A 114,723-nucleotide genomic window follows, 5' to 3' on the forward strand; every position below is an offset into this window, starting at 1 on the left:
GGGCGCCTGACGCGGGGCCGGCCGGTGCTGCTGCCGCTGGACCCGCCCGGGGCGCTCGTCGTCCACGCGGCCCTGCCGCAGAGCCGGCTGGTGCTGCTGCTGCCGCCCGGACACCACCCGGACCCGGCTCTGGTGGCCGTCGCCGCGCGCGCCGTCCACCACGACCGCACCGAGCGCGCCGCCGCTGAGCTGGTAGGCTTGCTCGGTTCGTCCTAATCTGGCTCCCGCCCGGCCACCCAGTGTGGTCGAGCGACCGGCCGCCCCGCGCGGCCGGGCGACCAGCCACTTCAGAGGCAGAGGTATTTCGTGGGATCCATCGCCAACCCCGAGGGCATCACCAACCCGCCGATCGACGAGCTGCTCGAGAAGACCACCTCGAAGTACGCGCTGGTGATCTTCGCCGCCAAGCGGGCGCGTCAGGTCAACGCCTACTACAGCCAGCTCGGCGAGGGCCTGCTCGAGTACGTCGGCCCGCTCGTGGAGACCACCCCGCAGGAGAAGCCGCTCTCCATCGCCATGCGCGAGATCAACGCGGGCCTGCTCACCGCCGAGCCGACCGACCAGCCGTAACCCCCGTACCCCCGATGTCCGCCGAGATCGTGCTCGGAGTCGGCGGTGGCATCGCCGCCTACAAGGCGTGCGAGCTGCTGCGGCTGTTCACGGAGTCGGGCCACCGGGTCCGGGTCGTGCCGACCGCGTCGGCGCTCCGCTTCGTCGGGGCGCCGACCTGGGCGGCGCTGTCCGGCCAGCCGGTCGCCGACGACGTCTGGTCCGCGGTGCACGAGGTGCCCCACGTGCGGCTCGGCCAGCAGGCCGACCTGGTGGTGGTCGCGCCGGCCACGGCCGACCTGCTCGCCCGTGCCGCCCACGGCCTCGCCGACGACCTGCTCACCAACACCCTGCTCACCGCCCGGTGTCCGGTGGTGCTCGCCCCGGCGATGCACACCGAGATGTGGGAGCACCCGGCCACCGTCGCCAACGTGGCCACCCTGCGGGCCCGGGGGGTGCGGGTGATCGAGCCCGCCGTCGGCCGGCTCACCGGCGCCGACAGCGGCAAGGGTCGGCTACCCGACCCGGCCGAGATCTTCGCCGTCGCCCGCCGGGCCCTCGCCCGGGGCGTCGACGCCCCCGCCGATCTGGCCGGCCGGCACCTGGTGGTCACCGCCGGCGGCACCCGGGAACCCCTCGACCCGGTCCGGTTCCTCGGCAACCGGTCCTCCGGCAAGCAGGGCTACGCGTTCGCCCGCGCCGCCGTCGCCCGGGGCGCCCGGGTCACCCTGATCGCCGCCAACGTCTCGCTGCCCGATCCGGCCGGGGTCGACCTCGTCCGGGTGGGCACCACCGAGGAGTTGCGCACCGCGACCCTGGCTGCCGCCGCCGATGCCGACGCGGTGGTGATGGCGGCGGCACCGTCGGACTTCCGACCGGCGACCTATGCGACCGGCAAGATCAAGAAGTCGGACGACGGCAGCGCGCCGACCATCGCGCTGGTCACCAACCCGGACATCGCCGCCGAGCTGGGCCGTCGCCGTCGACCGGAGCAGGTGCTCGTGGTGTTCGCCGCCGAGACCGGCGACGCCGAGGCCAACGGCCGCGCCAAACTCGCCCGCAAACGCGCCGACCTCGTCGTCGTCAACGAGGTCGGCGTCGACAAGGTCTTCGGCGCCGAGACCAACGCGGCCACCGTCATCGGTGCCGACGGCAGCGTGCACCACCTGCCCGAGCAGGCCAAGGAGGACCTGGCCGACCGGGTCTGGGACCTCGTGCGCGACCGGTGGCCCGCCCGGTCCTGAACGGTGGATGGCGACTCGCCCGGTCGTGAGCGGTACGCGAGGGTGACTAGACTGCTGCGGAACGATTATCTAAAGAGCTTAGGAGTGCCGTGACACGCCGCCTCTTCACGTCCGAATCGGTCACGGAAGGCCACCCGGACAAGATCGCCGACCAGATCAGCGACGGGATCCTCGACGCCCTGCTCACCCAGGACCCGCACAGCCGGGTGGCGGTCGAGACACTGATCACCACCGGTCAGGTCCACGTCGCCGGCGAGGTGACCACCAAGGCGTACGCCGACATCCCGACCATCGTCCGCGAGACGATCCTCGGCATCGGCTACGACTCGTCGAAGAAGGGCTTCGACGGCGCTTCCTGTGGCGTCAGCGTCTCCATCGGCGCGCAGTCGCCGGACATCGCCCAGGGCGTCGACAACGCCTTCGAGTTGCGGACCGGGGCGTCGGAGAGCGCGCTGGACGCGCAGGGCGCCGGCGACCAGGGCATGATGTTCGGCTTCGCCTGCTCCGAGACGCCCGAGCTGATGCCGCTGCCGATCGCCCTGGCGCACCGGCTGGCCCAGCGGCTGTCCGCGGTGCGTAAGGACGGCACCATCCCGTACCTGCGGCCCGACGGCAAGACCCAGGTCACCATCGAGTACGAGGGGCTGCGCCCGGTGCGGCTGAACACCGTCGTGGTGTCCAGCCAGCACGCCGCCGACATCTCCCTGGACTCGCTGCTCACCCCGGACGTGCGGGACCACGTCATCGCCCCGGAGCTGGAGAACCTGGGTCTGGACACCGATGGCTACCGGCTGCTGGTGAACCCGACCGGCCGGTTCGAGATCGGTGGCCCGATGGGCGACGCCGGCCTGACCGGCCGGAAGATCATCGTCGACACCTACGGCGGGTACGCCCGGCACGGCGGCGGCGCGTTCTCCGGCAAGGACCCGTCCAAGGTGGACCGTTCGGCGGCGTACGCGATGCGCTGGGTGGCGAAGAACGTGGTCGCCGCCGGCCTCGCCGAGCGTTGCGAGGCGCAGGTCGCGTACGCGATCGGCAAGGCCCACCCGGTGAGCCTGTTCATCGAGACCTTCGGCACCGAGACGGTGCCGGTGGTCGCGATCGAGAAGGCCGTCGGTGAGGTCTTCGACCTGCGTCCGGCCGCGATCATCCGGGACCTCAACCTGCTGCGCCCGATCTACCGGCAGACCGCCGCCTACGGCCACTTCGGCCGGGAGCTGCCGGAGCTGGCCTGGGAGAACACCGACCGGGCCGCCGACCTGAAGTCGGTAGCGGGCGCCTGACCGGTACCACGCCCAGCGACCGGCGACCCGCTGACGGGTCGCCGGTCGCTCGGGTTTGTGTCGACGTCGCGCTGCCGCACCTCGACCGTCCCTTCGACTACCTGGTCCCCGCCGGCCTGGCCGACGACGCGGTCCCCGGGGTACGGGTCAAGGTCCGCTTCGCCGGTCAACTGGTCGACGGGTGGCTGCTGGAGCGGGTCGACAGCTCCACGCACGACGGCAGGCTGGCCTACCTGGAGAAGGTGGTCTCGCCGGAGCCGGTGCTCGCCCCCGAGGTGGCCCGGCTGGCCCGCGCGGTCGCCGACCGGTACGCCGGCAACCTCGCCGACGTGCTCCGGCTGGCCGTGCCGCCCCGGCACGCCCGGGTGGAGAAGGAACCCCGGGCCGACCCCGCGCCGGCCGTCACCGACCCGGCCGGCGACGGCCCGACGCCGCCCCCCGGGGACGGCCCCGCCCCGCGCGCCGGGGACGGCCTGGACCCGCCCGGTGCGGCCGGCGTCGCTCCGCCCGGCGTTGCCGGCGTCGACCCGCGTGGCTGGCGGGACTATCCGGCCGGCCCGGCGTTGCTGACGGCGCTGGCCGACGGGCGGGCCCCCCGGGCGGTCTGGTCGGCGCTGGCCGGGGAGGACTGGGCGGCCCGCTACGCCGACGCGGTCGCCGCCACCCTCGCCGGGGGGCGGGGCGCGGTCGTGGTGGTGGCCGACGCCCGGGACCTCGACCGGCTCGACGCGGCGCTGACCGCCCTGCTCGGCCCGGGACGGCACGTGACCCTCTCCGCCGCGCTCGGCCCGGCCCGCCGCTACCGGGCCTTCCTGGCCGCCCGGCGGGGTGACGTGCCGGTGGTGATCGGCACCCGGGCCGCCATGTTCGCCCCCGTCGACCGGCTCGGTCTGGTGGCGATCTGGGACGACGGGGACGACCTGCACGCCGAGCCCCGGGCCCCCTACCCGCACGCGCGGGAGGTGCTGCTCACCCGGGCCCGGCTCGCCGACGCCGCCGCGCTGGTCGGCGGCTGGACCCGGACCGCCGAGGGACAGCTGCTGGTGGAGACCGGGTGGGCCCGCGAGGTGGTGGCGGACCGGGCGACCCTGCGGGCGCGTACCCCGGCGATCGCCCCGACCGGGGACGACCCGCAACTTGCCCGCGACCCGGGCGCGGCGACGGCCCGGCTGCCCAGCCTGGCCTGGACCACCGCCCGGGACACCCTGCGCGCGGACGCGCCGGTGCTGGTCCAGGTGCCCCGCCGGGGCTACCTGCCCTCGGTCTCCTGCGCGGACTGCCGGACCCCGGCCCGCTGCCCGTACTGCGCGGGCCCGCTGGCGCTGCGTGCCGCCGACGCCCCGCCGGCCTGCCGCTGGTGCGGCCGGGTCACCGCCGCGTACGCCTGCCCGCAGTGCGGCGGGCGGCGGCTGCGGGCGGCCGTGACCGGGGCCCGCCGGACCGCCGAGGAACTGGGCCGGGCGTTTCCCGGCGTGCCGGTGCGCACCTCGGGCCGCGACGAGGTGCTCGCCGCCGTGCCGGGCGGCGCCGCGCTGGTCATCGCCACCCCGGGCGCCGAACCGGTGGCCGACGGCGGGTACGGGGCGGTCCTGCTGCTGGACTCCTGGGCCCTGCTCACCCGGGCCGACCTGCGGGCCGGTGAGGAGGCGCTGCGGCGGTGGCTGTCCGCGGCGGCGCTGGCCCGCCCCGCCCCGGCCGGCGGGAAGGTGGTGGTGGTCGCCGACGGTGCCCTGGCCCCCGTGCAGGCGCTGCTGCGCTGGGACCCGGGCTGGTTCGCCGCCCGGGAGCTGGCCGAGCGGCGGGAGTTGGGCTTCCCGCCGGCGGTGAAGATGGCCAGCGTCACCGGCGGCGCGGACGCGGTGGCCGATCTGCTGGCGCAGACGCGGCTGCCGGACGGGGCGGAGGTGCTCGGCCCGGTCCCCGCCGACGAGGACCGGGAACGGATGCTGGTCCGGGTGCCCCGGTCCCGGGCCGCCGCGTTGGCCGGGGCGTTACACACCGCCGCCGGGGTCCGCAGCGCCCGGCGGGCCGCCGAACCGGTCCGTCTCCAGGTCGACCCGCTCAGCCTGTTCTGAGTCGCCGGTCAGTTCCGTCGGGTGCCCGGCCAGCCCGCCGTCGTACCCCTGGTCCGCCGGACGGCGGGCGTACGCGTGATAGCATCGCCCGTCATGCCCGGGCGCACGAATGGCGCGACGAAGGCGGGAACGCGTCGGGTCGACGCCAGATCGATGATGTCAATCAGCCGGTGAGCAGGGGTGGACCAGTCGTGACCGTTCGTCAGTCGATCGTCTTCAACGGTGACCTCGGCAGCGGCAAGAGCACCGTCTCCGTCGAGATCGCCAAGCGGCTGGGCCTGCGCCGGGTCAGCGTCGGTGACCTCTACCGGCAGATGGCCCAGGAGCGCCAGATGACCGCGCTCCAGCTCAACCTGCACGCCGAGCTGGACCAGGCCGTCGACGGCTACGTCGACCAGCTCCAGCGGGACATCGCCGCCTCCGGCGAGTCGCTGGTGATGGACTCCCGGCTGGCCTGGCACTTCTTCACCGACGCGCTCAAGGTGCACATGATCACCGAGCCGGCCGAGGCGGCCCGCCGGGTGCTGCTGCGCCCCTCCGGGCCGGCCGAGAGCTACACCTCGCTGGCCGAGGCGGAGGCCAAACTGCGCGAACGCAGCGACAGCGAGCGCAACCGGTTCATCCTCCGCTACGGCGTCGACAAGGCCCGGCTGCGCAACTACGACCTGGTCTGCGACACCACCCGGGCCTCCGCCGAGGAGGTCATCACGCACATCGTCGACGCGTACGAGGGCCGGCTCGCCGCCGACGTGCTGCGCGACGCCCCCCCGCTGCTGCTGCTCGACCCGGCCCGGGTCTACCCGACCGAGGACGTCGCCACCCTGCGCGGGCTCGACGGGTCCGGGCTCGTCGGGGAGCTGGCGGCGGCCGGCGATGAGGCCCTCGCCCCGCTGCGGATCGGCTTCACCGGCGAGTACTTCTTCGTCGTCGACGGGCACCGCCGGCTCAGCGCCGCCCTGCGCAACGGCTTCCCGCTGGTGCCCGCGCAGCTCGTCGCCGAGATGGACGAACCGGTCGTGGGGCAGACGAGCGCCGTCGACTACTTCGCCGCCCACGTGCGCCCCAGCCTCGTGCACGACTGGGAGGCCGCCCACGGCACCCGGCTCCCGCTGCCCGCGCACGCCCTGCTCGGCGGGGACGCGGTGCTGGCCGGCGAACCGGGCGCCGCCGGCTGACCCGGCCGTACCCCCGATCACCACCCGTCGCGGTACGCCGGCCGGTGCCGCCGCCGGACTCCGTAGACTGGTACGGCACCACGCCGTCCAACGAAGGAGCCACCCCGCGTGACCGTCCAGCCCATCCGTCTGTTCGGGGACCCGGTGCTGCGCACGCCGGCCGATCCGGTCGTCGACTTCGACGTCGAGCTGCGTAGGCTCATCGCCGACCTCACCGACACGATGCGTGACCGCAGCGGTGCCGGGCTCGCCGCCCCCCAGCTCGGCGTGGGCCTGCGGGTCTTCACCTTCGAGGTGGACGACGTGCTCGGCCACCTGGTCAACCCGGTGCTGGAGTTCCCCGACACCGAGGAGCAGGACGGCCCGGAGGGCTGTCTGTCGATCCCCGGGCTCTACTTCGACACCAAGCGCCGGCAGAACGTGATCGCCAAGGGCTTCAACGGCTACGGCGACCCGTTGCAGATCGTCGGCACCGGGCTGATGGCCCGCTGCGTCCAGCACGAGACCGACCACCTCGACGGGGTGCTCTTCCTCGACCGGCTGGACCCGGCCGGGCGCAAGGAGGCGATGAAGGCGATCCGCCAGGCCGACTGGTACGACGAGGCCGCCCCGCCGACGGTCAAGGTCAGCCCGCACGCCGCCGGCAGCCCCTTCGGCCTGGGCCGGTGACCTCCCCGATGCGTCTGGTCTTCGCCGGTACGCCGGCGGTCGCCGTCCCCGCCCTGGCCGCGGTGCACGCCTCCGGGCACGAGGTGGTGGCCGTGGTGACCCGCCCCGACGCGCCCGCCGGTCGGGGTCGGGGTGTGCTGCGTTCCCCGGTCGGCGTCTGGGCCGACGAGCACGGCGTCGAGGTGCTCACCCCGGCCCGGCCCCGGGAGCCGGAGTTCCTCGACCGGCTCCGTACGCTGGCCCCCGACTGCGTGCCGGTGGTCGCCTACGGCGCGCTGGTGCCCCCGGCGGCGCTGGAGATCCCCCGCTTCGGCTGGGTCAACCTGCACTTCTCGCTGCTGCCCGCCTGGCGGGGCGCGGCACCCGTGCAGCACGCGGTGCTGCACGGCGACGAGCTGACCGGCGCCAGCGTGTTCCAGCTGGAGCAGGGGCTGGACACCGGCCCGGTCTACGGCACGCTCACCGACGAGATCCGCCCCACCGACACCTCCGGCGACCTGCTGGAGCGGCTCGCCCACTCGGGTGCCGGGCTGCTGGTCGCCGTCCTGGACGCGATCGCGGCGGGCACCGCCCGGGCCGAGCCGCAGCCCGCCGACGGGGTCTCGCTGGCCCCGAAACTGACAGTGGACGACGCCCGGGTGCGGTGGGGTGACCCCGCGTTCGCGGTCGACCGGCGGGTGCGCGCCTGCACCCCCGCGCCCGGCCCGTGGACGACGTTCCGCGGCGACCGGGTCAAGCTCGGCCCGGTGACCCCGGTCGGTAACGGCCCCGCCCTGAAACCTGGAGAACTGTTGGTGGAGAAGTCCCGCGTGCTGGCCGGCACGGCGACGGTGCCGGTGCAGCTCGGTGAGGTGCGCGCGGCGGGCAAGAAGGCCATGCCGGCGACCGACTGGGCGCGCGGCGTCCGGGTCGGCGTCGGGGAGGAGCTCGCGTGACCGGGCCGACCGCACGCCCCGACCGTCCGGCCGACGCCGACCGGCGCGGCGACGACCGGCGGCCGTCCGGCGGTGCCCGGGGCGACCGGGCCGGGTCCGACCGGCGCGGCGGGCGACCCGGCCGACCGGTCCGCCCGGCCGTGGACCTGCCCCGCTACGCCGCCTACCAGGCGGTCGCGGCGGTGCACCGCGACGACGCGTACGCCAATCTGGTGCTGCCGGCGATCCTGCGCGAGCAGGGGCTGGCCGGGCGGGACGCAGCCTTCGCCACCGAGCTGACCTACGGCACCCTGCGGCAGCTCGGCACCCTCGACACGATCCTCACCGCCGCGGCCGGCCGGGACGTCGCGCGGATCGACCCGCCGGTACGCGACGCGTTGCGGCTCGGCGCCTACCAGCTGCTGCACACCCGGGTCCCGGCGCACGCCGCCGTCTCCTCCACGGTCGACCTGGTGCGCACGGTGGGGGAGGGGGCCACCGGCTTCGCCAACGCGGTGCTGCGCGAGGTGGCCGGCCAGGACGTCGACGCGTGGACGGCCAAGCTGGCCCCGACCATGGCCGCCGACCCGATCGGCCACCTGTCCGTGACCTACAGCCACCCGCAGTGGATCGTGCGGGCCTTCGCCGACGCCCTCGGTGGTGACCTGGGCGAGGTGACCCGGCTGCTGATCGAGGACAACGAGCGCCCGCCGGTGCACCTGTGCGCCCGTCCGGGCCGGGTCGATCCGGCCGAGCTGGCCGACGAGGTCGGCGGCGCGCCGGGAGCGTTCTCCCCGTACGCGGTCTACCTGGCCGGTGGCGCGCCGGGTGACCTCCCGGCGCTGGCCGACGGCCGGGCGCACGTGCAGGACGAGGGTTCCCAGCTGGTGGCGAACGCGTTGGCCACGGCCCCGCTGGACGGTCACGACGGTCGCTGGCTGGACCTGTGCGCGGGGCCCGGTGGCAAGGCGGGCCTGCTCGGCGCGCTCGCCGCGCAGCGGGGTGCCCGGCTGACCGCGGTGGAGGTCTCGGAGCACCGGGCCCGGCTGGTCGAGCAGGCCACCTGGGGGCTGCCGGTGACCGTGCTGCACACCGACGGTCGCACGGTCGGGGCCGATCCGAAGCTGCCGGAGGGGCACTTCGACCGGGTGCTGGTCGACGCCCCGTGCACCGGGCTGGGGTCGCTGCGCCGCCGGCCCGAGTCGCGCTGGCGGCGGCAGCCGTCGGACCTGCCGCCGTTGACCCGGTTGCAGCGGGAACTGCTCACCGCCGCGCTGCGGGCGACCCGGCCCGGTGGTCTGGTCGCCTACGTCACCTGCTCCCCGCACACGGTGGAGACGCACGTGACGGTCACCGAGGCCGCCCGCCGCGCCCGGGTACCGGCGGACTTCGTCGACGCCCGGACGGTCCTGCCGCCGGGCATGCCCGGCCTGGGTGACGGCCCCACCGTCCAGCTCTGGCCGCACCGCCACGGCACCGACGCCATGTTCCTGGCCCTCCTCCGCCGCACCTGACCCCACCCGCCCCGCCCCGCCTCGTCCGTCCCGACCGTCCCGCCCGTCCCCGGTGATCAAGAGAATTGCGTCAACGATCCGTCGTCGGATGACGCAAACCTCTTGATCACCGAGGGCGGGCGACGGGGCGGGGACGGGCGGGTCGGGGTCAGATGGCGGGGAGGCCCTTGGGGCCGGCGCCGCGCATCGATCGGGTCAGCTTCCGGTCGTCGCTCCACAGGAAGCAGCGGATGCCCCGGTCGCCCTCCTCCCACTCCCGCTGCGACGGCGGATAGAAGATCGACCCGGCCCGGTACGGCAGTTCGCTGTTGTTGGGCACCTCGGCGAAGCCGGCGATCAACGCCATGCACCGCCGGTGCACCCGCTGGTTGGCTTGGCTGAAATCGGCCCAGCTCAGGTCGCTGCGTTCCAGGTAGACGCCGACGAACTCGGCGCGGTGCGGCTCGGAGCAGAGCACCGGGGCCATGTAGTTGAGATTGTTGCCGATCAGCTTGGGATCGAAGCAGCGGTGGCTGAGCGGATTGTCGCCGATCATCGCCCCGCGCAGGCTGCCGACCCGGTTCACCGGCCGGGTGTTGTCGATGCTGTCGGTCTCGCTGAGATCGCACCGGAACCAGCGGGCGCCGCTGTTCCACGCCGAGTTGGCCGGCAGCGCGATGTTCATCGTCAGCCGGGCCGAGTGCCAGTCGCCACCGAGGACGTCCCGGGCCCGCTGGTCGCACTCGGTGCGGGCGGGGCGCAACGCGGCGGAGCCCGGCTCGGGCCGCTCACCCCGGGTCACCGCGCCGGTGAACGTGCCGACGTGGATGGTCTCGGCCAGGTGGCTGCGTGCGCAGTCCACCGTCTCGTAGGTGCCGGCCTGCACGACCGGGGTGATCCGGGGCAGGCAGGCGTCCGTGGCGGGCACGAACGACTGGGCCACCGGCAGCACCGGCCAGTCGTCGAGCAGGTCGCCGTCGGCGCCGTGCTGCGGCACGCAGCCGCTGAGCGCCACCGTCACCGTGCCGGCCAGCGCCAGCGCCACGAGCAACCGTCGCATCGTCCGCCCTTTCCGGGGATTGACGGCCCGTCGCCGTGCCCCGCCCGGCGTGCCCGCCGCCGGGCGAGCATCATACGTGACCGTCCCTGATGGAGTGTTGCCTCTTGCGGGCCGTTCGGCCAGTCGGCACCGGCTCTTCGTCCCCGACTCCCCGCGAAAGGAGCCGATGGTGCACCACGGGTCACGCCTGGGTCACAGGGCGTCGCTCATGGTGCCGTGCCGTCCGCGGCGGATGGCCGCGTTCGTACACTTGCCCTGTGACCGTACCGCCGTCGATCATCGCGCCCAGCATCCTCGCCGCCGATTTCGCCCGCCTCGCCGATGAAGTCCGCGCCGTCGAGGACGCCGCGGACTGGCTGCACGTCGACGTGATGGACAACCACTTCGTGCCCAACCTGACCATCGGCCTGCCGGTGGTGCAGAGCCTGCGGGCGGTGACCCGGCTCCCGTTCGACGTGCACCTCATGATCACCGACCCGCGGCGGTGGGCCCCCGGTTACGCCGACGCCGGCGCGTACAACGTCACCTTCCACGCCGAGGCGTGCGACGACCCGGTCGCCCTCGCCAAGGATCTCCGCTCGGCCGGGGCCAAGGCCGGGTTGGCCATCGACCGGGACACCCCGATCGAGCCGTACCTGGAGCTGCTGCCCAGCTTCGACACCCTGCTGATCATGACGATCAAGGCCGGCTTCGGCGGGCAGCGGTTCATCCCGCAACTACTGGACAAGGTGCGGGCGGCCCGGCGGCACGTCGACAGCGGCCACCTGGAACTGCGCATCGAGGTCGACGGCGGGATCGCCGCCGACACCATCGAGCAGGCCGCGGCGGCCGGCGCGGACGCCTTCGTCGCCGGCACCGCCGTGTACGGGGCGGACGACCCGGCCGAGGCGGTCCGCCGCCTGCGCGGGCTGGCGGAGCGCGCCAACGCCGGGGCCTGAGGTGGAGCCCACCGGCGACCGTCCCGACGTGATCCTGGTCGTCGACGACGACGAGGACATCGCCCGTTTCGTCGAGTTCAACCTGCGGCTGCACGGCTTCGAGGTGCTGCACGCCGGTGACGGCCAGGAGGCGCTCGACATGATCGAGCAGCACAAGCCGGACCTGGCCGTGGTCGACCTGATGATGCCGCGCATCGACGGCCTGGAGCTGACCCGCCGGCTGCGCGCCAACCCGATCACCTCGGCCCTGCCGGTGATCATGTTGACCGCCAAGGGCATGACCGTGGACAAGGTGCACGGGCTCAGCGCCGGCGCCGACGACTACCTGGTCAAGCCGTTCGACACCGCCGAGCTGGTGGCCCGGGTCAGCTCCACGCTGCGCCGCAACAAGGAGTTCCGCGAGGTCTCCCCGCTGACCGGCCTGCCCGGCAACAGCCGGATCCGCCGGGAGATCAGCGACCGGGTCCGCAGCGGCGTCGACTACGCCGTCGGCTACATCGACATCGACCGGTTCAAGAGCGTCAACGACCGGTACGGCTTCGTCCGGGGCGACGAGTTCATCTCCGCGCTGGCCCGCAGCCTGCACCGGGCGGTGGTCGCGATCGGGCTGCCGCCGGCCTTCCTCGGCCACGTCGGCGGCGACGACTTCGTGATCGTCTGCGCCCCCGACCAGATCCGCCCGCTGACCTCCCGGGCCGTGGTCGACTTCGAGAAGACCGCCGACACCCTCTACGACCCGACCGACCGGGAACGCGGCTTCGTCGAGCTGAAGGACCGGCGGGGCAACATCCGCCGGGCCGCCCTGGTCACCCTGTCGATCGGCGTCTCGCTCTCCGACTCCCGTAAGCGCTTCACCGACCCGCTGGCCGCGATCGCCGTGGCCAGTGAGATGAAAACGGTCGCCAAGAGCCAACCGGGGTCATACGTCGCGGTCGACCGGCGACGTGCCGACGGGGTGTGAAGTAGCACGCTGGAGGTGGCGAACCTCCCGGGGTGACGTGTAAGACTTCGCATGTACCCACCACGCGCTGGCGGGGCTCGGTGAAATTCCGAACCGGCGGTGATCCACGCTCGACGTGGTAAGCCCGCGACCCGGACGGCTGTGCCGCCCGGTGGACCTGGTGAGAATCCGGGGCCGACGGTGGGGGAGCGGTCCGTCCGCACCCCCGACAGTCCGGATGGGAGACAGCGCGCGGGCGGGGCGGGCCTGCGCGAGCGCCTCTGCGACCGCGTGGGCCTGCCGGGGGCGGCCCTGCCGTTCCCGGTTCCGCCACCGCCTGCCCGCCTGCTCCCGTACCGCCCGCGCGGGGACCGGCGAGCGAGAGGGCAGGGCATGGGCGGCGTCTCCGTGGACGAGGCGATGCGTCGTGCCATCGAACTGGGCGCGCGGGGCCTCGGTACCACCAGCCCCAACCCGGTCGTCGGCTGCGTGCTGCTCGACGCGGACGGCGTCGTCGTCGGGGAGGGCTTCCACGCCTACACCGGCGGGCCGCACGCCGAGATCGTCGCGCTCGCCCAGGCCGGCGAGCGGGCCCGGGGCGGCACCGCCGTGGTCACCCTGGAACCCTGCGACCACACCGGTCGCACCGGCCCGTGCAGTCACGCGCTGATCCGCGCCGGCATCGCCCGGGTGGTCATCGCCGTACCCGATCCCAACCCGGTCGCCTCGGGCGGCGCCGCCACCCTGCGCGCCGCCGGGGTGCGGGTCGAGTTCGGGGTACGCGCCGACGAGGCCGAGGCCGGCAACGTCGCCTGGCTGACCTCGATGCGGCGCGGCTGGCCGTACCTGATCTGGAAGTACGCCGCGACCCTCGACGGCCGGTCCGCGGCGGCCGACGGCAGCAGCATGTGGATCACCTCCGAGGCCGCCCGGATGGACGTGCACGCGTTGCGCGGCACGGTCGACGCGGTCATCGCCGGGGTCGGCACCGTGCTCGCCGACGATCCCCGGCTGACCGCCCGCAACCTGCGTGACGGCACCCTGGCGATCCGCCAGCCGCTGCGGGTGGTGGTGGACAGTGCGGGGCGTACCCCCGCCGACGCCCGGGTCCGCGACGGCGCCGCCCGGACCTGGATCGCCACCGTCGCCGAGGTCGGCGCCGGCCCGGACGGCCGGGTCGACCTGCCGGCCCTGCTGGCCGAACTGCACCACCGGGGGGTACGCGCCGCGCTGCTGGAGGGCGGCCCCCGGCTGGCCGGGGCGTTCCTCGCCGCCGGCCTGGTCGACCGGGTCGTCGGGTACGTCGCGCCGAAGCTGCTCGGGGCCGGCCCGACCGCGCTCGTCGACGCGGGTGTGACGACCATCGCCGACGCCATCGATCTGGAAATCACCGACGTCACCCGGGTCGGGTCCGACCTGAGGATCACCGCGCTGCCCCGGAAGAGGGAGGCCTGAGATGTTCACCGGCATCGTCGAGGAATTGGGCGAGGTCGTCCGGATCGCCGACACCGGGGGTGACTCGGCGCTGGTCGCGATCCGCGGCCCGCTGGTCACCTCCGACGCCCGGCACGGCGACTCCATCGCGGTCAACGGGGTCTGTCTGACCGTGGTCGACGTCGACGGCGGGGTGTTCACCGCCGACGTGATGGGCGAGACGCTGCGCCGCTCGGCGCTCGGCGGGCTGCGCCCCGGCGACCCGGTCAACCTGGAGCGGGCCGCCGCGCTGAACAGCCGGCTCGGCGGGCACCTGGTGCAGGGCCATGTCGACGGCGTCGGCGAGGTGCTCTCCCGGGAACCGGCCGCGCAGTGGGAGACGCTGCGGTTCCGGCTGCCCACCGCGCTGGCCCGGTACGTGGTGGAGAAGGGCTCGATCACCGTCGACGGGGTGTCGCTGACGGTGGCGGCGGTCGGCGACGACTGGTTCGCCGTCGGGCTGATCCCCACCACCCTCAAGCTCACCACGCTCGGCGGCCGGGGGGTCGGCGCCCCGGTCAACCTGGAGGTGGACGTGCTGGCCAAGTACGTCGAGCGCCTCCTCGACGCCCGCCTGCCCGCCGGCCCGGTCGGACCCGGCGGCACTGCCCCGGCGCTGCCCGGCGACGCCGTCGGAGGGGCGCGGTGACCGGCCCGGTCGGCTGGCTGCTCGACGCGCAGGTGCACGTCGTCGGTTCCCCGGTGCTGGTCCGGGAGATCGTCGGCAACGCCTTCGGGCTGGTCTCGGCGCTGCTCGGGCTGCGCCGGCTGGTCTGGGCCTGGCCGGTCGGCATGATCGGCAACGGGCTGCTGTTCACCGTCTTCCTCGGCGGGGTGTTCGCCACCCCGCAGGCGCACGACCTCTACGGCCAGGCCGGCCGGCAGGTCTTCTTCTTCGCGGTCAGCGTCTACGGCTGGTGGCGCTGGTCGCGCAACCGCCGCCAGGGCGGGGACGCCCCGGCGGTCAGCCCCCGCTGGGCCACCGGCCGGGAACGGCTCGGTCTGCTGCTGGCCGCCGTGCTCGGCACCGCCCTCGGCTACCCGCTGCTCGCCGCGCTCGGCTCGTGGGGCCCGCTGCCGGACGCCTGGATCCTCACCGGCAGCCTGCTGGCCACCTACGGGATGGCCCGGGGCTGGGTGGACTTCTGGCTGGTCTGGATCGCGGTGGACGCGGTCGGCGTACCGCTGCTGCTGCGTGGCGGCTTCTACCCCTCGGCGGCGATGTACCTCGTCTACGGCGCACTGTGCGGCTGGGGTTTCGCCGCCTGGTGGCGCAGCTCGCGGGCCAGCCGTGCGGCGTCGACACCGATCCCGTCCACCTACTCGGAGGTCGTGGCATGAGCACCCAGGCGGTCACCTTCGCCCGGATCGAGGAGGCGGTGGCGGACATCGCCGCCGGCCGGCCCGTCGTGGTGGTCGACGACGAGGACCGGGAGAACGAGGGCGACCTGATCTTCGCCGCCGAGCTGGCCACCCCGGAGCTGCTCGCCTTCATGGTCCGCTGGACCTCCGGCTACGTCTGCGTCCCGCTGACCGAGGCGGAGTGCGACCGGCTGGACCTGCCGCCGATGCACCACACCAACCAGGACCGGCGCGGCACCGCCTACACGGTGACCGTGGACGCCCGGGAGGGGGTCAGCACCGGCATCTCGGCCGCCGACCGGGCGCACACCATCCGGCTGCTCGCCGACCCCGGCACCGACCCGACGGACCTGGCCCGCCCCGGCCACGTGGTGCCGCTGCGGGCCCGCGCCGGCGGGGTGCTGCGTCGTCCCGGCCACACCGAGGCGGCAGTCGACCTGACCCGGCTGGCCGGGCTGCGTCCCGCCGGGGTGCTCTGCGAGCTGGTCAACGACGACGGCACCATGATGCGCCTGCCGGACCTGGAGAAGTTCTGCGCCGAGCACTCGCTCACCCTGGTCACCATCGCCGATCTGGTGGCGTACCGGCGGCGGCACGAGAAGCAGGTGGAGCAGGTCGCGCAGGCGCGGATGCCCACCCCGTACGGGGTGTTCCGGGCGCTGGGCTACCGGGCCGAACACGACCCGGCCGAGCACGTCGCGCTGGTCTTCGGTGAGCTGGGCGACGGCGAGGACGTGCTGGTCCGGGTGCACTCCGAGTGCCTGACCGGGGACGTCTTCGGGTCGCTGCGCTGCGACTGCGGTCCGCAGTTGCAGGCGTCGCTGGCCCGGGTCGCCCGGGAGGGGCGGGGCGTGGTGCTCTACGTGCGCGGGCACGAGGGGCGCGGCATCGGCCTGCTGCACAAGCTCCAGGCGTACCAGCTCCAGGACCAGGGCCGCGACACCGTGGACGCGAACCTCGACCTGGGGCTGCCGGCCGACGCCCGGGACTACGGCACCGGCGCGCAGATCCTCTACGACCTGGGGGTGCGCTCGATGCGGCTGCTCACCAACAACCCGGCCAAGCGGGCCGGGCTGGAGGGGTACGGGCTGACCGTCACCGGCCGGGAGGGGTTGCCGGTCCGGCCGCACCCGGAGAACGTCCGCTACCTGCGGACCAAGCGGGACCGGATGGGCCACCTGTTGGACGAGCTGGATGAGGTGACCGAGGCCCCGATGGGCCGGCCGGTCCCCGGCGACGAGATCGGAGCATGACGATGGCGGGTTTCGGTGAACCCGGAGTGACCCCGGTGGACGCCGCCGGGCTGACCGTCGGGGTGGTGGCGGCGCGCTGGCACGGCGAGCTGACCGACCACATGCTCGACCGGGCGGTGGCCGCCGCGCAGGCGTGCGGGGCGCGGGTCGTGACGGCCCGGGTGGCCGGCTCGGTGGAGCTGCCGGTGGTGGCGCAGGCGCTGGCCCGGCGCTGCGACGTGGTGGTGGCGCTGGGCGTGGTCGTCCGGGGTGCGACCGCCCACTTCGACTACGTCTGCCGGTCGGTGACCGACGGCCTGACCCGGGTCGCCCTGGACGAGGGCAAGCCGGTGGCGCACGGGGTGCTGACCGTGGAGAACCTCGACCAGGCCCGGGACCGGGCCGGGCTGCCCGGCTCGGCCGAGGACAAGGGCTGGTCGGCGACGGTGGCCGCCCTGGACGCCGCGCTGGCGGTCCGGGCCGTCACCACCGCCAACGGCCACCGGGTCGGCTTCGCCGGCTGACGCCCCGCCGGGGCCGTGCGGTTCGGCCTGGTGTGGCGATGTTGCGGGGTCCGACGGACGCGGACCCCGCAACATCACCCCACTTGAGGGCACGACGCTACAGCCGGCCGGCCTCGATGATCCGCCTGAGGAACTGCCGGGTCCGCGGCTGGGTCGGTTCGCCGAACACCTGCGCGGGCGGCCCGGCCTCGACCACCCGGCCGGCGTCGAGGAAGCAGACCTGGTCGGCGACCTCCCGGGCGAACCCCATCTCGTGGGTGGCCAGCACCATCGTCATCCCGTCGGCCTTGAGGTCCCGGATCATCGCCAGCACCTCCCCGACCAGCTCCGGGTCGAGCGCCGAGGTGACCTCGTCCAGCAGCATCAGCCGGGGCGAGTTGGCCAGCGCCCGGACGATCGCCACCCGCTGCTGCTGGCCGCCGGAGAGCCGGTCCGGGTAGGCGTCCGCCCGGTCGGCCAACCCGACCCGGGCGAGCAGCTCCCGGGCCTGCGCCTCGGCGTCGGCCCGTGCCCGCCGGTGCACCCGGCGCGGCGCGAGAGTCACGTTCTCCAGCACGCTCAGGTGCGGAAACAGGTTGTACGACTGGAAGACCATGCCGATGCGCCGGCGGACCCGGTCGGGGTCGACCCGGGGGTCGGAGATCTCCTCGCCGTCGAGCGTGATGGTCCCGTCGTCGAGTTCCTCCAGCAGGTTGACGCAGCGCAGCAGCGTCGACTTGCCCGACCCGGACGCCCCGATCAGGGCGACCACCTGATGTTCGTCGACGGTCAGGTCGAGCCCGTCGAGCACCACCCGGCCGCCGAACTCCTTGCGTACCCCCCGGCAGGTCAGCACGGTCATGCTCAGCCTCCGGACTGGCGTCGGGCCGCGCGCAGCGTCACCCAGTCGGTGACCGCGATCAGCGGGATGGCGAGCAGCACGAACAGCACCCCGGCCACGATGTACGGGGTGTAGTTGAAGGTCTGCGCGGTGGCGATCTGTGCCGCCCGGACGGCGTCGATCGGGCCGGCCAGGGAGACCAGGCCGACGTCCTTCTGCAACGCCACCACGTCGTTGAGCAGCGGCGGCGCGACCCGCCGGACGGCCTGCGGCAGCACCACGTGCCGCATGGTCTGCCGGTAGGTCAGCCCCAGCGAGCGGGCCGCCGCGAGCTGGCTGGGGTGGACCGACTCGATGCCGGCCCGGAACACCTCCGCCAGGTAGCCGCCGTAGGTGAGCACCAGCGCCAGCCCGCCGAGCACGAGCACCGGCGGCATCCCCTGCAACCGCAGGCCGGGCACGCCGAGGGTGAGCACGTACAGCACGATGATCAGCGGCAGGCCGCGGAAGGTGTACGTGTAACCGGCGGCGAGTGCGCGGACCGGGAAGAAGACCGGCCCGCGCAGGGTCCGCAGCAGAGCGATCAGCAGGCCGAGCAGCAGCGCCCCGACGGCGCAGCAGACCAGCAGCCGGACGTTGAGCCACAGCCCGGTGAGCACCTCCGGCAGGGCGTCGCGGGCGATCTGCGGGTCGAGGAACGACCGGCGGACCCGCTCCCAGCCGGGTGCACCGGTGACCGCGACGACCAGCAGCGTGCCGAGCACCGCCGTGGAGGCGGCGGCGACCAGCACGCTGCGGGTCGTCTGCCGGCGTCGGTACGCGGCCCGCCGCCGCTGCGCCGTCGACGGGAGGTGCGGCGGGTCCACCACCGGGCTGTCGTTGCCTGCTGACACCCGGCTCACTGGAGTTCGGTCGCCCCCGCCACCTGGGCGAGCCACTTCTGCTCCAGCTGCTTGAGCGTGCCGGCCTCGGCGAGTTCACCCACCGTCCGGCTGACGCACAGGGTCAGCGGGGAGTCCTTGTCCAGCAGCAGCCCGAACGCCTCCGGCGCGCCCACCTGCGGCAGTTGACCGACGATGGTGGCGTCGGTGAGTTCCGAACCGGTGATGTAGAACGCGGTCGGCAGGTCGACCACCAGCCCGTCGATCTGGCCGTTCTGCAGGGCCTTCTTGGCGTCGTCGTTGCTGTTGTAGACCTGCGGCTTGACCGAGGGCTTGATCAGGGCGGTGATCGCCTGGTAGCTGGTCGTGCCGACCTGCGCGCCGAGCTTGGCGTTCTTCAGGTCCGCCACCGACTTCTTCCCGGCGATCTTCGACGACTTGAGCGCGATGACCGTCTGCCGCACCAGGTAGTACGGGGCGGAGAAGTCGACCGCCTGCTTGCGTTCCTCGGTGATGGAGAACTGGTTGATGTCGAAGTCGAAGGTCTTCGGGCCGGGGGCGATGGCGGTGTCGAACTTGACCCGGGTCCAGGTGACGTCGGTCCGGGCGTAGCCGAGCTTCTCGGCGACCGCGTACGCGACGGCGGACTCGAAACCCTCGCCGGTGTCGGGCTTGTCGCCCTTGAACCACGGCTCGTACGCGGGTTCGTCGGTGGCGACGGTGAGCTTGCCGGGCGTGCGGGTCTTCAGGCTGTCCTTGGCACAGGACGCCGCGGTGGGGACGGCGTCGGGGGTGGGTGTGGGGTCCTGCGGTGCGCATCCGGCCACGGCGACGAGGAGCACGGCGGCGGTGGCGGCGGCGCGGGTACGTGAGCTGCTGCTGACCATGGCCGCCAGGATAGAGAAGACCACCGATCCCTCGAAGGGTGTCCCATCAGGTAGATGAGAGATCGATGTGTAAACGTGTCCGGCCCGTTGCCGGTGGCCGGTGACCCGCGTCCCGGCCGGCCGGAGCGCCCGGCCTCCCCGGGCCCGTCCCAGCCTGCGGGAACGGGGTGTGGGCGGGGTGACCCGGCCGGACCCCGGAGCGCACGGCGTCGGTGGGTGGCTGGAAGAATCCGGTTCCGTGAAGACGTTCGAGGAGTTGTTCGCCGAGCTCCAGGCCAAGGCCGCCGCCGGCACGCCGGGTTCCGGCACGGTCGACGCCCTGGCCAAGGGGGTGCACTTCGTCGGCAAGAAGGTCGTCGAGGAGGCGGCCGAGTCGTGGATGGCCGCCGAGCACGAGGGCCCGGAGCGCACCGCCGAGGAGATCTCCCAGCTGCTGTACCAGGTGCAGGTGCTGATGCTGGCCAGCGGTCTGGAGCTGAAGGACGTCTACCGACATCTGTGAGTGCGCCCGCGTCGTTGATCTGATCCGATCGAAGGAGCACTCCGTCATGCTGCGTGTCGCCGTACCCAACAAGGGGGCCCTGGCCGAGAAGGCCGCCCAGATGCTGCGTGAGGCGGGCTACCGCCAGCGCACCGACCCCAAGGACCTGGTCTGCCCGGACGAGGCCAACGACATCGAGTTCTTCTACCTGCGCCCGAAGGACATCGCCACCTACGTCGGCTCGGGTGACCTCGACGTCGGGATCACCGGCCGGGACCTGCTGATCGACTCCGGCGCGCCCGCCGAGGAGGTGGTCGACCTGGCGTTCGGCCGGGCCACCTTCCGCTTCGCCGCCCGTCCCGAGGACGTCGGCGACGTACAGGAGCTCGGCGGGCACCGGATCGCCACCGCGTACCCGGGGCTGGTCGAGCGGTACCTCGCCGAGTTGGGCGTCAAGGCCGACGTGATCCGGCTCGACGGCGCGGTGGAGAACGCCATCCGGCTCGGGGTCGCCGACGTCGTCGCCGACGTGGTGGAGACCGGCGCGACGCTGCGCCAGGCCGGGCTGGTCGTCTTCGGCGACCCGCTGCTGCGCTCCTCGGCGGTGCTGGTCCGCCGGGCCGGCGCGCCGGCCCACCCGCAGGCGGAGCAGTTGCTGCGTCGCCTGCACGGGGTGCTGGTGGCCCGCCGGTACGTGATGCTCGCCTACGACGTGCCGGCCGGCCTGCTCGACCGGGCCAGCGGCCTGACCCCGGGCATCGAGTCGCCGACGGTCTCCCCGCTGCACCGGGAGGGCTGGGTCGCCGTGCAGGCGATGGTGCTCCGCGACGACGTCCACCGGATCATGGACGAGCTGTACGAGTTGGGTGCCCGCGCGATCCTGGTCACCAACATCCACGCCTGCCGGCTCTGACCCCGGCGGCGCGACACGCCGCGCCGTCCGTCGCGTCCGTCGTGCCCTCGTGCTCGACCGCACCAGGGCCGGTACGGCGGCATCGCCTCTCGCGGACACCGCTGTACCGGCCCCATCACCCCGACCCGACCCACCCCCGGCGGGTGGCGGCGCGACGTCTGCCGGGGCCGGGTGGCAGACTGGACCGGTGAGCGACACCGCGTTGATCCGTCTCAGGCCGCGTCGTATCCGGGTCGTCTGCTGGGCCTCGGCGATCGCCCTGCTGGTGGTCTTCAGCCTGGTCGCCACCTCGTTGACCGGGGCGACCGGCGAGGGCTACGGCACCTTCCAGCGCGGCGACCAGTTCGCCATGATCGGCCTCGGCGTGTTCGGCGCGCTCGGCATCCTGCTGTTCACCCGGCCCCGGGTCGAGGCGGACGCCCGGGGGGTCCGGGTGCGCAACATCCTCGGCTCGTACGAGCTGCCCTGGGAGGTGGTCCGGGGGGTGCGCTTCGACCGGGGCGCACCGTGGGCCAGCCTGGAGCTGCACGACGACGACCTGCTGCCGATGGTGGCGCTCCAGGCCGCCGACAAGGAGATCGCGGTCGACGGGGTCCGTGCGCTGCGCCGGCTGCACCAGGCCCACCTGGCCGGTCTCGGCGGCACCCCGGCCCGCTGACCGTCCCGGCCGGGGCACCGCCTCCGCCGGTTCCGCTGACCGCCCCGTCCCCTCCGCCGGCCCGCTGTCGGGGTTCTCGTACCGTGCTGACCTGCGGGCCCGGTTTGGGGGATGGTCGCGCCGGGGTGTAGTGTTGCCACGTCGACCAGACTGCCCCCGCCTGCGGCGTGTGGGTGGTCCCGAAGCGGAGCGCCTGCTCCCACCCGAGTCGCCCCCGAGGTGGCCGGGTCCGGTCACCGGTTCCGGGTCCGTCCCGGTGCCGGATGCGCGATCATGTGATCGTGCCGACCGGTCGAGCGGGCCCTGGCATGCGCCGGGGCCTTCTGCTTTCCGGGTCGCCCCCACCCGGGGGCCACGCGGGGTCGGCCACGCAGCAGACTCGACTCGAGGAGGCCCCATCAGCGTCGAACCACGCGTGAACGAGCAGATCCGGGCACGTGAGGTCCGACTGGTCGGCCCTGAGGGTGAGCAGGTGGGCATCGTCCCGCTGGAGCGCGCCCTGCAGCTGGCCGCGGACGTCGACCTGGACCTGGTCGAGGTTGCGCCGATGGCGCGCCCGCCGGTGTGCAAGCTCATGGACTTCGGCAAGTTCAAGTACGAGAGCGCACTCAAGGCGCGCGAAGCGCGGCGTAACCAGCAGCAGACCGTCATCAAGGAGATGAAGCTCCGGCCGAAGATCGACCCGCACGACTACGAGACCAAGAAGGGTCACGTGGTGCGGTTCCTCAAGGCGGGCGACAAGGTCAAGGTGACGATCATGTTCCGCGGTCGCGAGCAGAGCCGCCCGGAGCTGGGTTACCGGCTCCTGCGCCGGCTCGAGTCCGAGATCACGGACCTGGGATACGTCGAGGCCGCTCCGAAGCAGGACGGCCGAAACATGATCATGGTTCTCGCTCCGCACCGGGCCGTCAAGGCCTCCGCGGTCGCCGCCACGGCGTCCCGTGGTGGACCCCGGGACCGGGCCGCGGAGGAGTCGACCGCCCCGGCAGGTGGCGAGACCCCGGCGGCCGGCGAGACCGCAGCAGCCGGCGAGACCGGCCCGACCGCTGACCCCAGCGGCCAGTAACAGGGAGAGACGTTCCACATGCCGAAGATGAAGAGCCACACGGGTATGGGCAAGCGGGTCAAGGTGACCGGCAAGGGCAAGATCGTGGCCCAGCAGGCCGGCCTTCGCCACAACCTGGAGAAGAAGCCCTCCACCCAGACCCGGCGGCTGACCGGCACGGTCGAGCTGGCCAAGGCTGACGTCAAGCGAATCAAGAAGCTGCTCGGCCGCTGACGCGCGCCACCTTTACGTAAGAAGGAGTTGAGATGGCACGCGTCAAGCGGGCTGTGAACGCCCAGAAGAAGCGTCGTACCCTGCTGGAGACCGCGAGCGGTTACCGCGGTCAGCGCTCCCGGCTGTACCGCAAGGCCAAGGAGCAGGTGCTGCACTCGATGCAGTACGCCTACCGGGACCGCCGCGACCGCAAGGGCGACTTCCGGCAGCTCTGGATCCAGCGCATCAACGCTGGCGCCCGGGCCAACGGCATGACCTACAACCGGCTCATCCAGGGCCTGCGCCTGGCCGGCATCGAGGTCGACCGCAAGATCCTGGCCGACCTGGCCGTCCACGACGCCGCGGCGTTCGCCGCGATCGTCGAGCTGGCCCGCGCCGCCGTGGCGGCCGAGGGCACCGGTGGCGCCGCGGCCCAGGCCGCCTGACCCACCCCGGCAGCAGATCGAGGCGTCTCCCATGCACTCACCAGCGCGCGGGAGACGCCTCGACGCCGTCGCCGGCCCGTTCACCCCGCGTACCCCCCGGGTGGTCGCCGCCCGGCGGCTGCACCGTCGGCGGGACCGCGACGCGGCCGGCCGGTTCCTGGCCGAGGGGCCGCAGGCCGTCCGCGAGGCACTCGCCCGCCCCGACACGGTGGTGGAACTCTTCGGCACCCCGGCGGCCCTCGACCGGCACGCCGACCTCGCCGCCCGGGCCGCCCACGCCGACCTGCCGGTGTCCGAGGTCACCGACGAGGCCCTGGCCGCGCTGACCGAGACCGTCGCCCCGCAGGGGGTGGTCGCCGTCTGCCGGCACCTCGACGTGCCACTGGCCGCCGCCCTGGCGCGCGGGCCACGGCTGGTCGCGGTGCTCGCCGGCATCCGCGACCCGGGCAACGCCGGCACCGTGCTGCGTACCGCCGACGCGGCCGGCGCGGGCGCGGTGGTCTTCGCCGGCGACACCGTCGACCCGTACAACGGCAAGTGCGTGCGGGCCTCGGCCGGCAGCCTGTTCCACGTCGACGTGGTCCGCGCCGCCGACCCGCACCGGGCGGTCGACGCGCTCCGGGCCGCCGGGCTGGCGGTCCTCGCCACCACCGGGTACGGCGACAGCGACCTCGACGACCTCGTCGACCACGGACGGCTCGCCGCCCCCACCGCCTGGCTGTTCGGCGCCGAGGCGCACGGCCTGCCCGAGGAGCTGACCGCCGCCGCCGACGCCCGGGTCCGGGTGCCGCTGCACGGGCGGGCCGAGAGCCTGAACCTGGCTGCGGCGGCGGCCGTCTGCCTGTACGCTTCAGCCCGAGCACTGCGCTGACCCGGTCGGCGCACACCCAGCAGGGGAGTAGGTCACGTGCGGAACGCGCCACGGCGTTCGTTTAGCCAGCCCGCCGGTGTCGGCGGGCGGCGGGCCTGACCCTTTCCCGCGCGCAACTCCCACCGGCGGGCTGCGGCACAGCCGCGCGTCCGTAGACTCGCCTAGCCGCCCGGGAGGGCCGGCGCCGCCGTGAGGGAGTGCCCGTACGCCATGAGTTACCGCAACGATCCGTACGACCCGAAGCAGGTCGCCCTGCTCGACCCGGCCGCCCTGGCCGAGGCGGTGGCCGACGCCACGCAGGCGTTCGCCGCCGCCACCGACCCCGACGCGCTGACCGCGCTGCGCCCCGCGCACCTCGGCGACCGGTCCCCGGTGTCGCTGGCCCGCCGGGAGATCGGCGCGCTGCCGCCGGCCGCGAAGTCCGACGCCGGCAAGCGGGTCAACGAGGCCCGCCGGGCGATCGAGTCCGCGTACGCCGCCCGCGCCGAGGTGCTCGACCGGGAGCAGGCGGCCCGGGTGCTGGTCGAGGAGCGGGTCGACGTGACCCTGCCGTACGACCGGCGGCCCCGGGGTGCCCGGCACCCGCTGTCCACCCTCATGGAGCAGATCAGCGACCTGTTCGTCGGGATGGGCTACGAGGTGGCCGAGGGCCCCGAGGTCGAGCTGGAGTGGACCAACTTCGACGCGTTGAACATCCCCGCCGACCACCCGGCGCGCGGGCTGATGGACACCTTCCACATCGCACCGCCGGCCGGCGCGGACTCCTCCGGCCTGGTGCTGCGCACCCACACCTCGCCGGTGCAGGCGCGCACCATGCTCACCCGCAAGCCCCCCATCTACGTGGTGGTGCCCGGCCGGGTCTACCGCACCGACGAGCTGGACGCCACCCACGCGCCGGTCTTCCACCAGGTCGAGGGCCTGGTGGTGGACCGGGGCATCACGATGGCGCACCTGCGCGGCACCCTCGACCATTTCGCCCGCGCCATGTTCGGCGAGGGGGCGAAGACCCGCTGGCGTCCGCACTACTTCCCGTTCACCGAGCCGTCGGGGGAGTTCGACGTCTGGTTCCCCGAGCACCGCGACGGCCCGCGCTGGGTCGAGTGGGGCGGCTGCGGCATGGTCAACCCGAGGGTACTGCGCGCCTGCGGTATCGACCCCGAGGTCTACTCCGGGTTCGCGTTCGGCATGGGCATCGACCGGACGGTGATGTTCCGGCACGGGGTCAGCGACATGCGGGACATGGCCGAGGGCGACGTGCGGTTCACCCGCGCGTTCGGGGCCGGGGCGTAGGCGATGCGGGTACGAGTCACGGAGACGGTGGTCTGAGTCATGCGAGTTTCTGTCAGTTGGCTGCGGGAGTACGTGGACCTCCCCGTCGACCTGCCCACCGAGGACCTGGAACAGGCCCTGGTGGACCTCGGCATCGAGGTCGAGTCCGTGGTGGACCTGCGCCGTACGGTCACCGGTCCGCTGGTCGTCGGTGAGGTCCGCGAGATCGAGGAGCTGACCGGGTTCAAGAAGCCGATCCGGCACTGCCTGGTCGACGTCGGCACCGCCAACGGCACCGGCGAACTCCAGCAGATCGTCTGCGGGGCGCGGAACTTCGCCCCCGGCGACCGGGTCGTGGTGATCCTGCCCGGCGGGGTGCTGCCCGGCGACTTCACCATCGGCGCGCGCAAGACGTACGGCCGGATGTCGGCCGGCATGATCTGCTCGGCGATGGAGCTGGGCCTCGGCGACGACCACTCCGGCATCATCGTGCTGCCGCCGGACACCCCGGCCCGGCCCGGCGACGACGCCCGCCCCGTGGTGGGCCTCGACGACGTCGTGGTCGAGCTGGAGATCACCCCCGACCGGGGGTACGCGCTGAGCGTGCGCGGCATCGCCCGCGAGCTGGCGTACGCCCTCGGGGTGGCCTTCCGCGACCCGGGCCGGGTGCCCGCGCCGGCCGGGACGGCGGAGCCGGCATACCCGGTGCAGGTGCGCGACACCGTCGGCTGCGACCGGTTCACCGCCCGGATGGTCCGGGGGGTCGACCCGACGGCGGCCACCCCCGGCTGGATGCGGCAGCGGCTGACCGTGGCCGGCGTCCGCAGCATCTCGCTGGCGGTCGACGTCACCAACTACGTGATGCTCGAACTGGGCCAGCCGATGCACGCCTTCGACGCCGACCGGCTCGCCGGCCCGCTGGTGGTGCGCCGGGCCGAGGCGGGCGAGAAGGTGACCACCCTGGACGGTGTGGTCCGCTCGCTCACCGCCGAGGACATGGTGATCTGCGACGACACCGGCCCGGTCTCGCTGGCCGCGGTGATGGGCGGCGAGACCAGCGAGGTGGTCGGCGGCACCACGAACGTGCTGCTGGAGGCCGCCCACTGGGACCCGGTGATGGTCGGCCGTACGGCCCGCCGGCACAAGCTGTTCAGCGAGGCGGCCAAGCGGTGGGAGCGGGGCGTCGACCCGGCGCTGCCGCTGGTGGCCCTCCAGCGTGCCGTCGAGCTGCTCACCGCCCACGGCGGGGGCGAGGCCGGCGCGGAGATCCTCGACCTCGATTACGTCCGGCCGATGCGGCAGGTCGTCCTCCCGGTCGACCTGCCGTCGCGTCGGGTGGGGGTGGACTACTCCCCGCAGCGGGTGGTCGACCTGCTGGAGCAGGTGGGTTGCACGGTGATCCGGGGCACCGACCGGTTGGCCGAGGACGCGGGCACGGTCGCGACGACGGCCGGCGGCGGCGACGTGCTCACCGTCACCCCGCCGACCTGGCGGCCCGACCTCACCGACCCGGCCGACCTGGTGGAGGAGGTGGTCCGCCTCGACGGGTACGACCGGGTGCCGTCGGTGCTGCCCACCGCGCCCCCCGGCCGGGGCCTGACCTGGCAGCAGCGTCGCCGTCGGGCGGTGGCCCGCTCGCTCGCCGAGCGCGGCTACGTCGAGGTGCTGGCGCTGCCGTTCGTCGCCCCGGAGCTGGCCGACCAGCTCGGGCTGCCCGCCGACGACCCGCGCCGGCCGGCAGTACGGCTGGCCAACCCGCTGTCCGAGGAGGAGCCGCTGCTGCGCACGACGCTGCTCGGCCCGCTGCTGGGCATCCTCAAGCGCAACCTGGGCCGGGGTCACCGTGACCTGGCGCTCTACGAGATCGGCGCGGTGTTCCACCCGCGTCCCGGGGTCGGCGCGCCGCCGGCCATGGGGGTGGACCGCCGTCCCACCGACGCCGAGTTCGCCGCCGCCGACGCGGTGGTGCCCGCCCAGCCCCGGCACGTCGCGGTGGTGCTCACCGGGGACATCGAGCCGGCCGGCTGGTGGGGTGCCGGCCGCGCCGCCGGCTGGGCCGACGCGGTGGAGGCCGGCCGGGCCGTGCTGGCCGCCGCCGACCTGCCGGCCGAGCGGATCGAGGTGCGGGCCGCCGAGCGGGCACCCTGGCACCCGGGACGCTGCGCCGCGCTGCTGGTCGACGGGAGGTGGTCGGTCACGCCGGTGAGCTGCACCCGGCGGTGCTGGCCGCGTTGGAACTGCCCCGCCGGACCAGCGCCATGGAACTCGACCTGGACGCCCTGCCGGCGGCCCCGGTGGTGTCCGCGCCGACCGTGTCCGGGTTCCCCCCGGCGCTGATCGACGTGGCGCTGGTGCTGGACGACACGGTGCCGGCCGCCGACGTCCGGGCCGCGCTGGTCGAGGGCGCCGGTGAGCTGCTGGAGCACGTCCGGCTCTTCGACGTGTACGCGTCGGAGTCGCTCGGCGCGGGCCGGCGGTCGCTGGCGTACAAGCTCACCTTCCGCGCGCCGGACCGGACGTTGACCGTGGAGGAGGCGGTGGCCGCGCGGGACGCCGCCGTGGCCGTCGCCGCCCAGCGGTTCGGGGCGACCCTGCGCGGCGCCTGAGGTGTGACAGCCGGCGACGGCCCCGATCCGGTCACCGGGTCGGGGCCGTCGCCGTCACGCGTCGTCCTCGATCTTTCCGCAGTCGCGCAGGGCGGCCAGGTCGCGCACCGTGATCCGCCGGTAGTCGGTCTCCACCAGCCCGTCGGCGCGCAGTTCCCGCAGCGCCTTCTGGATGGAGGTCTCGGCCGCGCCGCAGATGGTGGCGAGTTCCGGTTGGGTCAACCGGACGTCGATGACGACCGCGTCGCGGTCCTGCCGGCCGTGCGAGCGGCACAGCTCGGCCACCACCCGGGCCACCCGGATCTTCACCGGGTAGGACGAGAAGTCGATCCGGCGACGGTTGGACCAGCGCAGCCGGTCGGAGACCATGGCGGCCAGTTCGAGGGCGGCGTCCGGATGGTCGCGCAGGAAGGTCTTGAACTGCTCGGGCTGGATGACGCTGTACCGGGTGGGGCCGCAGGTGGTCACCGTCGCCGACCGGGGACGGTCGTTGAGCGCCGACATCTCACCCACCAGGTCACCGCCGACCCGCAACGCCAGCAGGGCGGTCCGCCCGTCGGGCAGGGACGCGGTGACCTTCGTCAGGCCGTCCTCCAGCAGCACCAGGTGCGCCTCGTGGTGGCCCTCGTGGATGAGGATCTGCCCGGCGGGCACCTGCCGGCGGACGCCGGTGGCCAGCAACGCGTCCCGTACCGGGCGGTCGAGCCGTTGCAGGAAGGTCCCGTACGGCCAGTCGCCGTCGGTGGGGACGTGGGGTTGCCGCATCAGCACCGGCATCCTCCTCAGCAGACGAGAGGTGCCGAAGCGTATCCGGGTCGACACGGCTCGCACCGCCCCGCTGCGGGCCGCGAGGGTCTCGACGACCACCAGGGCCAGGATCACGGGCGGGGAGAGCCCGAGCGCCAGGAGCAGTTCGGTCAGGTTCGTCCACATGCTTCCAGCAGAACCGACCCGGCTTAGCACGACATCTGTCCACGATGGGATGACCGGATGCCGACAGTCCCGGCGATGCCGTACTTCTAGGGGGTCTGCGCCCGGCGGGGCGGTTTCCATGGGCACGGTGGTGCCCGCTCGCCGAGCGGGCTGACGACGAAGGGTGTACCGATGCGACATCCCGAACGGCGTCTGCTGATCTCTGTGGACATGGAACGGTACAGCCGGCGCAGCAATCTTCAGCAGTACGAGGCACAGCAGAACTTCCACACGCTCCTGCACGCGGCGGCGACCGAGGTGGGTCTGGACCGGGTCACCTGGACCACCCAGCAGGCCGGCGACGGCGAGCTGGCGATCCTGCCCCGCGACGTGCCGGAGTCCCGGGTCGTCGGCCGGTTCGTGCCGGAGCTGAACCGGCGGCTGCGGGCGTTCAACAGCAGCCGGACCGCGCCCGCGCAGATCCGGCTGCGGGTGGCCGTACACCAGGGCCTGGTGCACCTGGACGGCGCGAACGGCTTCCCCGGCCACGCCGTCGTGCACGTCTGCCGGCTCTGCGACGCCAAGCCGGTGCGCCAGGCGCTGGCCGCGTTCCCCGACGCGGGCGTCGCGCTGGTGGTCTCGACGGAGATGTACCGCGACGTGGTCTGCGAGTACCCGGAGGAGATGCGGCCGGAACGGTTCCGCCGGATCGAGGTCGAGCACCCGGAGAAGGAGTTCCGCGAGCCGGCCTGGCTCTACGTGGTCGACGAGGACATGTCGTCGTGGCCGTCGCCGCAGGAGCCGCCGTCGCCCCCCGGGGGACCGCCGGCCGGACCGGGCACCGGGGCGGGCGCGGCCCGGCCGGACACCGGAGCCGGCACGGCCGGCCCCGGCATCCGCACCGGCGACATCCGGGTACGCGGGCAGAACGCGATCGGCCCCAACGCCACGGCCATCGGGTCGGTCGGACGCGACGTCGTGTTCGGCGGCGAGGGCGGCGGCCGGTGACCGGGGCGTCGGATTCGTGGGAACCGCCGGACCCGGACAGCGTGGGACAGCCACGTCCGGTCGACACCGCGTCGGGCCTTCCCCGCGACGAGGAACGGTGGTCTGACGAGAACGCGGCCGAGTGGTCCGCAGCGGCGGACGCGTCCCCGGCGGGGCCTCACCCCGAGGACGAGCCGGTGGACGAGCCGGAGGAGGCACCGGACCCGGCGGCCGTCCTGGCCCGCCTCACCGCGTTGCTCGGGGTCCCGTCGAGCATCGGGGTCGGAGACGTACGGGTCCGGGGCCAGAACGCGACCGGCCCGGGGGCCACGGCGATCGGCACCGTGAACATCACCACGGCGACCGTGGGCACGGGCGGCCGGACCTGGTCCGAGACGCTCAGCGGCAGCTGGGTACGGCAACTGGCCGACGGCTACGCTCCCGCACCGAGCGACCAGCGGCTCGACCGGCAGCTCAAGCTGCGGCACCTGGTCTGCCTCAGCGGTGCCGACGGCACGGGCCGACACACCGCCGCCTGCCTGGCCTCGGCCCGCCGGTACGGCTACGACCGGGTCGGGGTGCTCGACGCGGAGCACCTGTCGGACCTGTTGGGTGCCGACGCGCCGGTACGGCCCGGCCACGGCTACACGCTGGCACTCGGCGACGAGGCGGTCCGGGAACTGGACGGCATGACCCTGGTGGGCCTGGCGGCCAGGCTGGAGACCACCGGGAGCAGCCTGGTGCTGGTCGGTGACTTCGAGCGCCGGGAACAGGAGTTCGCCGGGCATCTGGTGCCCCACCGCCCGGCGGCCCCGGTGGACGTGTTCCGGGCCCAACTCCGCCGGCTGTTGCGCGGGCAGTGCGTCGGCTGGTGCGTCGACGGCTGCACCGGCGACTGCGTCGACGTGTACGTCGAGGAGGAGTGCGTCCCGCATCCGCTGCTCGCGGCCCACCTGGCCGGTGGTCCGCGCGCCGGTGAGGTCGTCCGGCTGGCGGAACTGATCGCCCAGGCGCCGCCGCGCGGCGGCGACCTGACCGAGCGGCTGGAACGGCTGCTTCCCCGGCAGTTGCGGGAACGCGCCACGCGGGTGCTCGCCGTCGAGGGCGACGGCGTCGAGGGGGCGTCCCGGTGGGACGTCGACCAGCGGCGGGCGTTCCGGTTGTCGTGCGCGGTGCTGGCCGGGCAGTCCGTGGTCGAGGTCCAGGCGGCGGCCGGACGGCTGCTCGTCGGACCGGTGCCGGGCGACGACGGTGCGGCGGCCCCGGCACCCGTGGGGTTCCTGGGCGGGGTGGTGGACCTGCTGCTGGGCCCGGTGCTGCGGCAGGCCGTCGTCCTGGTCGACGACGACCGGCTCCACGGCGGGCGGCGGATCGAGTTCTCGCCCGGCAACGACCAGCTGCGGACCAGCCTGCTGGAGGTCGCATGGTCGGACTGGTGGCTGCCGGAGCATCTGCTCGGGTGGCTCGCCACCCTGGTACGGACGGGCAATCCGGGTGTCCGGGAGGCTGCCGCCGGAGCGGTCGGCTGGTCGGCCCGGCACGGGGTGCGGGTCGCGCTGGAGACGGTCGACCAGCTGGCCCGGGAGCGCCGGGCCGGCGTCCGGCAGGCCGCCGCCATCGCGTTGGTCGCCATGGCGATGCAACCGGAGCTGCGGCAACGCGTACGCACGGAGCTGGACCGGTGGGCGTCGAGCGGACCGGCCCACCTGCGGGACACGGTGGCCCGTGCCTACGCGTTGGGGCTCGCCCGGCTCTGGCCGGACACCGCCCTGCTGCATCTGCGTCAGATCGCCCAGGCGCGGATGCAGCGGTGGCACCACTCGGTGGTGCGGGGCCTGATCGAGGTGCACACCGCAGGTCACCAGGCGACCGTGCTGCCGGCCCTCGCGGAGTGGACCCGGGCGGAGGACCCGGAGGTGTGGCTGCACGCCGGGCGGGCGTTGCGCCAGCTCGCCGACCGGTGGGCACCCGCACCCCGGGAGCACTGGCCGGAACTGCTGGATCTGGCCCGGGTCGGGACCGTGTCGATGACCGATCTGGCGGACTGCTGGGCCAACGCGCTCAGCCTGCCCGCGACCGCCTACCGCTCGTGGCGCACGCTCGGGTTCTGGCTGAACCGGGCCGACGGTCACCCCGAGGTCGCCGCCCACTGCCTGGAGTTGCTCGCTCTGGTGGTGGCGGGCCGGGCACCCCTGCGGCACCGACTGGACCATCAGCTGCGCCACGTCTGGAGACCCCTGATGCCCCGCAACTCCCTGCTCGACGGCGTACGCCGACTCACCGACGAGGACCACGGATGAACGTGTACTCCAGCACCACCGCCGGCACCCAGGTGCCGGTGCCGCAGCGACGCCACTGGTGGCAGAGTCTGTTCGGCACGCCGGCGCCTCCCGTGCCGACGCCGCCGCCACTGCCGGCGCCGGCACCGGTCACGGTGTCGTTCCGGCAGGACGTCCCGCACCCGTTGCTGGTGCCGGCGAAGGGGGACGCCTTCGACTTCCGGATACACCCCGTCTATATCTGGACCGGCCGGCGGATGACGTTCGAGGAGCTGAAGTACCGCGCCGAGCGGTACCTCGACTGGGCCGGTGGGATCGTCCGGGAGCGGATCGTCGACGTGTCACGGGAGTTCGAGCCGCATCGCTCGCACGAACTGGAGCGGGTGCTCAACGACCGGCTCGCCGGGCAGCGGTGGCCGGCGAACGAGTCGTTGCCGCAGTTCACCGCCCACGTCCGGGTCAGCCCCGACGAGCGGGTACGCGACCGGCTGCGGCCGTACTGGGAGGAACGGATCAGGCTGGAGTGCGAGCACGAGTTGCAGAAGATCCGGGCCCGGCACGTCGATGATCTGACCCGCCGGTGGTGCGCGGTGCTCCAGGCGTTGGAGGCCGATCCGGTGACGATGCACGCGGCCCGGCTGACCGGGGAGCAGTTCGCCGAGGTGTTCCGCCGTTACGTCGACGAGCGCCGGGCGACGGTGCCGGAACTGGTGACCCTGCTCCGGGAGGCGGTCCGGGGCCACCACGACCTCAACCTGGGCCCGTCGGAGTACACCGAGGCATGGGACGTCGCGTTGCGGACGTACGAGCGCGAACACGGGCTCGTTCAGCGGACCGGCTGAGCGGGGGCGTCTTCCGGAGGCGGCCCGGCCTCCGGAAGACGCCGCACGGTCAGCCGGTGAAGGGCAGTACGACGCGGGAGGCGTCGCCGACGCCGAGGGTGGTCGGGGTGCCGCCGATGGCGTTCCAGACCTGCACGGTCACCGTCCCGCCGCGCAGGTTGCCGAGGGTGCCGGTGGCCGAGCGCAGCCCCTGGGTCTGCCGGTAGCGCTCGACGCCGGGCACCGGGTCGGTGGCGAAGTAGGCGTACGTCTCGACCCGGTCGGCGGTGCCGTCGCCGGTGAGGTCGTACGACACCCGGGCCTGGACGCCGTCGCCGACGGCGGTGCCGGCGTCGACGGCCAGGTCGAAGGTGGTGGCTGCGCCGGTCCAGGTGCCGGTGAGCCCACGGGCGGTGAAGACCCGGGCGTTGGTGGGGGTGCCGTCGTGGTTGCCGTTCGCCGCCGCCAGGGTGACCGTGCCGGTGGGTCCGGTGGTGCCGGCCAGGGTGCCGTCGGCCTGGAGGTGGCGGGTCGCGTTCCACGGCTGGCCGGGGGGTGGGGTCGGGCTGGCGGTGGGCGTCGGGGTGGCCGTGGGCGTCGGGGTGGTGCTACCGGTGAACGGGGTGAGGGTGAGGCCGGCGGCGCGCGGGTCGCCGTCGTGCACCAGGGACTCCTGGGCGAGCACGTCGTCGAAGGCGAAGCCGTACGCCCGGCCGTCGACCATGTGCTGGTGGATGATCCGCGAGTAGTGGTTGGTCAGCGTGCCCCGGTAGAAGTCGGCCGGGCCGCCGCCGGGCTGCGTGGTGATGGTGTCGAGGGTGGTGCGGTGCAGGGCGGCGCAGAGCGTCCGGGCGATCGGCCCGACCACCTGGTCGTTGGGGGCGGCGAGGGTCCCGTCGCAGTCCCACACGTCGGAGCTGGTGGGCCTGGTGAAGGTGGCGACCTGCCGGCCGGACGGGTCGGTGAACGTCATCGTGGTGCCGGCGGTACGCCCGAGGTAGCGCATGTCGGGCCGGTCGGTGAACGGGGTCACGGTCAGCGTCCGGGTGGCGTAGGAGCGCCAGGCCGCGTCGATGTACGGGTCGAGGTAGCCGGAGGCGAACCGGCCGGCGTCGACGGCCTTGCCGGGGGAGAGCACCCGCAGCACCGTGCCGTCGGACCGGGTCTGCACGGTGTCCGCCCAGCCGGGCTGGGCGCGGACGGCGTCGATGACGGCCTGCCGGCCGCCGCTGACGAGCTGGCCGGCCCGCCGGGTGGTGCCGCTCGCGCCGGTGACGCTGACCGCGTGCGGGACGGCGAACATGTCGACCTGGGTGCTGTTGAGCCAGAGCCCGGCGTCGTTGTAGGTGAACTCGGACCAGTCGAACAGGATGTCGCGGTTGGGGTCGCCGGCCGCCCAGGGGGCCGGCTGGACCAGGCCGTCCGGGGTCAGTGAGAAGCGCAGCTTCTGGCCGAAGGAGAAGTAGACCCGCCCGGAGAGGCCACGGGGGACCCGCAGGGTGACGGAGCCGCCGTTGGCGGGCCCGGCGATCGAGACGTCGGGGGCGGGGGTGGGCGGCTGACCGCCGGCCGGCCAGGGGGTGAAGACGCCCCCGGCGGTCACGTAGCCGAGCCGGCCGGAGGCGAGGTCGACGCCGAGGAGGTAGAGGTGGACGGCCTCCGCCCGGCCGGTGCTGTTGGTGACCGTCAGCGGGAGGGGGGACGGTCCGACGGCGCGGGTGGGCGCGGTGGTGAGGCCGAGGGTGGTGGCGCCGGCGATCGCGATCGCGGCGAGGGCGGTGGCCCAGCTTCTCGGGGTACGCAAGGACGGCTCCTTCGGCCGGGGCCGCAAGCGGCAGGCGGGTGGTATGTGGCTGATGGGCGGCTAGAGAGCGCTCTCTCAGCATGGCCAATGTCCTCATGGCTGTCAATGTGTGTGAGTGGTCCAGGTCACTTCTTCATGTCCATGCAGTAGGCTGTATTAACTTGCACAGAAGGTCGGTGGGTCGCTAGCCTTCTCTGCATAGTCATGCGGAGGTTGGAATGGGTATCCGAGTTGCGGTCGCCGGAGCGAGCGGCTACGCCGGGGGCGAGCTGCTGCGCCTGATCGCCGGTCACCCCGAGTTCGACCTGGTCGCCGCCACCGCGCACCGCCAGGCCGGTGCGCCGGTCACCGCCGTACACCCGCAGCTCGTGGGGTTGGACCTGACGTTCGCGGCGACCGACCCGACGACGCTCGCCGACGCGGACCTGGTCTTCCTGGCGCTGCCGCACGGCGAGTCGGCGGCGCTCGCCGCCGAGCTGCCGGAGTCGGTGCGGGTGGTCGACCTCGGTGCCGACCACCGGCTGCGCGACGCCCACGCCTGGTCCCGCTACTACGGCGGCCCGCACGCCGGGGCCTGGACGTACGGCCTGCCGGAGCTGCCCGGCCAGCGGGCGGCTATCGCCGGGGCGACCCGGGTCGCCAACACCGGCTGTTACGCCGTCGCCATCACCCTGGCCCTCGCGCCGCTGATCGCCGCCGGCGCGGTCTCACCGGCGGACGTGGTCGTGGTGGCCGCCTCCGGCACCTCCGGGGCCGGCCGGGCCGCCAAGGCGCACCTGCTCGGCAGTGAGGTGATGGGGGACCTGTCGCCCTACAAGGTCGGTGCCCACCAGCACGTTCCGGAGATCAAGCAGGCGACCGGCGCGACCGGGCTGTCGCTGACCCCGGTGCTGGCCCCGATGCCGCGCGGCATCCTCGCCACCGTCACCGCCGTGCCCACCGGCGACGTCGACCCGCGGGCGGTGCTGGCCGACGCGTACGCCGACGCGCCGTTCGTGCACCTGCTGCCCGAGGGGGCGTGGCCGCACACCGCCGCGACCGCCGGGGCGAACTCGTGCCACCTCCAGGCCACCGTCGACGTCGACTCCGGTCGGGTGATCGTGGTCAGCGCCATCGACAACCTCGGCAAGGGTGCCGCCGGCCAGGCGGTGCAGAACGCCAACCTGATGCTCGGCCTGCCCGAGACCACCGGCCTGCCCCTCTTTGGAGTTGCCCCGTGAGCGCGAGGAACGCAGCGCAGCGGAGCCCCGCAGTCGTGAACGAAAGGCTTGCCCCATGAGTGTCACCGCCCCTCGGGGCTTCCGTGCGGCCGGTGTCGCGGCCGGGTTGAAGAGCGGCGGGGCCACCGACGTCGCCCTGGTCGTCAACGACGGTCCGGACGCCGGGGTGGCCGGCGTCTTCACCACCAACCGGGTCAAGGCCGCGCCGGTGCGCTGGACGCAGCAGGTCGTCCGGGGCGGCGTGGTCCGCGCGGTGGTGCTGAACTCCGGTGGCGCGAACGCCTGCACCGGCCCGGCCGGTTTCCAGGACACCCACGCCACCGCCGAGCACACCGCCGCCGCGCTCACCGCGTCCAGCCCCCGGCTGCGGCTGGGTGCCGGTGACGTGGCGGTCTGCTCGACCGGGCTGATCGGTGAGCGGCTGCCGATGGACCGGCTGCTGCCCGGGGTGCGTACCGCGATCCGGGCGTTGGCCCGCGACGGCGGTCCGGCCGCCGCCGAGGCGATCATGACCACGGACACCCGGCCGAAGACCACCGTCGCTCCGGGCGCCGGGTGGAGCGTGGGCGGGATGGCCAAGGGGGCCGGCATGCTCGCCCCCGGCATGGCCACCATGCTGTGCGTGTTGACCACCGACGCGGTGGCCGGGCCGGAGCTGCTGGACGTGGCGTTGCGGGCCGCCACCCGGGTCACCTTCGACCGGGTCGACTCCGACGGCTGCATGTCCACCAACGACACGGTGCTGCTGCTGTCCAGCGGGGCGTCCGGGGTGGAACCCGACGAGGCGGAGTTGACCGCCGCCGTCACCGCGGCCTGTCACGACCTGGCCCAGCAGTTGGTGGCCGACGCCGAGGGGGCGACCAAGCAGGTCGCCATCGAGGTGGTCGGCGCCGCCGACGAGGACGACGCGGTCGAGGTGGGCCGTTCGGTGGCCCGGAACAACCTGGTCAAGACGGCGTTGTTCGGCAACGACCCGAACTGGGGGCGCATCCTGGCGGCGGTCGGCACCACGGCCGCCGCGTTCGACCCGGACGCGGTGGACGTGGCGGTCAACGGGATCTGGGTGTGCCGTGGCGGTGCCGCCGCCGAGGACCGGGCCAAGGTCGACCTGACCGGGCGGGACGTCACCATCCGCATCGACCTGCACGCCGGCGCGGCGGCGGCCACGATCTGGACCAACGACCTGTCGCACGCGTACGTGCACGAGAACTCGGCGTACTCGACATGAGCCTGTCCGCGGATCTCACCCGGGCCCAGGCGAAGGCCGAGACGCTGATCGAGGCGCTGCCCTGGCTGGCCCGGTTCTCCGGGGCCACCGTGGTGGTCAAGTACGGCGGCAACGCGATGGTCGACCCGGCCCTGCAACGGGCCTTCGCCGCCGACATGGTCTTCCTGCGCTACGCCGGCCTCAAGCCGGTCGTGGTGCACGGCGGCGGCCCGCAGATCTCGGCGATGCTGGGTCGGCTCGGCATCGCCAGCGAGTTCAAGGGTGGCCTGCGGGTCACCACGCCGGAGGCGATGGACGTCGTCCGGATGGTGCTGGTGGGTCAGGTCGGCCGGGAACTGGTCGGGTTGATCAACGCGCACGGTCCGTTCGCCGTGGGCCTGTCCGGCGAGGACGCCGGCCTGTTCACCGCCGTGCGGCGGCCCGCCTGGGTCGACGGCGAGGCGGTCGACGTGGGTCAGGTGGGCGACGTGGAGTCGGTGGACGTCTCGGCGGTGACCGACCTGATCGCGGCCGGCCGGATTCCGGTCATCTCCACGGTCGCGCCGGACGCCGACGGGGTGCTGCACAACCTCAACGCCGACACCGCCGCCGCCGCGCTGGCGATCGCCCTGGAAGCCCGCAAGCTGGTCGTCCTCACCGACGTCGCGGGCCTGTACGCCGACTGGCCGGACACCGCCAGCCTGGTCAGCGAGATCGGCACCGAGGCGTTGGCGAAGCTGTTGCCGTCCCTGGAGGCGGGGATGGTGCCCAAGATGGAGGCCTGCCTGCGGGCGGTGCGCGGGGGAGTGCCCGCCGCGCACGTCGTCGACGGCCGGGTCGCCCACTCCACGCTGCTGGAGGTCTTCACCTCGGAGGGGTTCGGCACGATGGTCGTCGACACCCCGACCGGGTCCACCAACCAGGAAGGCACGGTCGGTTCATGAGCACGCTGGTGGAACGCTGGCGGCAGTCCATGATGGACAACTACGGCACCCCGCCGCTGGCCTTGGCCTCCGGTTCGGGCGCGGTCGTCGTCGACGAGGCCGGCCGGGAGTACGTCGACCTGCTCGGCGGCATCGCGGTCAACTCCCTCGGGCACGCCCACCCCGCCGTGGTGGCCGCCGTCTCCAAGCAGGTCGCCACCCTCGGCCACGTCTCCAACCTGTTCGTCGCCGAACCTCCGGTGGCGTTGGCGGAGCTGCTGCTGGCGCTGGCCGGCCGGCCGGGCCGGGTGTTCTTCGCGAACTCCGGCGCGGAGGTCAACGAGGCCGCGTTCAAGCTGTCCCGGCTCACCGGCCGGTCGCACGTCGTCGCCACCGTCGGCGGTTTCCACGGCCGCACCATGGGTGCGCTCGCGTTGACCGGCCAGCCGGCGAAGGCCGACCCGTTCCGCCCGCTGCCCGGCGACGTCGACCACGTCCCGTACGGCGACGTGGCGGCGCTGGCGGCGGCCGTCACCGACGCGACGGCGATGGTGATCCTGGAGCCGGTGCAGGGCGAGAACGGGGTGGTCGTCCCGCCGCCCGGGTACCTGGCCGAGGCGCGGCGGATCACCGCCCGGCACGGGGCCCTGCTGGTGCTCGACGAGGTGCAGACCGGGATCGGGCGCACCGGGTACTGGTTCGCCCACCAGGCCGAGGGGGTCGAGCCGGACGTCGTCACCCTGGCCAAGGGTCTCGGCGGCGGGTTGCCGATCGGCGCCTGCCTGGCCTTCGGCCGGGCCGCCGAGCTGCTGCGCGCCGGTTCGCACGGCACCACCTTCGGCGGCAACCCGGTGAGCTGCGCCGCCGCCCTCGCGGTGGTCTCCACGATCGCCAGCGAGGGGCTGCTCGACCACGTCAAGCGCACCGGTGAACGGCTGCGCCGGGGCGTCGAGGCGCTGGGCCACCCGCTCGTCACCGAGGTACGCGGGGCCGGGCTGCTGCTCGGCGTCGTCCTCGCCGCGCCGGTCGCCGGCCCGGTGGCCGACGCGCTGCGGTCGGCGGGGTTCCTGGTCAACCCGGTCCAGCCGGGGGTGATCCGGCTCGCCCCGCCGCTGGTCCTCACCGCCGAGCAGGTCGACGCGTTCCTGGCCGCCCTCCCCGCCGCCCTCGACGCCGCCGCCCCCAACTCCACCCCGACCCCGACGGAGACCCGCACATGATCCGGCACCTGCTGGCCGACGACGATCTCACCCCGGCCGAACAGTCGGCCGTGCTCGACCTGGCCGCCCGGATGAAGGCCGACCGGTTCGGGTTCACCCCGCTGGCCGGGCCGCGTTCGGTGGCGGTGCTGTTCGACAAGCAGAGCCTGCGGACCCGGATCTCCTTCGACGCCGGCATCGCCGAACTCGGTGGTCATCCGCTCGTGGTGGACACCCAGGTCACCCACTTCGGGCGGGGCGAGACGCTGGCCGACGCCGGCCGGGTGCTGTCCCGCTACGTCGCCGCCATCGTGCTGCGTACCCACGGCGACGACCGGATCGCCGAGGTGGCGGCGCACGCCACCGTCCCGGTGATCAACGCGCTGACCGACGGCTACCACCCGTGCCAGCTCCTGGCCGACCTGCTCACCGTCCGCGAGCACTGCGGCGGCACCGCCGGGCGGACCCTGGCGTACGTGGGGGACGCGGCGAACAACCTGGCCCACTCGTACCTGCTGGCCGGGGCGACCGCCGGGATGCACGTGCGGGTCGCCGGGCCGGCCGGGTTCCAGCCCGATCCGGGGGTGCTGGACCGGGCCGGGAAGATCGCCGCCGGCACCGGCGGGTCGGTGCGGGCGCTGGTCGACCCGGTGGAGGCGGTCCGGGATGCCGACGTGGTCGCCACCGACACCTGGACCTCGATGGGGCAGGAGGACGACGGGCTGGACCGGATCACCCCGTTCCTGCCGTACCAGGTGAACACCGCGCTGCTCGGGCACGCCCGGCCGGACGTGAAGGTGCTGCACTGCCTGCCCGCGCACCGGGACGAGGAGATCACCAGCGAGGTGCTCGACGGCCCGCACAGCGTGGTCTTCGACCAGGCGGAGAATCGGCTGCACGCCCAGAAGGCGCTGCTGACCTTTCTCCTGGAGGCATCCTCATCATGACCGCCCCGACCCGCGCCGCCCGGCACGCCCGCATCGTCGAGTTGATCCGGGCCAGGGCGATCCGTTCCCAGACCGAGCTGGCCGACCTGCTGGCCGCCGACGGGGTGCAGGTCACCCAGGCCACCCTCTCCCGGGACCTGGAGGAGTTGGGTGCGGTGAAGGCCCGGGGCGGCGACGGGCGGGCCGGTTACCTGATCCCCGAGGACGGCCACCGGCCGCTGCGCGACGCCGAGGCGGCCCCCGCCCGGCTGATCCGGCTGCTGCGGGAACTGCTCAACGGGGTCGACTCCAGCGGCAACATCGCGGTGCTGCGTACCCCGCCGGGCGCGGCCCACTACCTGGCCAGCGCGGTGGACCGGGCGGGCCTGACCGAGGTGGTCGGCACCATCGCCGGTGACGACACCATCCTGGTGGTGGCCCGCGAGGCGGACGGCGGGGCCGCGCTGGGCGAGAAGCTCGCCGGGTGGGCCCGCCGCGACGACGGCGGCGAGACGAACACCCCGTGACCGACCGGGTCGCGGGTTCACGGACGACGGACGGACCGGCGTCGGGGGCGTACCCCACCGTCGGGGAGCGAAAGGTGAGCACTGCCAGAATGAGCGGCGTGGACGACAAGAGCCTGACCGAGAACAGCGCCGCGACGAACCGGACGAGTCTGTGGGGTGGCCGGTTCGCCGGTGGTCCCGCCGAGGCCCTGGCGCGGCTGTCGGTGAGCGTCCAGTTCGACTGGCGTCTCGCCCCGTACGACATCGCGGGTTCCCGGGCGCACGCCCGGGTGCTGGCCGGCGCGGGGCTGCTCGACCCCGACGAGCTGGGGAGGATCCTGGCCGCGTTGGACGACCTGGAGGCGGCCTGCGCGTCCGGGCAGTTCCGTCCGACGATCGACGACGAGGACGTGCACACCGCGCTGGAGCGGGGCCTGCTGGAGCGGCTGGGCAGCCTCGGCGGCAAGCTGCGCGCCGGCCGCTCCCGCAACGACCAGGTCGCCACCGACCTGCGGCTCTACCTGCGGGACCACGCCCGGGGGGTGGCCGCCCGGCTGGTCGAGCTGGCCGAGGCCCTGGTGGAGCAGGCGGAACGGCACGTCGACACGGCGGCGCCGGGGATGACCCACCTCCAGCACGCCCAGCCGGTCACCTTCGGGCACTGGCTGCTGGCCCACGTCCAGCCGCTGCTGCGGGACCTGGAGCGGCTGCGCGACTGGGACCATCGTACGGCGGTCAGCCCGCTCGGCGCGGGGGCGCTGGCCGGGTCGGGCCTGCCGCTGGACCCGGTGGCGGTCTCGAAGGAGCTGGGTTTCCGGACGTCGTTCGCCAACTCGATGGACGCGGTCGCCGACCGGGACTTCGTCGCCGAGTTCCTCTTCGTCACCGCGCTGGTCGGGGTGCACCTGTCCCGTCTCGGCGAGGAGGTGGTGCTCTGGACGTCGCACGAGTTCGGCTGGGTGGAGCTGGACGACGCGTTCGCCACCGGTTCGTCGATCATGCCGCAGAAGAAGAACGCGGACATCGCCGAGCTGGCCCGGGGCAAGTCCGGCCGGCTGGTCGGCGGGCTGATGAGCGTGTTGACGATGCTCAAGGGCCTGCCGATGACCTACGACCGGGACATGCAGGAGGACAAGGAGCCCGCGTTCGACGCGGTCGACACCCTGGAGCTGCTGCTGCCGGCGCTGGCCGGGATGATCTCCACGATGACGGTACGGGTGGACCGCCTCGTCGCCGCCGCGCCGGTGGGCTTCTCGCTCGCCACCGAGGTCGCCGACTGGCTGGTCCGGCGCAACGTGCCGTTCCGCGACGCGCACGAGATCACCGGCAAGCTGGTGGCGCTCTGCGTCGCCCGGGACTGCGCGCTCGACGACGTGTCCGACGCTGACCTGGCGGCGGTCAGCGAGCACCTCGACCCGTCGGTGCGCGACGTGCTGTCGGTCCGGTCGGCGCTGGCCGCCCGGATCACCCCCGGCTCCACCGGTCCCGGCCCGGTCGCCGACCAGCTCGCCGCCGCGTCCGACCAGCTCACCGGCTGGCGGGAGTGGGCCGCCGAGCGGGTCGTCCCCCGCTGAGCTGACCCGCGCCGGTCGTCCGTCGTCCCGTGGTCCGGGGCGCGGGCGGCCGGGCGCGGTCAGGCGGGGCGTTCGCGGCGGGGCAGCTTCGCCACCACCGCCTCGTACGAGCCGTCGACCGCCTCGACCAGTTCGTCGTCGGGGATGGTGCCGCCCAGGTCGAGCGCGTTCCAGCCGGAGCGGCCGACGTACGGCATCGGCCGGGCGTCGGCGGGGAACCGGTGCAGCCACTCGTCGGCGACCTCGCGGCTCGGGCCGCACTTCACCCCGACCCGGTCGGTGCCGTCGGGTGCGCCGAGGAACGCGAAGATCCGGCTGCCCACCTTCACCACCTCGTCGCCCTCCCAGGGCCGGTCCAGCCAGGCCCCCGGCTTGCCGAGGCAGTACGCCAACATGTCCTCGCGGGTCATGGTGTCCTCCCGGTGCGGTGGTGGTCGGCCCAGTCTCCCCGAACCGGCCCCCTCCGGCTGGTCGGCCGACCTGGCAGTTGTCGCCGCATCGCCGGTGGCGGAGGAAAGGCGATCACGGTAGGTGATCAGGGCTCCGTGGCCACGGTGAGTGACCTCTGTTCCTCGGGCACCCTCATGCCTTCGCTTCCTTTGCTCTGCTGCCCTTTCCGCACCATCCGCTTGAGCTGCGAATTTCGCTGGCGCTGAGGCGACAGCTAGAAGCAGCAGCCGTTACTCCGGGTGTCTGTCGCGTCGAGGTCAGCAGAGCAAAGCGTCGCAGGGGGAGAGGTGGCGGCGATCAGCGAGCTACTTTGAGTAGTGGGGTGGGGGTGGCGGCCGTCGTCGTCGTGTCGGCGGTCAGGCGGTCCGGGTGGCCAGGCGTTCGTAGCGCTGCCGGGCGGCCTGCGCGCTGCCCAGGCCGAGGCCGTGGCCGATCGCCTGCCAGGTCAGCCCCCGGGCCCGTGCCGTGGTCAGCAGGCCCGCCTCCAGCACGTCGAGTTCGGCCCGCAGGTGCGGCAGCAGGGTCAGCGCGGCCATCAGGTCGGCGTCGTCGACGGGTTCCTCGCCGGTGTCCGGCACGACCCCGCCGGCGGCGAGCGCGGTGACCACGCAGACCGCTTCCCACGGGTCGGCGAGGTGCGGGTTGGTGTGCCGGCGGCGTCGGGCGTCGGTGTCGGCGTGCCGCTCGCTGAGCCGGTGCAGTGCGGCGTAGGTCCGTTCGGCCCGGGCGCGGCTCGCGTCGGGTGCGGTGAAGGCGTCACTCATCACCCCATCGCAACCCATAAACGGAACGTTGTCAACGAAACGTTCAACGACTCCCGTCGGTTTGCCGATCTTCGTCGGGTGGCGTTACCTGGACCGGTGGACTACCCGTGGCTGCACGCCCCCGCCGCCGAGGTCGCCGCGACGGCGCGCACCCTGCTCGGCTGGGAACTCGCCGCCGGCGGCGTCCGGATCAGGCTGACCGAGGTGGAGGCGTACGCGGGCACCGGCGAGGACCCGGCGTCGCACGCCCATCGCGGGCCGACGCCCCGGACCAGGGTGATGTTCGGCCCGGCCGGGCACGCCTACACGTACTTCGTGTTCGGCATGCACTGGTGTCTCAACATCGTCTGCGGCCGCGACGGGGAGGCGGCGGCCGTCCTGCTGCGCGCCGGTGAGGTGGTCGACGGGGCGCCGGCCGCCCGCGCCCGACGGGGTGACGTCGCCGACCGCGACCTGGCCCGGGGGCCGGCCCGGCTGGCAGTCGCGCTCGGCGTCACCGCCTCGGCGAACGGCACCTGCGTGCTCGACGGGAGCGGCCCCCTGCTGCTGAGCCCGCCGACCCGCCCGGTCGCCGGCACGGAGGTCTCCGCCGGCCCCCGGGTCGGGGTGGCCGCCGCCCACGACGTGCCCTGGCGGTTCTGGATCACCGGCGACCCGACGGTCAGCCCCTACCGCCGGCACGTACCCCGACGCCGCACCTGACCGGCAGATCGGCCAGCGCCGGACTCACGCGGCTTTGCCGACCTGGAAGGAGGTGACCAGAGGGGTCGCCTCGATGGTGGGCTGCGCGACCTCCTCAAGGTACGCCTCGACGGCCTCCCGTAGGTTGACCAGTGCCTCGTCGACCGACTCGCCCTGGCTCGCCACGTCCAGTTCCAGGCAGCGGGCGACATACCAGTCGTCTTCCTGATGGACGGCGGCCGTGAACGTTCTCACCATCTCCACCCTCCCAGAACGCCGGACCGTGCTCACCCTACGAGCCCGGCGGACATCTCCGTGCGTCGCCGACCCGCTGACGGCGTGCCGCAGTTCTTCCGTCGTCGCAACAAGGCGGGGGCGCCCGGTCCTGGCGAAATTGGTTAGCATTCGCGCGCAATCATGACCCTGGAGGTGGCCCGGATGGACTCACACGAGGCCGGAGTACTGGTCGGTCGGCTGGCCTGCGTGGTCATTCCGCTGCTGGTGATGCTGGTGCTGGCTGCGGTGGTCGTGGTGGCGGTGCAGGTGGCCCGCCGCCGGCCGACCCCACCCGGGCCGCCCCCGGTCCCGGCCCGGCCCCCGTCCGGCCCGGCCGGGTATGGAACGAGCGGCCCGGCCGGGTACGGCCCGCCCGCCGCGCCGTCGCACCCCACGCCACCCGCCGACCCGTCGCCGACCGGCGGCCCGTCCGATGCCGCGCCGCCGGCCACCGGTTCCGCCGGCGACGCTCCGGCGGGCCCCGCCGGTCCGCCGCCCGGCGCATCGGACCAGGTCGGCCCGGGTACGCCGTAGCAGGGGTAGTGGCCGGCGGGGTGACCGGGGCCACCCCGCGAATGGTCGCCGCCGGAATAGTTGACTCAGCAACTATGTTGTGCGCGACGTCCGGGTACCACGAACGGTCCCGGCATCTCAGACGCGAGGAGCTGGTCATGCAGTTCGGAGTCTTCACCGTCGGCGATGTCACGGTCGACCCGACCACCGGACGGGAGCCGACCGAGCACGAGCGGATCAAGGCGATGGTGGCGATCGCGCTCAAGGCCGAGGAGGTCGGTCTCGACGTCTTCGCCACCGGCGAGCACCACAACCGCCCGTTCGTCCCCTCCTCGCCGACCACCATGCTCGGGCACATCGCGGCCCGTACCGAGCGGCTGCTGCTGTCCACCTCGACCACGCTGATCACCACCAACGACCCGGTGAAGATCGCCGAGGACTACGCCATGCTCCAGCACCTGGCCGACGGCCGGGTGGACCTGATGATGGGGCGCGGCAACACCGGGCCGGTCTACCCGTGGTTCGGGCAGGACATCCGCAACGGCATCCGGCTCGCCGTCGAGAACTATGAGCTGCTGCACCGGCTGTGGCGCGAGGACGTGGTCGACTGGCAGGGCAAGTTCCGTACCCCGTTGCAGTCGTTCACGTCGACCCCGCGCCCGCTCGACGGCGTGCCGCCGTTCGTCTGGCACGGCTCGATCCGCAGCCCCGAGATCGCCGAGCAGGCCGCGTACTACGGTGACGGCTTCTTCGCCAACCACATCTTCTGGCCCAAGGAGCACACCCAGCGGATGGTCGGCCTCTACCGGCAGCGCTTCGCCCACTACGGCCACGGCTCGCCCGAGCAGGCCATCGTCGGGCTCGGCGGCCAGGTGTTCATGCGGCGCAACTCGCAGGACGCGGTACGCGAGTTCCGGCCGTACTTCGACAACGCGCCGGTCTACGGGCACGGGCCGTCGCTGGAGGAGTTCACCCGGGAAACCCCGCTGACCGTGGGCAGCCCGCAGCAGGTCATCGACCGTACCCTCGGTTTCCGCGAGTACGTCGGCGACTACCAGCGGCAGCTGTTCCTGCTCGACCACGCGGGGCTGCCCCTGAAGACGGTGCTGGAGCAGCTCGACCTGCTCGGCGAGGAGGTCGTACCCGTGCTGCGCAAGGAGTTCGACGCGCTGCGCCCGGCGCACGTGCCGGTCGCGCCCACCCACGCCTCGCTGGTCGCCGCCCGTGACGCCGCCGACCGGGCGGCCACCGGGGCAGCCGACGCGGGTGACCTGGCCGGGGCCGGGGCGGAGGGCCGGCGATGACCCGCCGCACCCTGGCCGTGGTGTCGGCGGGGCTGAGCCAACCGTCGTCCACCCGGCTGCTCGCCGACCAGCTCGCCGCGGCCGCCCGCGACGAGCTGGTCGGGCGCGGCGACGAGGTGGAGCTGCGGGTGGTGGAGCTGCGCGACCACGCCCACGACGTGGTGAACAACCTGCTCACCGGCTTTCCGTCGACCGAGCTGCGGGCCGCCCTCGACGCGGTCACCGGTGCCGACGGCATCGTCGCCGTCACGCCGATCTTCAACGCGTCGTACAACGGGCTGTTCAAGTCCTTCTTCGACGTGGTGGACGCCCAGGCGCTGGTCGACCGGCCGGTGCTGATCGGCGCGACCGGCGGCACCGCCCGGCACTCCCTCGCCCTGGAGCACGCCGTCCGGCCGATGTTCGGCTACCTGCGGGCGGTGGTGCTGCCGACGTCGGTCTTCGCCGCGCCGGAGGACTGGTCCGGCGGCACCGCCGAGGGGGCGCTGCGGTCCCGCATCCAGCGCGCCGGCCGGGAGCTGGCCGACCAGGTCGACCGCCGGCCGGCGGCTGCCGGACCGGCCGACCCGTTCGCCCTCACCACCGACTTCGCGCAGCTCCTCGGCGGTCGGGAGGACTGAGCCTCACCGGTGCGGGTGGGCCACCAGCACCGGGCAGTGGGCGTGCTGCACCACCGCCTGGCTGACCGAACCCAGCAGCAGGCCGGTGAAACCACCCCGCCCCCGGGTGCCGACGGCCAGCACCGACGCCGTCGCACCCGCCTCGATCAGGCCCTGCGCCACCCCGGCCGCCCGGACCGGATGTTCCCGCAGCACCACGTCCGGGTGGCCGGCGCGCACGGCGGCGGACGCCTCGGCGAGCAGCCGCACCGCGGACGCCCGGTAGCTGGCCTCGGCCTGCTCGTCGTCGGCCCCGTCCCGCTCCTGCGGGGTGGGGCCGACGTGCACCAGCACCAGCGGGACTCCCCGCCGGACGGCCTCGGCGGCGGCCTGGTCGGCGGCCACCCCGGCGGCCGGCGAGCCGTCCACGCCCACCAGCACCGGCCCGTCGACCTCGCCGGGCGGCGGCGTCTGCGGGGGCACCACCAGCACCGGGCAGTGGGCGTGCGCGGCGACCTGCGCGCCGACCGAGCCGAGCAGCAGCCCGGTGAACCCGCCCAGGCCCCGGCTGCCCACCACCACCAGGTCGGCCCGGCGGGACTCCTCGACCAGCGTCGCGCCCGCCCCACCGGCGACCTGCCGCGCCTGCACGGTCAGCCCCGACCACCGGTCGGCCAGCTCGGCGGCGGTCCGCTCCAACATCTGCTGCGCCTCCTGCGACGGCGCGGGCACCCCCAGGTCGTACGGGTTCAGCGGGACGCCGTACCCGAGCGGGTGCAGGTAGCCGTGCACCAGGTGCAGGGGCGCGGCGCGCAGCACCGCCGCGTGGGCGGCCTGCTCTGCGGCGGCCAGGCTGGCCGGCGATCCGTCCACCCCCACCACTACCGGTCGGTTCATCAGCCCTCCCAGGGTCGGTCCAGCCCGTGTTGCCGGTTCTGCCCTCGTCGCCGGTCCAGCCCATTGTCGACGTGCCGGCCCGCCCGCGCCGGCAGGTGACCCGACCGGGCGCGCCGCTGCCCCGACGGTCAGGCCCCCCGGCGTCGGACGATCACCAGCGGGCCGTGCCCGTGGTGCAGCACCGCGTGGCTGACCGAACCGAGCAGCACCCCGCCCAGGGCACTGCGGCCGTGCGCGCCGACGACGGTGAGCTGGGCCGACGCCGACTCCTCGACCAGCACCCGGGCCGCCGCGCCGGGCACCAGCCGCCGGGTCACCGGCACGTCCGGATAGCGTTCCGACCAGCCGGCCAGCGCCTCGGCGAGCACCCGTTCCTCCTCGGCGGCGAGCGCCTCCACGTCGTAGACCAGTGGTAGCACGTCACCCGGGCCGACCGGTGCCGGGGTCAGCCAGGCGTGCACGGCCAGCAGGCCGGTGTCGCGCTGCGCCGCCGCGGCGAAGGCGAACCCGAGCGCCTCGGTGGACAGCGCCGACCCGTCCACCCCGACCAGCACCGGGCCGTCCGCCCGAGGCTCACCCCGGACCACCAGCACCGGGCAGTCGGCGCGGGCCGAGACCTGCACCGCCACCGAGCCGATCAGCAGCCCGGCGAAGCCGCCCAGCCCCCGGGTGCCGAGCACCACCAGCGCCGCGTCGCGGGCCTCGCGCAGCAGCACCGGGGTCGGCGCGCCGTCGGAGAGGTACCCGGTGACGGTCAGCTCCGGAGCGATCTTGCCGGCTTCGGCGACCGCCTCGGTGACGATCCGTTCGGCCTCGTTGCGCAGCCCGCCGTCGGGCGGTCCGCCGGGTGCGGGGCCGAGCGGGGTGCCGAAGAGTGGCCAGATGAACGCGTGCACCACCCGCAGCGGGCGGTTGCGGGCGACGGCCTCCCGGGCGGCCACCCCGACCGCGTCCAACGCCGATCGGGAACCGTCCACACCCACCACGACGGGGGCACCGGCTCTGTTGGTCATCACGTCCTCCTTCGTCCCTCTCCAGCCTGGTCGGGCCCGGCCCGCCCGGTCAGGGGCGTCCGGCCCCGCCGGTGGGCCCTTGGTCCCGCACCGGACGTTCCCGGCCCGGCCCGTCGACCGCCGGGTCGGTGACCGCGACCCGGGTGGGATCGGTGACGGCGGCCCTCGGGACGTCGGTCACCGCGTCGGCGTCGGCGTCGGTGACCGCCCCGGCCGGCCGCCGGGGTTCGGGCGGGGCCGGGGTGACGGCGGCGGGGCGGCGGCGGGCCAGCCGCAGCACCAGGCCGGGCAGGGCGCTGACCGCCAGGCAGGCCAGCAGGACGGTGAGGTCGAGGGGTTCGGTGCCGAGCAGCATCCGCAGCGGTGGCAGCAGCACCCCGCCGACCTGGAGCAGCGCCGATGCGGCCACGGCGACGAGCAGCCCCGGGTTGGCCCGCCCCGCCCCGGCCGGCCGGGGCGCCCGGACGGCGAGCGCCACCCCGAGCTGGGCCAGGCCCAGCACCACGAACACCACCGACTGCCAGGGCAGCCCGGCGTGGGCGGCGGCCACCCCGGCGGCCAGCACCACCGCCGCGATCAGCGCCCCGGTCACCAGCACGTCGCGGCCCAGCCCGGCCCCGAGCACCGACTCGCGCGGCGAGCGGGGTGCCCGGCGCAGGGTGCCCGGCTCGGCGGGTTCCGCGCCGAGCGCCACCCCCGGCAGCCCGTGGGTGAGCAGGTTGACCCAGAGGATCTGCGCCGGCAGCAGCGGTACGGGCAGCCCGAACAGCGGGCCCAGCAGCATCACCACGATCTCGGCCACCCCGCCGGAGAGGGCGTAGCGCAGGAACCGGCGGATGTTGTCGTAGATCCGCCGGCCCTCGCCGATCGCGACGGTGACGGTGGCCAGGTCGTCGTCGACCAGCACCAGGTCGGCGGCCTGTCGGGCGACCTCGGTGCCGCCACCCATCGCCACCCCGATGTCGGCGCGACGCAGCGCCGGGGCGTCGTTGACCCCGTCCCCGGTCATCGCCACCACGTGCCCCCGGGCCTGGAGGCCGGCGATGATGTCCAGCTTCTGTTCCGGCTGGGTGCGGGCGAACACCCGGGCGTGGGGCCCGGCCTGCGTGGCGTCGTCGGTGTCGCCCCGCACCACCGGGTCGCCGGGCTGCCACAGGCCGAGCCGGCCACCGATCGCGGCGGCGGTCGCCGGATGGTCGCCGGTGACCAGCAGCAGCCGTACCCCGGCGGTGTCGAGGCCGGCGGCGATCCCGGCGGCCCCGGCCCGCAGCGGGTCGCCGACGGCGACCAGTCCCACCGGGCGCAACCCGACCGGCGCCGCCAGGTCGGGTGCCGTGTCGACAAGCGCGGACGCCACCGCGAGCACCCGCAGCCCCTCGGCGGCCAACTCGCGGGCGGCGGTGGTCAACGCGTCGATCTCTTCGGCGGTGGCGTCCAGCAGGGGCGTGGTCAGCACGTTCTCCGGTGCCCCCTTGCAGACCACCAGGCGCTGGCCGCCGCAGGACCGGTGCACGGTGACCATCCGGCGGGTGGCCTGCGCGAACGGGTGCTCGGCCACCCGGGGCCAGGCGCCCCGGGTGGCCGTCGGCTCCAGCCCGCACCGGCCGGCGAAGGCGACCAGGGCGGCCTCCAGCGGGTCACCGACCGCGCCCCAGTCGGGCTGGTCGTCCTGCGGCGGCGACAGCGTCGCGTCGTTGCAGAGCAGCCCGGCGCGGGCCAGCCGGCGCAGGTCCTCCGGCACGGCCACCGGTACGCCGTCGCGGCCCACCCGCCCGTGCGGGGCGTAGCCGACCCCGTCGACGTCGTACCGGGTGCCGTCGGGGGTGACCGCGGTCCGTACCGCCATCCGGCCCTCGGTGAGGGTGCCGGTCTTGTCGGAGGCGATCACCGTCACCGAGCCGAGGGTCTCCACCGCGTGCAGCCGGCGCGGAATGGCCCGTGCCCCGGCCATCCGGCGTGCGCCCAGCGCCAGTGCCAGGGTCACCACCGCCGGCAGCGATTCCGGTACGGCCGCCACCACCAGGCTCACCGCCGTCACCGCCATCTCCACCACCGGCCGGCCCCCGGCGACGCCGATGGCGAAGACCAGCCCGGACAGGGCCACCACGACCAGCCCGAGGACCCGGCCGAGCACGGACAGCCGGCGCTGCAACGGCGTCGGGGCCGGACGGGTGCCGGCGACCAACGCACTGATCCTGCCCAGCGCGGAGGCCGCGCCGGTGCGGAGCACGGTGCCGGCGGCCCGCCCGGTGGTCACCACCGTGCCGGCCCGCGCCTCCTCGCCGTCCTGGCGTTCCACCGGCACCGACTCGCCGGTCAGCGCCGACTCGTCGACCTGGAACCGGTTCGCCTCGACCAGCCGCAGGTCCGCCGGGACGACGTCACCGGCCTCCACCCGGACCAGGTCGTCGCGGACCAGGTCGGCGGCCGGCAGCACCACGTCCCGGCCGTCGCGTACCACCCGGGCGGTGGGGGCGGAGAGCTGGTCCAGGGCGGCGATGGCCCGGTCGGCGCGGACCTCCTGCACCACCCCGATGACGGTGTTCACCGCCACCACCAGCACGATCACCGCCGTGTCCGGCCAGTCGCCGAGCAGGGTGGTGACCACCGCGGCGGCCAGCAGCAGGGCGACGAGCGGATCGGTGAGCTGGCGCAGCACCCGGCCGACGAGCCACCGCCGGGCCGGCGCGGCGACGGTGTTCGGGCCGTCCGCGCGTAGCCGCGCCGTCGCCTCGGCGGTGGACAGGCCGGTGGTCACCGGCTCCGCGTCGCGGGTGTCGTCCACCAGCACCGACCCTGCACCGGATGTCGCCACCGGTGACCTCCCCGTCTCGTCGCGGCGCGTCCCGGGCACGCCGTCAAGGCCCAGCGTCGCGCCGTGCCGGCCGGGCGGGCAGAGGCGATCCGCCGCAGGTCACGGGACCAAAGGCCCTGCCGCGTCGGGGCCGGCCCGAGCGACAGTGGAAGCCAGGACGACCGACGAGGAGTTTCCGGACGAAGGGTGCCCCGATGACCCCCCTGGAGATGCTCACCGAGCACCCCTTCCTCGCCGGGCTGCCGCCGCAGTGGCTGCCCCGGCTGACCGGGTACGCCCGACCGGTGGTCTGGCACCCCGGCCACCGGCTGTTCCGCGCCGGTCAGCCGGCGGAACGGTTCTGGCTGGTCCGGGGCGGCGAGGTGGCGTTGGACTTCCCGGTTCCCGCGCGTGGGGACGTGGGCATCGAGTCGATCGGGCCGGGTGGGGTGCTGGGCTGGTCGTGGCTGTTCCCGCCGTACCGCTGGCAGTTCGGCGCGGTGGCCGTCCGACGGACCCCCACGGTGGAGTTCACCGCCGCCGGGGTGCGCCGGCTGATGGAGTCCGACGACGCCCTCGGCCGGCAGCTCACCACCCGGTTCATGAGCGTGGTGGTGGACCGGCTCCAGGCGTCCCGGGGCCGGCTGCTCGACCTGTACGGCTACCCGACCTCGGCGGCGAGCTGACCCGCGCCCGGGTCGACACCCCCGGCGGCGTCGGCCCGGACCGCCGCGCCGGCGTCGGGGCGGTGCGGGGGATGGCGACCAGTCCGGCCGGCTGGACGAAGACCGTCCGGCGGGCCACCGCCTCGTCCCGGGCGTCGAGCCGGTAGCCGTCGAGCCAGATCCAGCCGTCGTAGGTGGGCCGGTCGAGCACCCGGATCATCCGGAACCGGACCGGCCTGACGAACTGGACGCTGGCCGCCCGGGTCAGCAGGAGCAGGTCGCCCGCCTTCGGCAGGGGTGCGGTCATGGCCGACCGAACACGCTGCGGTACCGACGCCACGCCCTGATCCGGGTGCGGGCGGCCTCCACCGCCGGGCAGAACCCGGTGCCGGTGCACTTCTCGCACCGCCGGTCGCGGTGCTGGTCCAGGCAGCGCCAGGCCAGTTCGATCAGGTACGGCAGCTCGCGGTGTCCACACATTCCGCCTCCCGGGGGTGTCGGGTCGTCGCGGCACCCCGCCCCGCCGAGCCCTGCTCCACCAGGGCGGAGGTACCGCGTCACCGATTCCACACCCTCAGTAATGCACCTGTCAACTAGGGCAGGCCCCGTAGGGCGTGCCGAAAAGCCTGCTGCCCTATAGGGCGTCCCGTGTAAGGCAGGCCCTGAAGGGTAGGACTCACTGTGCATACCTTCGGGGTCATGGGCGAGGAAGAAGTTCCGGGGCCGCTCGTCGGAGCCGCTGAGATCCAGCAGATGCTGGGCGTGAGCAGGTCCCGATTCCGGCAGCTCATCCTGCTGCCCAAGTTCCCCGCGCCGTTCCAGAAGCTGATCGGCGGCTCGGTGTGGCTGCGGTCCGACGTCGAGGCGTACATCCGGGAGCACCGCCGCCCCAGGCCGTCAGCGGACGACGACGAGCAAGGCTGACGAGGCGTTCCGGCGACGGGTCAGGTGACGGTCAGGCCACGGGCGGCGAACTGGCCCCGGACCCGGGCCACCAGCTCCGGGGTGGGCGGGGCGGTCTGCGCGAGCGGGAAGGTGAGCCCCAACTCGGCGTACTTGTGCGCACCGAGCCGGTGGAACGGCAGCACCTCGACCCGCTGCACGGTGCCCAGCCCGGCGGCGAAGTCGGCGATCCCGGCCACGTTCTCCTCGGCGTCGGTGAGGCCCGGCACCAGCACGAACCGTACCCAGATCGGGGTGCCCCGGTCGGCGAGCCGGCGGCCGAAGCGCAGCGTCGGGGTGACCGACCCGGTGCGGGTGACCCGCCGGTACGTCGCCGGGTCCCACGACTTGACGTCCAGCAGCACCAGGTCGGTGGCGTCGAGCAGGGCGTCGTCGGCGCGGACGCCGAGGAAGCCGGAGGTGTCCAGCGCGGTGTGCAGGCCCAGGTCGTGGCAGCGGCGCAGCACCTCACCGGTGAACCGGGGCTGCATCAGCGGCTCACCACCGCTGAGCGTCACCCCGCCCCCGGCCACCGCGATGAACCGCCGGTACGGCTCGATCTCCGCCATCAGGTCGTCGACCGTGCGGTGCCGGCCGCTGCGCCGGTACCAGGTGTCCGGGCTGTGGCAGTAGCGGCAGCGCAGCGGGCAGCCGGCGAGGAAGGCCACGAACCGGGTCCCCGGCCCGTCCACCCCCACCGACAGGTCCCACGAGTGCACCGCCCCGGTCGGCACGCCGTCGCCCCGCCGGGTGGCGGTGGCGACGGCGTCGTGGGGCCGGACGTTCACAGCGACCCGTGGAAGGTCCGGGACACCACGTCCTCCTGCTGCTCCCGGGTGAGCCGGACGAAGTTCACCGCGTACCCGGAGACCCGGACGGTCAGTTGCGGGTAGCGCTCCGGGTGCGCCATCGCGTCGACCAGGGTGGCCCGGTCCAGCACGTTGACGTTGAGGTGGAACCCACCGGCGTCGGTGTAGCCGTCCAGCACCCCGGCCAGGTTGTCGATCCGTTCGTCGCGGGTGTGGCCCAACCCGTCCGGGGTCACCGTCGAGGTCAGCGAGATGCCGTCCCGGGCGGCGTCGTACGGCAGCTTCGCCACCGACAGCGCGGCGGCCACCAGGCCGTGGGTGTCCCGGCCGTTCATCGGGTTCGCGCCCGGGGCGAACGGCTCACCGGCCCGCCGGCCGTCCGGGGTGTTGCCGGTGTGCTTGCCGTACACCACGTTCGAGGTGATGGTCAGCACCGACATGGTCAGCTCCGCGTCGCGGTAGGTGCGCTGCCGGCGCAGCTTCGCGGCGAACGTCTCGGTCAGCCACACCGCGATGTCGTCGGCCCGCTCGTCGTTGTTGCCGTACGTCGGCGGTTCCCCCTCGACCAGGTAGTCGATCGCCAGGCCGGTGTCGTCGCGCAGCACCTTCACCCGGCCGTAGCGGATCGCGGCGAGGCTGTCCACCGCCACCGACAGCCCGGCGATGCCGGTGGCCATGAACCGGCGCACCGGGTGGTCGTGCAGGGCCATCTCCAGCCGCTCGTAGGCGTACCGGTCGTGCTGGTGGTGGATCACGTTCAACGCGTCCACGTACGTCTCGGCCAGCCAGTCCAGGGTGCGTTCGTACGCGGCCAGCACCTCGGCGTAGTCGAGGGTCTCGCCGCCGACCGGTGGGGTGGCCGGGGCGACCTGCTCGCCGGTGATCTCGTCGCGCCCCCCGTTGATCGCGTACAGCAGGGCCTTGGCGACGTTGGCCCGCGCCCCGAAGAACTGCATGTCCCGGCCCACCCGCATCGCCGACACGCAGCAGGCGATCGCGGTGTCGTCGTCGTACGCCGGCCGGATCAGGTCGTCGTTCTCGTACTGGATGGCGCTGGTGTCCAGCGACACCTGGGCGCAGAACCGCTTGAACCCGACCGGCAGCCGGGGCGACCAGAGCACCGTCAGGTTCGGCTCCGGGGCGGGACCCAGGTTGTAGAGGGTCTGGAGGTAACGGAAGCTGGTCCGGGTGACCAGCGGCCGACCGCCGACGTCCATCCCGCCGAGGGCCTCGGTGACCCAGGTCGGGTCGCCCGAGAAGAGCTGGTCGTACTCGGGGGTGCGCAGGAACCGGACGATCCGCAGCTTGATCACGAAGTCGTCGACCAGCTCCTGGGCGTCCATCTCGGTCAGCCGTCCCTCGGCGAGGTCCCGCCGCAGGTAGACGTCGACGAACCCGGCGGTACGCCCCAGCGACATCGCCGCGCCGTTCTGCTCCTTGGTGGCGGCCAGGTAGGCGAAGTAGAGCCACTGGATCGCCTCCCGGCCGGTGGTGGCCGGCCCGGCGATGTCGTAGCCGTAGCCCGCCGCCATCTGCGCCAGCTCGCCGAGGGCCCGGATCTGCTCGGCCAGCTCCTCCCGGTCCCGGATCACCTCGTCGGTCGACGGCCGGTCGTCCAGCGCCGCCTTCAGCGCCTTCCGTTCGGCGACCAGCCGGTCCACCCCGTACAGCGCCACCCGCCGGTAGTCGCCGATGATCCGCCCCCGCCCGTACGCGTCGGGCAGCCCGGTGATGATGTGCGAGCGGCGCGCGGCGAGCACATCGGACGGGTACGCGTCGAAGACCGCGTCGTTGTGCGTCCTGCGGTACGTGGTGAAGATCCGGTGCACCTGCGGGTCGGCGGCGAAGCCGTACGCCTTCAGCGCGGTCTCCACCATCCGCAGCCCACCGGCCGGCATGATGGCCCGGCGCAGCGGCGCGTCGGTCTGCAACCCGACGATCAGCTCCCGCTCCCGGTCGATGTACCCGGGGGCGTGCGCGGTGATGGTGGACGGGGTGGCGGCGTCGATGTCGTACACGCCCCGGCGGCGCTCGTCGACGAACATCGCCCGCAGCGTGCCCCAGACCTCCAGGGTGCGGCAGGTGGGCCCGGTGAGGAACGACGCGTCCCCGGTGTAGGGCTCGTGGTTGTCCCGGACGAAGGCGGCCACGTCGACGGTGTCGCGCCAGGCGTCGCCGGTGAAGCCGCGCCACGGGTCGAGATGTGCGGTGCCGGTCATGATCGGTCCTTCCGCGCTGGTCGGGTCCGGCGGCCTGGGTCGCCGGGGTGTTGCGCCTGCACCATCAGCCTCGCCGGGCCGGGCCGTCCCGGGCAGAGGCGCAGGACCACCCCCGCCCGGGACCAAAGACCCCCGCAGCCGGTCAGCGCCGCACGACGAGCCGCTGGGCGCGCAGCAGCCGCGCCCACCACGGCCGGGGCGTCGCCGGGCGCAGCGCGGGCACCCGGGCACCGCGCAGGCTGACCCAGCCACCGGGCCCCATGGTGACCGTGCCGATCGCCGGTGGCCGACGCCGCGCCACCACCGCCACGCCTGCGGTGAGCAGGGCGACGGCGGCGGCACCGGCTGCGGCGGCGAGCACCCGGTCCGGGTCGGGCAGCGCCCGGTAGCGGACCCGCCCGTCGGCGAGCACGAACGCCCCGACGGCCCGCCCGTCGCGGGTCACCGGCACCAGCGCGGCGGCCGGTGAACCGGGCAGCGCCAGCACCGGCCCCACCGGCCCGGCCGTCGTCGGCCCGGTCGCCTCCACCGGGGTACGTGGCACCGGCGGCGGGCCCAGCGTGGCGGGTCCGGTCGGGTTGAAGATCGCGGTCATGGTGCTGCCTCCTTATCGACTGTCGGACGTGCCGGTGCCGGCGGCGACGGCGGCCCGGCCCGCCGCGAGCCGGGCGACCGGCACCCGGTACGGCGAGCACGAGACGTAGTCCAGGCCGGCGTCGGCGAAGAACGCCACCGAGTCGGGGTCGCCGCCGTGCTCGCCGCACACCCCGACGGTCAACTCCGGGCGGGTGGCCCGCCCCTGCGCCACGGCCAGCCGCACGAGCTGACCCACCCCGGCGGTGTCGAGGCGCTCGAACGGCGACACCTCGAAGATCCCCCGCTCCAGGTACGCCCCGAAGAACGACCCCTCCACGTCGTCGCGGGAGAACGCCCAGGTGAGCTGGGTCAGGTCGTTGGTGCCGAAGGAGAAGAACCGCGCCTGGGTGGCGATCTCCCCGGCGGTGAGCGCCGCCCGGGGCACCTCGATCATCGTGCCGATCGGCACGGCCGGCGCGTCGGGCACCGTGGCGAGCACCCGCTCGGCCTCCGCCCGGACGACGGCCAGTTCCCGCACGTCACCCACCAGCGGCACCATGATCTCCGGTCGGGGGTCGCCGCCGTCGCGGACCCGCTGCGCCGCCGCCTCGGCCACCGCCCGCACCTGCATGGCGAACAACCCGGGCACCACCAGCCCGAGGCGCACCCCGCGCAGCCCCAGCATCGGGTTGGCCTCGTGCATCCGGCGGACCGCCGCCAGCAGGTGCCCGTCGCGTCCCGGGTCCCGACCCGACGCCTCGGCGTGGGCGACCCGCGCGGTCAGCTCGTGCAACGGCGGCAGGAACTCGTGCAGCGGCGGGTCGATCAGCCGGATCGTCACCGGCAGGCCGTCCATCGCGGCGAGGAGTTCGGTGAAGTCGGCCCGCTGCAACGGCAGCAACGCGTCCAGCGCGGCGGTCACCTCGTCCGGCCCGTCGGCCAGGATGAGGCGTTCCACCAGCTCCCGCCGCCCGCCGAGGAACATGTGCTCGGTGCGGCACAGCCCGATGCCGGCGGCACCGAGCGCGCGGGCCCGGCGGGCGTCGGCGGCGGTGTCCGCGTTGGCCCGCACCCCGAGCCGGCGGACCGCGTCGGCGTGCCCGAGCAGCCGGTGCACCGCCGCCACCAGCGGGTCGGCCTGCGGGGCCAGCTCACCGGCGAGGTACCGGGCGACGGGGGAGGGCTGCACCGGCACCGCACCCGGGTAGACCCGGCCGGTGCTCCCGTCGATCGAGATCACCTCGCCGGCCCGGACCACCCGGTCGCCCACGGTGAACTCGCCCCGCTGCGGGTCGACCACCAGCGCGTCCGCGCCGCAGACACACGTGCGGCCCATGCCCCGGGCCACCACGGCGGCGTGCGAGGTCTTCCCGCCCCGCGCGGTGAGCACCCCGGCGGCGGCGATCATGCCGGGCAGGTCGTCCGGGTTGGTCTCCCGACGCACCAGGATCACCGGCCCGTCGGCGGCGGTCGCGGCGGCCGAGTCGAACACCACCCGACCCACCGCCGCCCCCGGCGACGCCCCCACCCCGGCGGTGAGCGGCGGCGGCGCGCCGGCCAGGTCGAACGCGGGGAACATCAGCTGGTCCAACTGCGCCCCGCTGACCCGGCACAACGCCTCGTCCAGGGTGATCAGCCCCTCGTCGACGAGCTGGGCGGCGATCACGAACGCGGCGGCGGCGGTCCGCTTGCCGACCCGGGTCTGCAACATCCACAGCGTGCCGCGTTCGATGGTGAACTCCACGTCGCACAGGTCCCGGTAGTGCCGCTCCAGCGTGGCCAGGACCCCGGTGAGCTGCTGGAAGCTCGCCGGGTCGAGCCGGGCCAGCTCGGGCAGGGCGACGGTGTTGCGGATGCCGGCCACCACGTCCTCGCCCTGGGCGTCGGGCAGGTAGTCGCCGTACACGCCGGGCAGGCCGGTGGCCGGGTCCCGGGTGAACGCCACCCCGGTGCCGGAGTCCGGGCCGAGGTTGCCGAAGACCATCGCCATCACGTTGACGGCGGTGCCCAGGTCGTCGGGGATGTGCTCCTGCCGCCGGTAGATCCGGGCCCGCGCCGAGTTCCACGACGCGAACACCGAGCACACGGCCTGCCGCAACTGCTCCTGCGGGGACTGCGGGAACTCGTGCCCCACCGCCCGCAGGAAGATCTTCTGGTACGTCGACACCAGGTCGCGCAGCTGCGCCGCGTCCGGCCCGTCCGGGCCGGCGGTGGCCCGCAGGGCGGCCCACTCGTGGTCGAACTCCTCCGCCGGCACCCCGTGCACGGTCCGGCCGAACATCTGGATCAACCGCCGGTACGAGTCCCACGCGAACCGGGCGTCGCCGGTGCGGGCGGCCAGCCCCGCCACGGTGACGTCGGTGAGCCCGATGTCCAGGATCGTCTCCATCATCCCGGGCATCGAGTACCGGCCGCCGGAACGCACCGCCAGCAGCAGCGGGTCGTGCGGGTCACCGAGCCGCCGCCCCACCTGCCGCTCGACCCGCCGCAGGTGGGCGTCCACCTCCGCGAACAGCCCGGCGGGCGGCGAGCCGGTGGCCAGGTACGCCCGGCAGGCGTCGGTGCCGATGGTGAAACCCGGCGGCACCGGCAACCCCAGCCGGGTCATCTCGGCGAGGTTCGCGCCCTTGCCGCCGAGCAGGTCGGCCCTGCTGCGGTCACCCTCGATGAAGTCGTAGACGTACCTGGTCATGGCCCCGGCCTCCACTCCACTCGCCGGTCGGAACTGTCCCCTCGTTGGTAGCAACGCCGGGGCGCCCACCGGCAGGGCCGGACGGTACGCCGACCGGGCCACAGGTCCCGAGGTGTCGGTGCCGGTGCGTATCCTCCGGGCGGTGACCGCCGATGTGTCCCTGCGCCCGGTGCGCGACGACGACCTGCCGCATTTCTTCGCCCACGAGCAGGACCCGGAGGCGGCCTGGATGGCGGCGTTCGGCCCGGCCGACCCGACCGACCGGGCGGTCTTCGACGCGCACTGGGCCCGCATCCGCGCCGACCCGACCGTGGTCAACCGCACCGTCGTCGCCGACGGTGCGGTGGTCGGGCACGTGGCGGCCTTCCCGGTGGACGGGCACACCGAGGTCAGCTACTGGATCGACCCGCGCCGGTGGGGGCGCGGCCACGCCACCGCCGCGCTGACCGCCCTGCTGCGGGAGCTGCCGCACCGGCCGTTGCGCGCCCGCGCCGCGAAGGACAACCGGGCCTCCCTGGCGGTGCTGCGCAAGTGCGGCTTCGTGATCGTCGGCGAGGACTCGGGATTCGCCGACGGCCGGGGCGTCGAGGTCGAGGAGTGGCTGCTGGAGCTGCCCGCCGTCCCCGCTGACCAGGGCGGGCACTAGTCTCGCGGGGTGAACTGGCTCGAACTCGTCGGCTGGGCCGGCTCCGCGCTGCTCGTCTGGTCGCTGCTGCAGACGCGCATCCTGCGGCTGCGCGCCCTCAACCTGGTCGGCTGCCTGATCCTGATCGGCTACAACGCCGCCGTGCAGGTCTGGCCGATGGTCGGCCTCAACGTGGTGCTCGCCGTGATCAACGTGTGGTACCTGCGGAGGATGCTGGCCACCCGGCACGACGACCGCGCCTACCAGGTGGTCGAGGTGGGCGTCGGCGACCAGTTCCTGGCCCACACGCTGCGGGTGCACGCGGCCGACATCGCCCGGTTCAACCCCGACTTCCGCCCACCCCCGGCCGACGCCGACCGGTCGGCGTTCCTCGTCGTCCGCGACGACGAGGTGGTCGGGGTGGTGCTGTCGCACGCCGAGGCCGACGGGATCGCCCAGATCGACCTGGACTACGTCACCCGCCGCTTCCGCGACTTCACCCCCGGCGAGTTCGTCTACCGCCGCAGCAGCCTGTTCACCGACCGGGGGTTCCGCCGGGTGGTCAGCCCACCCGGCATGGTCGCCCCCTACTACCACCGGCTCGGCTTCCGCCCCGAGGGCGACGCGTACGTCCTCGACCTGACGCCCGCCGCCGCCGGACGCGGCTGACCACCCGCCCGCCCAGGCCGACCCGCCGCAGGTCACCGATCGTGGCCGCCGGGAGGGTTCGCGGACCGCGCGGTTGGGCACAGACTGGGCTACGCCGGACGGGTCCTCCGTCCGGCGGCGTCGGCGGTGTCGCCGACGCCCACCGCCTGAGGGAGAGTGCCGGGCGTGCAGAGCTACTGGAGCCAGTTGGCCCTGGTCGGAGTCCTGGTGGTGCTCAACGCGATCTTCGCGGGCAGCGAGATGGCGCTGGTGTCGCTGCGGGACAGCCAAGTGCAGCGGCTGGAACGCTCCAGCCGGGCCGGCCGGGTGCTCGCCCGGCTCGCCAAGGACCCGAACCGCTTCCTCGCCACCATCCAGATCGGCATCACCCTGGCCGGGTTCCTCGCGTCGGCCGCCGCGGCGGTCTCCCTGGCCAGGCCGCTGGTGCCGCTGCTCGGGTTCCTCGGCGGGGCCGCCGAGACGGTGGCCATCGTGCTGGTCACCCTGGCCCTGACCTTCGTCACCCTGGTCTTCGGTGAGCTGGCCCCGAAGCGGATCGCGATGCAGCGCGCCGAACGCTGGGCGCTGCTGGTGGCCCGTCCCCTGGACATCCTGTCCAGCTTCACCCGCCCGGCGGTGTGGCTGCTCGGCGCCACCAGCGACCTGGTGGTCCGGCTCGCCGGGGTCGACCCGAAGCACCAGCCCGACGAGATCGGCCCGGACGAACTGCGCGACATCGTCGCCGGCAACCACGGCTTCACCAAGGAACAACGCACGATCATCGCCGGCGCGGTGGAGATCGCCGACCGGCAGCTGCGCGCGGTGCTCGTACCCCGGTTGCAGGTCTTCACGCTCGACAGCGGGACCACCGCGGAGGCCGCCCGGCTGCTGCTGGCGGCCACCGGCCACTCCCGGGCCCCGGTGGTCCGCCACGGCGGCCTCGACGACGCGGTCGGCGTGATCCACCTGCGTGACCTGGTGGGGGTGCCGGACGACCGGCCGGTCGACGACTGCGCCCGCCCGCCGATGCTGCTGCCCGACTCGCTGCCGGTGGTCGACGCGTTGCGCCAGTTCAAGGCCGAGCGGCAGCACATCGCCCTGGTGGTCGACGAGCGGGGCGCGGTCGACGGCATCGTCACCCTGGAGGACATCCTGGAGGAGATCGTCGGGGAGATCTACGACGAGACCGACCGGGACGTCCGCGCGGTGCGCACCGAGGCCGACGGTTCGCTGGTGCTGCCCGGCACCTTCCCCGTGCACGACCTGACCGACATCGGCGTCGAGGTGCCCAACCGGCCCGCCGGCGACTACACCACCGTCGCCGGCATGGTGCTGTCCTGCCTCGGGCACATCCCCACCGTCGCCGGGGAGCAGGTCACCATCGACGACTGGGAGATGACCGTCACCGGCGTCGACCAGCGCGCCATCACCCAGATCCGGCTGCACCACGCCCCGACCACGACCCCCGTCGACGAGCAGGAACCCGTCCGCGACGAAGCCCACGCCTGACCCGGCCCCGGCGTCAGTCCGAGGGGGCCGGGTCGCCGAACGGGAAGCCCGGCACGGGTGGCAGCAGCTGCACCTGGTCGGCGGGGACCTGGCGGGTGTCCCGGCTGAGCGCCCGCGCGGTCACCCGGATCACCCACGGCCCCGACGGGTGCCGCTGCGCCCCGATCAACCGGCCCCACACCCGGCTCCACCAGTGCCGGGTCACCAGCACGTCGGTCAGCCGCAGCCGGCCGTCCGGGAAGTCCCCCCGCACCACCACGTCCACCACCCGCCCCAGCCGCCGGCCGTGCAGGTCGTACGCGGTGCGCCCGAGCAGCTCACCCGCTCGCACGGTCGGCCCCCGGAATCCGGTCGATCAGGTGTCGCCGCAGCCACGTCTCCACCGGCGGGCGGGGCAGCTCGTCGGCGCGGGCCCGCAGCCGGACCGCGCTGTCGATCCGGGCCACCTGGCCGAACGGGATGCGCAGCGGGGCCGACGCCTCCTCGGTGAACCGGTCGGCGAGCGCCACCAGCAGCCGCCCGACCCGGCCTCCGATCCGCCGCCCGAGCGCGCCCTGCCCGGTCAGCAGGCACGCCACGTACGGCAGGCCCCCGTCGTCGACGGCGAACTCGACGTCGTCGACCTTGCCCAGCAGTAGCCCGTCGGCGTCGACGATCTGCCGGTCGAGCAGCTGCCGGCCGAGCTGCATCCTCACCGCCCCATCCCCGTCCCCACCGCCAGCGGGACCGCCGCCACCGATGCCGCCACGATCACCAGCAGGAACACCGCGCCGAGCAGGTTCAGCCACGGGCCGTTCACGTTGTCGCCCAGGTAGGTCCGGTCGTTGGCGACGACCAGGATCGGCAGGTACGTCAACGGCAGCACCACCGCGCTGGCGATGAGCATGTACTCGGTCAGCCGCACCGGGTCGACGGTGGTGGACAGCAGCAGCGTCGCGGCCAGCACGCTGACCAGCAGCACGCTGTGGAACCGGGCGGCCTCCCGGGGGCTGACCCGCTTGCCCCACTGCCAGCCGAAGTACTGCGCCGCCGCGTACGCCGCCGACAGCCCGGTCTCCAGCGCGGCCCCGAAGGTCACCGCGAAGAACGCCAGCGCGGCGACCGCCAGCCCCACCCCGCCGAACGCCAGCACCACCGGCCCGGCGACCTGGTCGAGGGTCGACAGCGACACCCCGGCCGGATGGAACACCACGGTGGCCGTGGCGATCAGCGACAACGCCAGCAGGCCGCCGACCGGGAAACCGATGAGCACGCTCGACCGGGCGTCGGCCAGGTCGGCGGCGCTCCAGTTCTCCTCCACCCCGCCGGAGGAGAAGAAGAACACCTCGTACGGGCTGACGGTGGAGGCGAACAGCGCCACCGCCACGAACCAGTACGCCCCCGAGCCCTGCCCGGCCGTGCCGGGGTGCAGGGCATCGTGGCCGAGCGCCGCCCAGTCCGTCGGCAGCCAGAACAGCGCCACGGTGAAGACCAGCAGGGTCAGCCCGGCCAGCCCGAACACCCGCTCCATCAGCTGGAACCGCATCCGCCACAGCACCAGCCAGACCGCGAACGCCGCGACCGGCACCCACAGCAGGTAACTCACCCGGGAGGCCAGTTGCAGCGCCAGCGCCACCCCGCCCAGCTCGGCGGCCAGGGTCAACACCGTGACCAGGTAGGACGCCGCCAGGTTGAGCAGCGCCACGCGGGGGCCCAACCGCTCCCGGACCAGGTCGAACACCGCCCGTCCGCTGACCGCCGCGATCCGGCCGGCCATTTCCGCGTACGCGCAGATGCCGACCACGCCGAGCAGCAGCACCCAGGCGTGGGCCATGCCGAAGCGGGCCCCCGCCTGGCTCGCCGCCACCAGGTCGCCGATGTCGACGAAGCCGCCGATGGCCGAGAGCACCCCGAGGGTGGCGGCGAGGAGCTTCCTCACGTGGGGACGGGATCGGCGGCGGTCATCGAGGCGACGATATCGGCGCAGTGCCTCTCATACCGGGCGAACCGGTCAGGCTCGCCGCCCCCGCCGGGGGTCAGTCCCGGGTGAGGTTCTGCAAACGCACCTGACCCCGGGAGACCAACCGGCCCTCGGCGTCGGTGATCTCCACCTGCCAGAGCTGCTGGCTGCGCCCCCGGTGCACCGGAGTGCCCACGGCCACCAGCTCGCCCTCGCGGACCGCGCGGAGGAAGTCCGTCTGGTTGGAGACCCCGACCACACTGCCCCGGTCACCCAGCCAGAGCGTGCCGCCCACACTGCCGACCGTCTCCACCACGGCGCAGTAGACCCCGCCGTGCAGGATGCCGGCCGGCTGGTGCAGCTCGGGCCGCACCTTCCACCGGATGACCACCCGGTCCCCGCTGGCCTCGTCGAAACTCAGCCCCAGCAGACCGACCAGACCGTCCGTCATCTCCGGGATCTCCACGGCTGTTCCTCCTCGTCGCACCGGCCCGGCCAGCCTAGTCGGGCCGCCGGCCGGTAAACCCGGTACGGCCGCAGGTCGGCAATGGGGGAGAATCGGTGACCGTGACCGACAGCAACCTCCCGCACGGACGGGACTCCCTGACCGAAGACCTGCGGTGGCGCGGCCTGATCCAGGACTCCACCGGCCCCGACGAGCTGCGCGACCTGCTCGACGGCGGGGCGGCCACCTTCTACGTGGGCTTCGATCCGACCGCGCCCAGCCTGCATGTCGGCCACCTGATGCAGGTCACCACCGCCCGCCGGCTCCAACTCGCCGGGCACCGGCCGCTGCTGCTGGTGGGCGGCGCCACCGGTCAGATCGGCGACCCGAAGGAGAGCGCCGAGCGCACCCTCAACCCGCCCGAGGTGGTGGCCGGCTGGGTGCAGCGCATCCGCGACCAGCTCGCGCCCTTCGTGTCGTACACCGGGCAGAACGCGGCGCAACTGGTCAACAACCTGGAGTGGACCGGCGAGATGTCGGTGGTCGAGTTCCTCCGGGACGTCGGCAAGCACTTCCCGGTCAACAAGATGCTGGCCCGCGAGGTGGTGCGGGCCCGGCTGGAGACCGGCATCAGTTTCACCGAGTTCAGCTACCAGCTGCTCCAGGCCAACGACTTCTTCGAGCTGCACCGCCGGCACGGCTGCCAGCTCCAGTACGGCGGTTCCGACCAGTGGGGCAACATCACCGCCGGCGTCGACTACGTGCGTCGCCGGGGGGCCGGCCCGGTGCAGGCGTTCACCACCCCGCTGGTCACCCGCTCCGACGGCACCAAGTTCGGCAAGACCGAGGGCGGCGCGGTCTGGCTCGACGCGGAGATGACCAGCCCGTACGCCTTCTACCAGTTCTGGGTCAACGCCGACGACCGGGACGTCACCCGCTACCTGCGCTACTTCAGCTTCCGCTCCCGCGAGGAGCTGGAGGCGCTGGAGAAGGAGACGGCGGAACGCCCGGCCGCCCGGGTCGCCCAACGCGCCCTCGCCGAGGAACTCACCACCCTGGTCCACGGTGCGGAGGAGACCCGGCAGGCCGTCGCCGCCAGCCAGGCCCTCTTCGGCCGGGGCTCGCTGGACGACCTGGCCCCGGAGACGCTGCGGGCCGCGCTGACCGAGGCCGGCCTGGTGCAGCTCACCGGTGAGCTGCCCGACGTGGCCGGGCTGCTGCGCGACTCGGGTCTGGTCGGCGGGCTCAAGGAGGCCCGTCGGGTGATCACCGAGGGCGGCGCGTACGTGAACAACACCCGGGTCACCGACGTCGACGCCACCGTCGACCCGGCCGAGCTGCTGCACGGGCGTTACCTGGTGCTGCGCCGGGGCAAGCGCTCCTTCGCCGGGGTCGAGCTGCGTCCCTGACCCGGTGGGCCGTCCTCGCCGTCCTCGGCCGGTCCCGTCCGTCCCCGGTGGGCCGGCCCGCCGGGGACGCACGGGACGGTGCGCGGCAGTGTGACGTGCGACGCGTCCGCCGGATTTGACGATCAACTTGGCGGACGCGTAACTTTCTCTCTGCCAGCGCGGAACGGACGAACCGGGGCGAATGCCTCGCAGGCCGGAGCGCGGTGTGAGGTTCCGACTTCGTGGGGTCGCCCCTGCGGAGCACGGACCGGGCGGTGCCCGGATCGGCCCGGGGGGTCGATTTGGTGAGGCGAAACCGACCGGGTAGTGTGGGACGCCGGCAGGGAACCGGGCGTGCTCGCGGGAAACCGCAGCGGCCGGCCTGGCGACAATCACGATGTTTTCCGGTGTGAGCCGGGGGTGTTCGTGGTGTGTGGAAATTATGGTTGATGTGGTGTGGATCGTGACAGAGCGGTTTGACACGGCGGATACCACCGGGTAACGTAGTAAAAGTGCCTGGCGCGGAAGCGCGGGGCGCGGTGAATGAGATGCCCCAGGTCGGGGGTTCTGCTGTTGCGGGGCTTCCGGGTGGTGTGTGGTTGTTCTTTGAGAACTCAACAGGGTGCTTGTAAAGCCAGTGCCAATTGTTTTATACCCCGTGCCGGCTGAATCTTCGGGTTTGGTTGGTTTGGGATTCCTTTGGCAACATGTTTGTTGTCGGGATTGCTGTTCGACAGGTTTTTGTTGGAGAGTTTGATCCTGGCTCAGGACGAACGCTGGCGGCGTGCTTAACACATGCAAGTCGAGCGGAAAGGCCCTTCGGGGTACTCGAGCGGCGAACGGGTGAGTAACACGTGAGTAACCTGCCCTAGGCTTTGGGATAACCCTCGGAAACGGGGGCTAATACCGGATATGACCTCCTGTCGCATGGTGGGGGGTGGAAAGTTTTTCGGCCTGGGATGGGCTCGCGGCCTATCAGCTTGTTGGTGGGGTGATGGCCTACCAAGGCGACGACGGGTAGCCGGCCTGAGAGGGCGACCGGCCACACTGGGACTGAGACACGGCCCAGACTCCTACGGGAGGCAGCAGTGGGGAATATTGCACAATGGGCGGAAGCCTGATGCAGCGACGCCGCGTGAGGGATGACGGCCTTCGGGTTGTAAACCTCTTTCAGCAGGGACGAAGCGCAAGTGACGGTACCTGCAGAAGAAGCGCCGGCCAACTACGTGCCAGCAGCCGCGGTAAGACGTAGGGCGCGAGCGTTGTCCGGATTTATTGGGCGTAAAGAGCTCGTAGGCGGCTTGTCGCGTCGACCGTGAAAACTTGGGGCTCAACCCCAAGCCTGCGGTCGATACGGGCAGGCTAGAGTTCGGTAGGGGAGACTGGAATTCCTGGTGTAGCGGTGAAATGCGCAGATATCAGGAGGAACACCGGTGGCGAAGGCGGGTCTCTGGGCCGATACTGACGCTGAGGAGCGAAAGCGTGGGGAGCGAACAGGATTAGATACCCTGGTAGTCCACGCTGTAAACGTTGGGCGCTAGGTGTGGGGGCCTCTCCGGTTCCCTGTGCCGCAGCTAACGCATTAAGCGCCCCGCCTGGGGAGTACGGCCGCAAGGCTAAAACTCAAAGGAATTGACGGGGGCCCGCACAAGCGGCGGAGCATGCGGATTAATTCGATGCAACGCGAAGAACCTTACCTGGGTTTGACATGGCCGCAAAACTTCCAGAGATGGGAGGTCCTTCGGGGGCGGTCACAGGTGGTGCATGGCTGTCGTCAGCTCGTGTCGTGAGATGTTGGGTTAAGTCCCGCAACGAGCGCAACCCTCGTTCGATGTTGCCAGCGCGTTATGGCGGGGACTCATCGAAGACTGCCGGGGTCAACTCGGAGGAAGGTGGGGATGACGTCAAGTCATCATGCCCCTTATGTCCAGGGCTTCACGCATGCTACAATGGCCGGTACAATGGGTTGCGATGCCGTGAGGTGGAGCGAATCCCAAAAAGCCGGTCTCAGTTCGGATCGGGGTCTGCAACTCGACCCCGTGAAGTCGGAGTCGCTAGTAATCGCAGATCAGCAACGCTGCGGTGAATACGTTCCCGGGCCTTGTACACACCGCCCGTCACGTCACGAAAGTCGGCAACACCCGAAGCCGGTGGCCCAACCCTTGTGGAGGGAGCCGTCGAAGGTGGGGCTGGCGATTGGGACGAAGTCGTAACAAGGTAGCCGTACCGGAAGGTGCGGCTGGATCACCTCCTTTCTAAGGAGCACCATCCGGTGAAAGCCGGTATGGAGCCCGCGGCCTGCGGATGTCGGGTCGGGGTGCTCAGATGGCGGAGACACTGGCGAGTTTGTGTCCGGCAACGGCCGGGATACCTAGTACAGCTGCTCTTCGGGTGGTGGGAACGGTTCCTTCTGGTGCGGCTGGGTAGGAGCGTATAGCACCCTGTTGGGTCCTGAAGGAACAACCTGAGGTTGTTTTTTCGGAGGACTGTTCTGGAGCGTGAGCTTCGGTGGTCTGCCAGGCATGGCCTGGCCTCGCATACCGGGTCCCTGTTGGGGTTGCTGGTGTGGGGCTGTGGGGTTGTGGGTTGGTTGTTTGTTGAGAATTGCACAGTGGACGCGAGCATCTTTGTGGTCAAGTTGTCAAGGGCGAACGGTGGATGCCTTGGCACCAGGAGCCGATGAAGGACGTGGGAGGCCGCGATAGGCCTGGGGGAGCTGTCAACCAAGCTGTGATCCCAGGGTGTCCGAATGGGGAAACCTGGCACCAGTCATGTGGTGTCACCCGCACCTGAACACATAGGGTGTGTGGGGGGAACGCGGGGAAGTGAAACATCTCAGTACCCGTAGGAAGAGAAAACAATTTAGTGATTCCGTGAGTAGTGGCGAGCGAAAGCGGATTGAGGCTAAACCGGTTGCGTGTGATACCTGTCAGGGGTTGCGTGGTCGGGGTTGTGGGACCCTGCTGAACGAGCTGACACTTGTTCGAGGAGTTATAAAGTCAGTGGCTAGCCGAATGGTGTGGAAAAGCCAACCGTAGTCGGTGAGAGTCCGGTAGGTGAAAGTTGCTGATCTTCTGTGGGTGTTCCCGAGTAGCGGCGGACTCCTGTAATCTGCCGTGAATCTGCCAGGACCACCTGGTAAGCCTAAATACTTCCTGGTGACCGATAGCGGACGAGTACCGTGAGGGAATGGTGAAAAGTACCCCGGGAGGGGAGTGAAATAGTACCTGAAACCGTTCGCCTACAATCCGTCGGAGCCTTGCGGGGTGACGGCGTGCCTTTTGAAGAATGAGCCTGCGAGTTAGTGGCATGTGGCGAGGTTAACCCGTGTGGGGGAGCCGTAGCGAAAGCGAGTCTGAAGAGGGCGTTTGAGTCGCATGTTCTAGACCCGAAGCGGAGTGATCTAGCCATGGGCAGGCTGAAGCGCGGGTAAGACCGCGTGGAGGGCCGAACCCACCAACGTTGAAAAGTTGGGGGATGATCTGTGGTTAGGGGTGAAAGGCCAATCAAACTCCGTGATAGCTGGTTCTCCCCGAAATGCATTTAGGTGCAGCGTCGTGTGTTTCTTGCCGGAGGTAGAGCACTGGATGGTCTAGGGGGCCTACAAGCTTACCGAAATCAGCCAAACTCCGAATGCCGGTAAGTGAGAGCGCGGCAGTGAGACTGCGGGGGATAAGCTTCGTAGTCGAGAGGGAAACAGCCCAGATCACCAGCTAAGGCCCCTAAGCGTGTGCTAAGTGGAAAAGGATGTGGGGTCGCATAGACAACCAGGAGGTTGGCTTAGAAGCAGCCACCCTTTAAAGAGTGCGTAATAGCTCACTGGTCAAGTGGTTCCGCGCCGACAATGTAGCGGGGCTCAAGCACACCGCCGAAGCTGTGGCATTCACATTTTAATCTCGCTTGGACGTGATTCCTTGTGCAGGTGTGTGGATGGGTAGGGGAGCGTCGTGCCGGGGGTGAAGCAGCGGGGTGACCTAGTTGTGGACGCGGCACGAGTGAGAATGCAGGCATGAGTAGCGAAAGAAGGGTGAGAAACCCTTCCGCCGGATGACCAAGGGTTCCAGGGCCAGGCTAATCCGCCCTGGGTGAGTCGGGACCTAAGGCGAGGCCGAGAGGCGTAGTCGATGGACAACGGGTTGATATTCCCGTACCCGCGAAGGAGCGCCCGTGATGAACCTCGTTGTGCTAACCACCCGAGCTGGCTGATGTCTTCGGACGGATGTTGGGGAGCGTGGGAACCTGGCGGGTAGTAGTCAAGCGATGGGGTGACGCAGGAAGGTAGCTGAGCCCGGCCGGTGGTTGTGCCGGGGTAAGCGTGTAGGCCGACATGTAGGCAAATCCGCATGTCATGGGGCTGAGACGTGATGCCGAGCCGATTCAGGTGAAGTCAGTGATCCTATGCTGCCGAGAAAAGCCTCTAGCGAGTTTCGAGCGGCCCGTACCCCAAACCGACACAGGTGGTCAGGTAGAGAATACCGAGGCGATCGGGCGAACTGTGGTTAAGGAACTCGGCAAATTGCCCCCGTAACTTAGGGAGAAGGGGGGCCGGAGACGTGAAGCCCCGTGCGGGTGGAGCGTTGTATGGCCGCAGAGAGCAGGGGGAAGCGACTGTTTACTAAAAACACAGGTCCATGCGAAGAAGTAATTCGATGTATATGGACTGACGCCTGCCCGGTGCTGGAACGTTAAGGGGACCTGTTAGCTCTTTGGGGCGAAGCGGAGAACTTAAGCGCCAGTAAACGGCGGTGGTAACTATAACCATCCTAAGGTAGCGAAATTCCTTGTCGGGTAAGTTCCGACCTGCACGAATGGCGTAACGACTTCCCCACTGTCTCAACCACAGGCCCGGCGAAATTGCAGTACGAGTAAAGATGCTCGTTACGCGCGGCAGGACGGAAAGACCCCGGGACCTTTACTATAGCTTGACATTGGTATCTGAATGGGCTTGTGTAGGATAGGTGGGAGCCGGTGAAACCTGTACGCCAGTATGGGTGGAGGCAATCTTGAAATACCACTCTGGTTGATTTGGGTATCTAACTTCGGACCGTTATCCGGTTCAGGGACAGTGTCTGGTGGGTAGTTTAACTGGGGCGGTTGCCTCCTAAAGGGTAACGGAGGCGCCCAAAGGTTCCCTCAGCCTGGTTGGCAATCAGGTGTTGAGTGCAAGTGCACAAGGGAGCTTGACTGTGAGACTGACAGGTCGAGCAGGGACGAAAGTCGGGACTAGTGATCCGGCACTTGCGTGTGGAAGCGGTGTCGCTCAACGGATAAAAGGTACCCCGGGGATAACAGGCTGATCTTCCCCAAGAGTCCATATCGACGGGATGGTTTGGCACCTCGATGTCGGCTCGTCGCATCCTGGGGCTGTAGCAGGTCCCAAGGGTTGGGCTGTTCGCCCATTAAAGCGGTACGCGAGCTGGGTTTAGAACGTCGTGAGACAGTTCGGTCCCTATCCGCCGTGCGCGTAGGATACTTGAGAAGGGCTGTCCCTAGTACGAGAGGACCGGGACGGACGAACCTCTGGTGTGCCAGTTGTCCCGCCAGGGGCACGGCTGGTTAGCTACGTTCGGAAGGGATAACCGCTGAAAGCATCTAAGCGGGAAGCCTGCTTCAAGATGAGGTATCCCACCCCACTTTGTGGGGGTAAGGCCCCCAGCTAGACGACTGGGTTGATAGGCCGGAAATGTAAGCTCGGTAACGGGTTCAGTTGACCGGTACTAATAGGCCGAGGACTTGATAACAAGGCTGCTACGCGTCCACTGTGCAACTCTGAACAAACACCAAACAACCCCCCACAGTGTGGGTGTGTGTGTTGTTTGATATGTTCATAGTGTTACGGCGGTCATGGCGGAGGGGAAACGCCCGGTCACATTCCGAACCCGGAAGCTAAGCCCTCCAGCGCCGATGGTACTGCACTCGGGAGGGTGTGGGAGAGTAGGACACCGCCGGACAACCTTTCCAGTCGAGGGCCGCCCCATCCGGGTCGGCCCTCGACTGCGTCGCGCCGTGGGTGGCGCAATTAGGAAGGATGTACCTGTGAGTTCAGGACCGCAGGGCGGAGATCGTCCGCGCCGATACGAAGACCGCTCCGACCGTCCCCAGGGGCGGGACGCCGGCCCCCGCCGGGACGACCGCCCCCCGTACCGTGGCGACCGCGACGACCGCGGCGCCTCGCGGGGTGGACCCCGGGGCGGCGATCGGCGCGAGGGCGGTTTCCGGTCTGCCCCGCGTACCGGTGACTCCCGGCCCGGTGGTTTCCGTTCCGATGGTGAGTCCCGCGACGGTGGTTTCCGGGGTGGCGACCGCCGCGAAGGCGGTTTCCGCCGTGACGGTGACGCGCCGCGAAACGGCGGTTTCCGCAGCGGCGACCGTCGGGATGGCGGCTCCGGCGGTGACCGTCGTGAAGGCGGTTTCCGGTCGGGCCCGCGTGACGGCGATTCGCGTCCCGGTGGTTTCCGTGGTGGGGACCGTCGCGACGATTCGCGTGGTGACCGTGGTGGTTTCCGGTCTGGTCCGCGTGAGGGCGGTTTCCGGGGCGGCGACTCCCGCGAGGGTGGCTTCCGGGGAGGTGACCGTCGTGAGGGCGGTTTCTCCGGCGACCGTCGCGACGGCGGCTTCCGTGGCAGTGACCGCCGCGAGGGTGGTTTCCGGGGTGGGGACCGTCGTGAGGGCGGCTTCGGCGGTGACCGTCGTGAGGGTGGTTTCCGGTCGGGTCCGCGTGATGGTGACTCCCGTCCTGGTGGGTTCCGCCGTGACGGTGACTCCCGCGACGGTGGCTTCCGGGGTGGGGACCGTCGCGACGATTCGCGTGGCGACCGTGGTGGTTTCCGGCCCCGCGAGGGCGGCTTCCGGGGCGGCGACTCCCGCGAGGGTGGCTTCCGGGGCGGCGACCGTCGTGAGGGCGGCTACCGCTCCGGTCCGCGTGATGGTGACTCCCGTCCTGGTGGGTTCCGCCGGGACGGTGACTCCCGCGACGGCGGTTTCCGTGGTGGGGACCGTCGTGAGGGTGGTTTCCGTGGCGGTGACTCCCGCGAGGGTGGTTTCCGGGGTGGGGACCGTCGTGAGGGCGGCTTCGGCGGTGACCGTCGTGAGGGTGGTTTCCGGTCGGGTCCGCGTGATGGTGACTCCCGTCCTGGTGGTTTCCGCCGGGACGGTGACTCCCGTGACGGTGGCTTCCGTGGTGGGGACCGTCGTGACGATTCGCGTGGCGACCGTGGTGGTTTCCGGCCCCGCGAGGGCGGCTTCCGGGGCGGCGACTCCCGCGAGGGCGGTTTCCGGGGCGGTGACCGTCGGCCCGGTGGCTTCGGCGGCGATCGCCGTGAGGGCGGTTTCCGTGGCGGTGACTCGCGTGAGGGTGGTTTCCGGGGTGGTGACTCCCGTGAGGGTGGTTTCCGGGGTGGGGACCGTCGTGAGGGTGGTTTCCGGTCGGGCCCGCGCGACGGCGACTCCCGGTCCGGTGGCTTCCGTGGCAGCGACTCCCGCGAGGGTGGCTTCCGGGGCGGTGACCGCCGCGAGGGTGGCTTCCGCAACGACGACTCGCGCGGCGGTGACCGCCGTGAGGGCGGGTTCCGGGGCGGCGAACGCGGCGGTCATGACCGGCCACGCCGGGACGACCAGCGGGGGGACGACCGCCGCCGGGAGGGCGGGTTCGGCCCCGACCGGGAGCGTCGGGACGAGACCGACGGCCGGGCGGTCGCGCCGGTGCTGCCGGACGAGATCTCCGCGAGTGACCTCGACACGGCCGTCCGCGCGGAGCTGCTGTCGCTGAACAAGCCGGTGGCGGAGACCGTCGCCCGGCACCTGGTCGCCACCGGTCAGCTGATCGACGAGGACCCGGCGGAGGCGTTGGCCCACGCGATGGCCGCCCGGCGGCTCGCCGCCCGGATCTCCGCCGTACGCGAGGCGGTCGGCCTGGCCGCGTACCACGCGGGGGAGTGGCAGACGGCGATCGCCGAGCTGCGCACGTACCACCGGATGACCGGGTTGCAGAGCCACCTGGCCGTACTGGCCGACTGTGAGCGGGCGCTGGGGCGTCCGGAGCGGGCGATCGACCTGTTCCGGGGGGCCGACAGCGACAAGCTCGACAAGGCCGTCGCGGTCGAACTGCTGATCGTCGCCGCAGGTGCCCGGGGTGACCTGGGGCAGAAGGACGCGGCGGTGGCGATGCTCCAGGTTCCGGAGCTGACCACCGACGTCGCCGAGCCGTGGACCGCGCGGCTGCGGTACGCGTACGCCGACGCGCTGCTCGCGGTGGACCGCCGTGAGGAGGCCCGGGAGTGGTTCTCGCGGGCCGCCGACGTGGATACCGACGGTGAGACCGACGCCCCGGAACGGCTGCTGGAACTCGACGGCGTGGTGATCGAGGGCGACGACGAGGACGACGAGCCGGTCGAGGAGTCCGCCGCCGCAGGGGAGGCCACCGACCCGGACGCCGGGCCCCGGCAGACCCCCGACGACGAGGACTACGACGACGTCGATGACGAGGTCCGCGACCGCCACGACGACGGCGACGAGGACGAGGACGAGGACGAGGACCGTGACGACGCCGGCGCTGCCGCGCTGAGCCGGCACGACGCCGACCGGGACGTCCACGACCGCGACCAGGCTGACCGCGACGCCGACCGGGACACCGGCGGGGACGACGTAGCCGACCTGCCCGCCGCTGCGGTGCGGGACGACGACGAGGCCGACGACGCCGCCGGTGCGGACGTCCGGCCCGACACCGTTGCCGGCCCGGCCGGTCGCGCCGACGGCGACGCGACCGTGGCCGGCGTGCGGCCGGTCGACGGGCCGGCGGCGGAGGCGGACCAGCGATGACCGGGGTCGCCGGGGACCGGCTGATCGACGGGTACGCCCTGGTCGTCTTCGACCTGGACGGAGTGATCTACCTGATCGACCGGCCGATCCCCGGCGCGGTCGAGGCCCTCGGCGCGTTGCGGGCCGAGGGCCGGTCGGTGGCGTTCGCCACGAACAACGCCTCGCGGCGCTCCAGCGAGGTCGCCGACCTGCTCACGGGCATCGGCGTACCGGCTGATCCGGCGGAGGTGCTCACCTCGGCCGCCGCCTCCGCGGAGCTGTTGCGGGACCGGCTTCCGGCCGGCGCGGCGGTGCTCGTCGTCGGTGCCGAGGCGCTGCGCGCCGAGATCAGCGCCGTCGGGCTCACCCCCGTCGACCGCGCCGAGGCCGCGCCGGTCGCCGTCGTGCAGGGGTACGGCCCGCAGGTGGGCTGGGTGGACCTGGCCGAGGCGTCGGTGGCGATCCGGGCCGGGGCGACCTGGGTGGCCACCAACACGGACCGGACGCTGCCGAGTGGACGGGGTCCGCTGCCCGGCAACGGGTCGCTGGTGGCCGCCCTGCGGCACGCCCTGGACCGGGCACCCGACGTGGTGGTCGGCAAGCCCGAGCCGGCGCTGTTCACCACCGCCGCCCGGCGGGCCGGCACCGGCCGTACCTTGGTGGTCGGTGACCGGCTGGACACCGACATCGAGGGTGCCCGCCGGGCCGGGCTGGACAGCCTGCTGGTGCTGACCGGCGTCAGCGACGTAGCCGAGCTGTTGGGTGCCCCCGAGCAGCGGCGGCCGACCCACGTGGCGGCCGACCTGGCCGGGCTCCTCGATCCGACGGCGGTGGTCCGGGTCCCCGGCGCTCCGCAGGCCGGTGGATGGTCGGCGGCGGCGGTGGACGGTGCGGTGGAGTTGCGCGGTGCCGGCCGGCCGCTGGACGCGGTGGCCGCGCTGTGCGCGGTCGCCTGGGAGGCGGGCACCGGTGCGGACGTGCGCCCGGCCTCGCCGGAGGCGGAGCAGGCGCTGGCCGGGTTCGGCCTGGCCACCTGACGGCACGCCACCTGACGGTAGAAGGGCCGGCACCGGGCAGCGGTGCCGGCCCTTTCGTCGTCGGGTCGTCGCTCAGAGCAGCTTGCGCAGTTTCAGCAGGTCGAACGGGCTGGCCTTGATGGAGATCCGGCGGGCTGCGACCGCCTTGGTGACGTCGAGCTGGCCGCGTACCAGGGCGACGAGGTCGTCACTGGAGGTGACCAGGGCGATCTTCGCCTTCGGGTCGTCGCCGTCGGCGAGATCGACCAGCCGTCCGCCTTCGATCCGGCCGTGGAACGCGGTCTCCAGATCGGTGATCCGGCAGGCCAGGGTCCGGTCCAGATCGATCTTGCTGGAGGCGTCGGCGTGCCGGTCCAACCGGTCGGCAAGATCCCGCAGGGCCTGTCGGCACTCGTCCACGCTGGCCACATCGTCTCCTTCGTACCCGCCACGCCGTTTTCCGGCACCGTACCGCAAGGGGCGGCTCGGGGCGCCCGGTAGCGTGAGGGCCGCACACTGCCCCCGCGGAAGGACTTGAGTCATGCAGGACGCGTGGCGCGCCTACCTGGAGCTGGCCCTGGGCCTGACGGAGGCGCCCCGGAAGAGGGCACAGGACGCCGCCCGGCGGTTGGCCGGTACGGGCGGCGCGACCGCCGTCCAGTTGCAGGCGCTCGCCGAGGAACTGCTCGCCACCGGCGCGGCGAACCGGGAGGCGTTGACCAAGCTGGTCCGCTTCGAGGTCGACCGGGCGCTCGGCGCGGTGGGGCTGGCGACGGCCGACGAGGTCGCCGAGCTGACCCGCCGGGTGCACGAGCTGGAACGGCAGCTCCGTGAGGCGAAGGGCGCACCGGGCGGGTTGCCGGTCGGTGACGAGGCACCGGACACGACCGTACCGCCGACCGGCGGCGCGGGGGTGGAGTCCGGGGCCGGGCCGGCTCCCGCGACGGCGGCCGGGACGGTGGCGAAGAAGGCCGTCGCCAAGAAGGCGGTGGCGAAGAAGGCGGTGACCCCGACGACGGTGGCGACGACGGCCCCGAAGGCCGTGGCGAAGAAGGCGGTCGCCAAGAAGGCGGTGGCGAAGAAGTCCGGGCCGGCGGCGGACGCGGCCCCGCCGCCCACCGGGTCGACCGGAGCCGGCGGGGATGCCCGCCGCCCCGGGAAGGTCACCCCCGGCCACGACGGCTCCGGTGGTGCCGCGTGAGCCGTCCCGTGGGGAGCCGGTCGTGACCGGCCCGTTCCGTCCCGGCCCGCCGCCCGTCGGGACACCTGGCCCGTCCGTCGGCCGTCCCGGCCCGTCGGGGGTCCGGACACCCGGCCCGCCGCCGGTCGGCGGGCGTGACGACGAGGTCGACGACGCCCGGCATCCGGCCGTCGACGCCGCCGTGCGGGCGATGGCCAACGCCGAGGGTCTGTCCCCGGCCGACCAGATCGCGCAGTACGAGGCGGCGTACCAGACGTTGCGGGAAACCCTCGCCACCATCGACCAGACCTGACCGGAGAGAACCACCCCCATGGCACGTCGTACCCGGCTCGACGCCGAACTCGTCCGTCGCGGCCTGGCCCGGTCCCGGGAGCAGGCCGGTGCGTTGATCGAGGCCGGCCGGGTCCAGTTGCGCGGAGTGCCCGCGCGCAAGGCCGCCGCGATGGTCGACCCGGCCGATCCGCTGCTGGTGACCGGGGCGGACCCGATCGACGAGTACGTCTCCCGGGGTGGGCACAAGCTGGCCGGCGCGCTGGCCGCCTTCGGTCCCGGCGGGTTGCGGGTGGCGGGCCGGCGGTGCCTGGACGCGGGGGCGTCGACCGGGGGGTTCACCGACGTGCTGTTGCGCGCCGACGCGGCCGAGGTGGTCGCGGTGGACGTCGGCTACGGGCAGCTCGCCTGGTCGTTGCGGACCGACGAACGGGTGCGGGCGATGGACCGCACCAACGTGCGGACGCTGACCCCGGAGGTGATCGGTGGGGAGGTGGACCTGACGGTGGCGGACCTGTCGTTCATCTCGCTGCGGTTGGTGCTGCCCGCGTTGGCGGGCTGTACCCGGGCCGACGGTGACCTGGCGCTGATGGTGAAGCCGCAGTTCGAGGTGGGCAAGGAGCGGGTCGGCGCCGGTGGGGTGGTGCGTGATCCGGCGCTGCGGGCCGAGGCGGTGCTGGAGGTGGCGGCGAGCGCGGCCGGGCTCGGGCTCGGGTTGGCGGACGTCGCGGCCAGTCCGCTGCCGGGTCCGAGTGGCAACGTGGAGTTCTTCGTATGGTTGCGCCGGGACGCGCCGCCGGCCGATCCCGGGCGGGTGCGCGCCGTGGTGGACGCCGGGCCGAACGGCCCCGGGCCGGACCCGGCGTCGGGGAAGGTGGCAGGGTGAGCGTGCTGGGCGGCGTCGGGACGGTGTCCCGCGAGGGTGGACGGGAGGCGGGTCCGGTGGACCTCGACGATGGTGGGGCTGGCCGGGTGCGGGGCGGACGGTGGCACCGGTGAGCCGGACGGCCCTGCTGGTGACGCACACCGGGCGGCGGCGGAGCACCGAGCACGCCCGGGCGGTCGCCGCCGACCTGATCGCGGCCGGGTTCGAGGTGCGGGTGGTGGCCGAGGAGGCCGAGGATCTCGACCTGCCCGGGGTGGTGCCGGTGGACGGTCTCCAGGCGGCCGAGGGTGCCGAGATCGTCTTCGCGCTCGGCGGGGACGGCACGTTCCTGCGTGCGGCGGAGCTGGCCCGGCCGGCGAAGGTGCCGCTGCTCGGCATCAACCTGGGCAAGGTGGGGTTCCTGGCCGAGGCCGAGATCGACGATCTCGACACGGCGGTGCGGGACGTGGTGGGGCGCAACTACACGGTGGACGAACGGCTCACCCTCGACGTCACCGCCGAGTTCGACGGTGGCCCGACGATCGAGTCGTGGGCGCTCAACGAGATCAGCGTCGAGAAGGGCGAACGTGCCCAGATGCTGGAGTTGCTGGTCGACGTGGACGGTCGTCCGCTGTCCCGGTACGGCTGCGACGGTGTGGTGTGCGCCACGCCGACCGGTTCGACGGCGTACGCGTTCTCCGGTGGTGGGCCGGTGGTCTGGCCGGAGGTGGAGGCGTTGCTGCTGGTGCCGATCAGCGCGCACGCGCTGTTCAGCCGGCCGCTGGTGACCGCGCCGACGTCCACGTTCGTCATCACGGTCGATCCGTTCACCACGCTGGCGGTGCTGTGTTGTGACGGTCGGCGGGTCTACGACCTGCCGCCGGGGGCGACGGTGACGGTGCGTCGGGGTGCGCTGCCGGTGCGGGTGGTGCGGTTGCGGGACCGGCCGTTCACCGACCGGCTGGTGGCGAAGTTCGATCTGCCGGTGCAGGGTTGGCGCGGTAGCCGCCGCTGATCCCGGCCCCGGCGGGACCGGTGCGGGTGTCCGTGGTCACCTGCGGGGCCGTCGACCAGCGGCGCTGTGCCGGTGGCCGGCCGGTGGAGGATTTCCTGCCGGTGCGGTGCCCCGTGCCGGCTGGTCAACTGTCGCAGCACGCGTCTACTGTCGGGTGCTGTGCTGGAAGAGCTGCGGATCACCGGACTGGGCGTCATCGAGGACACCACCCTGCCGCTGGCCGGCGGGATGAACGTCATCACCGGTGAGACCGGTGCCGGCAAGACGATGGTGGTGACCGGTCTCGGCCTGCTGTTCGGCGGGCGGGCCGACGCGGGTCGGGTGCGGGCCGCGCCGGGCCGGGCGACGGTGGAGGGGCGGTTGCGGCTCGACGGCCGGGTGGCCGACGTGGTGCACGCCCGGATCGTCGACGCCGGTGGCGGGCCCGACGACGACGGTTCGCTGCTGATGAGCCGGACGGTGACGGTGGAGGGGCGGTCCCGGGCGCACCTGGGTGGCCGGAGCATGCCGGTGTCGATGCTCGGCGAGGTCGGCGAGCAGGTGGTGGCGGTGCACGGCCAGTCCGACCAGCTGCGGCTGCTGCGGCCGGCCGAGCAGCGGGCGGCCCTGGACCGGTTCGCCGGCCCCGAGCACGAGAAGCTGGTCGAGGCCCTGCGGGAGGCGTACGGGCGGTGGCGGCAGGTGGTCGACGACCTGGCCGACCGGCGCAGCAACGCCCGGGCCCGGCACCAGGAGGCCGATCTGCTGCGGCTGGGGCTGGACGAGATCACCCGGGTCGATCCGCAGCCGGGTGAGGACGACGAGTTGAAGGCCGAGGCGCAGCGGCTGGAGCATGCCGAGGGGTTGCGGACGGCGGCGCAGTTGGCGCACCTGTGCGTGGCCGGTGGGGTGGAGGCGGCCGACGACACGCCGGATGCGACGGCGTTGCTCGGTACCGCCCGGCGGACCCTGGAGGCGCAGGCCGGCACCGATCCGGCGCTTGGTGAGTTGGCCGGCCGGTTGGAGGAGGCGGCGACCCTGGTGGCGGACGTGTCGGCGGAGTTGTCGACGTATCTGGCGGCGTTGGACGCCGACCCGGCCCGGTTGCAGACGATCTACGAGCGGCGGGCCGCGTTGCGGGCGTTGACCCGCAAGTACGCCGACGACGTCGACGGGGTGATCGCGTGGGCGGAGCGGGCCCGGACCCGGTTGTCCGACCTGGACACCTCCGACGAGCTGCTCGACGAGTTGGACCGGGAGGCGCAGCGGCTGGCCGGTGAGGTGGCCGAGCTGGCGGGGCGGTTGTCGGCGTCCCGGCAGGAGGCGGCGGTGCGGTTCGCCGAGCAGGTCACGGTGGAGCTGGCGGGGTTGGCGATGCCGCACGCGCGGATCGAGGTGGCGGTGCTGCCCCGGCCGGGTGGGCGGTCGGAGCCGACGTTGCCGGTCAACGGGGTGCAGTGCGGGGTCGGCCCGGACGGTGCCGACGAGGTGGAGTTGCGGTTGCTGGCGCATCCGGGTGCGCCGTCGTTGCCGTTGCAGCGGGGTGCCTCCGGGGGTGAGCTGTCCCGGGTGATGCTCGCCATCGAGGTGGTGTTCGCCGGTTCGGGTGGTCCGCCGACGTTGGTGTTCGACGAGGTCGACGCGGGTGTGGGTGGGCAGGCGGCGGTGGAGATCGGTCGGCGGTTGGCCCGGTTGGCGCGCAGTCACCAGGTGTTGGTGGTGACGCACCTGCCGCAGGTGGCGGCGTTCGCCGACCGGCACCTGGTGGTGGCGAAGGACACCGGGGGTGCGGTGACGACCAGTGGGGTGCGGGTGGTGGAGGACACGGAGCGGGCCCGGGAGCTGGCGCGGATGCTTGCGGGTTTGCCGGATTCGGATCTGGGTATCGCGCATGCCGAGGAGCTGCTGGCCGTTGCGGCGAAGGAAAGGCGGCCCTGAGGGCAACGATTGTGAGCGGAGGCACACCGGCCTGCGCTCTGGTGTGCTTCCCTGGGTAGGCGGCCCTGCTCAGGCATGTCGCGACGGAAATGCCTGCCTCCCATGCCAGGATGGTCACGATGCGTCTACCCACGTTGCGCCGGGCCCGGAACGCGGAACCGGACTCAGTTCTCGGCACCGCACGTCTGGATCGCCGTACCAAGCGGCTGGTCGGCCGGCTCCGCCCCGGCGACATCGCGGTGATCGACCACGTCGACCTGGACCGGGTGGCGGCCGATTCGCTGGTCGCGGTCGGGGTCGCGGCGGTGCTCAACGCCAAGCCGTCGGTGTCGGGCCGGTATCCCAACCTCGGGCCGGAGGTGTTGATCGGTGCCGGCATCGTGCTGCTGGACGACCTCGGTGAGGGGGTGTTCGAGCGGATCCGGGAGGGTGACACCGTCCGGATCGAGGGCAACACCGTCTTCCTGGGTGACGATCCGGTCGCGCACGGTGATCTCCAGGATGCCGAGACGGTCGCCAAGGCGATGTCCGACGCCCGGGAGGGTCTGTCGGTGCAGTTGGAGGCGTTCGCCGCCAACACGATGGACTACCTGCGTCAGGAGCGGGACCTGCTGCTCGACGGGGTGGGTGTGCCGGAGATCCAGACGCCGGTGCAGGGGCGGCACTGCCTGATCGTGGTCCGGGGTTACGACTACAAGGCCGACCTGGACGTGTTGCGTCCGTACATCCGCGAGTTCAAGCCGGTGCTGATCGGCGTGGACGGCGGGGCGGACGCGCTGGTCGAGGCGGGGTACACCCCCGACATGATCATCGGGGACATGGATTCGGTCACCGACGACGTGTTGCGGTGCGGTGCCGAGGTGATCGTGCACGCCTACCCGGACGGCCGGGCGCCGGGTCTGGCCCGGGTCAACGGGCTCGGGGTGCCGGCGATCACCTTCCCGGCCGCCGCGACCAGCGAGGACCTGGCGATGCTGCTGGCCGACGAGAAGGGCGCCTCGCTGCTGGTCGCGGTGGGCACCCACGCCACGCTCGTGGAGTTCCTGGACAAGGGGCGCGGGGGGATGGCCTCGACGTTCCTCACCCGGTTGAAGGTCGGCGGGAAGCTCGTCGACGCCAAGGGGGTGAGCCGGCTGTACCGGCAGAGCATCTCCGGGTCGTCGCTGTTGCTGCTGGTCCTGTCGGCGATCGCCGCGATGGCGTCGGCCGTGGCGGTCTCCACCGTCGGCAAGGCGTATTTGGGTGTGGTCTCCGAGTGGTGGGACAATTTCGTGTTCCAGCTCGGCCAGCTCTTCTAGCTCCCGACCGATCAAGAGGCTGCAAGCGTGATCAACTTCCGGTACCACGTGGTGTCCCTGACCGCGGTCTTCCTGGCGTTGGCGATCGGCCTGGTGGTCGGCACGGCCGCCCTCAACGGGCCGGTCGCCGACTCGCTCAAGGAGACCGTCAACTCGCTGCGCAAGGACAACCAGCAGATGCGGCAGTCGGTCAACAGCCTCCAGAAGGAACTGGACATGGAGGAGGACTTCGCCGCCGAGATCGCGCAGATCATGCTCCCGGGCAAGTTGACCGGCAAGCGGGTCATGGTGCTCAGCCTGCCGACCGGGCGGGAGCACACCGAGGGCGTGCTGAAGATGCTCCAGACCGCCGGGGCCACCGTGACCGGCCGGGTCGACATCCAGGACAAGTTCGTCAACCCGGACAACAACACCAGCCTGATGGAGTTGGCCGTCACCGCCGCCCGGCCCACCGCCCCCGCCTCGGCGCTGCCCGGCAACGGCAACGGCGTGGAGACGTCCAGCGCCCTGCTGGCCAGCGTCCTGCTCGACCGGCCGCAGGGCACCCCGCCGGTGACCGACGCCGACCGGCGGGCGGTGCTGGCCGCGTACGTCAACGCCGGCTATCTGACCAGCGAGGAGAAGGTCACCGGCCCAGCCGAGGCGGTGGTGGTGGTCAGCGGGCAGCCGTACGTCGACAAGGACTCGGCGAAGAAGGACGAGTCGGTGGTGAAGATCGCCGAGCAGTTCGACCGGACCGGCGCGATCGTCGTCGGCGGCAACGGTTCCGCCGGCGGCAACCTGGTGGCCGTGGTCCGGGGCGACCCGGTGCTCGCCCAGACCATCTCCACCGTCGACAACGCCAACACCGTGCAGGGGCAGCTGGTCACCAGCCTGGCCCTGGTGCAACAGCTCACCGAGAAGCGGACGGGTCAGTACGGCGTCGGCGACAACGCCACGTTGGTGCCTAGACTGCCCCAGTGAACGAACCACGTACCCCGGTGACCGGTTACCACCCGTCCGCGCCGTCCGGCGGTGCCGCATGAGCGGGATCGGGCGGCTGCTCGCCGCCGCCGCCGGTGCCGCCGCCGCCCGGTACGCGCTGCGGGAGGCCCGTACCTCCCCGGCGGCGCCGGCGTTGGAGCGGACCAACTTCCGTGGCCGTACCGTCAGCCTCGCCGCCGGGCCGGCGCTGGCCGTCGGGGCGTCCGGCGCGGGCGCGCTCGGCGCGGCCAGTGTCCCGGCCGGCGCGGCGGTGCTCGTCGCCGGTCTCGGCGCGGGCGCCGTCGGCCTCTACGACGACGTGGTCGGCGCCCGTCCGGAGCAGAAGGCCGCCAAGGGTTTCGCCGGTCACCTCGCCGCCCTGCGGGCCGGGCGGGTCACCGCCGGCATGGTCAAGGTCGCCGGGGTGGGTGCGGCCGGGCTCGCCGCGGCCGTGTTGCTCGCCGCCGACCCGAAGGTCGCCGCGCACCCCCGCCGGCAGCGCCACGGAGCGCTCGGCCGCACCGCCGACGTGCTGCTCGGCGCGGGTGTGGTCGCCGGCACCGCCAACCTGCTCAACCTGCTCGACCTGCGCCCCGGCCGGGCGTTGAAGTCGGGGGTGCTGCTCGGTGTGCCGTTGGCCGGTGGCCCGCACGCCGGTATCGCCGCCGGTGCGGTCGGTGCCGCCGCCGGGCTGCTCGACGAGGACCTCGGCGAACGGGTGATGATCGGCGACAGCGGGGCCAACGCGCTCGGCGCGCTGCTCGGGGTGGCCCTGGCCGCCCGCACCGGCCCCCTCGGCCGGGCCGGGCTGCTCGCGGTGCTCGCCGGGCTCACCGCGGCCAGCGAGAAGGTCAGCTTCACGGCGGTCATCCAGCGCACCCCGGTGCTGCGGGAACTCGACGCGCTGGGCCGGCGATCCGACTGACGTGACCAGACCGGCCCCCCTCGCCGGCACCGGTCGGGTGGCCGGCGCCGCCGCCCTGATCGCCGTGCTCACCGTCCTGGCCCGGCTGGCCGGGTTCGGCCGGACCGCCGTGTTCACCTGGGTCGTCGAACGCAGCGACCTCGGCGGCATGTACGTCATCGCCAACACCGTGCCGAACATCATCTTCGAGATCGTCGCCGGCGGGGCGTTGGCCAGTCTCGTCGTACCGCTGCTGGCCGGGCCGGTCGCGGCCGGTGACCGGCGGGCGGTGGCCGCGACCACCGGGGCGTTGCTGACCTGGACGGTGACCCTGCTGGTGCCGCTGGCGGCGCTGGTGGCGGTGTTCGCCGACCCGATCGTGGCGGCGATCTCCGACGGGCGGTCCCCGGCGGAACTGGCCGCCGGGGCGCGGATGCTGCGGGTGTTCGCCCCGCAACTGCCGCTCTACGGCATCGGGATCGTGCTCACCGGGGTGCTCCAGGCGCACCGCCGGTTCGCCTGGCCGGTCGTCGCGCCGCTGCTGTCCAGCCTCACCGTCGTGGTGGTCTACCTCGTCTTCGGCGTCACCCAGGGGCGGGACGCGAGCATCGCACAGGTGAGCCGGGGCGGTGAGCTGATCCTCTCCGGCGGCACCACCCTCGGGGTGGTGGTGCTGTCGCTGTCGCTGCTGGTTCCGCTGCGGCGGCTCGGGCTGACCTGGCGGCCCGGCTACACGTTCCCCGCCGACGCGCGGGCCCGCGTCGGTGGGCTCGCCGTCGCCGGGGCGGTCACCGTCACCGCCCAACAACTCGCCCTGGTGGTCATCCTCAACCGGGTCTCCGGCGGCCCGACCGGCTCCCCGCAGGTGTACAACCTGGCCCAGACCGTCTACCTGCTGCCGTGGGCGGTGCTCGCGGTGCCGCTGGCGGTCGCCGCGTACCCGGGCCTGTCGGCCGCCGCCGCGTCCGGCGACGAGCAGGGCTACCGCAGCACGGTCGCCTCGACCACCCGGGGAGTGCTGCTGTTCGGCTTCCTCGGCGCGGCGGCGCTGATCGGCACCGCCGAACCGGTCGGCCGGTTCTTCCCGCTCGGCGCGGAGCCGACCGCCGCCGCGATCGCCGGGTTCGCCCCCGGACTGGTCGGCTACGGCCTGTTCGCCGTGCTGTCGCGGGCCCTCTACGCCCGGGGCGCCACCCGCGCCGCCACCGCCGCCATCACCACCGGCTGGCTGGTGGTGCCGCTGGTCGCGCTGCCGCTTTCGGCGCTGCTGCCGCGCGCCGACCGGGTGCTGGCCGTCACCCTGGCCAACTCCGTCGGCATGCTGCTGCTCGGGGCGCTGCTGGTCGTCGCCGTACGCCGCAGCGCCGGGCCGGCGGCGCTGGCCGGTACCGGCCGGGCCGCCACCGCCGGCCTGCTGGCGGCGCTGGTCGCCGCCCCGGCCGGGGGGCTCACCGCCCGGCTGGCCGCCGGTGGCGGCACCCCGACGACAACCGGGGCACTCGTGCAGGGCATGCTGTCCGGGGCCGTGGTCGGCGTGCTGTTCCTCGCCGTCGCCTGGCTGGTGGACCGGCGGGACGTCGGGCCGCTGCTCACCGGCGTACGGCGTCGGCTGGGTGGCCGGCGACCGGCGGGTGACCCGCAGGACGGCGTTGCGCGCGACGCCGGTGACGGGAAGGAGACCCTCTCCCCATGACCGACGCGACGTCCGCCCCCGACGCCCGGGGCACGGTGGTGCTGCTGCTCGCCTCCAGCACCGGCGGGGTGGGCCAGCACGTCCGGTCGGTGGCGCGCGGGCTCGTCGAGGCCGGCCAGCCGGTGCTGGTCTGCGGCCCGGCCGCCACCGCCGAACAGTTCGACTTCACCGCCACCGGGGCCCGCTTCACCCCGGTGGAGATCTCGGCCAACCCCACCCCCGCCGACGCGCGGGCGGTCACCGCGCTGCGCCGGGCGCTGGCCGGCACGCCCGTGCGGGTGGTGCACGCCCACGGGCTGCGCGCCGGGCTGGTCGCCGCGCTCGCCCGGCCCGCCGCGCCGCTCGTGGTCACCTGGCACAACGCGGTGCTCGCCGGGGGGCTGCGCGGGCGGCTGTCCCGGCTCGCCGAACGGGTCGTCGCCCGGTCCGCCCGGGTCGCCCTGGGCGCCTCCGCCGACCTGGTGCAGCGGGCCGCCGCGCTGGGCGCCACCGACGCCCGGCTCGCCCCGGTCGCCGCCCCGGCCCTGCCCGCCCCGCGTCGGCGTCGCGTCGCCGTACGCGCCGAGTTCGGTGTCGCCGCCGGGCAGCCGCTGGTGCTCTCCGTCGGCCGGCTGCACCCGCAGAAACGCTACGACGTGCTCGTCGACGCCGCCGCCCGGTGGCGTACCCGCACCCCGCCGCCGGTGGTGGTGATCGCCGGTAGTGGCCCCGCCTACCTGCCGTTGGCGGCCCGGATCTCCGCCGAGCGTGCCCCGGTGACGCTGCTCGGGCACCGTACCGACGTGGCGGACCTGCTCGCCGGGGCCGACCTGGCGGTGGTGACCAGCGACTGGGAGGCCCGGCAACTGTTCGCCCAGGAGGCGCTGCGCGCCGGCGTACCGCTGGTGGCGACCGCCGTCGGTGGGCTGCCCGAGCTGGTCGGTGACGGCGCGTTGCTGGTCCCGGCCGGTGACGTCGACGCGGTCGACGCGGCCGTCCGGTCGCTGCTGGACGACCCGAGCCTGCGCGCGGACCTGGCGAAGCGGGGTGCCGCCCGGGCCGCCGCGTGGCCCACCGAGGCCGACACCGTCGCCGCGCTGCGGGCCCTCTACACCGAGCTGGACGCCGGCCCGGCCGGCCGTGCCGGGGCTTCCGCCCCCGGCACCGACACCCCCTCGACGGGACGCGCCTGATGCTGCGCCGATTCACCCCGGTCCTGCTCACCCTGGTCGTGGTGGCGCTCGGGGTCACCGCCCTGGCCGCCCGCCCCGACAGCAGCCCACCCCGGCGCACCGCCGACTACGTGGTGCTGGCCGGGGTGGCGGGGCTGCGCTGGTCCGACGTCGACCCGCAGAGCACCCCGACGCTGTGGCGGATGGCCCAGCAGGGTTCCATCGGTTCGTTGTCGACCCGTTCCGCGCACCGCCCGACGTGCCCGGTGGACGGCTGGCTCACCCTCGGCGCGGGCAGCTACGCGGGCTGGAACGGCAGCCGTCAGCCGGGCGGGTGCCCGCCGGCGGCGGTGACGGTGGAGCAGCCCGACGGGATCGGCGCCAACCTGCCCGACCAGGAACGGGTGGTCGCCTACAACGCCGACCGGCAGCCCTGGGGCACGGTGCCCGGTTCGCTGTCGGAGTCGGTGCGCTGCTCGGTGGCGGTCGGCCCCGGTGCGGCCGTCGCCGCCGCCCGACCCTTCGGCCGCGTCGACCGGTACGCCCCGGCGTTGCCGGCCGATCCGGCCGGGTTGCTCGGTTCGTGTGTGCTGAGCATCGTCGACCTGGGCACGGTCAGCGGCACCGACCCGGCCGACCGGCGGGCCGACGCCCGGCGGGCCGACGAGGCGTTGGCGAAGGTGCTGGCGGCCCGGCCGCAACGGTCCCTGGTGCTGGTCGCCGGGGTGTCCGACACGGAGGCGCCGGCCCGGCTGCACGTGGTCGTCGCCGACGGGCCGGGGTGGGAGCACGGTTGGCTCACCTCCGCGAGCACCGGTCGGGAGGGGTACCTGCAACTGGTCGACCTCGCGCCGACGGCGTTGACGGCGCTGGGCCGGCCGATGCCCGAGCGGCTCTTCCTGGGCCGGTCGGCGGTGAAGGTGGAGGGTCGCCCGGACGACCTGGCCAGTGCCATCGCCGCGCCGGCCGACGCCGACCGGGAGGCCGCCGCCCAGCGGGCCGTTGCCGGCTGGTTCTTCGGGCTGCTCGCCGCCGCCCAGATCATCCTGGCCGTCGCGGTGCTGCCGCTGCTGCGTCGGGCGCGGCGGCTGGCCGGCCCGCACAGCCGGCCGCCGGTGTCGCCGCGGATCGTGGCGACCGTGGAGCTGCTGCTGATCGCCGTCGCGTTGGCGGTGCCCGCGGCCCTGCTCGCCGACGCGGTGCCGTGGTGGCGGGGTGGGCACGCCGGCGTCTACTTCGCCGGGGTGACGGTCGCGTTGATCGTCGGCGCGACGGCCCTGGTCCGGTTCACCCCCGGCCACGACCGCACCCTCGGCCCGCTCGGCGCGGTCGCCGGCCTGGCCACCCTGGTGGTCGGCGCGGACGTGCTCAGCGGGGCCCGGTTGCAGCTCAACGGGGTGGTCGGCTACTCGGCCCTGGAGGGTGGCCGGTTCTCCGGCCTCGGCACGGTGGGCCTGGGCGTGTTCCTCGCCGGTTCGCTGCTCTGCGCCGGGTGGCTGGCGCAGCGGGTCCGCCGGCAGTGGCGGCCGATGGTGGTGGTGGCGGTCGGCGGGTTGGCCGTGGTGGTGGTCGGTAGCCCCTATCTGGGGGCCGACTCGATCGGTGCGATCGCGTTGACCGCCGGGGTGGCGGTGGCCGCCGCGATCAGCACCGGCGGCTGGTTGACGGTCAGCCGGCTGGTCTGGGCGACCATGGCCGGGTTGGCGTTGACCATCGGGTTCGCCGTGGTGGACCTGCGTCGGCCGGTGGAGGAGCGGGGGGCGTTGGGCCGGTTCCTGACCGCACTGGGGGAGGGTACCGGCGGGTTGACCGTGCACCGGTCCAGCACGGCGAACTTCCAGACGTTGGTGAACAGCCCGTTGACGGTGCTGGCGGTGGTCGGTGTGCTGCTGGTGTGGTTCGCGCTGCTGCAACCCTGGGGTGGGCTGATGCGGCTGTTCGGCATCTACCCGGCGATCCGGGCGGCGTTCGCCGGCACGGCGCTGGCCGCGGTGATCGCCGGGCTGCTCGGCGGTGCGGCGCTGGACGTGGCCGGGGCGGCCGGGGCGCTGGTGGTGCCGATGGCGGCGCTGGCCTCGCTGCGGGTGCTGGACCACTCCACCGACCGTACCCAGCCGGGTACCGGCCAGCCGCGTCCGGACGGCCCGGGTGGTGGCCCGTCCGGCGGTGACCCCACCGGCGGGCGACCCGACGACGGCGGGGCGGCCCGGGCGGGCGACGGCACCGACGCCACGGCGGCGGCGTCCGACGGTGGCGGGACGGCCGGGCCGGTCGACGGTGGTGCCGGCGGCCCGGACGCCGGGACGCGGCCGGCGGGGCGCAGCGCGACGCGGGTGCCGGTGGCGCGGACCGCCGCGCCGGGGGTGTCGACCGCGACCGGGGCGGCGGCCGGCCGGCCCGGCGTCGGGACCGGATAGCCCGAGGTCGGATGCGACGCCGGGTGGCCCCGGGGGAGGTGTTACCGTGGAATCCCGTGGATCGCGTGATCACTTGATCGGCACGGCGGTTCGCACGACCGCTACGGACGACACGGGAGCAGGCCTTGGCCCCTTCAGCACGGACGACCCGGCACATCTTCGTCACCGGGGGCGTCGCCTCCTCGCTCGGTAAGGGCCTCACCGCCTCCAGTCTCGGCAATCTGCTCACCGCACGCGGGCTGCGGGTGGTCATGCAGAAGCTCGACCCCTACCTCAACGTCGACCCCGGGACGATGAACCCGTTCCAGCACGGCGAGGTGTTCATCACCGAGGACGGCGCGGAGACCGACCTCGACGTCGGGCACTACGAGCGTTTCCTCGACCGGGACCTCTCCGGCAAGGCCAACGTCACCACCGGCCAGATCTACTCCGACGTGATCGCCAAGGAGCGGCGCGGCGAGTACCTGGGCGACACCGTCCAGGTCATCCCGCACATCACCAACGAGATCAAGGCGCGGATCCTCGGCATGGCCGACCCGGACGCCGACGGCCAGATCCCCGACGTGGTGATCACCGAGGTCGGCGGCACCGTCGGCGACATCGAGTCGCTGCCGTTCCTGGAGGCGATCCGGCAGGTGCGCCACGACCTGGGCCGGGACAACTGCTTCTACCTGCACGTGTCGCTGGTGCCCTACCTGGCGCCGTCGGGGGAGCTGAAGACCAAGCCGACCCAGCACTCGGTGGCGCAGCTGCGCAACATCGGCATCCAGCCCGACGCGATCGTGCTGCGCTGCGACCGGGAGATCCCGGAGAAGCTCAAGGAGAAGCTGTCGCTCTACTGCGACGTGGACGCCGAGGCGGTCGTGGCCGCCCCGGACGCGCCGAGCATCTACGACATCCCCAAGGTGCTGCACCGTGAGGGGCTCGACGCGTACGTGGTGCGCCGGCTCGGCCTGTCGTTCCGTGACGTCGACTGGACCCGCTGGGACGACCTGCTGGAGCGGGTGCACCAGCCGCACCACACGGTCACCGTGGCGGTCGTCGGCAAGTACGTCGACCTGCCCGACGCCTACCTGTCGGTCAGTGAGGCGATCCGGGCCGCCGGGTTCGGCCACCGGGCCCGGGTGCAGCTGCGCTGGGTGCCCAGCGACGACTGCGTCACCCCGGCCGGCGCGGCGGCGGCCCTGGCCGGTGCGGACGGCATCGTCATCCCCGGCGGGTTCGGTGTCCGCGGCATCGAGGGCAAGATCGGCACCGCCCGGTACGCCCGGGAGAACGGGGTGCCGTTGCTCGGACTCTGCCTCGGCCTGCAGTGCATGACGATCGAGGTGGCCCGCCACCTGGCCGGCCTGGACGCGGCGAACTCCCTCGAATTCGACGAGGAGGCCAAGCACCCGGTCATCGCCACCATGGCCGACCAGGAGGACATCGTCGCCGGCCGGGGTGACCTGGGTGGCACCATGCGGCTGGGGGCGTACCCGGCGACGCTGGCCGAGGGGTCGATCGTGGCCGAGGCGTACGGCGCCACCGAGATCAGCGAACGGCACCGGCACCGCTATGAGGTGAACAACGCCTACCGGGACCAGCTCACCAAGGCGGGCCTGCACATCTCCGGCACCTCCCCGGACGGCCGGCTGGTCGAGTTCGTGGAGCTGGACCGCAGCCTGCACCCGTTCTTCGTGGCGACCCAGGCGCACCCGGAGCTGAAGAGCCGCCCGACCCGCCCGCACCCGCTGTTCGCCGGGTTCGTCAAGGCGGCCGTGGCGTACTCGCAGGCCGACCAGCTGCCGGTGGACCTCGACCCGGCGCCCGGGGCGGCGACGACCGAGACGGCGAGGAAGGGGACGCAGGCGGCGAGGAACGCGTCCCGCAACGGCGCCCCGGCGACGGCGTCGTCCGCGTCGTGAGCGCCGTCGAGCACCGCTACGAGCTGCGTTCCCGGGTGCAGCGGTACGCCGGGCGGATCTTCACGGTGGTCACCGACGAGGTGACCATGCCCGGTGGGGGCACCGCCACCCGCGACTACGCCCGGCACGTCGGCGCGGTCGCCGTGGTCGCCCTCGACGACGCCGGTCAGGTGGTGCTGGTGCGCCAGTACCGGCAGCCGGTCGGACGGCACCTGTGGGAGCTGCCCGCCGGGCTGATGGACGTCGACGGCGAGGATCTGCCGGTGGCCGCCGCCCGTGAGTTGGCCGAGGAGGCCGACCTGACCGCCGCCCGGTGGGACCTGCTGGTCGACGTGCACACCTCGCCGGGTTTCTCCGACGAGGTGGTCCGGGTGTTCCTCGCCCGCGAGCTGGCCGAGGTGCCCGTCGGGCAGCGGCACGAGCGGCACGACGAGGAGGCCGACCTGCAGGTCGTCCGGATCGACCTGGACGAGGCGGTCGGCATGGCGCTGGCCGGGGAGATCACCAATGGTCCGTGCGTGGCCGGGCTGCTGGCCGCCGCGCGGGCCCGCGACGCCGGCTGGGCGGTGCTGCGCCGCGCCGACACCCCGCTGCACCGCTGATCCGTCCGCCGACAGGGGCCGCCGCGGTACGCCGCGCGGCCCCTGCGTCGTCTGCCCATCCGGCCGGCGCGGTGCGTCACGACGTCGTTGCGGGAGCGTTTCCCGTCCGGCGGTCGGGGCCGCGCGGTGCGACGATGGGTGTGACGCCGAACGGCAGGCCCGCGCGGTACGCCTGACACACCGTCAGGCGCATCGGGCACCGGTTGTCACTGTGCCGCCCGTCGGGGGAGGGTGGCGCGCCTAGACTGCCGCCGGCGGGACCGGTGGACCGCGTCGGCAACGGAGCCGGCGGGGGCGCCGCGCAGTCCGGGGTGCGGCACCCCGGAGAAGGGTGTCTTACGTGAAGGTCGGAATCCCCCGCGAGGTCAAGAACCACGAGTACCGCGTGGCGATCACGCCCGCGGGCGTCAACGAGTTCGTCCGCCACGGTCACCAGGTCTTCGTCGAGGCCGGCGCCGGCGTCGGGTCCAGCCTCACCGACGACGAGTTCACCGCCGCCGGGGCCACCATCCTCGGCACCGCCGACGAGGTGTGGGACACCGCCGAGCTGGTGCTGAAGGTGAAGGAGCCGATCGCCGAGGAGTACCACCGGATGCGCGCCGGGCAGGTGCTCTTCACCTACCTGCACCTGGCCGCGTCCAAGGAGTGCACCGACGCGCTGGTCGACCGGAGGGTCACCGGCATCGCCTACGAGACCGTCGAGCTGCCCGACCGGTCGCTGCCGCTGCTCGCCCCGATGTCCGAGGTGGCCGGTCGGCTCGCCCCGCAGGTCGGCGCGTACCACCTGCAGCGGCAGGGCGGCGGCCGAGGAATTCTGATGGGCGGCGTCTCCGGGGTGTACGCGGCGAAGACCGTCGTCATCGGCGCGGGCGTGTCCGGGATGAACGCCGCCGCGATCGCGCTGGGCCTGCAGGCCGAGGTGCTGCTGCTGGACAAGAACGTGGCCCGGCTGCGGCAGGCCGACGCGATCTACCGGGGCCACCTGCAGACGGTCGCCTCCAACGCGTACGAGATCGAACGGGCGGTGCTCGACGCGGACCTGGTCATCGGCGCGGTCCTCGTGCCGGGCGCGAAGGCCCCGATGCTGATCTCCAACGAGCTGGTGTCCCGGATGAAGCCGGGCAGCGTGCTTGTCGACATCTCCATCGACCAGGGTGGCTGCTTCGAGGACTCCCGCCCCACCACCCACGCCGAGCCGACCTACCAGGTGCACGACTCGATCTTCTACTGCGTGGCGAACATGCCCGGCGCGGTGCCGCACACCAGCACCTACGCGCTGACCAACGTCACCCTCCCGTACGCTCTGGAGCTTGCCAACCAGGGCTGGCGTGACGCGTTGCGCCACGACCCCGCCCTGGCGCTGGGCCTGAACACCCACGACGGGCAGGTCGTCTACGGCCCGGTCGCCGAGGCGCACGGCATGACCACCCTCCCGCTGGACGAGGTGCTGGCCTGACCGGGTGGACGACGCACGCCCCGGCACCCGACGCCGTGCCCCATGCGGCCAGGGACGAGGTGCCGGGGGCGACAGGTGACGGGGCCGGCGGGGAGCCCGCGCCGGCCCTGCGGCGGGCCGTGCGCGGCTACCTCGACCACCTCACCGTCGAGCGGGGACTGTCGGCGAACACCCTCACCTCGTACCGGCGGGACCTGGACCGTTACCTGGACACCCTGGCCGCCGCCGGGGTACGCGACCTGGCCGCCGTCGACGCCGGGCAGGTCGAGGCGCACCTGGCCCGGCTGCGTGCCGGTGACGACGACCATCCGCCGCTGGCGGTGACCTCGGCGGCGCGGGCCGCGTCCGCCGTGCGCGGGCTGCACCGGTTCGCCGTCCGTGAGGGCCTGGCCGGCGACGACCCCAGCCGCGACGTGCGCCCGCCCACCCCGGCCCGGCGGCTGCCCCGGGCGCTGCCGGTCGACGACGTGGTCCGGCTGCTGGAGACCGCCGGCCCGGTCACCGCCACCGGCGACGGGGCGGCCCTGGCCCTGCGCGACCGGGCGCTGCTGGAGTTCCTGTACGGCACCGGCGCGCGGATCTCCGAGGCGGTCGGTGCGGCCGTCGACGACCTGGACGTCGACGAGGGCACCGCCCTGCTGCGCGGCAAGGGCGGCCGGACCCGGCTGGTGCCGATCGGCGGGTACGCCGTCGACGCGCTGCGCGCCTACCTGGTCCGGGCCCGCCCGGCGCTGGTGGCCGCAGGGCGGGGCACCCCGACGGTCTTCGTCAACGCCCGGGGCGGGCCGCTGACCCGGCAGGGGGCGTGGACCGTGCTGCGGCGGGCCGCCGGGCGGGCCGGACTGCCGGTGGACGGGCCGCACGCGGTCTCCCCGCACACCCTGCGTCACTGCTACGCCACGCACCTGCTCGACGGCGGCGCGGACGTGCGGGTGGTGCAGGAGTTGCTCGGCCACGCCTCGGTCACCACCACCCAGGTGTACACGTTGGTCACCGTGGACCGGCTCCGCGAGGTGTACGCCACCACCCACCCCCGCGCCCGCGACGCGGACCCCCCGCCGGCCCGCTGACCGGCCGCTATGCCCGACACGCCGGACCGGTGCCGAACGCGCTGGTCGTCGGTGGCGTAGAGTCGGCATCGGCGCGGACCTCCTGGGCGACAACCGGGGTGCGCAGCGGCGCCGCGAAGGACGTCGGACAGTTCCGACGCCGGGTGGTCGTCGGGAGGGGGCAACGAGGACATGGCTGGCAACGGTGACCGTGCCGACGCCTGGACGTCGGAGCTCCGTGAGCAGCAGGCGTCGCTCGGCGCCGACCTGGGCCCGGCCGATCCGGCCGCCTACACGATGCGCAAGCCGATCCCCGAGCCGATGCCCACCGACCGGCACGGCCCGGCGCGGATCATCGCGATGGCCAACCAGAAGGGTGGGGTGGGCAAGACCACCACCACCATCAACCTGGGCGCGGCCCTGGCCGAGTACGGCCGCAAGGTGCTGCTGGTCGACTTCGACCCGCAGGGCGCCCTGTCGGTGGGCCTCGGGGTCAACCCGCACAACCTCGACCTGTCCGTCTACAACCTGCTCATGCAGGACGACGTCATCGCCGAGGACGTCCTGATCAAGACGGACGTGGCCGGCCTGCACCTGCTGCCCGCCAACATCGACCTGTCGGCCGCCGAGATCCAGCTGGTCAACGAGGTCGCCCGGGAGATGGCCCTGGCCCGGGTCCTGCGCACCATCCGCAAGGAGTACGACTACATCCTGATCGACTGCCAGCCCTCGCTGGGTCTGCTGGCGATCAACGCGTTGACCGTCGCGCACGGGGTGCTCATCCCCCTGGAATGCGAGTTCTTCAGCCTGCGCGGGGTGGCGCTGCTGCTGGACACCATCGACAAGGTCCGCGAGCGGCTCAACTTCGACCTGGAGCTCGAGGGCATCCTCGCCACCATGTACGACAGCCGCACCACCCACTGCCGGCAGGTGCTGCAACGGGTGGTCGAGGCGTTCGGCGACAAGGTCTACCAGACCGTCATCACCAAGACGGTCAAGTTCCCCGAGTCCACGGTGGCCGGTGCGCCGATCACCACCCTCGACCCGGCCTCCTCGGGGGCCCGCAACTACCGGCAGTTGGCCCGTGAGGTGATCGCGGCCCAGGCCGACCGGTAGGCCGGGGTGCACGCCGGGGCGTCCCGGACGGCGACGACGTCCGGGACGTGGACTACGGTCGTCCGGTGACCGCGCCGCCGCTGGACCCGCCGACGACCCCGGAGCAGCCGCCCGTGCTGGCCGCCGAGGTCGCCGCCGACGTGGCGACCGACCCGGCGGGGGTGCCGCAGGCCGGGCAGAGCGGCGGCTTCACCGTCCGGCTGGCGAACTTCACCGGCCCGTTCGACCTGCTGCTGCAACTGATCAGCAAACACAAGCTGGACGTCACCGAGGTGGCGTTGCACACCGTCACCGACGAGTTCATCTCCTACATCCGCGCCATGGGCGACGAGTGGGACCTCGACGAGACCAGCGAGTTCCTGCTCATCGCCGCCACCCTGCTCGACCTGAAGGCGGCCCGGCTGCTGCCGTCGGCCGAGGTGGAGGACGAGGAGGACCTCGCCCTGCTGGAGGCGCGGGACCTGCTCTTCGCCCGGCTGTTGCAGTACAAGGCGTACAAGGAGGCGGCGGCGCACATCGCCGAGCTGGAGGCGGTCGGCGGGCGACGGTACCCGCGGGCGGTCACCCTGGAACCCCGCTACGCCGAGGCCCTGCCCGACCTGGTGCTCGGCATCGGCCCGGAACGGCTGCTGAAGCTCGCCGTGCGGGCGATGACCCCGAAACCGGTGCCTGAGGTGTCCATCGCGCACGTGCACCTGGTCCGGGTCAGCGTGCGGGAACACGCGGCGGTCCTCGCCGAGCGGCTACGCCGGGCCGGGATCGCCACCTTCGCCCTGCTCTGCGCCGACTGCGAGATCACCCTGGAGGTGGTGGCCCGCTTCCTGGCCCTGCTGGAGCTGTACCGGGAGGGGCTGGTCGCGTTCGTCCAGGAGGAGGCCCTGGAGGAGCTGACGGTGCGCTGGACCGGCCCCGCCGAGGGCGGTGCCGAGCTGCACGTCGACGAGTACGCCGGAACCCCCGCCGACCCCGACCCGGCCGGTGCCGCGCCCGCCGTGGTGGACCCCGCCCCGGACGCCGCCGACCCGGTGTCCGCCGGCCCGGGGCCTGCCGATCCGGCGTCGGCCGGGACGGTGGACGAGCCCGCATCGATGCAGGAGTGACGTGATGAACGACGAGGAGCGTCGGGACTCGCTGGCCGACCAGGCCGCCGCCTGGATCCCCCCGTGGGAGCGGCCCGCCCCCACGCGGAAGCCGGCTGCCACCCCGGCCGAGCCCGAGGGCGTGGACGCTCCCGGTGTGCCCCCGACGGACACGGTTCCCGGGCCAACGGCAGCGGCCGACCCGGCGGCAGCCGACGCCGAAGTGGCCGACGCTGAGGCATCGGGTGCCGAGACGGTAGACGCCGGGGCGGCAGACGCCGGAACGGTCGCTTTCCAGGGGATCAGTCCCGGTGCGGCCGAGGCCGCAACCGGGGACAGCGGGACGGGCGGCAGCGGTGCCAATCCGGACGCGGCGGGGGAGCGGGGCGCGGCGGGCGTACCGAAGCGGCAGCCGGCCGGGCGACGGCGGGCGACGGTCGCCCCGCCGCCGGCACCCGAACTCGACGAGGCGGAGCTGCGCGGCGCGTTGGAGGCCATCCTGCTGGTGGTCGACGAACCGGTCAGCGAACTGGTGCTGGCGCAGGTGCTGGAGCAGTCCCCGGAGCGGATCGGCCCGGTGCTCGACGACATCGCGGCCGGCTACACCGCCGCCGGGCACGGGTTCGAGCTTCGCCGGGCGGCTGGCGGCTGGCGGCTCTACACCAGGCCGGAATACGCGGCGCACGTGGAACGGTTCGTGCTGGACGGGCAGTCGGTCCGGTTGACCCAGGCCGCCCTGGAGACACTCGCGGTGGTCGCCTACAAGCAGCCGGTGACCCGGGGTCGGGTGTCGGCCATCCGGGGTGTCAACTGCGACGGGGTGCTCCGTACCCTGGTCTCCCGAGGGTTGGTCGAGGAGTGCGGCGCCGAACCGGACAGTGGGGCGTTCCTCTACCGGACCACCACGATGTTCCTGGAGAAGCTGGGCCTGGACTCGGTCGCCGACCTGCCCCCGCTCGCCCCGTTCCTCCCCGACGACGTAGAAGAGCTTGCCGATGCCACGCGATAGCCGTTCCCCCAAGCCCGACGCCCCCGTCTACGAGGGTGCCGAGCGCCTCCAGAAGGTGCTCGCCGCCGCCGGCGTCGGCTCCCGACGCGCCTGCGAGGATCTGATCTTCCGGCGTCGGGTGACCGTGAACGGGCGGGTCGCCCAACTCGGGGACAAGGTCGACCCCGCCACCGCCGTGATCCACGTCGACGGGGAACGCCTCCAGGCCGACAACCGCCTGGTGTACGTGGCGATGAACAAGCCGCGCGGGGTGGTCACCACGATGGCCGACGAGAAGGGCCGCAACGAGCTGGCCGAGTTCATCGGCAACCGGGTCGAGCAGCGGGTCTACCACGTCGGGCGGCTCGACGCCGACAGCGAGGGACTGCTGCTGCTCACCAACGACGGCACCCTGACCCACAAGCTGATGCACCCGTCGTACCAGGTGCTCAAGACCTACCTGGCCGAGGTGGCCGGGCCGATCCCGCGTAACCTCGGCAAGCGGCTGCTGGCCGGCGTCGAGCTGGAGGACGGGCCGGTGAAGGTCGACTCGTTCAAGGTGGTGGACACCCTGGGGCGAACCGCCCAGGTGGAGCTGAGCCTGCACGAGGGGCGCAAACACATCGTCCGGCGGCTGCTGGCCGAGGTCGGGCACCCGGTGTCCCGGCTGGTGCGTACCTCGATCGGGCCGATCAAGCTCGGTGACCTGCGCACCGGGCGGATCCGGCGGCTGACCAACGCGGAGGTCGCCGCCCTGTTCAAGGCCGTGGGTGACTGACCCCGTCGCAGCGGGTACGTGTGCCGGTAGGCTTCCACGCGGCCCGCGGGCCTGTGGTGGCGTGCGCCGCCCCCGGCGGCGCGGAGGAGACCCGCGAGGCGCGGGATGATGGACGACGATGGACGACCGCTCAACGGCGTCGGGACGACCGGCGACCCGCGAGGTACGGGCTGAGGAGGACAACGGTGGAGGAAAACGTACGGGCCGGGCGCTGCGTGGTCGCTGTGGACGGGCCGTCCGGTTCGGGGAAGTCCACCGTCTCGCGGCGGCTCGCCGCCGGCCTCGGTGCCCGCTACCTGGACACCGGCGCGATGTACCGGGCGATCACCTGGGCGGTGCTGCGTTCCGGCGTCGACCTGACCGACGCCGCCGCGGTGGGCAAGGTCGCCGAGGAGGTCGAGCTGCGCATCGGCACCGACCCCCAGGGGTACGCCGTGACCGTCGACGGGGTGAACGTCGACCGGGAGATCCGGGGTCCCGAGGTGACCGGCGCGGTCTCCGCGGTGGCCGCCGTCCCGGCGGTGCGGGCGCTGCTCGTGGCCCGGCAGCGGGAACTGATCACCCACGCCGGCCGGATCGTCGTCGAGGGGCGGGACATCGCTTCCGTGGTGGCCCCCGACGCCGACCTGAAGGTCTACCTGACCGCCTCCGAGGCGGCCCGGGCCCGGCGACGCAGCGCCGAGGACGCCGTCGACGTCGCGGCGACCGCCGCCGACCTGGCCCGCCGGGACCGCCTCGACTCCACCCGCACCGTCGACCCGCTGCGGCAGTCCGCCGACGCCGTCGAACTGGACACCACCGAGCTGGGCATCGACGAGGTCGTCGACCGGCTGCGTGGGCTGCTCACCGAACGGGGAGTGGCATGAGTGACGGCTGGGTGGAGCTACGCGAACCGGACGTCGAGACCGACGAGCCGACCGGCCCGCAGCCGGTGGTGGCCGTCGTCGGCCGCCCCAACGTGGGCAAGTCGACGCTGGTCAACCGGCTCATCGGCCGCCGGCAGGCGGTCGTCGAGGACACCCCCGGGGTGACCCGGGACCGCGTGCCGTACGACGCGCAGTGGAACGGCCGCTCGTTCACCGTGGTGGACACCGGCGGTTGGGAACCGGACGCGAAGGACCGGGCGGCGGCCATCGCCGCGCAGGCCGAGACGGCGGTGCTCACCGCCGACGTGGTGATCTTCGTGGTCGACGCGATGGTCGGCTCGACCGACGTGGACGAGGCCGCAGTGCGGATGCTGCGTCGCAGCGCCAAGCCGGTGATCCTGGTGGCCAACAAGACCGACAACAGCGCCATCGAGCTGGAGGCCACCTCGCTGTGGTCGCTGGGGCTCGGCGAGCCGCACCCGGTCTCCGCCCTGCACGGCCGGGGCTCCGGGGAACTGCTCGACGCCATCCTCGACGCCCTGCCCGAGGCCCCCAAGATCGTCGAGAACCGGCCGCGCGGCCCCCGCCGGGTGGCCCTGGTCGGCCGGCCCAACGTCGGCAAGTCCAGCCTGCTCAACCGGTTCTCCGGAGAGGAACGGGCGGTCGTCGACTCGGTCGCCGGCACCACCGTCGACCCGGTGGACAGCCTCGTCGAGATCGGCGGCGAAACCTGGCAACTGGTCGACACCGCCGGGCTGCGCAAGCGGGTCGGCAAGGCCAGCGGCACCGAGTACTACGCCAGCCTGCGCACCGCCGGGGCGATCGAGGCGGCCGAGGTGGCGGTGGTGCTGCTCGACTCCAGCGAGCCGATCAGCGAACAGGACCAGCGGATCCTGACCATGGTCGTCGAGGCCGGCCGGGCGCTGGTGATCGCCTTCAACAAGTGGGACCTGGTCGACGCCGACCGCCGGTACTACCTGGACAAGGAGATCGACCGGGAGCTGCGCCGCATCCCCTGGGCGATCCGGCTCAACCTGTCGGCGCAGACCGGCCGGGCCGTCGACAAGCTCGCCCCCGCGCTGCGCAAGGCGCTGGCGAGCTGGGAGACCCGGGTGCCCACCGCGCAACTCAACCAGTGGCTCACCGCCCTGGTGCAGGCCACCCCGCACCCGGTGCGCGGCGGCCGGGCCCCGAAGATCCTCTTCGCCACCCAGGCGGGTGTCTCCCCGCCGCGGTTCGTGCTGTTCACCACCGCTCCCCTGGACGCCGGCTACCAGCGTTTCGTCGAGCGCAAGCTCCGCGAGGAGTTCGGCTTCGAGGGCAGCCCGGTGGAAATCTCGGTACGCCCCCGCAAGAAGCTCGGCCCCGGCGGTCGGGGCAAGGCCCACGGCTGACCCGTCACCGGACAAGGGCTGCCGCTCCCACCTCGGGAACGGCAGCCCTTGTCGTATCCCCGCTTCGAACGGTGGCGGTGTGGCCGGCGTGGCGGGGGGCTGTGCGCGCGGTACGAAGATCCTGCGCTAAGCTGTACCGGCTGCCGCGGGGGAAACCACGCGGGGAGCATCGGGACGTGGCGCAGCTTGGTAGCGCACTTGACTGGGGGTCAAGGGGTCGTCGGTTCGAATCCGGCCGTCCCGACAGCACGAAAAGAGGCCGTCGACCGGGGCATGCGCCCTGGCCAACGGCCTCTAATTCGTACTGCGGCAGTAGGGATTCTCTGATCTAGACGGCGCGTAGCTGGGGGGCCACCTGGGGGGTCGCTCAGGCGGCGTGGATTGGTACCGGGTTCGCGGGGAGCTGCCAGCCGCCGCCGCGGTCTTCCTTCGCGAAGCGGGCGGTCAGGTCGGGGATGTGCAGGAAGCAGGCCAGCGCGGTGGTGGCCTGGAAGGCGTCGATCGCGGCCTGGCTCGTCGGCATGCCCAGGCGCAGCAGGCGCGGATTGACTTCTGCCTGGATCTGGTTGATGAACGGCCGCAGCGTGGTCTCGTAGTTGGCCAGGGCGGTGGTCAGGTCGTGCGGGCGTCGGTTGATCTCGCCGGCCAGGACGTAGGCGCCGACCAGGCCGCCGGAGATGCCCATGCCGCTGTAGGGGGAGGCGCAGTGGGCGGCGTCTCCGGCCAGGACGACCCGGCCGCGGGACCACGAGTCGATGCGGACCTGGGCGATCTCCTGGGAGTAGAAGAACGGGCTGGTCGTCATGCCGTCGATGAACCGTTCGGTCTGCCACCCCGCGTCGCGGAACCGGCCGGCCCAGAACTCCTGCTGGACCTCGACCGGCTGCCGGTGGATTGCCGAGGCTTCGGCGGATTCCTCCCGCATCACGAAGTACACCTGGGTCTCGGCCGGGTTGTGGCTGCGGCGCATGATCTGCCGGCCGCCCGGGACCATGTACGTGTCGCGGATGTTGCTGTCGGAGGCGATGCGCGGGACGAACCAGTAGGCCATGTGGATGCCGACCCGCCAGTACGGGTCGGCGTCGTCCGGGAGGATGGCCTGCCGCAGACGCGAGCCCTGACCGTCGGCGGCGATGAGAAGGTCGAACTCGCCGGTGGATCCGTCGGAGAAGTGTGCGACGACGCGGTGTTCGTCCTGTTCGAAGCCGTCCACGCTGCGGTCGAAGAGGTATTCGGTGTCGTCCTTCGTCGCGTCGTGCAGGATACGCACCAGGTCACCGCGCATGATCTCGTACTCCGAGGTGAGGGTCTGCCGGCCCCGGCCGGAGGTGTTGGCCATGATCGTTGCTTTGGCCCGGCCGTGCGCGTCGATGAAGGCGACGCCTGCCTCGTCGACCAGCTTGCCGCGTACGGCTTCGAGTAGTCCCATCCGGCGGATGGCCTCGATGCCCTGACCGCGCAGGTCGACCTGGGCCCCGCTGGCCCGCAGGGCGGGGAAGCGTTCGGCGACGGTGACGTGGTGTCCGCCGCGCGTGAGCCAGAAGGCCAGGGCCTGCCCGGCGACGCCACCACCGGCCACGAGGATGCGCAGAGAGTGCGTGGTCATGTCCCTCACCCCAAATTCTATTGGTGATAGATTCTCTCCGAGGTTATCTATCGGCGATAGACTTGGCAACGTGACGAAAATCCGCCGCGAGATCGTGGTCGCCGAGGCACTCGCCCTGCTCGACGAGGCCGGGTTGGACGGCGTCAGCACGAGGCAGCTGGCGAAGCGGCTGGGCGTCGAACAGCCCACGCTCTACCACTACTTCCGCACCAAGAAGGACCTGCTCGCCGCCCTGGCGCAGGCGGCGATGGCACCGCACGCCACCGCACCGCTGCCAGCGCCCGGCGACGACTGGCGCGCCTGGTTCCTGGACAACACCCGAAACTTCAGGCACACCCTGCTGATGTACCGCGACGGTGCGCGGCTGCACGCCGGCAGCGCACCCACCGGCGACCTCGACCGGATCCGTCACAAGATGGCATTCCTGGTCGCCTCCGGCCTCCCCGAACGCGACGCGCAGATGGCGATGCTGACGGCAAGCCGTTTCACCGTCGGCAGCGTGCTGGAGGAGCAGGCCGACACAGGATCAGGTGCGGACCTACCGCCCGACATCCCCACGATCGATCACGAGTCAGCCTTTGAGGCCGGTCTGTCCCTCATCCTGGTCGGCCTGAGCGACACCAGCCGACCTGCCGGACCCATTCCGTGTGAAATCCGGCGCAGCGACCTACGTAGCGCCACGAGCATTCCCTAGCGGGCTATACGGCCGGTGAGCCTACGATCGATGCACCGCAACGCGTGTACGCCGACAGCCGACTTCTGACCCCCAAGCACCCCTGAGTTCGGTGTCAGTACGCCGCGCCGACCGTGCCGAACCGCGGACCTCGCCGCCCCGAAGGTGGTCCCCACCGGGCGGGCATGCCGTGGATGACATGCACCACCCAGATCTCGGCTGTCAGGCCGATCGAACCCACCGCAGACCTGTCACGCCCTGACCGATCCGGTCAACGGGGGGGTCCCGGGTCCGCGCGCCGCCCAGACCGGCGGGTCTTCGACGCCCTTGCGGTGGTCTCTCGACTCACCGGCGGTCCCGCTTCGCCGCACGCGGATGAAGACCGGTGCGTAGGGGGCGGCAGTGGCCGGGAAGCCCGGTTCAGGTGGTGAAGAGGTGGCTGAGTTGGTAGTGGTCCCACCAGGTGCTGCGGTGGAGGCGGACGACTCTGTCGGTGCGGGTCAGCAGCAGGTAGTTGCCGTCCTGGATCAGGGCGGCGTCCTCGGTCCGAGCGGCCAGTACCCTGGCCACCGCTGACAGCATGTTCGGGATTGCCTTGTCGGCCAGGTCGTCGGCGCGCATCGAGAAGGTGACGTTGACGTAGGTGGCGGGTTCCCATTCCCAGCGGGCCTTGTCGTCGGTCTCGGCTTCGTAGTAGCCGTGGGTGCCGGGGCGGACGGTGACGGCGTAGCCGCGTTGGTCGTACAGGCGGGCGGTGAACAGGCGCGGGTTCGACGTCGGCTGCGGCGTCTCGTCGCGGGTCGCGGCGGTGAGGGCGGCGATCTCGTCGACGGCAGGATCACCGGCCAGGACCAGCCGGAACTCGACGCCCATCGCTGCCCTCTTCTCAGTCTCGGCGGATGATCTGGTGGATCGTACCGTCGGGTCTGACCATGACCAGTTCCTTCAGCCCGTCGATCGGCCAGGCGTCGAACTGACGCCGCAGGGCGGTCATGTCACCCTGCCAGTCCTTGAGGTTCACCACCACCCGCTGGGTCTGCGCGTCGTCGATCTTCTCCTGTATCTGGCTCCAGATGTTGCGTACCGAGGTGCGGGCCGCTGGCGAGTAGCAGTCGAAGACGTGCCCTTCGACGAGGTAGTCAGGGTCTTTGTCCGGGTTGCCACTGTCGCCCGTGTGCACCCGGGCCTCATGGGTTTCCTGCCGGGTGGGGTTCTGGTGTACCCGGTAGCCCTTGCCGGCCACGGTGTCGGCGCAGTCGTTCTCCAACTCCAACGCCCGGCGGGTGCTGTCGTCCACCTTGGGGCCGATCCTGGTGCGCGGCCCGGTGGGAACACCACCATCGACCCCGGTGGGTTTCCTGCCCCACGGCGTGAACTCGTGAGGGCCGGCCAGTTCTCGGCCGTGCGCCACGGGCTCTGCGGCGATGGTGGAGGGTGCGGGGCTGACCGGGAGGTGACGGTCAGCCCCGATCAGTTTCCCGAAACGCCCAACTGCCGGGCCTGGGCAGTCGCGGCTTCGACGGCCCGCTGAGCGGTGCCGCAGCGCTGCACGAGGAGCGCCAGCACCTGCCTGATGCTGTCGAGTGCCGGACCTGACTGGCCACCGTGCAGCACCGTGCTGACAAGCTGACGGGCATCGTCGACGTGACTGATCGTCGCGGTGGTGGCCTCACGGGCGCTGACCATGCGCTGCCCGACCGGCGCCAACCCGGCCATGGTTTCCTGCGGGGTGCTCTGCTGTGGCACGCTGGCGGCGGCCGTGTTCGCCTCCCCGACGGCAGCGGCGAGGCTGCCCAGCCCGCCGCGGATGGTGGAGAGCGCCATGCGGATGCGCGCGACCCCGCCAGCGACCGCAGCGAACCCGGCACCCGCAGCCCGCACCGCGATCTGCTGGGCCTGGCTGTCCGCCGCTGCCGTGAGGCTTTGCGCCCGCTCGACACCCGCTGTCAGCGCACGCAGCTTACGGGTGATCTCTTCAACGCTCGACACGTGCCCGTCACCCCGACCGACGATCGACTCCGGAGCCTGGAACCTACCCGGCCGTTTCACCCCTCGGACACCCCGAACCCACGGACGCCGCAAGGGTGCCGACCATGCTGCGCGGTCAGGCAGCTACGACGGCATCTCGGCGAACAGAGACACGCACCCCACTGGACGTCACCTCGGATGACGGCAGCGGCCACGACCCGTTCGGCTCGCCGTCGACGCATCCGCAACGCCGACGCCGTCACACCCCGCTCCACAGCCAACTGCTCGATCAACGCGTCACCGAAACGGGTCACGCTGATCAACTCGGCGGCCTCCACGGTGATCAAACCAGCGGCAGCTGCTCGACCGAGCAACAGATCCGGATGCCCGTACGGCATCCGCGGCAACCGCGACCCGCAAGACAGATCCGCCGGCAACTCCTCGCCGCCATCGGCCTTGACGACTACGGCACCCGCCCGCCACGCCGCCCAGCACAGCCGCAACCACAACCGAGGCGCAGCAAGATCCGCCGTACGCAGGGCCTGGAGGAACCCGGCCAGGACTCCGGAGTCCACGTCGTCGTCGACTAGCTCACCGATGAGTTGCGGACTTCCGCGCAGCGGTCGCCAGTTGTCGGCGCCGACTGTCGGCCCCAGTGGCCCGCACGGCGGGCGCAGGATCCGCCGACCGAAGCGGGGGTTACGGTGGATAATTAACAATCCGACGATGAGGCTGCAAATGATCAATGTCCAGGAGTTCGCGCGACGGCTGAGTACTCTCGGCGCTGATGCGTTCACCAGCGATGACGTTGTGGACCTGGCGACTGCGGCCGATGTTCGCATCAGCGCAGACGTCGAGATCGACGCCATCGTGGCGCAGCGCTTGCTCGACCAGATCTCGCCCACCGTGCCGGTTACCGGGGCCCAGATCGCGGCGTCGCAATGGCCGCCACCGGAGTCTTCCCGTCCTGCGGCACCTTTGGTGTCGTTCTCCAGCCCTGGTGCCGTCGACGGACCGGCTGATCAGCCGACCCGACGCCGCAGTTCTGGGTCTGCGGGTAGGGGTCGGCGACCCGGCTCCCGACGAACTGGCAGGTGAAACTGCAGTCCCGGCTTTTCGGCAACCGCCAGGCTGCTCGCCGCAGCCGTCGACCACGACGCGGGCTGCGAACCCCACTCTCGCCGCCAGCATCGGCTGAGCTTCGTCCTCCTGTCCGGCTCCGTACGCCCGGGCCGGCTCGACGCACGATGATCCCGGTGAGCATGCGGATCGCGGCATGTGCGTGCGTCGTCGCCGCCCCCTAAACTCTTCCCGTCCTCGCCCAAGGTGCGGTGGCTCCGGATGACCGCGCCCGCGATCCAGCAGGAGAGGGTGGCAGCCCGTTCGAGCCGGGCCGAGTCCGGGGGATGCCTCGCCAATGGCGAGGCATCCTCAAGCCCATTCTGAGCGGACAGCGGCAATAGCGGATGCTTCGAGGCGACTCGATCCCAGCCGTCTCGCGGCTGTCCCGGCAGGGTGCGGAGGGGCAGAATCATGAACCGTGCCGGCCTATCCCGATCCCGTTGTTCTCTATCCGGAGGTTGCTGCCGAGGGCAGCCTTGCGGCGGCGTTGCGAGCCGTCGCCGTCCGGCAAGGGCTGTCCATCCCCGTGCCGGTTACGCCGTCCAGTTCGTTGTACGGCGCTCACGTTCCGACCACCGTCCCGAACCGTGAGGAGTTGGAGGTGTCAGTCAGCTATGTAGAACGACGGTGGTCTATTCGCGGTTGCGAGCGCGACCAAGGTCTGGCCCTGATCGAAGGAGACACGGTGGATCTCGCTCAGGTGGCGCGAGCTGCGCAGGCGTGGCATGACGGAGCGCCCCTGACCGAGATCCCCCAGGCTGCGCCGTTCGTGAAGCTGACTGGACGGTTCGAGGTCCACGACCGTAATCCGGCAGGGCTGGTCGAATCGGAGTGGCGGCACCTGCGTACGGAGGCGGTGGAGGTGAACTGGCCCGAGTGCCACGCGCTCATTGAGGCCGCGTACGGCGAGCCAAGGCTACGGCAGTTCTACCCCTTCACCAGCCATTGGTCTCTGCGGTTCTCCACCAGCACCCGGCCCAGCCTCTCCCGCGATGTCCTGGTGTGCCTGCATGCCGGGCGAGGCAAGGACTACACCGTCACGATGGGCTACATGGGACCGATACTCGGCGAGACCGCTACAGCGGAGGAGGCCGTGTCACTGGCCGCGCATAACCTGCCCGCCGACCTCGGTCCGGTGAGGTACGGCGCAGCAGAATCGAGTTAGTTCCTCTCCGGCAGACCATCCGCTCGTCGGCATTAGCGCGCGAGACGTCCTATGGCTACCTGCTCCTTCTCGTCCTACTGACTGCGCTCGGCACCCCGGGCCGGCCGGGTTGACGGGTTCTGTCAGGCCGTGGGTGGGTTCGATCGGCCTGTCAGCGGCGCACTGAGGGTCGTCAGTACGTCGGCCGGTCCGGGGGCCATTGCGCCTATGGCCGAGAGAGATTCACGCCGCGCACCGATCCCCGTCGGGGACGTGGTGCCCGGTGACCCGCCGGTGCCGATCACCGTGTGGCCGGTCCCCGCTCCCGGGGACGGCGAGACCATGTCCAACGCGATGGGGGTACGACTGATCTACAACCTCACCCACCCGTCGGGGCTGGTCATCGATCTGACGACGGGGCCGCAGTTGGCTCGCGCGGTCATCGCTGCGCATCGCCGCAGTCATCTTCAAGCGGCCCGGCAGGTGGGTTGGGGTCGTGAGCCGGCGATGTTGATCGTCACCGGTTGGCCGAGCGTCCTCTACGAAGATCGCAGGCTACGCATGGCGGCGGCGCCGAGTGGGCGGGAAATAGAAGCCACACTAGCTGCACAGACGCGATCGATCACAAATCAAGTACCTTCTCGACGGGTCCTTCGCCGGGACGGCCGCATCCCGGTCCTCCGCCGCGGGGCCGGGCAATTTCGCATACTGAGACAACGCGATGCGGAGACAGTGCTACCGGAAGGTCAGTACGCGGTCACGGTCCGTTGTGGACGGGCACCGCGGTGGGAACCGCCGGGTCGGACATGGCGGCTACTGCGAGGCTCTCCATGTCTCGCAGCAGCGCCTCGCCGTCCGCCGGGGTGACATACCAGCTGTCCCCGCGCAGTGTGAACATGATGCCTTCCGCGGGGTCGTCGATGCTCAGGTACAGCGGCTCGATCGGTTTGTCCCGCCACTCGGTCAGCCGGAACTCGGTGCGGGCGAGCAGCTCCGGGATCGTGTCTGCCGCCGACGCGTCCGGAGGCGTCGTGGCCGCGATTCTGGTCGTCGCGTCTCGCCGGTCGTTGACGTACGCCCACGTGTCGCCGGCCCAGCGCGCGGCGCCCGGCTGTTCGCGGGCGAGGCGGTCGATGAGCGCGAGCTCGTCCTCCGGATCGTAGTAAGCGTGCTTATACGCGAGCCGAACGGGACCGCGGGCGCGGATCACCGCCTCGTCGACGGTGGCTCCGGCGACATCGAGCACGCAGACGCCGGACTGCGTGACATGGCTCACGACCTTGCGCAGGCCCGGCCGAAACCGGTTGTTCACCATCGGCCGCAGTACAGCCGGGTTCAGCAGTTCCCGTCGGCCCAGGGCGATGGCGTACAGGGTCAGCAGGATCGTCGAGGAGTCGGCGCGCGTGCGGCGGGCGATTCCCTGCACCGCCGGGAGCAGGGCGGCGGTGGTCAGGGTGCCGGTCCAGTGCCGCCGTTCGCCCCGATCGGCCGACCGGGGCATCGGGCGCGGCGGGACGGACCGCAGCTCCGCCTCGATGTGGCGCAGCCCCGCCGCGGCCTGCCGCCGCCCGGCCGGCGAGTCCTGCCAGCGGACGAGTTCCAGCTGCTCCATGCCGCGCGGCGGCTCGGCGGCGCGGGCTGTGGTCTCCTCGAAGAGCACCGCGACGCCGACGCCGTCCGTCGCCAGGTGACAGACGACGATGACCATGTGGGTCACCGCGCCCTCGCGGCGCACCGCGGCAACACGCAGCGGCCATTCACGGACGAAGTCGCGGGCCGTGGCCAGATACGCTTCGTACACCGCTTGGGCCGTCTTCTGCGGGTCGGCGTCCCCGTCGGCGTCGTATACCTCGAAGGTGATCTCGCCGTCGGCGAACAGTTCCTGGCTCGGCCGGCCCTCGGCGTCGAACCGCAGCCTCGTGCGCAGCGAAGGGAAGCGGGACATCATGTACCGCAACTCGTCTGCCAGGTCCGCCACGGTCCGGCCGGGCGGCTGCGGCATCGGCGCCCCGATGTTGAGCCAGCCCCACCTCAGCATCAACAGCCAGACCATGCGCTGGCCCCAGGTGAGCTCCCCGGCCCCGGCGGCGTCGCCGGCGAAGGTGACGGTCACCCGCTCCGCGGGAAGGGGCGGCGCGGCGGGCGGTCGTTCGGGCGTGCCCGGTTCACGCACCACGCCGGCGACCGCGGCGTAGCGTACCGCCTCGGGTTCAGCGAAGAACATCGTCGAGCTCCTCGGGAGTGCGGGTACTGACCCGGTGACACCACCACCGCCCGGACCACTGAGGAACGACCGGTTGACGGGTTGTCAGCGTTCGGAGATTATCGCGGGCGTGACCGCGTCTTGCGAGAGTCCACATCCGACTTTCGCGTAACGCCGACGACGAGCACTCATCTTGCGCCGGTACCACCGAGGACCGCGCGTGTGGCGGCCGCTCGGGCGACGGGGCCGCGGCTGCCGGTCCCGTTCCTCGGAGACATCCAGGCCGCCGCGACGGGACTGCACGACGCCTTGCCGGTGGAAGTGGCCGAGTACGGCGACGCCTCGATCCTGACGATCAGCTGACCGGCAGGCCGTTGTCGAGTCGGGCCGGGCCCGGCTACCATGACCGGAGAGCACTGATAGAGAGTGGAGCACCTCGCGGGCCTACGTGGACCGCCGCCACTCCGGCAGACCATCTGACAGCAGAAGGCTGCCGCTGACGGAGTCCCGGCCGGTAGCCAGGAGGTCCTCGTGGTCGCACCGCTGGGCATAGTGCCGGCGGCGGGTGGGGGTTCGCGGCTTTGGCCGTACCGGGCCGCGAAGGAACTGATCCAGATCGGCTACGAGACGGTCGCGGCGGACGGCGGGGCGGGCCGGCTGGTACCGAAGGCCGCGATCGACCACGTGCTGGACGCCATGCGGCGCGGCGGGGTGCATTCGGCCTTCGTCGTGCTCTCCCCGGTCAAGTGGGAGGTCTTCCGCTATCTCGGCTCAGGCGGGCAGCGCGGCATGCAGCTGGCTTACCTGTGCCAGGAGGAGCCGCTCGGCATGCCGCACGCGCTCGACCTGGCCTACCCCTTCATCGGGGACCGGACCGTGTGCATGGGCATGCCGGACACCCTCCTCGCACCGGATGACTGCTTCGCCAAGCTGCTGGCTTTCCACGAGAAGCGCGACGCGGACCTGAGCCTGGGCCTGTTCCCGGTCGCCGATCCGCGAGCCTTCGCGCCGGTCGTGCTCGACCCGGGCACCGGCCGGGTGGTCGACATCGTCGACAAGCCCGAGGTGCCGCCGGTGGCGACCGTGTGGGGCATCGCGGCCTGGTCGCCCGCGTTCGGCGACCTCCTGCACGAGTTCGTGCGCTCGGCCGGAGCCGGGGTGCCGGGCGAGGGGCTGCTCAGCGAGGCGTTCCTGCAGGCCGCACGGTGCGGGCTGCAGGTGTACGGCTTACCGTTCGACACCGGCGAGTACCACGACATCGGCACGCCGGCCGGCCTGCTTCACGTGCGCCGCCGGTTCGAGCCGGACCTCGGCGGGTTGTCGTGAGCCGTTTCCTGTTCGTCGTCCCGCCGTTGGCCGCGCACGCCAACCCGGCGGCGGCGGTCTCCCGTGCGCTGACCGGGCGCGGGCACGAGGTCGCCTGGGTCGGCTCCGAGCGCTACTTCCGGCCGCTGCTGGGCGCGGAGGCGACCGTCTTCGGCACCGGGCTGCGCCCGTACCGCGGACAGCGCGACAGAGGGCTGAGCGCCGTGCGGTCGCTGTGGGACGACTTCGTCGTTCCGTTCTGCGCGCACATCGCGCCTCAGGTGAACGGCGCGGTTGAGACTTATCGGCCGCACGTGGTGGTCGCCGACCAGCACGCCATCGCCGGCAGCCTGGTGGCGCAGCGGCGTGGGCTGCGGTGGGCGAGCCTGGCGCCCACCCAGATGGAGCAGGCTCGGCCGTTTCGCAACGTGCAGCAGGTGGAGCGGTGGATCGAAGGCCGGCTGGCGGCCGCGGGGGAGGCGCTGCTGGGCGCCGTGCCGGAGCACGACCCGCGCTTCTCGCCCCACCTGTTGATCGACTTCACCACGCCCGCGCTGACCGGTCGCCATGACCCGTCGGCACACCTCGCGGCGGTCGGCCCGGCGCTCGGCCCGCGCCCGGGCGTGCCGGACTTCCCCTGGGCGGCGCTGGACCGGGATCGCCGACTGGTGCTGGTCACGATCGGCACCGTGGCCACCGACCTGGGCCGGGACTTCTTCGCCCGGGTGGTCCAGGCGCTGGAGCCGCTGTCCGGCCGGGTGCAGGCGGTGATCAACGCGCCGGCCGTACTGGTCCCCGACCCGCCGCCGCACGTGCTGGTCGCCCCCCGCACGCCGATCCCCGAACTGCTGCCCCGGGTGGACGCCATGATCTGCCACGGCGGGATGAGCACCAGCTGCGAGGCGCTGCTCAACGGCATCCCGCTGATCGTGGCACCGATCAAATACGACCACCCGATCGTGGCCAGACAGGTCGCCGCCGTCGGCGCGGGACGACACCGGCACTTCGACCGTACCAGCGCCGCACAGTTCACCGCATCGCTCGAAGCCCTACTCGACGATCCGGAATACCGGGCCTCCGCCGAGCGCATCGCCGCCTCGTTCACCGCGGCCGGCGGCGCCGAGACGGCAGCCGAACGCCTGGAACGGCTGGCGGCTTGATCCGGCCGGATCCGAACGGCTCCGATCCCGCGCCGGGCGACTCAGCCGCCAGCCGTACCGGCAGGTGAACCGGGCCGCGAAGCATCAGGTTGTGCAGCGGATCGGGCGCGGCGGCCAGCGCCAGATCGGGGAAGCGCTGAAGCAGCAGGGGCAGGATGATCCGGCCCTCGGTGCACCCGAGCATCGCACCGGGACGGTAGCGCGGGCCGGCGCTGAAGGCGTAGTGCTGGTCGTCGCGGCGGGTCGGGTCGGGGAAACGCTCCGGGTCGCGGTTGGCGGCCGCCGTCAGGACGAGCACGGTGCGGCCCGCCGGAACCGGGACGCTGGCGACCTCGGTGTCCTGCGCCGCGTAGCCTGCCAGTCTCGGACAACAGTGCATCACGGTGGGGCATGAGGGCCTCCGCAGGTTCGGGGTAGGACGTCGCAATCCACACCGAGCCCGAAGGCCCTCACCTATTTCAAGATCTACCCGTCACCAACGTCTGTGGGCAGTACAGCCGGGCCAGGCGCAACAGGACGTTGCCGGCGCCCAGCTCCATGTCCGCGGCCAGCATCGCGCGGAACCTGGCCGGCCGCGTCACGCGGCCTCCCGGTCGACCGGGCCGAGGTCTACGAAGTCTGACAGGAGCGACCTCTCTGGATTCCAGGCCCGGTCACGGCTCTTCCGGCGACGGCGAGGCCGTGCGGGACGTGGCCGGCAGCCGACGGGTGAGCGCGGCGCCGATGATCGCCATCGGCTCGGGCAGCAGCATGTGCTGGTGCTTGCAGTCGAGCTCGACCACCTCGACCGGGCCGTGCGTGACGGCGCGCCAGGATTCGGCCTTCTCGGCGGTGCTCGGCTCCTGCTCGGTCCCGGTGGCCGCGAACAGCAGGACCGGGCAGCGCAGCATGCCGGGCGGCCGCACGTCGGTCCGGGCGATGATGACGTTGTTGACAATCACCTGCAGCAGGCGCCGGATCTCGTCGTCGGACCACGTGCTCAGGACGAGGTTCGGGCGGCGGCGGATCAAGGCCAGCGCGCTCGCCTCCGGTTCGGGATCGCCCTGCCTCAGCAACATGGGATAGCCGAAGCTGTCCAGGACGATGTTGTAGTAGAACCAGGCGTCCGGCTCGGCATCGAAGCTCGCCGGATCGAAGCTCGGGCTCGCGTCCATGCTCGCCAGTAGGCCGACCTCGTGCCCTCGTGCCTCGAGTTCACGGGCCATGCTGTACGCGACATTGCCGCCCACCGACCAGCCGAGCAGGGAATACGGGCCCTGCGGCTGCACCCGGCACACCTGGTCGGCGAAGTCCCGGGACAGCTCCGCCATGCTCGTTGGCAGCGGCTCGGGACGCGTCAGCCCTCGGGACTGCAGGCCGTAGACGTTGCAGTCGGGAGGCAGTGCGGTCAACAACTGATGGAAACCCCAGCTCAGCCCACCCACCGGCGGCACGCAGAACAGTGTCGCGCCGGACCCGCCCTCGCGCAGCGGCAGCACGACGTCGAACATGCCCTCCATGGCCTTGAGGACGGCCCTGCTCTGGCGCTTCCAACGCAGATCGGCGGCGTCCGCGAGTGGCATTCCTCGGCCTCCAACGCGGGTCGGGGAGAGGTTCCAACGGAAATGGTGCCACAGCGCGGCACGCTTTAACAGAGCCATGAGTCAGCTGCCGCGGGTGCCTGATTCGCAGCGTATCGCCACAGTCGGCGATGTAGGCCGACACAGTTGGTTGACGGCCGTCGAAGGAACGTGCTGCAATGCGCCAGTGGTGACTGCGTGCGAGCGTTCCGCGTGACCGCACCCGATGCGGTGGCAGTCTACCTGCCGCCCACGCTGGTTCCCGTCGAGAAGCCGGCGGACCGTCTGGAGTGGACGGACATACAGGTCAAGATGTTCCGCCGGTTCCACGAGCTGCGGGGGATCCGGCTCGCCGAGTCGCAGACGGTGACCGATCTGCTGCTGCGTGCGGCGTCGGGGCTGGCGCAGTTGCGCGCGAACGCGCAGCGGGTGCGCTATGTGCTGTACGGGCGCGCAACGCCGGTCGCCGAGCCGTATCCGGTCAACCGGATCGACGAGGTGCGCCGCGCCCTCGGCCTGGAGCACGCGCTGGCGTTCACCGTGACTCAGCAGAACGTGGGCACCGGCGGGCACCTGTTCTGCTCCGACGCGTTCGTGAACTACCGGACCGCGATGGACCGCGGGCTGCTGGCACCCGGCGATCGCTACCTGGTGGCCACGGTCGGGTCGGGCGAGGGCGCGACCACCGCCGCCCTGGTCTTCGAGCACTGACTTTTCGAAAAGCTGACACTCCGGGCACGACGACTCGGGACTGACGGGAGCTGGGCGATGGACGCGGACCAGGAGACACCGGTGGACGCGCGGATGCAGGACGCGGTGACGGCCACGATGCTCGCCATGCTGCCCGGGCTGCTCGACTACGACGGGCAGATCACACCGCGCAGCCGGCTGCAGGACGAACTGAGCCTGAGCTCCTCGCTGGTTCTGGAACTGCTGCTCGGTATCGAGGATACGCACGCCATCCAGATCGACCTGGAGATGATGGACGAGGACCAGGTCGTCACCGTGGCGGATCTGGCCGAGTACATCGCCGGCCACTATGAGCAGTTCTAGCCGCGCGTGCGCCTGATCAGAGCGGTGCGCCGCGAGTTCGACGGCCAGGCGACGTTCCTGGA

General features: G+C 72.8%; 106 protein-coding genes, 1 tRNA gene, 3 rRNA genes, 1 pseudogene and 1 riboswitch (1 of these 112 only partly in view). Of the genes and pseudogenes, 79 read left to right on the forward strand and 32 right to left on the reverse strand.

The window, feature by feature from the left end; all coding sequences use genetic code 11:
- From FJK98_RS10975 to FJK98_RS11015, 9 genes are all read left to right on the forward strand, one after another.
- Positions 1-216 carry the 3' end of a guanylate kinase gene (locus FJK98_RS10975; RefSeq protein ID WP_145918932.1) on the forward strand. The gene continues 285 nt to the left of window position 1, outside the view, so only the last 216 of its 501 coding nucleotides appear in the window; its start codon lies beyond the left edge, outside the window; the stop codon is at positions 214-216.
- Positions 217-306: 90 nt separating this feature from the next.
- A complete protein-coding gene (gene rpoZ, locus FJK98_RS10980) occupies positions 307-570 on the forward strand; it encodes a DNA-directed RNA polymerase subunit omega (RefSeq protein ID WP_007075826.1) in 264 nt (87 codons plus the stop codon).
- A 14-nt stretch (positions 571-584) separates the two neighbouring features.
- A complete protein-coding gene (gene coaBC / locus FJK98_RS10985) occupies positions 585-1,793 on the forward strand; it encodes a bifunctional phosphopantothenoylcysteine decarboxylase/phosphopantothenate--cysteine ligase CoaBC (protein ID WP_145918933.1) in 1,209 nt (402 codons plus the stop codon).
- 89 nt (positions 1,794-1,882) lie between these two features.
- On the forward strand, positions 1,883-3,076 hold the full coding sequence (gene metK, locus FJK98_RS10990; RefSeq protein ID WP_145918934.1) for a methionine adenosyltransferase: 1,194 nt from the start codon (positions 1,883-1,885) through the stop codon (positions 3,074-3,076).
- Positions 3,073-5,151, forward strand: coding sequence for a primosomal protein N' (locus tag FJK98_RS10995; protein WP_145918935.1), 2,079 nt, complete (start codon positions 3,073-3,075; stop codon positions 5,149-5,151). Before metK ends, FJK98_RS10995 begins: the two co-directional genes overlap by 4 nt.
- Positions 5,152-5,342: 191 nt before the next feature.
- Positions 5,343-6,326, forward strand: a complete 984-nt coding sequence (locus FJK98_RS11000; RefSeq protein ID WP_145918936.1) for an AAA family ATPase — start codon at positions 5,343-5,345, stop codon at positions 6,324-6,326.
- Between the two features lie 108 nt (positions 6,327-6,434).
- The gene (def, locus tag FJK98_RS11005; RefSeq protein WP_145918937.1) at positions 6,435-6,995 is read left to right on the forward strand and encodes a peptide deformylase; all 561 of its coding nucleotides are present in this window, start codon (positions 6,435-6,437) and stop codon (positions 6,993-6,995) included.
- A gap of 8 nt (positions 6,996-7,003) precedes the next feature.
- On the forward strand, positions 7,004-7,930 hold the full coding sequence (gene fmt, locus FJK98_RS11010; protein WP_145922692.1) for a methionyl-tRNA formyltransferase: 927 nt from the start codon (positions 7,004-7,006) through the stop codon (positions 7,928-7,930).
- Complete coding sequence (locus FJK98_RS11015; protein ID WP_240762950.1) at positions 7,885-9,423, forward strand: RsmB/NOP family class I SAM-dependent RNA methyltransferase; 1,539 nt, start codon at positions 7,885-7,887, stop codon at positions 9,421-9,423. Before fmt ends, FJK98_RS11015 begins: the two co-directional genes overlap by 46 nt.
- Before the next feature lie 148 nt (positions 9,424-9,571).
- Here FJK98_RS11015 and FJK98_RS11020 read toward each other — a convergent pair whose 3' ends face one another.
- The gene (locus FJK98_RS11020) at positions 9,572-10,462 is read right to left on the reverse strand and encodes a septum formation family protein (RefSeq protein WP_145918939.1); all 891 of its coding nucleotides are present in this window, start codon (positions 10,460-10,462) and stop codon (positions 9,572-9,574) included.
- A gap of 257 nt (positions 10,463-10,719) precedes the next feature.
- Between FJK98_RS11020 and rpe the strand changes: the two genes are divergently transcribed.
- From rpe to ribH, 7 genes are all read left to right on the forward strand, one after another.
- Positions 10,720-11,400, forward strand: coding sequence for a ribulose-phosphate 3-epimerase (gene rpe, locus FJK98_RS11025; protein WP_145918940.1), 681 nt, complete (start codon positions 10,720-10,722; stop codon positions 11,398-11,400).
- A gap of 1 nt (position 11,401) precedes the next feature.
- The gene (locus tag FJK98_RS11030) at positions 11,402-12,361 is read left to right on the forward strand and encodes a response regulator (RefSeq protein WP_145918941.1); all 960 of its coding nucleotides are present in this window, start codon (positions 11,402-11,404) and stop codon (positions 12,359-12,361) included.
- Positions 12,362-12,423: 62 nt separating this feature from the next.
- Positions 12,424-12,594, forward strand: a riboswitch (FMN riboswitch).
- A gap of 139 nt (positions 12,595-12,733) precedes the next feature.
- Positions 12,734-13,795 (forward strand): bifunctional diaminohydroxyphosphoribosylaminopyrimidine deaminase/5-amino-6-(5-phosphoribosylamino)uracil reductase RibD, encoded by a 1,062-nt coding sequence (gene ribD / locus FJK98_RS11035; protein WP_145918942.1) that lies wholly within the window; start codon positions 12,734-12,736, stop codon positions 13,793-13,795.
- Position 13,796: 1 nt separating this feature from the next.
- Positions 13,797-14,462, forward strand: a complete 666-nt coding sequence (locus FJK98_RS11040; RefSeq protein ID WP_145918943.1) for a riboflavin synthase — start codon at positions 13,797-13,799, stop codon at positions 14,460-14,462.
- Positions 14,459-15,154: a nicotinamide riboside transporter PnuC gene (gene pnuC / locus FJK98_RS11045; protein ID WP_145918944.1), complete on the forward strand. Its 696-nt coding sequence runs from the start codon at positions 14,459-14,461 to the stop codon at positions 15,152-15,154. The genes FJK98_RS11040 and pnuC overlap by 4 nt, the downstream gene beginning before the upstream one ends.
- On the forward strand, positions 15,151-16,428 hold the full coding sequence (locus tag FJK98_RS11050) for a bifunctional 3,4-dihydroxy-2-butanone-4-phosphate synthase/GTP cyclohydrolase II (RefSeq protein WP_145918945.1): 1,278 nt from the start codon (positions 15,151-15,153) through the stop codon (positions 16,426-16,428). Before pnuC ends, FJK98_RS11050 begins: the two co-directional genes overlap by 4 nt.
- 2 nt (positions 16,429-16,430) lie before the next feature.
- Entirely contained in the window at positions 16,431-16,931 is a 501-nt protein-coding gene (gene ribH / locus FJK98_RS11055; RefSeq protein WP_145922693.1) for a 6,7-dimethyl-8-ribityllumazine synthase, read from the forward strand.
- 97 nt (positions 16,932-17,028) lie between these two features.
- Here ribH and FJK98_RS11060 read toward each other — a convergent pair whose 3' ends face one another.
- The 3 genes from FJK98_RS11060 to FJK98_RS11070 are packed head-to-tail and all read right to left on the reverse strand — an operon-like array spanning position 17,029 to position 19,519.
- A complete protein-coding gene (locus FJK98_RS11060) occupies positions 17,029-17,772 on the reverse strand; it encodes an amino acid ABC transporter ATP-binding protein (protein ID WP_145918946.1) in 744 nt (247 codons plus the stop codon).
- Positions 17,773-17,774: 2 nt separating this feature from the next.
- Entirely contained in the window at positions 17,775-18,644 is an 870-nt protein-coding gene (locus FJK98_RS11065) for an amino acid ABC transporter permease (RefSeq protein ID WP_370517034.1), read from the reverse strand.
- A 5-nt stretch (positions 18,645-18,649) separates the two neighbouring features.
- A complete protein-coding gene (locus FJK98_RS11070; protein ID WP_145918947.1) occupies positions 18,650-19,519 on the reverse strand; it encodes an ABC transporter substrate-binding protein in 870 nt (289 codons plus the stop codon).
- A gap of 220 nt (positions 19,520-19,739) precedes the next feature.
- On the opposite strand from FJK98_RS11070, the gene FJK98_RS11075 reads away from it, so the two are divergent.
- From FJK98_RS11075 to pheT, 9 genes and pseudogenes are all read left to right on the forward strand, one after another.
- A complete protein-coding gene (locus FJK98_RS11075) occupies positions 19,740-20,021 on the forward strand; it encodes a phosphoribosyl-ATP diphosphatase (RefSeq protein ID WP_204927713.1) in 282 nt (93 codons plus the stop codon).
- Positions 20,022-20,067: 46 nt separating this feature from the next.
- Entirely contained in the window at positions 20,068-20,913 is an 846-nt protein-coding gene (gene hisG, locus FJK98_RS11080; RefSeq protein WP_145918948.1) for an ATP phosphoribosyltransferase, read from the forward strand.
- Positions 20,914-21,100: 187 nt separating this feature from the next.
- The gene (locus FJK98_RS11085; protein WP_194822220.1) at positions 21,101-21,571 is read left to right on the forward strand and encodes a PH domain-containing protein; all 471 of its coding nucleotides are present in this window, start codon (positions 21,101-21,103) and stop codon (positions 21,569-21,571) included.
- A 415-nt stretch (positions 21,572-21,986) separates the two neighbouring features.
- On the forward strand, positions 21,987-22,637 hold the full coding sequence (infC, locus tag FJK98_RS11090; RefSeq protein WP_145918949.1) for a translation initiation factor IF-3: 651 nt from the start codon (positions 21,987-21,989) through the stop codon (positions 22,635-22,637).
- A gap of 18 nt (positions 22,638-22,655) precedes the next feature.
- Complete coding sequence (gene rpmI / locus FJK98_RS11095) at positions 22,656-22,850, forward strand: 50S ribosomal protein L35 (RefSeq protein WP_026267805.1); 195 nt, start codon at positions 22,656-22,658, stop codon at positions 22,848-22,850.
- A gap of 32 nt (positions 22,851-22,882) precedes the next feature.
- Entirely contained in the window at positions 22,883-23,275 is a 393-nt protein-coding gene (gene rplT, locus FJK98_RS11100) for a 50S ribosomal protein L20 (protein WP_088645192.1), read from the forward strand.
- A 31-nt stretch (positions 23,276-23,306) separates the two neighbouring features.
- Positions 23,307-24,146 (forward strand): RNA methyltransferase, encoded by an 840-nt coding sequence (locus FJK98_RS11105; protein WP_145918950.1) that lies wholly within the window; start codon positions 23,307-23,309, stop codon positions 24,144-24,146.
- 210 nt (positions 24,147-24,356) lie between these two features.
- Positions 24,357-25,436 (forward strand): phenylalanine--tRNA ligase subunit alpha, encoded by a 1,080-nt coding sequence (pheS, locus tag FJK98_RS11110; protein WP_145918951.1) that lies wholly within the window; start codon positions 24,357-24,359, stop codon positions 25,434-25,436.
- Positions 25,437-25,475: 39 nt separating this feature from the next.
- Positions 25,476-28,021, forward strand: a pseudogene (pheT, locus tag FJK98_RS11115) (phenylalanine--tRNA ligase subunit beta).
- A gap of 54 nt (positions 28,022-28,075) precedes the next feature.
- Here the strand turns inward: pheT and FJK98_RS11120 are convergent.
- Positions 28,076-28,954 (reverse strand): Crp/Fnr family transcriptional regulator, encoded by an 879-nt coding sequence (locus FJK98_RS11120; protein WP_228543636.1) that lies wholly within the window; start codon positions 28,952-28,954, stop codon positions 28,076-28,078.
- A gap of 171 nt (positions 28,955-29,125) precedes the next feature.
- Here FJK98_RS11120 and FJK98_RS11125 point away from each other — a divergent pair, with 171 nt between their 5' ends.
- The 3 genes from FJK98_RS11125 (at position 29,126) to FJK98_RS11135 (ending at position 33,041) form a co-directional block, all read left to right on the forward strand.
- Entirely contained in the window at positions 29,126-29,941 is an 816-nt protein-coding gene (locus FJK98_RS11125) for a hypothetical protein (protein ID WP_145918952.1), read from the forward strand.
- Between the two features lie 176 nt (positions 29,942-30,117).
- Complete coding sequence (locus tag FJK98_RS11130; RefSeq protein ID WP_145918953.1) at positions 30,118-32,220, forward strand: hypothetical protein; 2,103 nt, start codon at positions 30,118-30,120, stop codon at positions 32,218-32,220.
- Entirely contained in the window at positions 32,217-33,041 is an 825-nt protein-coding gene (locus FJK98_RS11135) for a hypothetical protein (protein ID WP_145918954.1), read from the forward strand. The genes FJK98_RS11130 and FJK98_RS11135 overlap by 4 nt, the downstream gene beginning before the upstream one ends.
- Positions 33,042-33,090: 49 nt before the next feature.
- Here FJK98_RS11135 and FJK98_RS11140 read toward each other — a convergent pair whose 3' ends face one another.
- Complete coding sequence (locus FJK98_RS11140) at positions 33,091-34,824, reverse strand: beta-1,3-glucanase family protein (protein WP_145918955.1); 1,734 nt, start codon at positions 34,822-34,824, stop codon at positions 33,091-33,093.
- Between the two features lie 218 nt (positions 34,825-35,042).
- On the opposite strand from FJK98_RS11140, the gene argC reads away from it, so the two are divergent.
- From argC to argH, 7 genes are all read left to right on the forward strand, one after another.
- Positions 35,043-36,044 (forward strand): N-acetyl-gamma-glutamyl-phosphate reductase, encoded by a 1,002-nt coding sequence (gene argC, locus FJK98_RS11145; protein WP_145918956.1) that lies wholly within the window; start codon positions 35,043-35,045, stop codon positions 36,042-36,044.
- A 55-nt stretch (positions 36,045-36,099) separates the two neighbouring features.
- Positions 36,100-37,272, forward strand: coding sequence for a bifunctional glutamate N-acetyltransferase/amino-acid acetyltransferase ArgJ (gene argJ / locus FJK98_RS11150; RefSeq protein ID WP_145918957.1), 1,173 nt, complete (start codon positions 36,100-36,102; stop codon positions 37,270-37,272).
- The gene (gene argB / locus FJK98_RS11155; protein ID WP_145918958.1) at positions 37,269-38,195 is read left to right on the forward strand and encodes an acetylglutamate kinase; all 927 of its coding nucleotides are present in this window, start codon (positions 37,269-37,271) and stop codon (positions 38,193-38,195) included. The genes argJ and argB overlap by 4 nt, the downstream gene beginning before the upstream one ends.
- Complete coding sequence (locus FJK98_RS11160; RefSeq protein WP_145918959.1) at positions 38,192-39,394, forward strand: acetylornithine transaminase; 1,203 nt, start codon at positions 38,192-38,194, stop codon at positions 39,392-39,394. Before argB ends, FJK98_RS11160 begins: the two co-directional genes overlap by 4 nt.
- Positions 39,391-40,320, forward strand: coding sequence for an ornithine carbamoyltransferase (argF, locus tag FJK98_RS11165; RefSeq protein ID WP_145918960.1), 930 nt, complete (start codon positions 39,391-39,393; stop codon positions 40,318-40,320). Before FJK98_RS11160 ends, argF begins: the two co-directional genes overlap by 4 nt.
- Positions 40,317-40,826, forward strand: a complete 510-nt coding sequence (locus tag FJK98_RS11170) for an arginine repressor (protein WP_088645179.1) — start codon at positions 40,317-40,319, stop codon at positions 40,824-40,826. The genes argF and FJK98_RS11170 overlap by 4 nt, the downstream gene beginning before the upstream one ends.
- Positions 40,827-40,915: 89 nt before the next feature.
- Complete coding sequence (gene argH / locus FJK98_RS11175) at positions 40,916-42,379, forward strand: argininosuccinate lyase (RefSeq protein ID WP_145922697.1); 1,464 nt, start codon at positions 40,916-40,918, stop codon at positions 42,377-42,379.
- Between the two features lie 59 nt (positions 42,380-42,438).
- Here the strand turns inward: argH and FJK98_RS11180 are convergent, their stop codons facing one another.
- Positions 42,439-42,789, reverse strand: a complete 351-nt coding sequence (locus FJK98_RS11180; RefSeq protein WP_145918961.1) for an MmcQ/YjbR family DNA-binding protein — start codon at positions 42,787-42,789, stop codon at positions 42,439-42,441.
- A 396-nt stretch (positions 42,790-43,185) separates the two neighbouring features.
- Positions 43,186-43,593 carry a DNA-binding protein gene (locus FJK98_RS11185; protein ID WP_194822229.1) on the reverse strand — a complete coding sequence of 136 codons (408 nt, stop codon included), beginning with the start codon at positions 43,591-43,593 and terminating at the stop codon, positions 43,186-43,188.
- Positions 43,594-43,689: 96 nt separating this feature from the next.
- Between FJK98_RS11185 and FJK98_RS11190 the strand changes: the two genes are divergently transcribed.
- Positions 43,690-44,295 carry a DNA-3-methyladenine glycosylase gene (locus FJK98_RS11190; protein WP_145918963.1) on the forward strand — a complete coding sequence of 202 codons (606 nt, stop codon included), beginning with the start codon at positions 43,690-43,692 and terminating at the stop codon, positions 44,293-44,295.
- Between the two features lie 24 nt (positions 44,296-44,319).
- Here the strand turns inward: FJK98_RS11190 and FJK98_RS11195 are convergent, their stop codons facing one another.
- The gene (locus FJK98_RS11195; protein WP_088645173.1) at positions 44,320-44,532 is read right to left on the reverse strand and encodes a type II toxin-antitoxin system HicB family antitoxin; all 213 of its coding nucleotides are present in this window, start codon (positions 44,530-44,532) and stop codon (positions 44,320-44,322) included.
- Positions 44,533-44,712: 180 nt separating this feature from the next.
- Here FJK98_RS11195 and FJK98_RS11200 point away from each other — a divergent pair, with 180 nt between their 5' ends.
- The 3 genes from FJK98_RS11200 to FJK98_RS11210 all read left to right on the forward strand — a co-directional run bounded on the left by FJK98_RS11200 (position 44,713) and on the right by FJK98_RS11210 (position 46,987).
- On the forward strand, positions 44,713-45,084 hold the full coding sequence (locus FJK98_RS11200) for a hypothetical protein (protein ID WP_145918964.1): 372 nt from the start codon (positions 44,713-44,715) through the stop codon (positions 45,082-45,084).
- Between the two features lie 137 nt (positions 45,085-45,221).
- A complete protein-coding gene (locus FJK98_RS11205; protein WP_145918965.1) occupies positions 45,222-46,367 on the forward strand; it encodes an LLM class flavin-dependent oxidoreductase in 1,146 nt (381 codons plus the stop codon).
- Entirely contained in the window at positions 46,364-46,987 is a 624-nt protein-coding gene (locus tag FJK98_RS11210) for an FMN reductase (protein WP_145918966.1), read from the forward strand. The genes FJK98_RS11205 and FJK98_RS11210 overlap by 4 nt, the downstream gene beginning before the upstream one ends.
- A gap of 3 nt (positions 46,988-46,990) precedes the next feature.
- Here the strand turns inward: FJK98_RS11210 and FJK98_RS11215 are convergent, their stop codons facing one another.
- The 3 genes from FJK98_RS11215 to FJK98_RS11225 form a co-directional block, all read right to left on the reverse strand.
- Positions 46,991-47,863: a universal stress protein gene (locus tag FJK98_RS11215; protein WP_145918967.1), complete on the reverse strand. Its 873-nt coding sequence runs from the start codon at positions 47,861-47,863 to the stop codon at positions 46,991-46,993.
- A 128-nt stretch (positions 47,864-47,991) separates the two neighbouring features.
- The gene (locus FJK98_RS11220) at positions 47,992-48,876 is read right to left on the reverse strand and encodes a universal stress protein (RefSeq protein WP_145918968.1); all 885 of its coding nucleotides are present in this window, start codon (positions 48,874-48,876) and stop codon (positions 47,992-47,994) included.
- A 49-nt stretch (positions 48,877-48,925) separates the two neighbouring features.
- On the reverse strand, positions 48,926-51,661 hold the full coding sequence (locus tag FJK98_RS11225; RefSeq protein ID WP_370517076.1) for a cation-translocating P-type ATPase: 2,736 nt from the start codon (positions 51,659-51,661) through the stop codon (positions 48,926-48,928).
- Positions 51,662-51,885: 224 nt separating this feature from the next.
- On the opposite strand from FJK98_RS11225, the gene FJK98_RS11230 reads away from it, so the two are divergent.
- Positions 51,886-52,356 carry a cyclic nucleotide-binding domain-containing protein gene (locus FJK98_RS11230; RefSeq protein ID WP_145918970.1) on the forward strand — a complete coding sequence of 157 codons (471 nt, stop codon included), beginning with the start codon at positions 51,886-51,888 and terminating at the stop codon, positions 52,354-52,356.
- On the opposite strand, the gene FJK98_RS11235 is transcribed toward FJK98_RS11230, so the two are convergent.
- Together FJK98_RS11235 and FJK98_RS33135 are read right to left on the reverse strand one after the other, a co-directional pair.
- Entirely contained in the window at positions 52,271-52,642 is a 372-nt protein-coding gene (locus FJK98_RS11235; protein WP_228543637.1) for a hypothetical protein, read from the reverse strand. The two genes, FJK98_RS11230 and FJK98_RS11235, sit on opposite strands and share 86 nt — an antisense overlap.
- Positions 52,639-52,815, reverse strand: a complete 177-nt coding sequence (locus tag FJK98_RS33135; RefSeq protein ID WP_168222414.1) for a hypothetical protein — start codon at positions 52,813-52,815, stop codon at positions 52,639-52,641. The genes FJK98_RS11235 and FJK98_RS33135 overlap by 4 nt, the downstream gene beginning before the upstream one ends.
- Before the next feature lie 219 nt (positions 52,816-53,034).
- On the opposite strand from FJK98_RS33135, the gene FJK98_RS11240 reads away from it, so the two are divergent.
- Entirely contained in the window at positions 53,035-53,259 is a 225-nt protein-coding gene (locus FJK98_RS11240) for an AlpA family transcriptional regulator (RefSeq protein WP_145918971.1), read from the forward strand.
- Positions 53,260-53,279: 20 nt separating this feature from the next.
- On the opposite strand, the gene pflA is transcribed toward FJK98_RS11240, so the two are convergent.
- From pflA to ppdK, 4 genes are all read right to left on the reverse strand, one after another.
- Positions 53,280-54,065, reverse strand: a complete 786-nt coding sequence (gene pflA, locus FJK98_RS11245; protein WP_240762749.1) for a pyruvate formate-lyase-activating protein — start codon at positions 54,063-54,065, stop codon at positions 53,280-53,282.
- A complete protein-coding gene (gene pflB, locus FJK98_RS11250; RefSeq protein ID WP_145918972.1) occupies positions 54,062-56,305 on the reverse strand; it encodes a formate C-acetyltransferase in 2,244 nt (747 codons plus the stop codon). Before pflB ends, pflA begins: the two co-directional genes overlap by 4 nt.
- A 142-nt stretch (positions 56,306-56,447) precedes the next feature.
- Positions 56,448-56,900, reverse strand: a complete 453-nt coding sequence (locus FJK98_RS11255; RefSeq protein ID WP_145918973.1) for a hypothetical protein — start codon at positions 56,898-56,900, stop codon at positions 56,448-56,450.
- A gap of 12 nt (positions 56,901-56,912) precedes the next feature.
- Positions 56,913-59,573: a pyruvate, phosphate dikinase gene (gene ppdK / locus FJK98_RS11260; protein WP_145918974.1), complete on the reverse strand. Its 2,661-nt coding sequence runs from the start codon at positions 59,571-59,573 to the stop codon at positions 56,913-56,915.
- Between the two features lie 142 nt (positions 59,574-59,715).
- Between ppdK and FJK98_RS11265 the strand changes: the two genes are divergently transcribed.
- The 3 genes from FJK98_RS11265 to FJK98_RS11275 all read left to right on the forward strand — a co-directional run bounded on the left by FJK98_RS11265 (position 59,716) and on the right by FJK98_RS11275 (position 62,355).
- On the forward strand, positions 59,716-60,219 hold the full coding sequence (locus FJK98_RS11265) for a GNAT family N-acetyltransferase (RefSeq protein WP_145918975.1): 504 nt from the start codon (positions 59,716-59,718) through the stop codon (positions 60,217-60,219).
- Positions 60,220-60,228: 9 nt separating this feature from the next.
- Positions 60,229-60,867: a YgjV family protein gene (locus FJK98_RS11270; RefSeq protein ID WP_145918976.1), complete on the forward strand. Its 639-nt coding sequence runs from the start codon at positions 60,229-60,231 to the stop codon at positions 60,865-60,867.
- Positions 60,868-61,032: 165 nt separating this feature from the next.
- Positions 61,033-62,355, forward strand: coding sequence for a hemolysin family protein (locus FJK98_RS11275; RefSeq protein ID WP_240762751.1), 1,323 nt, complete (start codon positions 61,033-61,035; stop codon positions 62,353-62,355).
- Between the two features lie 13 nt (positions 62,356-62,368).
- On the opposite strand, the gene FJK98_RS11280 is transcribed toward FJK98_RS11275, so the two are convergent.
- From FJK98_RS11280 to FJK98_RS11295, 4 genes are all read right to left on the reverse strand, one after another.
- Positions 62,369-62,686 carry a PRC-barrel domain containing protein gene (locus FJK98_RS11280; RefSeq protein ID WP_145918977.1) on the reverse strand — a complete coding sequence of 106 codons (318 nt, stop codon included), beginning with the start codon at positions 62,684-62,686 and terminating at the stop codon, positions 62,369-62,371.
- On the reverse strand, positions 62,673-63,044 hold the full coding sequence (locus tag FJK98_RS11285) for a hypothetical protein (RefSeq protein WP_240762952.1): 372 nt from the start codon (positions 63,042-63,044) through the stop codon (positions 62,673-62,675). Before FJK98_RS11285 ends, FJK98_RS11280 begins: the two co-directional genes overlap by 14 nt.
- 2 nt (positions 63,045-63,046) lie before the next feature.
- Positions 63,047-64,273: an NRAMP family divalent metal transporter gene (locus FJK98_RS11290; protein WP_145918979.1), complete on the reverse strand. Its 1,227-nt coding sequence runs from the start codon at positions 64,271-64,273 to the stop codon at positions 63,047-63,049.
- A 97-nt stretch (positions 64,274-64,370) separates the two neighbouring features.
- Positions 64,371-64,745 (reverse strand): PaaI family thioesterase, encoded by a 375-nt coding sequence (locus FJK98_RS11295; RefSeq protein ID WP_194823617.1) that lies wholly within the window; start codon positions 64,743-64,745, stop codon positions 64,371-64,373.
- Positions 64,746-64,861: 116 nt separating this feature from the next.
- Here FJK98_RS11295 and tyrS point away from each other — a divergent pair, with 116 nt between their 5' ends.
- From tyrS to rrf, 4 genes are all read left to right on the forward strand, one after another.
- The gene (gene tyrS, locus FJK98_RS11300; RefSeq protein ID WP_145922699.1) at positions 64,862-66,148 is read left to right on the forward strand and encodes a tyrosine--tRNA ligase; all 1,287 of its coding nucleotides are present in this window, start codon (positions 64,862-64,864) and stop codon (positions 66,146-66,148) included.
- Between the two features lie 720 nt (positions 66,149-66,868).
- A 16S ribosomal RNA gene (locus FJK98_RS11305) occupies positions 66,869-68,382 on the forward strand.
- Positions 68,383-68,758: 376 nt separating this feature from the next.
- Positions 68,759-71,868: ribosomal RNA gene (locus FJK98_RS11310) — 23S ribosomal RNA — on the forward strand.
- Between the two features lie 93 nt (positions 71,869-71,961).
- Positions 71,962-72,078: ribosomal RNA gene (gene rrf, locus FJK98_RS11315) — 5S ribosomal RNA — on the forward strand.
- Together the 16S, 23S and 5S rRNA genes form the textbook arrangement of a ribosomal RNA operon.
- A 91-nt stretch (positions 72,079-72,169) precedes the next feature.
- On the opposite strand, the gene FJK98_RS34640 is transcribed toward rrf, so the two are convergent.
- On the reverse strand, positions 72,170-73,720 hold the full coding sequence (locus FJK98_RS34640) for a hypothetical protein (protein ID WP_168222415.1): 1,551 nt from the start codon (positions 73,718-73,720) through the stop codon (positions 72,170-72,172).
- A gap of 264 nt (positions 73,721-73,984) precedes the next feature.
- Here FJK98_RS34640 and FJK98_RS11320 point away from each other — a divergent pair, with 264 nt between their 5' ends.
- Both FJK98_RS11320 and FJK98_RS11325 read left to right on the forward strand, forming a co-directional pair.
- The gene (locus tag FJK98_RS11320; RefSeq protein WP_240762954.1) at positions 73,985-74,944 is read left to right on the forward strand and encodes a Replicase polyprotein 1ab; all 960 of its coding nucleotides are present in this window, start codon (positions 73,985-73,987) and stop codon (positions 74,942-74,944) included.
- Positions 74,941-75,960 (forward strand): HAD-IIA family hydrolase, encoded by a 1,020-nt coding sequence (locus FJK98_RS11325; RefSeq protein ID WP_145918981.1) that lies wholly within the window; start codon positions 74,941-74,943, stop codon positions 75,958-75,960. Before FJK98_RS11320 ends, FJK98_RS11325 begins: the two co-directional genes overlap by 4 nt.
- A 72-nt stretch (positions 75,961-76,032) precedes the next feature.
- On the opposite strand, the gene FJK98_RS11330 is transcribed toward FJK98_RS11325, so the two are convergent.
- On the reverse strand, positions 76,033-76,368 hold the full coding sequence (locus FJK98_RS11330) for an SCP2 sterol-binding domain-containing protein (RefSeq protein WP_145918982.1): 336 nt from the start codon (positions 76,366-76,368) through the stop codon (positions 76,033-76,035).
- A 112-nt stretch (positions 76,369-76,480) separates the two neighbouring features.
- Here FJK98_RS11330 and FJK98_RS33545 point away from each other — a divergent pair, with 112 nt between their 5' ends.
- From FJK98_RS33545 to FJK98_RS11440, 22 genes are all read left to right on the forward strand, one after another.
- Positions 76,481-77,140, forward strand: a complete 660-nt coding sequence (locus FJK98_RS33545) for a hypothetical protein (protein WP_240762753.1) — start codon at positions 76,481-76,483, stop codon at positions 77,138-77,140.
- A 22-nt stretch (positions 77,141-77,162) separates the two neighbouring features.
- Positions 77,163-77,432: a hypothetical protein gene (locus tag FJK98_RS11340; protein WP_145918983.1), complete on the forward strand. Its 270-nt coding sequence runs from the start codon at positions 77,163-77,165 to the stop codon at positions 77,430-77,432.
- Positions 77,433-77,450: 18 nt separating this feature from the next.
- The gene (locus FJK98_RS11345) at positions 77,451-78,296 is read left to right on the forward strand and encodes a TlyA family RNA methyltransferase (RefSeq protein ID WP_145918984.1); all 846 of its coding nucleotides are present in this window, start codon (positions 77,451-77,453) and stop codon (positions 78,294-78,296) included.
- A gap of 109 nt (positions 78,297-78,405) precedes the next feature.
- A complete protein-coding gene (locus FJK98_RS11350) occupies positions 78,406-79,290 on the forward strand; it encodes an NAD kinase (protein WP_088644521.1) in 885 nt (294 codons plus the stop codon).
- Between the two features lie 159 nt (positions 79,291-79,449).
- Complete coding sequence (gene recN / locus FJK98_RS11355) at positions 79,450-81,207, forward strand: DNA repair protein RecN (RefSeq protein ID WP_145918985.1); 1,758 nt, start codon at positions 79,450-79,452, stop codon at positions 81,205-81,207.
- A gap of 119 nt (positions 81,208-81,326) precedes the next feature.
- Entirely contained in the window at positions 81,327-82,505 is a 1,179-nt protein-coding gene (steA, locus tag FJK98_RS11360) for a putative cytokinetic ring protein SteA (RefSeq protein ID WP_145918986.1), read from the forward strand.
- Positions 82,506-82,532: 27 nt separating this feature from the next.
- Positions 82,533-83,468: a copper transporter gene (locus FJK98_RS11365; RefSeq protein WP_145918987.1), complete on the forward strand. Its 936-nt coding sequence runs from the start codon at positions 82,533-82,535 to the stop codon at positions 83,466-83,468.
- Between the two features lie 58 nt (positions 83,469-83,526).
- A complete protein-coding gene (locus FJK98_RS11370) occupies positions 83,527-84,393 on the forward strand; it encodes a hypothetical protein (protein WP_145918988.1) in 867 nt (288 codons plus the stop codon).
- A 1-nt stretch (position 84,394) separates the two neighbouring features.
- On the forward strand, positions 84,395-86,065 hold the full coding sequence (gene murJ / locus FJK98_RS11375; protein ID WP_145918989.1) for a murein biosynthesis integral membrane protein MurJ: 1,671 nt from the start codon (positions 84,395-84,397) through the stop codon (positions 86,063-86,065).
- Entirely contained in the window at positions 86,062-87,237 is a 1,176-nt protein-coding gene (locus FJK98_RS11380) for a glycosyltransferase family 4 protein (protein WP_145918990.1), read from the forward strand. Before murJ ends, FJK98_RS11380 begins: the two co-directional genes overlap by 4 nt.
- Positions 87,237-89,633, forward strand: a complete 2,397-nt coding sequence (locus FJK98_RS11385; RefSeq protein ID WP_145918991.1) for a hypothetical protein — start codon at positions 87,237-87,239, stop codon at positions 89,631-89,633. Before FJK98_RS11380 ends, FJK98_RS11385 begins: the two co-directional genes overlap by 1 nt.
- A gap of 125 nt (positions 89,634-89,758) precedes the next feature.
- A complete protein-coding gene (locus tag FJK98_RS11390) occupies positions 89,759-91,540 on the forward strand; it encodes a CTP synthase (RefSeq protein ID WP_145918992.1) in 1,782 nt (593 codons plus the stop codon).
- Positions 91,537-92,142 (forward strand): NUDIX domain-containing protein, encoded by a 606-nt coding sequence (locus tag FJK98_RS11395; protein WP_145918993.1) that lies wholly within the window; start codon positions 91,537-91,539, stop codon positions 92,140-92,142. The genes FJK98_RS11390 and FJK98_RS11395 overlap by 4 nt, the downstream gene beginning before the upstream one ends.
- A gap of 340 nt (positions 92,143-92,482) precedes the next feature.
- Positions 92,483-93,598: an alanine dehydrogenase gene (ald, locus tag FJK98_RS11400; protein ID WP_145918994.1), complete on the forward strand. Its 1,116-nt coding sequence runs from the start codon at positions 92,483-92,485 to the stop codon at positions 93,596-93,598.
- A gap of 59 nt (positions 93,599-93,657) precedes the next feature.
- Positions 93,658-94,668: a site-specific tyrosine recombinase XerD gene (locus FJK98_RS11405; protein ID WP_145918995.1), complete on the forward strand. Its 1,011-nt coding sequence runs from the start codon at positions 93,658-93,660 to the stop codon at positions 94,666-94,668.
- A 171-nt stretch (positions 94,669-94,839) separates the two neighbouring features.
- A complete protein-coding gene (locus tag FJK98_RS11410) occupies positions 94,840-95,763 on the forward strand; it encodes a ParA family protein (RefSeq protein WP_088644512.1) in 924 nt (307 codons plus the stop codon).
- 65 nt (positions 95,764-95,828) lie between these two features.
- Positions 95,829-96,863: a ScpA family protein gene (locus FJK98_RS11415; protein ID WP_145918996.1), complete on the forward strand. Its 1,035-nt coding sequence runs from the start codon at positions 95,829-95,831 to the stop codon at positions 96,861-96,863.
- Between the two features lie 4 nt (positions 96,864-96,867).
- Positions 96,868-97,851, forward strand: coding sequence for an SMC-Scp complex subunit ScpB (scpB, locus tag FJK98_RS11420; protein ID WP_145918997.1), 984 nt, complete (start codon positions 96,868-96,870; stop codon positions 97,849-97,851).
- Positions 97,838-98,608 (forward strand): pseudouridine synthase, encoded by a 771-nt coding sequence (locus FJK98_RS11425; protein ID WP_088644511.1) that lies wholly within the window; start codon positions 97,838-97,840, stop codon positions 98,606-98,608. The genes scpB and FJK98_RS11425 overlap by 14 nt, the downstream gene beginning before the upstream one ends.
- Positions 98,609-98,793: 185 nt before the next feature.
- Positions 98,794-99,474: a (d)CMP kinase gene (gene cmk / locus FJK98_RS11430; RefSeq protein WP_145918998.1), complete on the forward strand. Its 681-nt coding sequence runs from the start codon at positions 98,794-98,796 to the stop codon at positions 99,472-99,474.
- Entirely contained in the window at positions 99,471-100,868 is a 1,398-nt protein-coding gene (der, locus tag FJK98_RS11435; RefSeq protein WP_145918999.1) for a ribosome biogenesis GTPase Der, read from the forward strand. The genes cmk and der overlap by 4 nt, the downstream gene beginning before the upstream one ends.
- 170 nt (positions 100,869-101,038) lie before the next feature.
- Positions 101,039-101,112 (forward strand) — tRNA-Pro (locus FJK98_RS11440).
- A 123-nt stretch (positions 101,113-101,235) separates the two neighbouring features.
- On the opposite strand, the gene FJK98_RS11445 is transcribed toward FJK98_RS11440, so the two are convergent.
- The gene (locus tag FJK98_RS11445; protein ID WP_145919000.1) at positions 101,236-102,474 is read right to left on the reverse strand and encodes an FAD-dependent monooxygenase; all 1,239 of its coding nucleotides are present in this window, start codon (positions 102,472-102,474) and stop codon (positions 101,236-101,238) included.
- Positions 102,475-102,544: 70 nt separating this feature from the next.
- Here FJK98_RS11445 and FJK98_RS11450 point away from each other — a divergent pair, with 70 nt between their 5' ends.
- Positions 102,545-103,168, forward strand: coding sequence for a TetR/AcrR family transcriptional regulator C-terminal domain-containing protein (locus FJK98_RS11450; protein WP_145919001.1), 624 nt, complete (start codon positions 102,545-102,547; stop codon positions 103,166-103,168).
- A 399-nt stretch (positions 103,169-103,567) separates the two neighbouring features.
- On the opposite strand, the gene FJK98_RS11455 is transcribed toward FJK98_RS11450, so the two are convergent.
- The 4 genes from FJK98_RS11455 to FJK98_RS33945 all read right to left on the reverse strand — a co-directional run bounded on the left by FJK98_RS11455 (position 103,568) and on the right by FJK98_RS33945 (position 106,020).
- On the reverse strand, positions 103,568-104,020 hold the full coding sequence (locus tag FJK98_RS11455) for a SitI3 family protein (RefSeq protein WP_145919002.1): 453 nt from the start codon (positions 104,018-104,020) through the stop codon (positions 103,568-103,570).
- A 13-nt stretch (positions 104,021-104,033) separates the two neighbouring features.
- Positions 104,034-104,444: a hypothetical protein gene (locus FJK98_RS11460; RefSeq protein WP_145919003.1), complete on the reverse strand. Its 411-nt coding sequence runs from the start codon at positions 104,442-104,444 to the stop codon at positions 104,034-104,036.
- Positions 104,445-104,617: 173 nt separating this feature from the next.
- Positions 104,618-105,136 (reverse strand): DUF6244 family protein, encoded by a 519-nt coding sequence (locus tag FJK98_RS11465; protein WP_145919004.1) that lies wholly within the window; start codon positions 105,134-105,136, stop codon positions 104,618-104,620.
- A gap of 56 nt (positions 105,137-105,192) precedes the next feature.
- Positions 105,193-106,020 (reverse strand): hypothetical protein, encoded by an 828-nt coding sequence (locus FJK98_RS33945; RefSeq protein WP_240762755.1) that lies wholly within the window; start codon positions 106,018-106,020, stop codon positions 105,193-105,195.
- 635 nt (positions 106,021-106,655) lie between these two features.
- Here FJK98_RS33945 and FJK98_RS11475 point away from each other — a divergent pair.
- On the forward strand, positions 106,656-107,402 hold the full coding sequence (locus FJK98_RS11475; protein WP_145919005.1) for a DUF6193 family natural product biosynthesis protein: 747 nt from the start codon (positions 106,656-106,658) through the stop codon (positions 107,400-107,402).
- A 736-nt stretch (positions 107,403-108,138) separates the two neighbouring features.
- Here FJK98_RS11475 and FJK98_RS11485 read toward each other — a convergent pair.
- Positions 108,139-109,605: a condensation domain-containing protein gene (locus FJK98_RS11485; RefSeq protein WP_145919006.1), complete on the reverse strand. Its 1,467-nt coding sequence runs from the start codon at positions 109,603-109,605 to the stop codon at positions 108,139-108,141.
- A 201-nt stretch (positions 109,606-109,806) separates the two neighbouring features.
- Here FJK98_RS11485 and FJK98_RS33150 point away from each other — a divergent pair, with 201 nt between their 5' ends.
- From FJK98_RS33150 to FJK98_RS11495, 3 genes are all read left to right on the forward strand, one after another.
- A complete protein-coding gene (locus FJK98_RS33150) occupies positions 109,807-109,947 on the forward strand; it encodes a hypothetical protein (RefSeq protein WP_168222416.1) in 141 nt (46 codons plus the stop codon).
- 168 nt (positions 109,948-110,115) lie between these two features.
- Positions 110,116-110,910, forward strand: coding sequence for a sugar phosphate nucleotidyltransferase (locus FJK98_RS11490; RefSeq protein ID WP_145919007.1), 795 nt, complete (start codon positions 110,116-110,118; stop codon positions 110,908-110,910).
- Entirely contained in the window at positions 110,907-112,049 is a 1,143-nt protein-coding gene (locus tag FJK98_RS11495) for a glycosyltransferase (RefSeq protein WP_145919008.1), read from the forward strand. Before FJK98_RS11490 ends, FJK98_RS11495 begins: the two co-directional genes overlap by 4 nt.
- Here the strand turns inward: FJK98_RS11495 and FJK98_RS11500 are convergent.
- Together FJK98_RS11500 and FJK98_RS11505 are read right to left on the reverse strand one after the other, a co-directional pair.
- The gene (locus FJK98_RS11500) at positions 111,991-112,347 is read right to left on the reverse strand and encodes a cytochrome P450 (protein WP_370517037.1); all 357 of its coding nucleotides are present in this window, start codon (positions 112,345-112,347) and stop codon (positions 111,991-111,993) included. The two genes, FJK98_RS11495 and FJK98_RS11500, sit on opposite strands and share 59 nt — an antisense overlap.
- Positions 112,348-112,702: 355 nt before the next feature.
- A complete protein-coding gene (locus tag FJK98_RS11505) occupies positions 112,703-113,611 on the reverse strand; it encodes an alpha/beta fold hydrolase (protein ID WP_168222417.1) in 909 nt (302 codons plus the stop codon).
- A 195-nt stretch (positions 113,612-113,806) separates the two neighbouring features.
- Here FJK98_RS11505 and FJK98_RS11510 point away from each other — a divergent pair, with 195 nt between their 5' ends.
- Together FJK98_RS11510 and FJK98_RS11515 are read left to right on the forward strand one after the other, a co-directional pair.
- Positions 113,807-114,319 (forward strand): hypothetical protein, encoded by a 513-nt coding sequence (locus FJK98_RS11510; RefSeq protein ID WP_240762757.1) that lies wholly within the window; start codon positions 113,807-113,809, stop codon positions 114,317-114,319.
- 57 nt (positions 114,320-114,376) lie between these two features.
- Entirely contained in the window at positions 114,377-114,661 is a 285-nt protein-coding gene (locus FJK98_RS11515) for a phosphopantetheine-binding protein (RefSeq protein WP_145919011.1), read from the forward strand.
- Positions 114,662-114,723: the final 62 nt, after the last annotated feature.

Origin of the sequence: Micromonospora sp. HM134, assembly GCF_007833915.1 — a bacterium.
Lineage (GTDB): Bacteria > Actinomycetota > Actinomycetes > Mycobacteriales > Micromonosporaceae > Micromonospora > Micromonospora wenchangensis.

Coding starts and splice junctions, on each gene's coding strand:
- FJK98_RS11505 (WP_168222417.1), bottom strand. CDS start 113,611: ATGCCACTCGCGGACGCCGCCGATCTGCGTTGGAAGCGCCAGAGCAGG.
- argF (WP_145918960.1), top strand. CDS start 39,391: ATGATCCGGCACCTGCTGGCCGACGACGATCTCACCCCGGCCGAACAG.
- FJK98_RS11345 (WP_145918984.1), top strand. CDS start 77,451: ATGGCACGTCGTACCCGGCTCGACGCCGAACTCGTCCGTCGCGGCCTG.
- rpmI (WP_026267805.1), top strand. CDS start 22,656: ATGCCGAAGATGAAGAGCCACACGGGTATGGGCAAGCGGGTCAAGGTG.
- ribD (WP_145918942.1), top strand. CDS start 12,734: ATGGGCGGCGTCTCCGTGGACGAGGCGATGCGTCGTGCCATCGAACTG.
- hisG (WP_145918948.1), top strand. CDS start 20,068: ATGCTGCGTGTCGCCGTACCCAACAAGGGGGCCCTGGCCGAGAAGGCC.
- FJK98_RS11410 (WP_088644512.1), top strand. CDS start 94,840: ATGGCTGGCAACGGTGACCGTGCCGACGCCTGGACGTCGGAGCTCCGT.
- FJK98_RS11135 (WP_145918954.1), top strand. CDS start 32,217: ATGAACGTGTACTCCAGCACCACCGCCGGCACCCAGGTGCCGGTGCCG.
- FJK98_RS11180 (WP_145918961.1), bottom strand. CDS start 42,789: ATGACCCGCGAGGACATGTTGGCGTACTGCCTCGGCAAGCCGGGGGCC.
- pflB (WP_145918972.1), bottom strand. CDS start 56,305: ATGACCGGCACCGCACATCTCGACCCGTGGCGCGGCTTCACCGGCGAC.
- FJK98_RS11105 (WP_145918950.1), top strand. CDS start 23,307: ATGCACTCACCAGCGCGCGGGAGACGCCTCGACGCCGTCGCCGGCCCG.
- argC (WP_145918956.1), top strand. CDS start 35,043: ATGGGTATCCGAGTTGCGGTCGCCGGAGCGAGCGGCTACGCCGGGGGC.
- argH (WP_145922697.1), top strand. CDS start 40,916: ATGAGCGGCGTGGACGACAAGAGCCTGACCGAGAACAGCGCCGCGACG.
- FJK98_RS11485 (WP_145919006.1), bottom strand. CDS start 109,605: ATGTTCTTCGCTGAACCCGAGGCGGTACGCTACGCCGCGGTCGCCGGC.
- FJK98_RS11425 (WP_088644511.1), top strand. CDS start 97,838: ATGCCACGCGATAGCCGTTCCCCCAAGCCCGACGCCCCCGTCTACGAG.
- FJK98_RS11020 (WP_145918939.1), bottom strand. CDS start 10,462: ATGCGACGGTTGCTCGTGGCGCTGGCGCTGGCCGGCACGGTGACGGTG.
- FJK98_RS11215 (WP_145918967.1), bottom strand. CDS start 47,863: ATGAACCGACCGGTAGTGGTGGGGGTGGACGGATCGCCGGCCAGCCTG.
- FJK98_RS11295 (WP_194823617.1), bottom strand. CDS start 64,745: ATGACGGACGGTCTGGTCGGTCTGCTGGGGCTGAGTTTCGACGAGGCC.
- FJK98_RS11455 (WP_145919002.1), bottom strand. CDS start 104,020: ATGGGCGTCGAGTTCCGGCTGGTCCTGGCCGGTGATCCTGCCGTCGAC.
- FJK98_RS11070 (WP_145918947.1), bottom strand. CDS start 19,519: ATGGTCAGCAGCAGCTCACGTACCCGCGCCGCCGCCACCGCCGCCGTG.
- FJK98_RS11235 (WP_228543637.1), bottom strand. CDS start 52,642: ATGACCGCACCCCTGCCGAAGGCGGGCGACCTGCTCCTGCTGACCCGG.
- argB (WP_145918958.1), top strand. CDS start 37,269: ATGAGCCTGTCCGCGGATCTCACCCGGGCCCAGGCGAAGGCCGAGACG.
- FJK98_RS11515 (WP_145919011.1), top strand. CDS start 114,377: ATGGACGCGGACCAGGAGACACCGGTGGACGCGCGGATGCAGGACGCG.
- FJK98_RS11050 (WP_145918945.1), top strand. CDS start 15,151: ATGAGCACCCAGGCGGTCACCTTCGCCCGGATCGAGGAGGCGGTGGCG.
- FJK98_RS34640 (WP_168222415.1), bottom strand. CDS start 73,720: ATGACCGCCGCGTTCGCCGCCCCGGAACCCGCCCTCACGGCGGTCACC.
- FJK98_RS11040 (WP_145918943.1), top strand. CDS start 13,797: ATGTTCACCGGCATCGTCGAGGAATTGGGCGAGGTCGTCCGGATCGCC.
- FJK98_RS11385 (WP_145918991.1), top strand. CDS start 87,237: ATGCTGCGCCGATTCACCCCGGTCCTGCTCACCCTGGTCGTGGTGGCG.
- FJK98_RS11320 (WP_240762954.1), top strand. CDS start 73,985: ATGGCCGCCCGGCGGCTCGCCGCCCGGATCTCCGCCGTACGCGAGGCG.
- coaBC (WP_145918933.1), top strand. CDS start 585: ATGTCCGCCGAGATCGTGCTCGGAGTCGGCGGTGGCATCGCCGCCTAC.
- FJK98_RS33545 (WP_240762753.1), top strand. CDS start 76,481: ATGCAGGACGCGTGGCGCGCCTACCTGGAGCTGGCCCTGGGCCTGACG.
- steA (WP_145918986.1), top strand. CDS start 81,327: ATGCGTCTACCCACGTTGCGCCGGGCCCGGAACGCGGAACCGGACTCA.
- FJK98_RS11125 (WP_145918952.1), top strand. CDS start 29,126: ATGCGACATCCCGAACGGCGTCTGCTGATCTCTGTGGACATGGAACGG.
- FJK98_RS11210 (WP_145918966.1), top strand. CDS start 46,364: ATGACCCGCCGCACCCTGGCCGTGGTGTCGGCGGGGCTGAGCCAACCG.
- rplT (WP_088645192.1), top strand. CDS start 22,883: ATGGCACGCGTCAAGCGGGCTGTGAACGCCCAGAAGAAGCGTCGTACC.
- pheS (WP_145918951.1), top strand. CDS start 24,357: ATGAGTTACCGCAACGATCCGTACGACCCGAAGCAGGTCGCCCTGCTC.
- FJK98_RS11240 (WP_145918971.1), top strand. CDS start 53,035: ATGGGCGAGGAAGAAGTTCCGGGGCCGCTCGTCGGAGCCGCTGAGATC.
- argJ (WP_145918957.1), top strand. CDS start 36,100: ATGAGTGTCACCGCCCCTCGGGGCTTCCGTGCGGCCGGTGTCGCGGCC.
- fmt (WP_145922692.1), top strand. CDS start 7,004: ATGCGTCTGGTCTTCGCCGGTACGCCGGCGGTCGCCGTCCCCGCCCTG.
- FJK98_RS11185 (WP_194822229.1), bottom strand. CDS start 43,593: ATGAGTGACGCCTTCACCGCACCCGACGCGAGCCGCGCCCGGGCCGAA.
- FJK98_RS11170 (WP_088645179.1), top strand. CDS start 40,317: ATGACCGCCCCGACCCGCGCCGCCCGGCACGCCCGCATCGTCGAGTTG.
- FJK98_RS11285 (WP_240762952.1), bottom strand. CDS start 63,044: ATGCAGCTCGGCCGGCAGCTGCTCGACCGGCAGATCGTCGACGCCGAC.
- FJK98_RS11195 (WP_088645173.1), bottom strand. CDS start 44,532: ATGGTGAGAACGTTCACGGCCGCCGTCCATCAGGAAGACGACTGGTAT.
- FJK98_RS11120 (WP_228543636.1), bottom strand. CDS start 28,954: ATGTGGACGAACCTGACCGAACTGCTCCTGGCGCTCGGGCTCTCCCCG.
- FJK98_RS11200 (WP_145918964.1), top strand. CDS start 44,713: ATGGACTCACACGAGGCCGGAGTACTGGTCGGTCGGCTGGCCTGCGTG.
- FJK98_RS11370 (WP_145918988.1), top strand. CDS start 83,527: ATGAGCGGGATCGGGCGGCTGCTCGCCGCCGCCGCCGGTGCCGCCGCC.
- FJK98_RS11205 (WP_145918965.1), top strand. CDS start 45,222: ATGCAGTTCGGAGTCTTCACCGTCGGCGATGTCACGGTCGACCCGACC.
- FJK98_RS11230 (WP_145918970.1), top strand. CDS start 51,886: ATGACCCCCCTGGAGATGCTCACCGAGCACCCCTTCCTCGCCGGGCTG.
- ppdK (WP_145918974.1), bottom strand. CDS start 59,573: ATGACCAGGTACGTCTACGACTTCATCGAGGGTGACCGCAGCAGGGCC.
- scpB (WP_145918997.1), top strand. CDS start 96,868: ATGAACGACGAGGAGCGTCGGGACTCGCTGGCCGACCAGGCCGCCGCC.
- FJK98_RS11060 (WP_145918946.1), bottom strand. CDS start 17,772: ATGACCGTGCTGACCTGCCGGGGGGTACGCAAGGAGTTCGGCGGCCGG.
- ribH (WP_145922693.1), top strand. CDS start 16,431: ATGGCGGGTTTCGGTGAACCCGGAGTGACCCCGGTGGACGCCGCCGGG.
- FJK98_RS11220 (WP_145918968.1), bottom strand. CDS start 48,876: ATGACCAACAGAGCCGGTGCCCCCGTCGTGGTGGGTGTGGACGGTTCC.
- FJK98_RS11255 (WP_145918973.1), bottom strand. CDS start 56,900: ATGACCGCGATCTTCAACCCGACCGGACCCGCCACGCTGGGCCCGCCG.
- der (WP_145918999.1), top strand. CDS start 99,471: ATGAGTGACGGCTGGGTGGAGCTACGCGAACCGGACGTCGAGACCGAC.
- FJK98_RS11380 (WP_145918990.1), top strand. CDS start 86,062: ATGACCGACGCGACGTCCGCCCCCGACGCCCGGGGCACGGTGGTGCTG.
- FJK98_RS11160 (WP_145918959.1), top strand. CDS start 38,192: ATGAGCACGCTGGTGGAACGCTGGCGGCAGTCCATGATGGACAACTAC.
- FJK98_RS33135 (WP_168222414.1), bottom strand. CDS start 52,815: ATGTGTGGACACCGCGAGCTGCCGTACCTGATCGAACTGGCCTGGCGC.
- FJK98_RS11445 (WP_145919000.1), bottom strand. CDS start 102,474: ATGACCACGCACTCTCTGCGCATCCTCGTGGCCGGTGGTGGCGTCGCC.
- FJK98_RS11325 (WP_145918981.1), top strand. CDS start 74,941: ATGACCGGGGTCGCCGGGGACCGGCTGATCGACGGGTACGCCCTGGTC.